The sequence below is a fragment of the Achromobacter sp. FW305-C-28 genome, assembly GCF_058783235.1.
Genome location: NZ_JBYSYL010000016.1, coordinates 1 through 111,897, shown reverse-complemented (window position 1 = coordinate 111,897; position 111,897 = coordinate 1). Strand labels below are relative to the sequence as shown.

The 111,897-nt window shown below is 65.9% G+C and carries 104 protein-coding genes (1 of these 104 only partly in view); 43 read left to right on the top strand and 61 right to left on the bottom strand.

What is annotated here, in order from left to right; translation table 11 throughout:
* On the bottom strand, positions 1 to 1,593 hold the 5' portion of the coding sequence (locus AC3WMR_RS28345; protein WP_492266175.1) for an AMP-dependent synthetase/ligase. 384 nt of this gene lie to the left of the window's left edge; only the first 1,593 of its 1,977 coding nucleotides appear in the window; it begins with the start codon at positions 1,591 to 1,593; its stop codon lies beyond the left edge, outside the window.
* A 169-nt stretch (positions 1,594 to 1,762) separates the two neighbouring features.
* Between AC3WMR_RS28345 and AC3WMR_RS28340 the strand changes: the two genes are divergently transcribed.
* The 3 genes from AC3WMR_RS28340 to AC3WMR_RS28330 all read left to right on the top strand — a co-directional run bounded on the left by AC3WMR_RS28340 (position 1,763) and on the right by AC3WMR_RS28330 (position 3,615).
* The gene (locus AC3WMR_RS28340; protein ID WP_183005371.1) at positions 1,763 to 2,470 is read left to right on the top strand and encodes a Crp/Fnr family transcriptional regulator; all 708 of its coding nucleotides are present in this window, start codon (positions 1,763 to 1,765) and stop codon (positions 2,468 to 2,470) included.
* A 99-nt stretch (positions 2,471 to 2,569) separates the two neighbouring features.
* Entirely contained in the window at positions 2,570 to 3,031 is a 462-nt protein-coding gene (locus tag AC3WMR_RS28335; RefSeq protein ID WP_492266174.1) for a MarR family winged helix-turn-helix transcriptional regulator, read from the top strand.
* Between the two features lie 155 nt (positions 3,032 to 3,186).
* Positions 3,187 to 3,615: an organic hydroperoxide resistance protein gene (locus AC3WMR_RS28330; protein WP_175191521.1), complete on the top strand. Its 429-nt coding sequence runs from the start codon at positions 3,187 to 3,189 to the stop codon at positions 3,613 to 3,615.
* A gap of 629 nt (positions 3,616 to 4,244) precedes the next feature.
* On the opposite strand, the gene AC3WMR_RS28325 is transcribed toward AC3WMR_RS28330, so the two are convergent.
* The 6 genes from AC3WMR_RS28325 to AC3WMR_RS28300 all read right to left on the bottom strand — a co-directional run bounded on the left by AC3WMR_RS28325 (position 4,245) and on the right by AC3WMR_RS28300 (position 11,091).
* Positions 4,245 to 4,967 (bottom strand): ABC transporter ATP-binding protein, encoded by a 723-nt coding sequence (locus AC3WMR_RS28325; protein WP_183005369.1) that lies wholly within the window; start codon positions 4,965 to 4,967, stop codon positions 4,245 to 4,247.
* A 16-nt stretch (positions 4,968 to 4,983) separates the two neighbouring features.
* Entirely contained in the window at positions 4,984 to 6,906 is a 1,923-nt protein-coding gene (locus tag AC3WMR_RS28320; RefSeq protein ID WP_492266173.1) for a branched-chain amino acid ABC transporter ATP-binding protein/permease, read from the bottom strand.
* Between the two features lie 3 nt (positions 6,907 to 6,909).
* Entirely contained in the window at positions 6,910 to 7,782 is an 873-nt protein-coding gene (locus tag AC3WMR_RS28315) for a branched-chain amino acid ABC transporter permease (protein WP_025136577.1), read from the bottom strand.
* Positions 7,783 to 7,923: 141 nt separating this feature from the next.
* On the bottom strand, positions 7,924 to 9,087 hold the full coding sequence (locus tag AC3WMR_RS28310) for an ABC transporter substrate-binding protein (protein WP_492266172.1): 1,164 nt from the start codon (positions 9,085 to 9,087) through the stop codon (positions 7,924 to 7,926).
* 336 nt (positions 9,088 to 9,423) lie between these two features.
* Complete coding sequence (locus tag AC3WMR_RS28305) at positions 9,424 to 10,365, bottom strand: LysR substrate-binding domain-containing protein (RefSeq protein WP_492266171.1); 942 nt, start codon at positions 10,363 to 10,365, stop codon at positions 9,424 to 9,426.
* Between the two features lie 93 nt (positions 10,366 to 10,458).
* Entirely contained in the window at positions 10,459 to 11,091 is a 633-nt protein-coding gene (locus tag AC3WMR_RS28300) for a LysE/ArgO family amino acid transporter (RefSeq protein ID WP_492266170.1), read from the bottom strand.
* A 148-nt stretch (positions 11,092 to 11,239) separates the two neighbouring features.
* Between AC3WMR_RS28300 and AC3WMR_RS28295 the strand changes: the two genes are divergently transcribed.
* On the top strand, positions 11,240 to 12,139 hold the full coding sequence (locus AC3WMR_RS28295) for a LysR family transcriptional regulator ArgP (protein ID WP_025136572.1): 900 nt from the start codon (positions 11,240 to 11,242) through the stop codon (positions 12,137 to 12,139).
* A gap of 19 nt (positions 12,140 to 12,158) precedes the next feature.
* A complete protein-coding gene (locus AC3WMR_RS28290; protein WP_025136571.1) occupies positions 12,159 to 12,650 on the top strand; it encodes a copper chaperone PCu(A)C in 492 nt (163 codons plus the stop codon).
* Between the two features lie 130 nt (positions 12,651 to 12,780).
* Here the strand turns inward: AC3WMR_RS28290 and gdhA are convergent, their stop codons facing one another.
* Positions 12,781 to 14,127 carry an NADP-specific glutamate dehydrogenase gene (gdhA, locus tag AC3WMR_RS28285; protein ID WP_175191527.1) on the bottom strand — a complete coding sequence of 449 codons (1,347 nt, stop codon included), beginning with the start codon at positions 14,125 to 14,127 and terminating at the stop codon, positions 12,781 to 12,783.
* A 446-nt stretch (positions 14,128 to 14,573) separates the two neighbouring features.
* A complete protein-coding gene (locus tag AC3WMR_RS28280; protein ID WP_492266169.1) occupies positions 14,574 to 15,362 on the bottom strand; it encodes an exodeoxyribonuclease III in 789 nt (262 codons plus the stop codon).
* Between the two features lie 134 nt (positions 15,363 to 15,496).
* On the opposite strand from AC3WMR_RS28280, the gene pyrE reads away from it, so the two are divergent.
* Complete coding sequence (pyrE, locus tag AC3WMR_RS28275; protein WP_175191528.1) at positions 15,497 to 16,195, top strand: orotate phosphoribosyltransferase; 699 nt, start codon at positions 15,497 to 15,499, stop codon at positions 16,193 to 16,195.
* A 61-nt stretch (positions 16,196 to 16,256) separates the two neighbouring features.
* Here the strand turns inward: pyrE and AC3WMR_RS28270 are convergent, their stop codons facing one another.
* From AC3WMR_RS28270 to gatC, 5 genes are all read right to left on the bottom strand, one after another.
* On the bottom strand, positions 16,257 to 16,517 hold the full coding sequence (locus AC3WMR_RS28270; RefSeq protein ID WP_492266168.1) for a type II toxin-antitoxin system VapC family toxin: 261 nt from the start codon (positions 16,515 to 16,517) through the stop codon (positions 16,257 to 16,259).
* Positions 16,514 to 16,759, bottom strand: coding sequence for a type II toxin-antitoxin system Phd/YefM family antitoxin (locus AC3WMR_RS28265; protein WP_492266167.1), 246 nt, complete (start codon positions 16,757 to 16,759; stop codon positions 16,514 to 16,516). Before AC3WMR_RS28265 ends, AC3WMR_RS28270 begins: the two co-directional genes overlap by 4 nt.
* 121 nt (positions 16,760 to 16,880) lie before the next feature.
* Positions 16,881 to 18,338, bottom strand: coding sequence for an Asp-tRNA(Asn)/Glu-tRNA(Gln) amidotransferase subunit GatB (gene gatB, locus AC3WMR_RS28260; protein ID WP_492266166.1), 1,458 nt, complete (start codon positions 18,336 to 18,338; stop codon positions 16,881 to 16,883).
* A gap of 3 nt (positions 18,339 to 18,341) precedes the next feature.
* Positions 18,342 to 19,952, bottom strand: a complete 1,611-nt coding sequence (gene gatA / locus AC3WMR_RS28255; protein WP_492266165.1) for an Asp-tRNA(Asn)/Glu-tRNA(Gln) amidotransferase subunit GatA — start codon at positions 19,950 to 19,952, stop codon at positions 18,342 to 18,344.
* 3 nt (positions 19,953 to 19,955) lie between these two features.
* A complete protein-coding gene (gene gatC / locus AC3WMR_RS28250; RefSeq protein ID WP_025136564.1) occupies positions 19,956 to 20,264 on the bottom strand; it encodes an Asp-tRNA(Asn)/Glu-tRNA(Gln) amidotransferase subunit GatC in 309 nt (102 codons plus the stop codon).
* A gap of 228 nt (positions 20,265 to 20,492) precedes the next feature.
* On the opposite strand from gatC, the gene AC3WMR_RS28245 reads away from it, so the two are divergent.
* The 5 genes from AC3WMR_RS28245 to rodA all read left to right on the top strand — a co-directional run bounded on the left by AC3WMR_RS28245 (position 20,493) and on the right by rodA (position 26,135).
* Positions 20,493 to 21,536, top strand: a complete 1,044-nt coding sequence (locus AC3WMR_RS28245; RefSeq protein ID WP_006216320.1) for a rod shape-determining protein — start codon at positions 20,493 to 20,495, stop codon at positions 21,534 to 21,536.
* A gap of 84 nt (positions 21,537 to 21,620) precedes the next feature.
* Positions 21,621 to 22,505 (top strand): rod shape-determining protein MreC, encoded by an 885-nt coding sequence (gene mreC / locus AC3WMR_RS28240; RefSeq protein ID WP_025136563.1) that lies wholly within the window; start codon positions 21,621 to 21,623, stop codon positions 22,503 to 22,505.
* The gene (gene mreD, locus AC3WMR_RS28235) at positions 22,492 to 23,058 is read left to right on the top strand and encodes a rod shape-determining protein MreD (protein ID WP_025136562.1); all 567 of its coding nucleotides are present in this window, start codon (positions 22,492 to 22,494) and stop codon (positions 23,056 to 23,058) included. The genes mreC and mreD overlap by 14 nt, the downstream gene beginning before the upstream one ends.
* Positions 23,059 to 23,073: 15 nt before the next feature.
* Entirely contained in the window at positions 23,074 to 25,002 is a 1,929-nt protein-coding gene (gene mrdA / locus AC3WMR_RS28230; protein ID WP_492266164.1) for a penicillin-binding protein 2, read from the top strand.
* Positions 24,999 to 26,135: a rod shape-determining protein RodA gene (rodA, locus tag AC3WMR_RS28225; protein WP_492266163.1), complete on the top strand. Its 1,137-nt coding sequence runs from the start codon at positions 24,999 to 25,001 to the stop codon at positions 26,133 to 26,135. Before mrdA ends, rodA begins: the two co-directional genes overlap by 4 nt.
* A gap of 764 nt (positions 26,136 to 26,899) precedes the next feature.
* Here the strand turns inward: rodA and AC3WMR_RS28220 are convergent.
* From AC3WMR_RS28220 to argB, 5 genes are all read right to left on the bottom strand, one after another.
* A complete protein-coding gene (locus AC3WMR_RS28220; protein WP_492266162.1) occupies positions 26,900 to 27,949 on the bottom strand; it encodes an Ldh family oxidoreductase in 1,050 nt (349 codons plus the stop codon).
* Between the two features lie 12 nt (positions 27,950 to 27,961).
* Entirely contained in the window at positions 27,962 to 29,455 is a 1,494-nt protein-coding gene (locus AC3WMR_RS28215) for an anion permease (protein WP_263914840.1), read from the bottom strand.
* A 288-nt stretch (positions 29,456 to 29,743) separates the two neighbouring features.
* Positions 29,744 to 30,319 carry a nucleoid occlusion factor SlmA gene (gene slmA / locus AC3WMR_RS28210; protein ID WP_492266161.1) on the bottom strand — a complete coding sequence of 192 codons (576 nt, stop codon included), beginning with the start codon at positions 30,317 to 30,319 and terminating at the stop codon, positions 29,744 to 29,746.
* Positions 30,320 to 30,373: 54 nt separating this feature from the next.
* Entirely contained in the window at positions 30,374 to 31,120 is a 747-nt protein-coding gene (locus AC3WMR_RS28205) for a pyrimidine 5'-nucleotidase (RefSeq protein WP_025141017.1), read from the bottom strand.
* The gene (argB, locus tag AC3WMR_RS28200) at positions 31,120 to 32,022 is read right to left on the bottom strand and encodes an acetylglutamate kinase (protein WP_006391819.1); all 903 of its coding nucleotides are present in this window, start codon (positions 32,020 to 32,022) and stop codon (positions 31,120 to 31,122) included. The genes AC3WMR_RS28205 and argB overlap by 1 nt, the downstream gene beginning before the upstream one ends.
* 335 nt (positions 32,023 to 32,357) lie before the next feature.
* Here argB and AC3WMR_RS28195 point away from each other — a divergent pair, with 335 nt between their 5' ends.
* Positions 32,358 to 33,146, top strand: coding sequence for a MetQ/NlpA family ABC transporter substrate-binding protein (locus AC3WMR_RS28195; protein WP_175191537.1), 789 nt, complete (start codon positions 32,358 to 32,360; stop codon positions 33,144 to 33,146).
* A gap of 118 nt (positions 33,147 to 33,264) precedes the next feature.
* Here the strand turns inward: AC3WMR_RS28195 and AC3WMR_RS28190 are convergent, their stop codons facing one another.
* From AC3WMR_RS28190 to AC3WMR_RS28175, 4 genes are read right to left on the bottom strand one after another with little or no spacing between them, the layout of a single operon-like run.
* The gene (locus tag AC3WMR_RS28190; RefSeq protein WP_492266160.1) at positions 33,265 to 33,759 is read right to left on the bottom strand and encodes a peroxiredoxin family protein; all 495 of its coding nucleotides are present in this window, start codon (positions 33,757 to 33,759) and stop codon (positions 33,265 to 33,267) included.
* Positions 33,756 to 34,502 (bottom strand): BON domain-containing protein, encoded by a 747-nt coding sequence (locus tag AC3WMR_RS28185; RefSeq protein WP_492266159.1) that lies wholly within the window; start codon positions 34,500 to 34,502, stop codon positions 33,756 to 33,758. Before AC3WMR_RS28185 ends, AC3WMR_RS28190 begins: the two co-directional genes overlap by 4 nt.
* A complete protein-coding gene (locus AC3WMR_RS28180) occupies positions 34,499 to 35,092 on the bottom strand; it encodes a phosphoheptose isomerase (RefSeq protein WP_025141021.1) in 594 nt (197 codons plus the stop codon). The genes AC3WMR_RS28185 and AC3WMR_RS28180 overlap by 4 nt, the downstream gene beginning before the upstream one ends.
* Positions 35,093 to 35,122: 30 nt before the next feature.
* Positions 35,123 to 35,599 (bottom strand): YraN family protein, encoded by a 477-nt coding sequence (locus AC3WMR_RS28175; protein WP_492266158.1) that lies wholly within the window; start codon positions 35,597 to 35,599, stop codon positions 35,123 to 35,125.
* Between the two features lie 69 nt (positions 35,600 to 35,668).
* Between AC3WMR_RS28175 and rsmI the strand changes: the two genes are divergently transcribed.
* Entirely contained in the window at positions 35,669 to 36,598 is a 930-nt protein-coding gene (gene rsmI / locus AC3WMR_RS28170; RefSeq protein WP_492266157.1) for a 16S rRNA (cytidine(1402)-2'-O)-methyltransferase, read from the top strand.
* Between the two features lie 3 nt (positions 36,599 to 36,601).
* Entirely contained in the window at positions 36,602 to 37,234 is a 633-nt protein-coding gene (locus AC3WMR_RS28165; protein ID WP_492266156.1) for a methylated-DNA--[protein]-cysteine S-methyltransferase, read from the top strand.
* A gap of 4 nt (positions 37,235 to 37,238) precedes the next feature.
* Here AC3WMR_RS28165 and AC3WMR_RS28160 read toward each other — a convergent pair whose 3' ends face one another.
* Complete coding sequence (locus AC3WMR_RS28160) at positions 37,239 to 38,201, bottom strand: septal ring lytic transglycosylase RlpA family protein (RefSeq protein WP_492266155.1); 963 nt, start codon at positions 38,199 to 38,201, stop codon at positions 37,239 to 37,241.
* Positions 38,198 to 39,070 carry an RNase adapter RapZ gene (rapZ, locus tag AC3WMR_RS28155; RefSeq protein WP_025141026.1) on the bottom strand — a complete coding sequence of 291 codons (873 nt, stop codon included), beginning with the start codon at positions 39,068 to 39,070 and terminating at the stop codon, positions 38,198 to 38,200. The genes AC3WMR_RS28160 and rapZ overlap by 4 nt, the downstream gene beginning before the upstream one ends.
* A gap of 201 nt (positions 39,071 to 39,271) precedes the next feature.
* On the opposite strand from rapZ, the gene AC3WMR_RS28150 reads away from it, so the two are divergent.
* The gene (locus tag AC3WMR_RS28150) at positions 39,272 to 40,027 is read left to right on the top strand and encodes a c-type cytochrome (protein WP_492266154.1); all 756 of its coding nucleotides are present in this window, start codon (positions 39,272 to 39,274) and stop codon (positions 40,025 to 40,027) included.
* A 12-nt stretch (positions 40,028 to 40,039) separates the two neighbouring features.
* Complete coding sequence (locus AC3WMR_RS28145; protein WP_492266153.1) at positions 40,040 to 41,323, top strand: c-type cytochrome; 1,284 nt, start codon at positions 40,040 to 40,042, stop codon at positions 41,321 to 41,323.
* On the opposite strand, the gene AC3WMR_RS28140 is transcribed toward AC3WMR_RS28145, so the two are convergent.
* The 9 genes from AC3WMR_RS28140 to AC3WMR_RS28100 form a co-directional block, all read right to left on the bottom strand.
* On the bottom strand, positions 41,324 to 42,757 hold the full coding sequence (locus AC3WMR_RS28140; RefSeq protein WP_492266152.1) for an aminotransferase-like domain-containing protein: 1,434 nt from the start codon (positions 42,755 to 42,757) through the stop codon (positions 41,324 to 41,326).
* Positions 42,758 to 42,779: 22 nt separating this feature from the next.
* Positions 42,780 to 43,706: an HPr(Ser) kinase/phosphatase gene (hprK, locus tag AC3WMR_RS28135; protein ID WP_006216298.1), complete on the bottom strand. Its 927-nt coding sequence runs from the start codon at positions 43,704 to 43,706 to the stop codon at positions 42,780 to 42,782.
* 20 nt (positions 43,707 to 43,726) lie between these two features.
* Positions 43,727 to 44,182 (bottom strand): PTS sugar transporter subunit IIA, encoded by a 456-nt coding sequence (locus tag AC3WMR_RS28130; RefSeq protein ID WP_006224727.1) that lies wholly within the window; start codon positions 44,180 to 44,182, stop codon positions 43,727 to 43,729.
* A gap of 408 nt (positions 44,183 to 44,590) precedes the next feature.
* Positions 44,591 to 44,929, bottom strand: coding sequence for a ribosome hibernation-promoting factor, HPF/YfiA family (hpf, locus tag AC3WMR_RS28125; protein WP_025141030.1), 339 nt, complete (start codon positions 44,927 to 44,929; stop codon positions 44,591 to 44,593).
* Positions 44,930 to 45,151: 222 nt separating this feature from the next.
* Positions 45,152 to 45,946: an LPS export ABC transporter ATP-binding protein gene (gene lptB, locus AC3WMR_RS28120; protein ID WP_025141031.1), complete on the bottom strand. Its 795-nt coding sequence runs from the start codon at positions 45,944 to 45,946 to the stop codon at positions 45,152 to 45,154.
* Between the two features lie 33 nt (positions 45,947 to 45,979).
* Positions 45,980 to 46,621, bottom strand: a complete 642-nt coding sequence (lptA, locus tag AC3WMR_RS28115; protein ID WP_492266151.1) for a lipopolysaccharide transport periplasmic protein LptA — start codon at positions 46,619 to 46,621, stop codon at positions 45,980 to 45,982.
* Entirely contained in the window at positions 46,618 to 47,250 is a 633-nt protein-coding gene (lptC, locus tag AC3WMR_RS28110) for an LPS export ABC transporter periplasmic protein LptC (protein ID WP_492266150.1), read from the bottom strand. Before lptC ends, lptA begins: the two co-directional genes overlap by 4 nt.
* A 33-nt stretch (positions 47,251 to 47,283) precedes the next feature.
* Complete coding sequence (locus AC3WMR_RS28105) at positions 47,284 to 47,892, bottom strand: KdsC family phosphatase (protein ID WP_492266149.1); 609 nt, start codon at positions 47,890 to 47,892, stop codon at positions 47,284 to 47,286.
* Positions 47,889 to 48,878 (bottom strand): KpsF/GutQ family sugar-phosphate isomerase, encoded by a 990-nt coding sequence (locus AC3WMR_RS28100; protein WP_492266148.1) that lies wholly within the window; start codon positions 48,876 to 48,878, stop codon positions 47,889 to 47,891. Before AC3WMR_RS28100 ends, AC3WMR_RS28105 begins: the two co-directional genes overlap by 4 nt.
* Before the next feature lie 105 nt (positions 48,879 to 48,983).
* Between AC3WMR_RS28100 and purT the strand changes: the two genes are divergently transcribed.
* The 8 genes from purT to AC3WMR_RS28060 all read left to right on the top strand — a co-directional run bounded on the left by purT (position 48,984) and on the right by AC3WMR_RS28060 (position 58,094).
* A complete protein-coding gene (gene purT / locus AC3WMR_RS28095) occupies positions 48,984 to 50,201 on the top strand; it encodes a formate-dependent phosphoribosylglycinamide formyltransferase (protein ID WP_492266147.1) in 1,218 nt (405 codons plus the stop codon).
* Positions 50,202 to 50,494: 293 nt separating this feature from the next.
* A complete protein-coding gene (locus AC3WMR_RS28090; protein ID WP_025141037.1) occupies positions 50,495 to 51,040 on the top strand; it encodes a GbsR/MarR family transcriptional regulator in 546 nt (181 codons plus the stop codon).
* Between the two features lie 127 nt (positions 51,041 to 51,167).
* The gene (locus AC3WMR_RS28085) at positions 51,168 to 52,742 is read left to right on the top strand and encodes a cytochrome ubiquinol oxidase subunit I (RefSeq protein WP_492266146.1); all 1,575 of its coding nucleotides are present in this window, start codon (positions 51,168 to 51,170) and stop codon (positions 52,740 to 52,742) included.
* A gap of 13 nt (positions 52,743 to 52,755) precedes the next feature.
* A complete protein-coding gene (cydB, locus tag AC3WMR_RS28080; RefSeq protein ID WP_492266145.1) occupies positions 52,756 to 53,910 on the top strand; it encodes a cytochrome d ubiquinol oxidase subunit II in 1,155 nt (384 codons plus the stop codon).
* 15 nt (positions 53,911 to 53,925) lie between these two features.
* Positions 53,926 to 54,051 (top strand): cytochrome bd-I oxidase subunit CydX, encoded by a 126-nt coding sequence (cydX, locus tag AC3WMR_RS28075; protein ID WP_025141040.1) that lies wholly within the window; start codon positions 53,926 to 53,928, stop codon positions 54,049 to 54,051.
* Positions 54,048 to 55,793 carry a thiol reductant ABC exporter subunit CydD gene (cydD, locus tag AC3WMR_RS28070; RefSeq protein WP_492266144.1) on the top strand — a complete coding sequence of 582 codons (1,746 nt, stop codon included), beginning with the start codon at positions 54,048 to 54,050 and terminating at the stop codon, positions 55,791 to 55,793. The genes cydX and cydD overlap by 4 nt, the downstream gene beginning before the upstream one ends.
* Positions 55,790 to 57,487 carry a thiol reductant ABC exporter subunit CydC gene (gene cydC / locus AC3WMR_RS28065; RefSeq protein WP_492266143.1) on the top strand — a complete coding sequence of 566 codons (1,698 nt, stop codon included), beginning with the start codon at positions 55,790 to 55,792 and terminating at the stop codon, positions 57,485 to 57,487. The genes cydD and cydC overlap by 4 nt, the downstream gene beginning before the upstream one ends.
* A 55-nt stretch (positions 57,488 to 57,542) precedes the next feature.
* The gene (locus AC3WMR_RS28060) at positions 57,543 to 58,094 is read left to right on the top strand and encodes an adenine phosphoribosyltransferase (protein ID WP_025141043.1); all 552 of its coding nucleotides are present in this window, start codon (positions 57,543 to 57,545) and stop codon (positions 58,092 to 58,094) included.
* Between the two features lie 29 nt (positions 58,095 to 58,123).
* Here the strand turns inward: AC3WMR_RS28060 and AC3WMR_RS28055 are convergent, their stop codons facing one another.
* On the bottom strand, positions 58,124 to 59,014 hold the full coding sequence (locus AC3WMR_RS28055; RefSeq protein WP_492266142.1) for a LysR family transcriptional regulator: 891 nt from the start codon (positions 59,012 to 59,014) through the stop codon (positions 58,124 to 58,126).
* Between the two features lie 383 nt (positions 59,015 to 59,397).
* On the opposite strand from AC3WMR_RS28055, the gene AC3WMR_RS28050 reads away from it, so the two are divergent.
* Together AC3WMR_RS28050 and AC3WMR_RS28045 are read left to right on the top strand one after the other, a co-directional pair.
* Complete coding sequence (locus AC3WMR_RS28050) at positions 59,398 to 59,781, top strand: DUF4148 domain-containing protein (RefSeq protein WP_025141045.1); 384 nt, start codon at positions 59,398 to 59,400, stop codon at positions 59,779 to 59,781.
* A gap of 435 nt (positions 59,782 to 60,216) precedes the next feature.
* On the top strand, positions 60,217 to 61,329 hold the full coding sequence (locus tag AC3WMR_RS28045; protein ID WP_492266141.1) for a porin: 1,113 nt from the start codon (positions 60,217 to 60,219) through the stop codon (positions 61,327 to 61,329).
* A gap of 163 nt (positions 61,330 to 61,492) precedes the next feature.
* On the opposite strand, the gene ilvA is transcribed toward AC3WMR_RS28045, so the two are convergent.
* Positions 61,493 to 63,001 carry a threonine ammonia-lyase, biosynthetic gene (gene ilvA, locus AC3WMR_RS28040; RefSeq protein ID WP_492266140.1) on the bottom strand — a complete coding sequence of 503 codons (1,509 nt, stop codon included), beginning with the start codon at positions 62,999 to 63,001 and terminating at the stop codon, positions 61,493 to 61,495.
* 163 nt (positions 63,002 to 63,164) lie between these two features.
* Between ilvA and AC3WMR_RS28035 the strand changes: the two genes are divergently transcribed.
* Both AC3WMR_RS28035 and AC3WMR_RS28030 read left to right on the top strand, forming a co-directional pair.
* A complete protein-coding gene (locus AC3WMR_RS28035; protein ID WP_492266139.1) occupies positions 63,165 to 63,710 on the top strand; it encodes a YqaA family protein in 546 nt (181 codons plus the stop codon).
* A gap of 132 nt (positions 63,711 to 63,842) precedes the next feature.
* Positions 63,843 to 67,805 (top strand): DUF3683 domain-containing protein, encoded by a 3,963-nt coding sequence (locus AC3WMR_RS28030; protein ID WP_025141049.1) that lies wholly within the window; start codon positions 63,843 to 63,845, stop codon positions 67,803 to 67,805.
* Positions 67,806 to 67,906: 101 nt separating this feature from the next.
* Here the strand turns inward: AC3WMR_RS28030 and AC3WMR_RS28025 are convergent, their stop codons facing one another.
* Positions 67,907 to 68,875: a Bug family tripartite tricarboxylate transporter substrate binding protein gene (locus AC3WMR_RS28025; RefSeq protein ID WP_492266138.1), complete on the bottom strand. Its 969-nt coding sequence runs from the start codon at positions 68,873 to 68,875 to the stop codon at positions 67,907 to 67,909.
* 84 nt (positions 68,876 to 68,959) lie between these two features.
* Positions 68,960 to 69,679, bottom strand: coding sequence for a YggS family pyridoxal phosphate-dependent enzyme (locus AC3WMR_RS28020; protein ID WP_492266137.1), 720 nt, complete (start codon positions 69,677 to 69,679; stop codon positions 68,960 to 68,962).
* A 210-nt stretch (positions 69,680 to 69,889) separates the two neighbouring features.
* On the opposite strand from AC3WMR_RS28020, the gene AC3WMR_RS28015 reads away from it, so the two are divergent.
* Both AC3WMR_RS28015 and AC3WMR_RS28010 read left to right on the top strand, forming a co-directional pair.
* On the top strand, positions 69,890 to 71,131 hold the full coding sequence (locus AC3WMR_RS28015) for an aminotransferase-like domain-containing protein (RefSeq protein ID WP_492266136.1): 1,242 nt from the start codon (positions 69,890 to 69,892) through the stop codon (positions 71,129 to 71,131).
* A 127-nt stretch (positions 71,132 to 71,258) separates the two neighbouring features.
* Complete coding sequence (locus AC3WMR_RS28010) at positions 71,259 to 72,275, top strand: amino acid ABC transporter substrate-binding protein (protein WP_025141053.1); 1,017 nt, start codon at positions 71,259 to 71,261, stop codon at positions 72,273 to 72,275.
* Position 72,276: 1 nt separating this feature from the next.
* Here the strand turns inward: AC3WMR_RS28010 and AC3WMR_RS28005 are convergent, their stop codons facing one another.
* The 8 genes from AC3WMR_RS28005 to dprA form a co-directional block, all read right to left on the bottom strand.
* A complete protein-coding gene (locus AC3WMR_RS28005; protein ID WP_492266135.1) occupies positions 72,277 to 72,900 on the bottom strand; it encodes a hypothetical protein in 624 nt (207 codons plus the stop codon).
* 64 nt (positions 72,901 to 72,964) lie between these two features.
* Positions 72,965 to 73,546: an SMI1/KNR4 family protein gene (locus tag AC3WMR_RS28000; RefSeq protein WP_492266134.1), complete on the bottom strand. Its 582-nt coding sequence runs from the start codon at positions 73,544 to 73,546 to the stop codon at positions 72,965 to 72,967.
* Between the two features lie 19 nt (positions 73,547 to 73,565).
* Positions 73,566 to 75,962 carry a DUF6493 family protein gene (locus AC3WMR_RS27995; RefSeq protein WP_492266133.1) on the bottom strand — a complete coding sequence of 799 codons (2,397 nt, stop codon included), beginning with the start codon at positions 75,960 to 75,962 and terminating at the stop codon, positions 73,566 to 73,568.
* 8 nt (positions 75,963 to 75,970) lie between these two features.
* The gene (locus AC3WMR_RS27990; protein ID WP_492266132.1) at positions 75,971 to 78,547 is read right to left on the bottom strand and encodes a DUF6493 family protein; all 2,577 of its coding nucleotides are present in this window, start codon (positions 78,545 to 78,547) and stop codon (positions 75,971 to 75,973) included.
* Positions 78,544 to 79,935: an SWIM zinc finger family protein gene (locus AC3WMR_RS27985; protein WP_492266131.1), complete on the bottom strand. Its 1,392-nt coding sequence runs from the start codon at positions 79,933 to 79,935 to the stop codon at positions 78,544 to 78,546. The genes AC3WMR_RS27990 and AC3WMR_RS27985 overlap by 4 nt, the downstream gene beginning before the upstream one ends.
* Before the next feature lie 58 nt (positions 79,936 to 79,993).
* Positions 79,994 to 80,467: a hypothetical protein gene (locus AC3WMR_RS27980; protein WP_492266130.1), complete on the bottom strand. Its 474-nt coding sequence runs from the start codon at positions 80,465 to 80,467 to the stop codon at positions 79,994 to 79,996.
* Positions 80,468 to 80,563: 96 nt separating this feature from the next.
* Complete coding sequence (locus AC3WMR_RS27975; protein WP_492266129.1) at positions 80,564 to 81,472, bottom strand: hydroxymethylglutaryl-CoA lyase; 909 nt, start codon at positions 81,470 to 81,472, stop codon at positions 80,564 to 80,566.
* A 74-nt stretch (positions 81,473 to 81,546) separates the two neighbouring features.
* Complete coding sequence (gene dprA / locus AC3WMR_RS27970) at positions 81,547 to 82,662, bottom strand: DNA-processing protein DprA (protein WP_492266128.1); 1,116 nt, start codon at positions 82,660 to 82,662, stop codon at positions 81,547 to 81,549.
* Between the two features lie 249 nt (positions 82,663 to 82,911).
* On the opposite strand from dprA, the gene def reads away from it, so the two are divergent.
* Both def and fmt read left to right on the top strand, forming a co-directional pair.
* The gene (gene def / locus AC3WMR_RS27965; RefSeq protein WP_025141062.1) at positions 82,912 to 83,424 is read left to right on the top strand and encodes a peptide deformylase; all 513 of its coding nucleotides are present in this window, start codon (positions 82,912 to 82,914) and stop codon (positions 83,422 to 83,424) included.
* A 31-nt stretch (positions 83,425 to 83,455) separates the two neighbouring features.
* Positions 83,456 to 84,397, top strand: a complete 942-nt coding sequence (fmt, locus tag AC3WMR_RS27960) for a methionyl-tRNA formyltransferase (protein WP_492266127.1) — start codon at positions 83,456 to 83,458, stop codon at positions 84,395 to 84,397.
* Between the two features lie 58 nt (positions 84,398 to 84,455).
* Here fmt and AC3WMR_RS27955 read toward each other — a convergent pair whose 3' ends face one another.
* The 4 genes from AC3WMR_RS27955 to AC3WMR_RS27940 are packed head-to-tail and all read right to left on the bottom strand — an operon-like array spanning position 84,456 to position 86,821.
* Positions 84,456 to 84,971: a class IV adenylate cyclase gene (locus tag AC3WMR_RS27955; protein ID WP_492266126.1), complete on the bottom strand. Its 516-nt coding sequence runs from the start codon at positions 84,969 to 84,971 to the stop codon at positions 84,456 to 84,458.
* Between the two features lie 21 nt (positions 84,972 to 84,992).
* Positions 84,993 to 85,619: an HAD-IA family hydrolase gene (locus tag AC3WMR_RS27950; protein WP_492266125.1), complete on the bottom strand. Its 627-nt coding sequence runs from the start codon at positions 85,617 to 85,619 to the stop codon at positions 84,993 to 84,995.
* 20 nt (positions 85,620 to 85,639) lie between these two features.
* A complete protein-coding gene (locus AC3WMR_RS27945; RefSeq protein WP_492266124.1) occupies positions 85,640 to 86,200 on the bottom strand; it encodes a hypothetical protein in 561 nt (186 codons plus the stop codon).
* A 33-nt stretch (positions 86,201 to 86,233) separates the two neighbouring features.
* Positions 86,234 to 86,821, bottom strand: coding sequence for an LOG family protein (locus AC3WMR_RS27940; protein ID WP_025141067.1), 588 nt, complete (start codon positions 86,819 to 86,821; stop codon positions 86,234 to 86,236).
* Between the two features lie 228 nt (positions 86,822 to 87,049).
* Between AC3WMR_RS27940 and AC3WMR_RS27935 the strand changes: the two genes are divergently transcribed.
* A complete protein-coding gene (locus AC3WMR_RS27935; RefSeq protein WP_492266123.1) occupies positions 87,050 to 87,610 on the top strand; it encodes a ferritin-like domain-containing protein in 561 nt (186 codons plus the stop codon).
* A 99-nt stretch (positions 87,611 to 87,709) separates the two neighbouring features.
* Here AC3WMR_RS27935 and AC3WMR_RS27930 read toward each other — a convergent pair whose 3' ends face one another.
* Positions 87,710 to 88,096 carry a winged helix-turn-helix transcriptional regulator gene (locus tag AC3WMR_RS27930; RefSeq protein WP_492266122.1) on the bottom strand — a complete coding sequence of 129 codons (387 nt, stop codon included), beginning with the start codon at positions 88,094 to 88,096 and terminating at the stop codon, positions 87,710 to 87,712.
* Between the two features lie 93 nt (positions 88,097 to 88,189).
* Here AC3WMR_RS27930 and AC3WMR_RS27925 point away from each other — a divergent pair, with 93 nt between their 5' ends.
* Positions 88,190 to 88,507, top strand: a complete 318-nt coding sequence (locus tag AC3WMR_RS27925; RefSeq protein ID WP_492266121.1) for a DMT family transporter — start codon at positions 88,190 to 88,192, stop codon at positions 88,505 to 88,507.
* A gap of 39 nt (positions 88,508 to 88,546) precedes the next feature.
* On the opposite strand, the gene rimO is transcribed toward AC3WMR_RS27925, so the two are convergent.
* From rimO to AC3WMR_RS27880, 9 genes are all read right to left on the bottom strand, one after another.
* Positions 88,547 to 89,863 (bottom strand): 30S ribosomal protein S12 methylthiotransferase RimO, encoded by a 1,317-nt coding sequence (gene rimO, locus AC3WMR_RS27920; protein ID WP_492266120.1) that lies wholly within the window; start codon positions 89,861 to 89,863, stop codon positions 88,547 to 88,549.
* 191 nt (positions 89,864 to 90,054) lie between these two features.
* On the bottom strand, positions 90,055 to 91,149 hold the full coding sequence (locus AC3WMR_RS27915; RefSeq protein ID WP_492266119.1) for a PAS domain S-box protein: 1,095 nt from the start codon (positions 91,147 to 91,149) through the stop codon (positions 90,055 to 90,057).
* A gap of 148 nt (positions 91,150 to 91,297) precedes the next feature.
* Positions 91,298 to 92,620, bottom strand: coding sequence for an OprD family outer membrane porin (locus AC3WMR_RS27910; protein WP_492266118.1), 1,323 nt, complete (start codon positions 92,618 to 92,620; stop codon positions 91,298 to 91,300).
* 100 nt (positions 92,621 to 92,720) lie between these two features.
* Positions 92,721 to 93,692, bottom strand: a complete 972-nt coding sequence (locus tag AC3WMR_RS27905) for a PDR/VanB family oxidoreductase (RefSeq protein WP_492266117.1) — start codon at positions 93,690 to 93,692, stop codon at positions 92,721 to 92,723.
* 20 nt (positions 93,693 to 93,712) lie between these two features.
* Complete coding sequence (locus tag AC3WMR_RS27900) at positions 93,713 to 95,161, bottom strand: NAD-dependent succinate-semialdehyde dehydrogenase (protein ID WP_492266116.1); 1,449 nt, start codon at positions 95,159 to 95,161, stop codon at positions 93,713 to 93,715.
* Between the two features lie 65 nt (positions 95,162 to 95,226).
* On the bottom strand, positions 95,227 to 96,363 hold the full coding sequence (locus AC3WMR_RS27895; protein WP_492266115.1) for an aromatic ring-hydroxylating oxygenase subunit alpha: 1,137 nt from the start codon (positions 96,361 to 96,363) through the stop codon (positions 95,227 to 95,229).
* Positions 96,364 to 96,402: 39 nt separating this feature from the next.
* Positions 96,403 to 98,028, bottom strand: a complete 1,626-nt coding sequence (locus AC3WMR_RS27890; RefSeq protein ID WP_492266114.1) for a BCCT family transporter — start codon at positions 98,026 to 98,028, stop codon at positions 96,403 to 96,405.
* Positions 98,029 to 98,274: 246 nt separating this feature from the next.
* Positions 98,275 to 98,904, bottom strand: coding sequence for a fimbrial protein (locus AC3WMR_RS27885; RefSeq protein WP_492266113.1), 630 nt, complete (start codon positions 98,902 to 98,904; stop codon positions 98,275 to 98,277).
* Positions 98,905 to 99,099: 195 nt separating this feature from the next.
* Positions 99,100 to 99,729 carry a LysE family translocator gene (locus AC3WMR_RS27880; protein ID WP_492266112.1) on the bottom strand — a complete coding sequence of 210 codons (630 nt, stop codon included), beginning with the start codon at positions 99,727 to 99,729 and terminating at the stop codon, positions 99,100 to 99,102.
* 163 nt (positions 99,730 to 99,892) lie between these two features.
* Here AC3WMR_RS27880 and rsmB point away from each other — a divergent pair, with 163 nt between their 5' ends.
* The 7 genes from rsmB (at position 99,893) to AC3WMR_RS27845 (ending at position 109,438) form a co-directional block, all read left to right on the top strand.
* The gene (gene rsmB / locus AC3WMR_RS27875; protein WP_492266111.1) at positions 99,893 to 101,230 is read left to right on the top strand and encodes a 16S rRNA (cytosine(967)-C(5))-methyltransferase RsmB; all 1,338 of its coding nucleotides are present in this window, start codon (positions 99,893 to 99,895) and stop codon (positions 101,228 to 101,230) included.
* Positions 101,231 to 101,270: 40 nt separating this feature from the next.
* Positions 101,271 to 101,861, top strand: coding sequence for a DUF4390 domain-containing protein (locus AC3WMR_RS27870; RefSeq protein WP_492266110.1), 591 nt, complete (start codon positions 101,271 to 101,273; stop codon positions 101,859 to 101,861).
* Entirely contained in the window at positions 101,858 to 104,176 is a 2,319-nt protein-coding gene (locus AC3WMR_RS27865; protein ID WP_492266109.1) for a sensor histidine kinase, read from the top strand. Before AC3WMR_RS27870 ends, AC3WMR_RS27865 begins: the two co-directional genes overlap by 4 nt.
* Positions 104,177 to 104,187: 11 nt before the next feature.
* Entirely contained in the window at positions 104,188 to 104,877 is a 690-nt protein-coding gene (locus AC3WMR_RS27860; protein ID WP_492266108.1) for a response regulator, read from the top strand.
* Positions 104,874 to 106,253 (top strand): Trk system potassium transporter TrkA, encoded by a 1,380-nt coding sequence (trkA, locus tag AC3WMR_RS27855; protein ID WP_025141077.1) that lies wholly within the window; start codon positions 104,874 to 104,876, stop codon positions 106,251 to 106,253. Before AC3WMR_RS27860 ends, trkA begins: the two co-directional genes overlap by 4 nt.
* Positions 106,254 to 106,305: 52 nt before the next feature.
* The gene (locus tag AC3WMR_RS27850) at positions 106,306 to 107,775 is read left to right on the top strand and encodes a TrkH family potassium uptake protein (protein ID WP_492266107.1); all 1,470 of its coding nucleotides are present in this window, start codon (positions 106,306 to 106,308) and stop codon (positions 107,773 to 107,775) included.
* Positions 107,776 to 108,193: 418 nt separating this feature from the next.
* A complete protein-coding gene (locus tag AC3WMR_RS27845; RefSeq protein WP_492266106.1) occupies positions 108,194 to 109,438 on the top strand; it encodes a YbdK family carboxylate-amine ligase in 1,245 nt (414 codons plus the stop codon).
* 64 nt (positions 109,439 to 109,502) lie between these two features.
* On the opposite strand, the gene AC3WMR_RS27840 is transcribed toward AC3WMR_RS27845, so the two are convergent.
* A complete protein-coding gene (locus AC3WMR_RS27840; protein ID WP_492266105.1) occupies positions 109,503 to 110,435 on the bottom strand; it encodes a methyltransferase domain-containing protein in 933 nt (310 codons plus the stop codon).
* A 255-nt stretch (positions 110,436 to 110,690) separates the two neighbouring features.
* On the opposite strand from AC3WMR_RS27840, the gene AC3WMR_RS27835 reads away from it, so the two are divergent.
* Together AC3WMR_RS27835 and AC3WMR_RS27830 are read left to right on the top strand one after the other, a co-directional pair.
* Positions 110,691 to 111,242 (top strand): ComF family protein, encoded by a 552-nt coding sequence (locus AC3WMR_RS27835; RefSeq protein ID WP_492266104.1) that lies wholly within the window; start codon positions 110,691 to 110,693, stop codon positions 111,240 to 111,242.
* Between the two features lie 69 nt (positions 111,243 to 111,311).
* Positions 111,312 to 111,782, top strand: a complete 471-nt coding sequence (locus AC3WMR_RS27830) for a tRNA (cytidine(34)-2'-O)-methyltransferase (RefSeq protein ID WP_492266103.1) — start codon at positions 111,312 to 111,314, stop codon at positions 111,780 to 111,782.
* Positions 111,783 to 111,897 lie beyond the last annotated feature (115 nt).

Genomic DNA, 111,897 nt, shown 5'->3' with positions numbered 1-111,897 from the left:
GGCCCAGTTGCCCACGGCTTCCAGGTCGATGTTGATGAAGGCGCACACGTCCTCGCGGTCGGCGCCGAAGGCCACCGCTTCCTTGATGTGCTGGAAGAACTTGAGCTTGTTCTCCAGGTACTTGGGCGCGAACAGGCTGCCGTTGGCCAGCTTGCCCACGTCCTTGGCGCGATCGATGATCTTGAGCTGGCCGTCGGTGTCCAGGTAGCCCGCATCGCCCGTATGGAACCAGCCGTCGGCGCTGCGCGCCTCTTCGGTGGCCGCGGGATTGCGGTAGTACTCCTTGAACAGGCCCGGGCTCTTGACCAGGATTTCGCCGTTGTCGGCCACGCGGATCTCCACGCCCGCCACGGGCGGGCCGACCGTGTCGTCGCGCACCTGGCCGTCGGGCTGCACGCACACGAACACCGACGTTTCGGTCGAGCCGTAGAGCTGCTTGAGGTTGATGCCGATGGACCGGTAGAACACGAACAGGTCCGGGCCGATGGCCTCGCCGGCCGTATAGGCCACGCGCACCCGGCTCATGCCCAGCGCATTGCGCAGCGGACCATAGATCAGCACATTGCCCAGCGCGTAGCGCAGTCGGTCCCAAGCGTTGACGGATTCGCCGTCCAGGATGCGGGTGCCCACGCGGCGGGCCAGCTTCATGCAGGCCTGGAACAGCTTGCGCTTGATGTAGCCCGCGTCTTCCATGCGGATCATCACATGGGTCAGCAAGCCTTCCAGCACGCGCGGCGGCGCGAAATAGTAGGTAGGGCCGATGTCGCGCATGTCGATCGACACGGTGTCGGGCGATTCCGGATGGTTCACGGTAAATCCCGTGACCAGCAGCTGCGTGTACGAGAACATGTTCTGCCCGATCCAGGCCGGGGGCAGATACGCCAGCACGTCTTCCTGGTCCGTCAGCTTTTCCATGTCGGACACGGCGCGGGCACGGTCGATCAGCGCATGGTGCGTCAGCACTACGCCCTTGGGCTTGCCGGTGGTGCCCGACGTATAGAACATCGCCGCCGCGTCGTGCGGCTGCACGGCAGCCACGGCGCGCGCGAAGAAGTCGGGATGCTGCGTGGCGTAGTCGCGGCCCAGCTCCTCCAGCTTTTCGTACGACAGCAGCATCGCGTCCGAGTAATGGCGCAGGCCGCGCGGATCGTCATACACCACATGCTTGAGCGCGGGGCATTGCTCGCGCACTTCCAGCATCTTGTCGACTTGTTCCTGGTCTTCGACCACCGCCACGCTGATCTCGGCGTCCTGCAGCACGTAGACCATTTCCTGGGCTACGGCGTCCTGGTAGAGCGGCACGGGAATCGCGCCCAGCGATTGCGCGGCCATCATGGCCATATACAAGCGGGGGCGGTTTTCACCGATGACGGCCACGTGCATGCCGGGCTGGATACCCAGCGACGCGAAGCCGTGGGCCACCTGGCGCACGTGCTCCGCCACATCGGACCAGGTAAGGGTTTGCCAGATCCCCAGATCTTTCTCTCGTATCGCGGGCCGCGACCCGCGCACGTCGGCATGCGCGAACAGCAGCGCTGGAAAGGTGTCCAGCGCGGCCGGCACCTGTGCAGATGCGGGCGATGAATGTGCCACGTTGTCTCCTCCGGTTTGGGCGCGCCGGGCCGGCAGCCGCTAGATGCGGCGCGGGCGATATCGCGCTTGACCAGTTGGTTTTAGATTTACGGCAGGAGTTAAGGTATAAGGTTGGGTTGCTACCAACTGTCACCATCGCGACATTCAAGGAACTTTTAGGGTATTCCCGATGCAGCTATCCGACTCCCTGCAACTTGCCGCGGCCTGGTTTCGCGTGCTCAACGCCGAGCAGCAATCGCGCGTCGAGCGAGACCTTTCCGTGCAGCAAGTCGCCGCCGGATCGATCATAGAGCGCAAAGGCGAACTCGCCCAGGCATGGATAGGCGTGCTGGCAGGTTTGGTGAAAGTATCGGTGGGCAATGCCGAGGGCAAGGTCGCCTCGCTTACGGGCGTGCCCGCCGGCGGCTGGATCGGCGAAGGCTCGCTGCTCAAGCGCGAAGTCCGCAAGTACGACATCGTCGCGCTGCGCGAATCGGTCGTCGCGCGCCTGCCCGCCGCTACCTTCGATTGGCTGCTGGACAACAGCATCCCTTTCAACCGCTACCTGCTGCACCAACTGAACGAACGCGTCGCGCAATTCATCGGCAAGGCCGAATACGACCGTCTGCTCGACCCCGACGCCCGCGTGGCGCGCTGTCTGGCCGAACTCTTCAACCCGCTGCTGTATCCCGGCATGGGCATGCGCCTGACCATCACCCAGGAAGAAGTCGGCTACCTGGCCCGCGTCTCGCGTCAACGGGCCAACCAGGCGCTGCGCAAGCTGGAAGAGGCGGGCCTGTTGAACGTCGAATACGGCGCCGTGCGGGTGCTGGACCTGGACGGTCTCAAGCAGTACGGCTCCGACCGCAGCGCAGTGGAAGGCGAGCACGTCGCCTGACACGGGCGGCCCTCAGCCAGTCCGACTCCGGACACCCCTTGCGCAGCGCACCATAAAAAAACACTTGACGATAAATAGCGCGCTATTTAATATTGCGCAATGAAATCCAGATCCCAGCCGAAAGGCGCCTTCAACCCGCTGCTGCTAGACAGCCAATTGTGTTTCGCCCTGTACTCGACCTCGCTGGCGATGAACAAGGTGTACCGCAAGCTGCTGCGCGGCCTGGATCTGACCTACCCGCAATACCTGGTCATGCTGGTGCTGTGGGAAGGCGACGAAATCACCGTCACCGACATCGGCGAACGCCTGTTCCTGGACTCGGCTACCCTCACGCCCCTGCTCAAGCGGCTGGAAGCGGCGGGCCTGGTCACCCGCACGCGGGCCCAGGAGGACGAGCGCCAGGTCATCGTGACCCTGACCAAGCAAGGCCGCGACCTGCGCAACCAGGCCGAAGCCGTGCCCCACGCCATCGCGGAAGCCGCCCAGTGCTCGCTGCAGGAAGCCCAGGGCACCATGAAAGCGTTGCACGAATTGCGGGAAAAGCTGGTCAGCAGTCTTTGAACCTTAGTCTTTGAAGTGGATGATGGCAGTTGCCGTCATCCGGCATTAAAGATAGCGCGCGATGAAATTGTGTGCTATTTAATCAGGAAAGGCCGAGCCGGGAAGGGTCCCGCCAGCCTGGCAGTCCCACCATCACCTTCCAAAAGGAACGCATCATGTCCATCGAAAAAGTCCTGTACCGCGCCCACGCCCACGTCACCGGCGGCCGTGAAGGCACCGGCGTATCCAACGACGGCAACCTGAACGTCAAACTGACCACCCCGAAGGAACTGGGCGGCGCCGGCGCGGCCGGCACCAACCCCGAACAACTCTTCGCCGTCGGCTACTCCGCCTGCTTCATGGGCGCCATGAAGTTCGTCGCCGGCCGCGACAAGATCGCCATGCCCGCCAACGCCACCATCGATGGATCCGTGGGTATCGGCCCGATCCCGACCGGCTTTGGCATCGAAGCGGAACTGAAGATCTCGTTGCCTGGGATGGATCGTGCTGAAGCGGAGAAGCTGGTCTCTGCCGCTCACATCGTCTGCCCGTACTCGAATGCTACGCGTGGCAATATCGATGTGACGCTGACGATCGAAGTCTGATCGCTGCGCGCGATCTGGGGCGCGGCCTGATTGGGCAGGGGTTGTTTGCTTAGGCAAGATGGTTCTTGCTTAGGCCGCGCCTGGGGCTGGGCGCCTTGATGGCGAGCGCCCACGATTGCGGTCCGGAGCCTTCGCTCCGGACTGCCCCGTCGTCATCGTCGTCCCAGCCTGCGGCTGCTCCTTCCGATTCCCTCGGGCGCATCGAGGTTGCTCGCCATCAAGGCACCCAGCCCCAGGCGCTACCGTTTTCGAGAAATGGGGCGTTGCCAGGCCGGGGTGTGGGGGAGAGGTTTGCGTCGCTCGCCCCAGGCCGCCCGCGCGGCCGGCTTGGGGCGGGCCCTGCAAGATCATCGGCGGTCAGTCAGCGCAGCAGAAAGACGTTAAGCACGCTGCTCGCCCCAACGAGGCGAAAACCAAAGCAATCCTGAGTCCGGGGCGTCGGCTGCCCCTGGTGGGCGGGGCGTGTAGATGCGCCCGAGGGAATCCGTAGGAGTCGCCGAAGGCGAGGACGAGGATGACGACGGGGCAGTCCGGAGCGAAGGCTCCGGACCGCAATCGTAGCCCCGCCCACCAGGGGCAGCCGACGCCCCGGACGGCAAAAGAACGCCACCCCAGCCAGCAAGTAATCCTCAGTGCCCCCCACCAAGATAAGCCGCCACCACAGCAGGATCATGCTTGAGCTTCTCAGCACTTCCATGCACTGAAATCCGCCCGTTCTCCAACACATATCCGTAGTCGGCCACGTTCAGCGCCGCCGCTGCAAACTGTTCAACCAGCAACATCGTCACGCCTTCGTCCTTCAGGCGGGCAATGATCCGAAAAACCTCTTCCACCAGGATCGGCGCCAACCCCATCGACGGCTCGTCCAGCAGCACCAGCTCCGGATTCAGCATCACCGCCCGCGCCATCGCCAGCATCTGCTGCTCGCCGCCCGACAGCGTCCCCGCCAATTGCTCGCGCCGTTCCTTCAGCCGCGGAAACAGATCCATCGCCCGGCCCAGATCCGCCTGCACGTCCCCCTTCGGCCGGCTGCCCGTCAGCCGCGGAAACGCGCCCAGCAGCAGATTGTCTGTCACCGACAGCGTCGGGAATACCCGCCGGCCTTCCGGTGAATGGGCCAGCCCCAGTCGCGCAATGCGGTGCGACTCCAGCCCGTCGATCCGCTTGCCGCTCAACGTCACCTCGCCCGCCGTCGGTCGGATCATCCCCGACAGCGCCCGCATCGTCGTCGTCTTGCCGGCTCCGTTCGAGCCGATCAACGTCACCACCTTCGCCTTCGGGACCTCCATGCTGATGCCGTGCAGCACCTTCACCTTCCCGTAGCCCGCTTCCAGATTCTTGATCGATAGCATGTTGTTGTCCTTGGCGTCAGGCGGGCGCGCCGCCCAGATACGCCTCGATAACCTTGGCGTTGCTCTGCACTTCGTTCGGCAGGCCTTCGGCGATCTTCTGGCCGAAGTCCAGCACCGACACCGTGTCGCACACTCCCATCACCACATCCATATGGTGTTCGATCAGGATCAGCGTAATGCCGTGATCGCGCACCTTGCGGATGATGGCCAGCAGCTCCACGATGTCTGGCGCCGTCAGGCCGGCAGCCGGCTCATCCAGCAGCAGCAGTTGCGGGTCCAGCGCCAGCGCGCGGGCGATTTCCAGCAGGCGTTGCTTACCGTAGGGCAGGTTGCGCGCCTCTTCGCTGGCCATCGTGTCCAGCCCCACGAATTCCAGCAGCGCCAGTGCGCGGGCACGCGCCCCTTGCTCCTCGCCCTTCCACTTCGACGTGCGCAGCGCAATGCCCGCCAGCCCCGTCGTGAACGTGTGGTGCAGGCCAACCAGCACGTTTTCCAGCGCCGTCATCTCGCCGAACAGCTGCACGTTCTGGAACGTGCGGGCGATGCCCGTGGCCGCGATATCGGCGGGCGCCAGGCCCACCAGCGACTTGCCCGAGAACTCCACCGCGCCCGCTGTCGGCACATAAATGCCCGTCAGCACGTTCATCATCGTGCTCTTGCCCGAACCGTTCGGCCCGATCAGGCCGTGGATCGTGCCGCGCTTGATCGTCAGGTCCACCTCGTTCAGCGCCTTCAGGCCGCCGAACTGCATCAGCACTCCCTTGGCCGCCAGTAAGGTTTCGCCCTTGCCCTTGGCCGCTTCGGGCACGGCTTCCTGTTCCTTCACCAGATCCTTCTTCACCGACAGCGCCGCGCGGCGGGTCGAGAAGAACAGGTTGCGCACAAAGCCCACGATGCCGTCGGGCAGGTAGTACACGACGAACAGGATCATGGCGCCGAAGATCGTCAGGCGCCAGTCCGTCACTGCATCCAGCCAGTACGAGAACACCGCCAGCACGATCGTGCCCACCACCGGCACCGCCACCCGGCGCGCCTCTGCGCGGCCCTTGGAAACGGCCACCGCGCTGCCCACCGTCACCAGGACCGCCACGCCCAGCGCGATCAGGCGGAAAGTGCCGATGTCGTCCAGCATCTTGGGCAGCAGCACGATGATCGACGCGCCCAGCAGCGCGCCCGTGCGGCTCTTGCGTCCGCCCATGATGATCGCCAGCAGGAACAGGATCGTGAGTTCGAAGTTATACGTATTGGGCGAAATGTACTGCTCGGAATACGAATACAGCGCGCCTGCCAGCCCCGCGAAACCGGCGCTGATCACGAACGCGAACACCTTGTGCCGGTACACCGACACGCCCATGCAGTCCGACGCGATCGGGCTGTCGCGCAGCGCCTCGAACGAACGGCCCAGGTGCGACTTAAGGATCCGGTGCACCACGATCAGCGACAGCACCAGCAGCGCCGCGACCAGCCAGAAGTATTCGCTCTTGGTCAGGATATGCCCGCCGATCGACGGCTTGGGAATCTTGATGCCCAGCGGCCCTTCGGTCATGAACGTCATTTCGTTGATCAGGATCTGGATGATCGTGCCGAACGCCAGCGTCACCATCGCCAGGTACGGTCCCGTCACCCGCAGCGCCGGCAATGCCAGCACCGCGCCGAAAGCCGCCGCGATCAGAATGGCGGCGGGCAGCGTCACCCAGATGGGCATCTGCAGATGGAAGAACAGCACGCCGGCCACATATGAGCCGATGCCGAACAGGCCGGCGTGGCCCAGCGACACCTGGCCGGTATAGCCCACCACGATATCGAGCCCGAACAACAGGATCGAATAGATCATGATCGTTTCGATCAGGTGCAGGTAATACGTGTTGGTCACGCCCAGGGGCACGGCAGCCAGGCAGGCCACGGCCACGATGGAAAGCAATAGGTGCAGGGGTTTCATCGCTTACACCTTCTTGATCGCGGTCTTGCCGAACAGGCCGGCGGGCTTGAAGGTCAGTACGAGCAGCAGCAGGACCAGTCCCGGCACGTCTTTGTACCCCGTTGAAAGATAGAAGCCGGTGGTCGTCTCGGCGATCCCCAGGATCAGGCCGCCCACCACCACGCCCATGCCGCTGGACAGGCCGCCGATGATGGCGACCGCGAAGGCCTTCAGGCCCAGCACCGCGCCCATGGTGGCGCCGGTCAGCGTCAGCGGCGCCACCAGCACGCCCGCGAAGGCGGCGGTCAGCGACGACAGGGCATACGAAAACGTGATCACCATGCCGGTGTTGATGCCCATCAGGCCGGCGGCATCGCGGTCGTTCGACGTCGCGACGAAGGCCTTGCCGTAGATGGACTTGCGGTTGAACACTTCCACCAGCAGCATCATGGCCAGCGCGCCGAACACCACCAGCAGTTCCATCGGCAGCACGTTGGCGCCCAGCACCTGGATCGGCGCTTCGGGCAGCGGCGAAGGAAAGCGCAGGTCGTCGCGGCCCCAGATGTTCTCGGCGACGTTCTTGAAAATGATGCCCAGGGCGATCGTGGCCATGATCCAGCCGAATTCCGACCGTGTCTTGATCGCCGGCCGCACGCCGATACGTTCGACCAGCGCGCCCTGCGCGAATCCGAAAATGCAGACGATGGGAATCATCACCCAGTAGTTCACGCCCAACCCGACGAGCGTCAGCCCGACCAGCGCGCCCAGCATCAGGGCTTCGCCCTGGCCGAAGTTCAAGGTGCCTGAAGTGGCGAAAGTAAGCTGGTACCCGAACGCGATGACGGCATAGATCATGCCTAGCGCGATACCGCTATAGATAAGCTGTAGAAGAATCATGGTGTTTTTCGTGAGGCGCTTTGGTCCTGCCCAACCCCCTTGGGCAGAACGCTGTTGTCAGGCGGCTGCAGGCCGGCGCCCCGGGTGGGAGGCGCCGGCGGCGGCGGCCGGGCAGCCGCCGCGTCGTTGCTTCAGACGAACTTAGTTGGCCTTGACCACGCGGCCGCCCTTGACCTCGCCGATGACCACTTCCTTTGCGGTGATCGCGTCGTGGTTGTCGTGGGTGAACGGCTTGTTGTAGGTCATCACCACGCCTTCGACGGGCGTTTGCAGGTTTTCAAGCGCTTCGCGGATCTTCGGGCCGTCGGTCGAATTGGCCTGCTTGATGGCCGCGGCCAACAGGAAGATCGAGTCGTAGCCCTGGGCCGCCGACACCGGCGAGTCGATGCGGTTGTTCTTGGGCTTGAACTTGGCCAGGTAGGCGTCGATGAACGCCTTGCGCTTGGGCGTGTCCGGGTCCTGGATGAAGGTCTGCGGCATGCGCGCGCCTTCGCCGTTGGCGCCGGAGTTGTCGATATAGTTGGCCATCGACAGCGTCCAGCTGCCGATGATCGGCACCTTCCAGCCCAGCTTGGTCATGCCGTTGGCGATCTGGGCCAGCTCGGGGCCGATGCCATAGGTCAGCACGGCTTCAGCGCCCGCGGACTTGGCCTTGAGCAGCTGGGCCGTCATGTCGACGTCCTTGATGTTGAACTTTTCCACGGCCACGGGCTTGATGCCCTTGGCGTCCAGGGCCTTTTCCAGGTCCTCGCGGCCCAGTTGGCCGTAGTTGGTCGAGTCGGCCAGGATCGCGACCTTCTTGAAGCCGCGGCGGGTGATGGCTTCCTCGACGATCATCGGGGCCTGGATGCTGTCGTGCGCCGCGTTGCGGAACACATAGTTGTCCGGGAATTCCGGCGCCTTGAACTGGTGCGTGATCACGCTGCCGGTGGCGACGTTGTTGAACACGGGGATCTTGGCGTCCTGGTAGAAGCGCTGCGACGCCAGGGCCACGCCGGTGTTGATGTAGCCGACCGTGGCGGTGACCTGCTCCTTGTTGATCAGTTCCTGGGCGATCTGCACGCCGCGTTCGTTCTTGGCTTCGTCATCGCGCTCCACGGCGACCAGCTGGCGGCCGAGTACGCCGCCGCTCTTGTTGATTTCCTCGATCGCCAGGCGCACGCCGTCGCGCATGCTCACGCCCATGGACGAAGAGCCGCCCGTGTAGGGGCCGGCCACGCCGATCTTGATGGGGTCGGCGGCGTAGCCCGCGGCCGATACGGCAAATGCAAGGGTTCCTGCTAGCAGCTTCAAACGAAAATCCATGGATGTCTCCGTTGTAATTAGTAGAACTGCGTGGAAAACCGTGTGCCGGCGCCTGGCGGCGTGAAATAGGGGGTGAGGCGGCGCGCTCCTGTGTTGCGTGTTGTGACTGTCTGCTTAATCGCTTACGCGAATCTGACCCGGCGGGGTTTTTCCGTGTAAATACCTAGTACGCGTGCACGGGTTGCGGGCCGGGCGCGGCGATGCAGCATGAAGCACAAAGGAATCGGGGTGGGCGACGCGCACGACGCCGGCTTTGCGCGCGCGGCCATGTTCGGCGCATCCTAGCCAGCGACGCGCCTGGGTGCGCGGAATTTCCTTCCGCCCGGGGCTGGAAATTTATTCCGGCTTGGCCGCCAAGCCGCGTGGCCATTGGGCCGCGCGTTCGCAAACCTCGCCCAGCCATAGGGAAAACGCTTGCACCGCGCCACGCGGCGGACGCGAGATCTCGGTGCACAGGTGGTACTGCGATTCGCCGGGCGTCTCGATGTCCAGCACCCGCAGCAATTTGCCCTCGTCCAGCCATTCGGCGGCCAGGGTGCGGCGGGTCAGGGCGATGCCCTGGCCGGCACGGGCGGCGGCCAGCATCATGCCCAGGTCCACCAGCCAGACCCCGCGCGCCGGCTCGGGCCAGTCCAGCCCTGCCGCGGCCAGCCACGGGCGCCACGGTTCCATGGGGCAACGCAGCAGGGCGGCATTGGCCAGGTCGGCGGGACGCCGGAACGGGCCGTGCGCATCGCGGTACTCGGGTGAGCAGACCGCGAATACGGGGTCGGATGTCAACGGCTGCGCATGCAGGCCGGGATACTTGCCGCTGCCGAAGCGGATCCAGGCGTCGGCGTTGGGCGGCATGATGTCCAGGTAGGGAATGGACAGCATGATCTCCAGTTCCACGTCCGGATAGGCGGCGGTGAAGCTGGGCAGGTAGGGGATCAGGACCTGGCGGGCAAAGGTGGGGGTGGACACCACCCGCAGTGGCTCCAGCTTGGGTTCGCCGCGCTTGTGCAGCGAGGCGTCGGACAGCAGGTCCAGCGCCGTGCGCACTTGTTCCAGGTATTCGCGTCCGGCGGCGCTGAGGGTGGCGCCGCGGCTGCTGCGGATGAACAGGGACACGTTCAGTTGGGCTTCCAGCGCGGCGATGCGCTTGCCGATGGCGCTGGCGGTGACGAACAGCTCTTCGCTGGCGCGCTCGAACGAGCCCAGCCGGGCGGCCGCTTCGAACGCCTGGATGGCGGCCAGCGGCGGCAGGCGCACGTCTTTGGAAGGGGAGGGTCCGCGCATGATCGTCTGGCGGGCCGGCCATGCGCCCGACGAAAGAGTGGCAACCCGGCGATTATAAAAGTGCCGGGCCGAGCAGTCTGTCCCCGTATTCCCTTACACGCCCTTGATCGCCAGGCTGACGGCCAGGCCCGCCATGACGACGGCGATGATGCCGTCCAGCGCGCGCCAGGCCGACGCGCTGGCAAAGAAGCGGGCGAACAGGCGCGAGCCGATACCCAGCACCGCCAGCCACAGCAGGCTGGCCGTGAAGGCGCCGGCGGCGAAGGCCATGCGGGCGTCGTCAAAGCCGTGGGCCAGCGAGCCGACCACCACCATGTCCAGCCAGAAATGCGGGTTCAAGAGCGAAAAGCCCAGCGCGCCCAGCATGGCGGCGCGGCGCGAGGGCACCACGTCGCGCGCGGCGGCCAGGCCGCCGGTGGCGGTCCAGGCGCGGCGGGCCGACTGCAACGCGTACCAGGACAGGAAGGCCACGCCGAACCACAGTACGGCGGTGGTCAGCCAGGGGAACCAGGCGGTCAGCGCCTGCAGGCCCGACACGCTGGCGAAGATGAAGACGGCGTCGATCAGGGCACAGATGGCGACCACCGACAACAGATGGGCGCGCATCAGCCCCTGGCGCAGGATGAACGCGCTTTGCGCGCCCACGACGGCGAACAGGCCCAGCCCGGTGGCGGTGCCGCTGGCCCAGGCGGTGAGAAAAAGGGGGGATGACAACGTGGCAAACATGACGCGAACCTCTCGACTGCAACGCCTTATGGCGGCGCTTGAAAACCTGGCCGGCAGCGTTGCGCATACCGGCAATGCATCATTTTCGCTTGCAGAGGATATGAAATACAGCTAATTTTCCTTCACTATCTTAAGCAAAGCTAATCTCATGAAACTCGATCACGGCAACCTGCGAGCCCTGGCGGCGGTGGTGCGCGAAGGCAGTTTCGACCGTGCCGCGCTGGCCCTCAGCGTGACCCCGTCGGCGGTGTCGCAGCGGATCAAGGCGCTTGAAGACCGCATGGGGCGGTTGCTGGTCCAGCGCACCGTGCCGGCGGCCGCCACCGCCGATGGCCAGGTACTGGTGCAGCTTGCCGAGCAGACGGCCTTGCTCGAGCACGATGCCCTGAACCGCCTGGGCGTGGCGGACGACGACGTGCCCCACGCCAGTATTCCCGTCGCGGTCAACCACGACAGCCTGGAAACCTGGTTCGTCGACGCGGCCCTGCAGTTCGCCAGCCGCACCCGCGCCACGCTGGACATGCTGTCCGAAGACCAGGACCATACCGCCGCGCTGCTGCGCAACGGCTCGGTGCTGGGGGCGGTCACGACGCTGGCCGACCCCGTGCAGGGCTGCCGCATCCACGCGTTGGGCAGCATGCGCTACGTGGCCACATGCAGCCCGGCCTTTCACAAGCGCTACTTCGCGCAGGGCGTGAACGCGCAGACGCTGGCCCAGGCGCCCGTGCTGGTCTTTAACCGCAAGGACGCGTTGCAGGCCCGCTTCGCACACAAGATCTCGGACCCGACGCCGTGGCAGCCGCCGGTCTGGTGGGTGCCGTCCACCCGCGCGTTCGTGCAGGCCACCCTGGGCGGACTGGGCTGGACCATGAATCCGCTGCCGCTGGTGCAAGAACACCTTGACGCAGGTCATCTGGTCTTGCTGCGTGGCCGCGCTTGGGAAGATGTGCCGCTGTATTGGCAACATTGGCGGGTAAACTCCGAGGCGATGGAAGCTTTGACCGACTCGGTTCTGTCAGCCGCCCGCAGCCTGGTCCGGCGGCGTTAACCCAATAGGAGAACACCCCATGAACATCCGCAAGTTCGCCGCCGTTGCCGCTTTGAGCCTGTGTGCAGCCGGTTCGGCCTGGGCCAAGGACTACAAGGTCGGCGAGGTCGAGATCGACGACCTCTGGGTGCGCGCATCCGCCCCGGGCCAGTCCAACGGCGCCGGCTACATGGATATCGACAATGATGCCAAGACACCCGACCGCCTGCTGTCCATCACGTCGGCCGCGGCCGAACGCGTCGAGCTGCACACGGTGGAAACCACGAACGGCGTGGCCAAGATGCGCCAGGTCGAAGACGGCATCGCACTGCCAGCCGACACCGAGGTCAAGCTCAGCCCGGGCGGTTACCACGTCATGTTCATCAAGCTGAAGGCGCCCTTCGCCGATGGCGGCACCGTGCCGGCCACGCTGAAGTTCGAAAAGGCGGGCGAGGTCGCGGTGCAGTTCAAGGTCAAGCCGGCGTCTTACAACCCGGGCATGAGCCACGACCACGGCGCGATGAAGCATTGATACTGGCGAGCGGCCTGGGGGCCGTGCGCATGTAAAAACGGAGCCTTGCGGCTCCGTTTCTGTTTGGGCCTCGGTCCCGCGCCGGTCGGGCGCGGGGGCGTGGCCTGGCGGCGAGGCTGGGCCCTGCGGTTTAGTACAGACCCTGCTGGCGCATCGCGTCGGCCACCTTGACGAAGCCGGCGATGTTGGCGCCGTCCAGATAGTTGACGTATTCACGCTCGCTGTGGCCGTGGCGCACGCAGTTCTCGTGGATGTCGCGCATGATGGCGTGCAGGCGCGTGTCGACTTCTTCGCGGGTCCATGACAGGCGGGCCGAGTTCTGGGCCATTTCCAGGCCCGACACCGCCACGCCGCCAGCGTTGCTGGCCTTGCCCGGCGCGTACAGCACGCGGGCGGCGATGAAGGCCTTGGCGGCGTCCAGGGTGGCCGGCATGTTGGCGCCTTCGGCTACGCACAGCACGCCGTTCTTGATCAGCGTCTGGGCATCGGCCAGTTCCAGTTCGTTCTGGGTGGCGCAGGGCAGGGCCACGTCCACCGGCACGTGCCAGGGGCGCTTGCCGGCTTCGTAGACCAGGCCGAATTGGCGGGCGTAGGTGTCCAGGCGGCCGCGCAGGTCGTTCTTGATGTGCATCAGCGCCACCAGCTTTTCGTGGGTGAAGCCGGCTTCATCGACCACGGTACCGTTCGAGTCGGACACGGTCACGACCTTGGCGCCCAGCGACATGGCTTTCTCGATGGCGTATTGCGCCACGTTGCCCGACCCCGAGACCGACACGCGCAGGCCGTCGAACGACTTGCCGACGCGCTTGAGCATTTCTTCGGCGAAGTAGACGGTGCCGTAGCCGGTGGCTTCCGGGCGGATCAGGCTGCCGCCGAAGGTCAGGCCCTTGCCGGTGAACACGCTGGCGGTGGAGTTGGACAGCTTTTTCATCATGCCGGCCATGAAGCCGACTTCACGCGCGCCCACGCCGATGTCGCCCGCAGGCACGTCGGTGTCCGGGCCCAGGTGGCGGTACAGCTCGATCATCAGGGCTTGGCAGAAGCGCATGACTTCGGCGTCGGACTTGCCCTTGGGGTCGAAGTCGGAGCCGCCCTTGCCGCCGCCCATGGGCAGCGTGGTCAGCGAGTTCTTCAGGGTCTGCTCGAAGGCCAGGAACTTCAGGATCGACAGGTTCACCGACGGGTGGAAACGCATGCCGCCCTTGAACGGGCCGATGGCCGAGCTGTGTTGAATGCGGAAAGCGCGGTTGACCTGCGCCTGGCCCCGGTCATCGGTCCAGCACACCCGGAACTGGATCACGCGTTCCGGTTCCACCAGGCGCTCGAGCAGGGCGTGCTCGGCATAGTGGGGGTGCTTTTCGATGAAAGGCCACAGGCTCAGCATCACCTCCTGGACGGCTTGCATGAATTCCGGCTGCTGCGGATCGCGCGCGGCAACGCCACGCAGGAAGTCGTCCAGACTCTGCACTTTCAACATGATCTCCTTGGGGGTGCTTCGAATAGGTGCGGGCTTGCGCCGTTTTGGGGCGGCTTGTGCCCGTTTTGGTGCGTTTGCACCGGCTTGGTGCGGAATTGTAGGGCTAATTTGTTGCCCTGCGCAAAGCCGAAAGATGCGCCATCACCTTGATATCAAAGCGCTTTTTCTTGAATAAATGGTGACGCATGATGGTTTGGCGGGTGCTGGCCAAGACCAGGCCGCCACTGGAAAACCCGGGGAGCCTTGAAATCATAGGGAAATTTAATGCGTCCCTAATAAATTATAGGAAGATGCTGCGCCGCCGGTGCCGGGCGTCATAGGGAGACCCGGGGGGAAATGGCCCTGTACCGGAAATTCTGACGGGGTGTCAGGTATTAATATGTCCCTATTATTATTTTTCGAAAAATCAGACGGACGACCCGATTCGGGCCGTCCGTCCGTCTTCGTTACAGCGTGGCGTCGTAATCGATGGTCAACGGCGCGTGGTCGGAAAAGCGTTCGTCTTTATAGATGGCAACGTTGCGCGCACGGGCGGCGATGCCCGGCGTCGCGATCTGGTAGTCGATACGCCACCCGACGTTCTTGGCCCAGGCCTGGCCACGGTTGCTCCACCAGGTGTATTGGTCCGGGCGGTCGTCGATGGTGCGGAACACGTCCACGAAGCCGCGCTTGTCGAAGACGTCGGTCAGCCAGGCGCGTTCTTCGGGCAGGAAACCGGAGTTCTTCAGGTTGCCCTTCCAGTTCTTCAGGTCGATTTCCTTGTGCGCGATGTTCCAGTCACCGCAGATGATGAATTCGCGGCCGGTCGTTTTGTGTTCGTGCATCAGCTGGTCGATCCATGGGCCGAAGCGGTCCAGGAAGCGGTACTTGGCTTGCTGGCGCTCATCGCCGCTGGAGCCCGACGGCAAGTAGGCGCTGATGACGGACAGGTTCTTCCAGTCGGCACGGATGATGCGGCCTTCGGGATCGAACTCCTCGCAGTCCAAGCCGCTGACGACGCGTTCGGCCGAATCCCGCAGATAGATGCCCACGCCGCTATAACCCTTTTTCACGGCATGGTGGAAGTGGCCCGTGTAGCCGGGCGGGTGGCGCAGGTCTTCGGTCAGGTCTTCGTCCGACACCTTGATTTCCTGCAGGCACAGCACGTCGGCGGCGTGCTTTTCCATCCAGGGTTGCAGGCCCTTGCGAAAGGCGGACCGAATGCCATTGAGGTTGATCGACGTGATGCGCAGCAAAGCGGGACTCCTGTAGAGCGGCCGAGGGCGGCCGGAACGATGCCAGGAATTTAACCGACTCGGCGGCGCGGCCTGGGAAAGCCCCCGACAACGGATAAAATGCCGGGGTTTGCCATCTCTCGGACCTTCCTCGCATGTCTGCCGCCCAATCCGCCCACCACGCTTCTGCTACCTCGCTCGATTTCGTCCGCTTCGCCTTGAACGAAGGCGTGCTGCGCTTCGGCAGCTTCAAGGTCAAATCGGGGCGCATCAGTCCCTATTTCTTCAATGCGGGCCTGTTCAACAGCGGCGGTTCGGTCGGCAAGCTGGCGGGCTTCTATGCCCAGGCGCTGCTGGATTCGGGCGTATCGTTCGACATGCTGTTCGGCCCCGCCTACAAGGGCATTCCCCTGGCGACGGCCACCGCCGTGGCGCTGGCCGGCCATCCGGCCATGCAAGGCCGCAGCGACGTGCCGTTTGCCTACAACCGCAAGGAAGCCAAGGACCACGGCGAAGGTGGCACGCTGGTCGGCGCGCCGCTCAAGGGCAAGGTCGTGATCATCGACGACGTCATCACGGCGGGTACGTCGGTGCGCGAATCGGTGGAGATCATTCGCAACGCGGGCGCCGAACCGGCGGCAGTGCTGATCGCCATGGACCGCATGGAACGCGCTGGCCCGGACGACGCCCTGTCGGCCCATTCCGCCGTGCAGGACGTGGCCAAGACCTACGGCATTCCTGTCGTGGCCATCGCCTCGTTGGCGGACATCATGGCGCTGTTGCAAGACGACGCCGCGTTTGCCGAGCACCGTGACGCGGTGCTGGCGTACCGGACGAAGTACGGGGTGAAGTAAGGCGCTTGCGAGCATGAAATGCAGGGCGGCCGAGTGCCGCCCTGTTGTTGTACGGCGGCGTTCAGCCGTAGCGCGCGATCGGTTCGGCCACACCATGGGGCTGGCCGTAGACCGCGATACCACTTGCTCGCGCAGCGTCGGCCAGCTTGCGGTCGAAGGTTGCCAGGCAGGCGTTGTTGCGCCACGCCAGTTCGACATAGCTGGCATCGTAGGTGGTTAACCCGTGAGTCCGAGCCAGTTGATAGACGCGCCATATGTCAGTGCGGCCCAGCAGCCAGGCCAGGGCGACGGACGCGTCGGGTACCAATCGGATCGGTGTCATTCGCGGCCTTCTTCGATCCAGGCGCGGATGACTTCGTGCGGGACGGGCGCGCCAGGGGCGAAGTGCTTCATCGCTTCCAGGGCATCATGACCATCGAGCGTGGTCGTGGACGAAACAGGCGTGAGCCGGGCATAGGGCACGCCATCGATCGAGATGATGAAATGCTGGCCCTGGGTGACGGCTTGCAGGTGGTCGGCGAACCGGTGCAGCAGATCGCTGCTGCTGAGTTCGATGTAATTCATGGCCAAATCTCCAGTCGGAATCGACCAGATCATTCTTGGCCAAACAAAAGGCCGCGACAAGATGTCGCGGCCCTAGGATTGGTCTGATCTTGCTTGCCGCCCCGGGGACGGCGCATCCGGATCAGCTGTCCAGCTTCTGCTTGAGCAGGTCGTTGACCTGCTGCGGGTTGGCCTTGCCGCGGGCGGCCTTCATGATCTGGCCTACCAGCGAGTTGAACGCCTTCTGCTTGCCGGCGCGGTACTCCTCGACGATGGCCGGGTTGGCGGCCAGCACCTCGTCGATCATGGCGCCGATTGCGCCGGTGTCGCTGATCTGCTTCAGGCCGCGGGCCTCGATGATGGCGTCGGCCTGGCCGCCGTTTTCGCCGGCCCACATGGCGCCGAACACTTCGCGCGCGATCTTGTTGGAGATCGTGCCGTCGATGATGCGATTGATCAGGGTCGCCAGGGCAGGGGCCTGCACCGGCGAGTCGGCGATGGCCTTTTCTTCCTTGTTCAGCGTGGCGGCGATTTCGCCCATGATCCAGTTGGCGGCCAGCTTGGCCTGGCCAGCCGGCAGCGCATGCGCCACGGCTTCGAAGTAGGCCGCGAGGTCGCGGCTGACGGTCAGTTGCGCCGCGTCGTAGGCGGGCAGGCCGTATTCGGACTCGAAGCGGGCGCGCTGGGCGGCCGGCAGCTCGGGCATGGTGGCGCGCACTTCATCCACCCACTCGCGCGAGATGACCAGCGTGGGCAGGTCGGGATCGGGGAAGTAGCGGTAGTCGTGCGCGTCTTCCTTGCTGCGCATGCTGCGGGTTTCGTCGGCGTCCGCGTCGTACAGGCGGGTTTCCTGGACCACGGTGCCGCCGTCTTCGATCAGCTCGATCTGGCGCCGGGCTTCATAGACGATGGCGCGTTCCAGGAAGCGGAACGAGTTGACGTTCTTGATCTCGGTACGGGTGCCGAATTCTTTCTGGCCGACCGGGCGCACGGAGACGTTGGCGTCGCAGCGGAACGAGCCTTCCTGCATGTTGCCGTCGCAGATACCCAGCCAGACCACCAGGCTGTGCAGGGCGCGGGCGTAGGCCACGGCCTCGGCGGCCGAGCGCATTTCCGGCTCGGTCACGATTTCCAGCAGCGGCGTGCCGGCGCGGTTCAGGTCGATGCCGCTGGCCGGCGAGCCGTTGGCCAGCGTGAAGTTGTCGTGCGAGGACTTGCCCGCGTCTTCTTCGAGGTGAGCACGCGTCAGGTTGACGGTTTTTTCTTCCTCGCCCACGAAGAACGACAGCGAGCCGCCCACCACCACCGGCAGCTCGTACTGGCTGATCTGGTAGCCCTTGGGCAGGTCGGGGTAGAAGTAGTTCTTGCGCGCAAACACCGAGCGCGGCGCGATCTCGGCGCCCACGGCCAGGCCGAAGCGGATGGCGCGTTCGGCGGCGCCGAGGTTCATGACCGGCAGGCTGCCCGGCAGGGCCAGGTCGACTTCGTTGGCGTGGGTGTTGGGCGCGGCGCCGAATTGGGTGCTGCTGCCCGAAAAGATCTTGGAGTCGGTGGAAAGCTGCGTATGCGTTTCCAGGCCGATGACGATTTCCCAGTTCATTGTTTAGGCGTCCTGCTGGGCCGGCGAGGCTTTGTGCCAGTCGGTGACTTGTTGGTAGCGGTCGGCGATGGCCAGGAGACGGCCTTCGTCGAAGTAGTTGCCGATGATCTGCAGGCCGACCGGGCGGCGAGCGCCAGCGCCGCCGGGCCGCCCCAAGGCGCTGGCAGCCCCCTCGGGGGGCAGCGAGCCCGGCGAGCGTGGGGGCTGTCCCCCACCGAAGCCGCACGGGATCGACATGGCGGGCAGGCCGGCAAGGCTGACGCCCAGCGTGTAGACGTCGGCCAGCCAGTCGGCGGTCGGGTCGTCGCGGTTGTCGCCGATGTTCTTGGCCACCGTCGGGGTGACCGGGCCCATGATGACGTCGCACTGGCCGGCATAGGCGCGCTGGAAGTCCTGCGCGATCATGCGGCGCAGGCGCTGGGCCTGCAGGTAGTAGGCGTCGTAGTAGCCGTGGGACAGCACGTAGGTGCCGATCAGGATGCGGCGCTTGACCTCGTCGCCGAAGCCTTCGGCGCGCGAGCGGCTGATCATGTTGTCCAGACCGTCGTACTGCGCGGCGCGGTGGCCGTAGCGCACGCCGTCGTAGCGGGCCAGGTTGCTGGACGCTTCGGCGGGGGCGATGACGTAGTAGGCGGGAATGGCCAGTTCGGTGCGCGGCAGCGACACCGGCACGCGCACGGCGCCCAGCGCTTCGAACTGGGCCAGGGCGGCTTCAACCGCGGCAGCCACGTCCGGGGCCAGACCGGCGCCGAAGTATTCGGCGGGCACGCCGATGCGCAAGCCCCTCAGGGGCTGGCTGCCGGCGGCATCGAATTGGGCCTGCGCGGCGTCGAAGTCGCGCCGCACGCGGCCCGGCTCGTTGACGGCGCCGTCGCATTTTTCCAGGCTGGTGGCGTCACGCGGGTCAAAGCCGCTGATGACGTCCAGCAGTTCGAGCAGGTCGCGGCTGCTGGGGGCCAGCGGGCCGGCCTGGTCCAGGCTGGAGCCGAAGGCGACCATGCCGTAGCGCGACACGGTGCCATAGGTGGGCTTGATGCCGCTCACGCCGCACAGCGCGGCGGGCTGGCGGACCGAGCCGCCGGTGTCGGTGCCGGTGGTGGCCGCCACCAGGCGGGCCGCCACGGCCGCGGCCGAGCCGCCCGACGAGCCGCCGGGCACGGCAGCCGGGTCCCAGGGGTTCTTCACGGGGCCGTAGGCCGAGTTCTCGTTGCCCGATCCCATGGCGAATTCGTCGCAGTTCAGCTTGCCCAGCGAGACGGCGCCGGCCGCTTGCAGGCGCTCGACCACGGTGGCATCGAACGGGCTGACGTAGCCGTCCAGCATCTTGCTGCCGGCGGTGGTGCGCCAGCCGCGGGTGACGAACGCGTCTTTGTGGGCGATGGGCACGCCGGCCAGCGGGCCGGCGGTGCCGGCGGCCAGCGCGGCGTCTGCGGCGCGGGCCTGGGCCAGCGTCAATTCGGCGTCAATGTGTAAGAAGGCGTTCAGGCCGCTGGCCGCGTCAGCGGCCGCCAGCGAGCTTTGCGCCAGCTCGACGGCGCTGACCTGGCGTTGGGCGAGGGCCGCGCGCAGGGCGGCGATCCCCTCGAATTGGGTATGCAAGGCGGGTTTCGTCATGGCTTAATCTAGGACCTTGGGAACCAGGAAGAGGCCATCCTGGGCATCGGGGGCGTTGGCCAGCAGGTCTGCGCGGCGGGCCTCCGAGGCGGTTTCGGTCACGGCGTCCTGGCGCAGGCGCAGCACGATGTCTTCGTGGGCGGACAGCGGGTGGGCCAGGGGTTCGACGCCTTGGGTGTCGACGGCTTGCAGCCGTTCGATCAGGTGGAGGATGCCGTTGAGCTCGGCCTGCGCGTGGGTGCGCTGGTCCGGGGTCAGTTCGATTCTGGCCAGCTTGGCAATGCGGGCCACATCTGTGTCATTGAGCGCCATGGGGATTGCAAATATCGAGAAGCGAAGGCCGAGGGGCGGGACTGGGCAGTATGCACATGCCAATACCGTTACAAAGCTTGAATAGCCTGCATTTATGCGCTATTTCCGGGGAAATTATAAGTTATGATTCACGGTTTAATCGCCGTGATGACAGGCGGACCCGACCTTTCTCGGGTCTTACGCCCCGCGGCATGACCCCAATTCCCCCCAGAATTTAGCTGAGCTCCCATGTTCGGATTCCTGCGCAGTTATTTTTCCAGCGATATGGCGATCGACCTCGGTACCGCCAATACGCTGATTTACGTCCGCGGCAAGGGCATCGTGCTCGATGAGCCCTCCGTGGTCGCAATCCGTCATGAAGGCGGGCCTCACGGCAAAAAGATCATCCAGGCCGTCGGCCACGAAGCCAAGCAGATGCTTGGTCGAGTGCCCGGCAACATCGAGGCCATCCGGCCCATGAAGGACGGCGTCATCGCCGACTTCACGGTCACCGAACAGATGCTCAAGCAGTTCATCCGCATGGTGCACCCCCGCAACATGCTGGCGCCCAGCCCGCGCATCATCGTGTGCGTACCCTGCGGCTCCACCCAGGTTGAACGTCGCGCCATCCGCGAATCGGCGCTTGGCGCCGGTGCGTCCCACGTCTTCCTGATCGAAGAACCCATGGCCGCGGCCATCGGCGCCGGCCTGGCCGTGTCCGATGCCAGCGGCTCCATGGTCGTCGACATCGGCGGGGGCACCACCGAGGTGGCAGTCATCTCGCTGGGCGGCATGGTCTACAAGGGTTCCGTGCGCGTCGGCGGCGACAAGTTCGACGAAGCCATCGTCAACTATATCCGCCGCAACTACGGCATGCTGATCGGCGAACCCACCGCCGAACTCATCAAGAAGGAAATCGGTTCCGCGTTCCCGGGTTCCGAAGTCCGCGAAATCGAAGTCAAGGGCCGTAACCTGGCCGAAGGCGTGCCGCGCAGCTTCACGGTCTCGTCCAACGAGATCCTCGAATCCCTGACCGACCCGCTCAACCAGATCGTCTCTGCCGTCAAGATCGCCCTTGAGCAGACCCCGCCCGAACTCGGCGCCGACATCACCGACAAGGGCATCGCCCTGACCGGCGGTGGCGCCCTGTTGCGTGACCTGGACCGCCTGCTGCAAGAAGAAACCGGCCTGCCGGTGGTGGTCGCCGATGATCCCCTGACCTGCGTCGTGCGCGGTTGCGGCGAGGCGCTGGAACACCTTGAGAAACTGGGCGCGATCTTCATCAACGACTAATCCTGCCCGCCAGCCCGGAGCCCCGCTTTTCTACGGCTCCGGCCGCTGCGGGGGCGGCGGGCGCGGGCGCCCGGGCTGAGATTCATGCAACGACAAGGGACTCCCCCCCTATTCAGGCGCGGTCCACCCGCGGAGGTGCGGCTGGTCGTCCTGGTCGCCTTGGCGTTGGCCCTGATCATCATGGATTCGCAATGGCGCATGCTCGAACCGGCGCGCCGTGCGGTGTCCGTGGCGCTGTACCCCTTCCAGCGCGCCGTCATGGCGCCGCGCGACCTGGTCCAACAGGTCAATGAATGGGTCAATGCGGCCAACCTTATCCGTAGCGAAAACGAAGCGCTGCAACGCCAGCGCATCGAATTGGCCCAGGTGGCCACCCATGCCGCGCAGCTGGCCGCCGAAAACGCGCAATTGCGCCGCCTGCTCGGCGTGACCGATACCGTGGCTCAGTCGGCCGTGGTGGTGGAAGTGCTGTACGAACCCACCAATGCCTTCAACCAGCGGCTGGTCTTCAACAAGGGCAGTAAGGCTGGCCTGGCGCCGGGCATGCCCGTCATCGACGAAGGCGGCGTGGTCGGCCAGATCGTGCGTGTCACCCCCATGACGGCCGAGGCCGCCCTGGTCACCGACGAACAGGTTTCCATTCCCGTGCAACTGCTGCGCAACGGCCTGCGCCTGATTGCGTTCGGCGGGAACTCTCCGGGCAAGATGGAGGTCCGTTACCTGGCTGCCAATGCCGACATCAAGGAAGGCGATACTATCGTCACCAGTGGCGTCGGCGGCCTGTTTCCCGCCGGCCTGCCGGTGGCCAAGGTAACCTCGGTCGAACGCGATACCGCTTCCGGCTTCGCGCGGGCCGTCTGCGAACCGCTGGCCCACCCTGAACGCTATCGCCACTTCCTGGTCCTGCAGGTGGATGTGGAACGTGCCGAGTCCAACCGTCAGGAGGTCGATTCCGGTGGATCGGACTAATCAATCATCAGGGCAACCCCGGCGCCGCCTGGGCACGCCCAGCAATGTGCACCCCGAACGCCTGTCCGGGCCGGCCCACGGCGTGTTCGTCTGGGGCACCATCGTCCTGGTCTGGCTGGTGTCGCTGCTGCCGTGGCGGCTGTGGCAGGGCGCGCCCGACGTCCTGATCCTGATCATCGCCTTCTGGTGCGTGCATGAGCCGCGCCGCGTGGGCTTGTTCACCGCGTTCTGCTTCGGCCTGCTGATGGACGTACACGATGCCGGCCTGCTGGGCGAGCATGCGCTGTCCTACACCCTGGTCGCCTACGGCGCCGTGGTGCTGCACCGGCGCCTGCAACGCTTCGACCTCTGGAGCCAGGCCATGCACATGCTGCCTGTGTTCCTGATTGCGCGCTTCGTCACCCAGATCATCCATGCGTGGCTGGCCGGCAAGTGGCCGGGCTGGGACTGGGGTATCAGCGTCGCCATCACCGCCGCCTTGTGGCCGCTGGCGGGCTGGGTTCTGCACTTGCCGCAGCGCGGTGCCGACGACGCCGAATCTTCCTCCGCCTGACGGCGGCGCCGCTTCATGTTCGAATTCAAGAAAACCGGCCAGCAGCAGAAGCAGCGTTTCCGCCTGCGCGCCTGGGTGGGCGGCGTGTTCGCGCTGGCCTGCTTCGGCGTGCTGGTGGGCCGGTTCTGGTACTTGCAGGTCGACCGCTACGAAGGCCTGTCCGAGCGCGCCGACCGCAACCGCATCGCGGTGGTGCCGATTCCGCCGCGCCGCGGCGAAATCCTCGACCGCAACGGCGAAGTGCTGGCGCGCAACTACCGCACCTATACGCTTGAAGTGGTGCCCGCCCAGGCCGGCAACATGGCCGCGCTGTTCGAGCGGCTGACCCAGGTGGTGTACATCAGCCCGGCCGACCAGCGCCGTTTCAAGCGCCGCGCGGCGGAATCCAGCCGCTACGCCAGCCTGCAACTGCGCAACAACCTGAACGAAACCGAAGCGGCCTGGTTCGCCGCGCACGCCTTCCAGTTCCCGGGCGTGGAACTGCGCGCCCGCTGGGTGCGCGAATATCCGCAAGGCGTATCCGCCGCCCACGTGGTGGGCTACATCGGCCGCATCGCCGAAGGCGACAACGAAGAGCTCGAACGCGCTGGCCTGCTGGGCAATTACCGTGGCACCGATGTCATTGGTAAGAAAGGTATCGAAAAGACCTGGGAAGAAGCCCTGCACGGCCGCACCGGACTCGAAGAAGTCGAAGTCACCGCCGGCGGACGCCCCATGCGCACGCTGCGCCGCATCGATCCCGTGCCCGGCTCGGACATCATGCTGTCCATCGATCTGGGCCTGCAGAAAGTGGCCGAAGAGGCCTTCGAAGGGCAGCGCGGCGCGCTGGTCGCCATCGACCCGGACACCGGCGAGGTGCTGGCCTTCGTGTCGCAGCCGTCGTTCGACCCCAACCTGTTCGTCGACGGCATCGACGTGGACAACTGGCGCATGCTGAACGAATCGCCGGACCACCCGCTGATCAACCGCCCGCTCTACGGCACCTATCCCATCGGTTCCACCTACAAGCCCTTCGTGGGCCTGGCGGCGCTGGAACTGGGCAAGCGCCGCGCCACCGACCGCATTTCGGACCCCGGCTACTACGAGTTCGGCGGCCAGAAATTCCGCAACGCGGGCGGCGCGGCCTACGGCATGACCGACATGCACAAGGCCATCGTCGTGTCGTCCGACACCTATTTCTATTCGCTGGGCCCGGAAATCGGCGTGAACGCGCTGCACGATTTCACCAAGCAGTTCGGCTTCGGCCAGATCACAGGCATCGACCTCGAAGGCGAGAAGCGCGGCGTGCTGCCCTCCACCGACTGGAAGCGCGCCGCCTACAAAGACAAGGACCGCCAGCGCTGGTACGCCGGCGAAACCATTTCAGTAGCCGTGGGCCAGGGCTACAACGCCTTCACGCTGCTGCAACTGGCGCAGGGCACGTCCACGCTGGCCAACAATGGCCTGTACCGCCGCCCGCACCTGGTGCACGCGGTGCGAGACCCGCGCACCGGCGTGGCCAAGCCCACCGAGTCCGCGCCCGACTACCGCATCCCGCTCAAGCAGGCCAACGTCGACGTCATCAAGAACGCCATGGCCGACGTGGTCCGTGCCGGCACGGCCCGCCGTGCTTTTGCCAACGCGTCGTACCAGGCCGCCGGCAAGACCGGCACCGCCCAGGTGTTCAGCCTGCGCGGCGGCCACTACCGCGCCAGCGCCATCGACGAACGCCTGCGCGACCACGCGCTGTTCATGGGCTTCGCGCCGCTCGAACACCCGCGCATCGCCGTCTCGCTGATCGTCGAGAATGCCGGTTGGGGCGCCAGCGTGGCCGCCCCGGTCGCCCGCAAGGTGTTCGATTACTGGCTGGCCAAGGATCGGCAGGACAAGATCGTGCGGCCGGACCGCAACGCGCCGCTGGCTAGCGTTGAAACCATTACTTCCGACGTGGTGCGTCGACCATGAAGCGTCTCGGCCTGATCCTGTTGCGCGTCTTCACGGCTTTCGACTGGCCGCTGCTGGCCATCCTGATGATGTTCGCCGCGCTGGGCCTGACCGTCATGCATTCGGCGGTGGGCGGCACCGACTGGCGCTTTGCCGAACAGTCGCGCAATTTCATCATCGCGTTCTTTGCCATGTGGAGCATGGCGCTGATTCCGCCCAAGTGGCTGATGAAGCTGGCGCTGCCGTTCTATGTGGTGGGCGTGGTGCTGCTGCTGGGCGTGGAATTCTTCGGCGAAACCAGCAAGGGCGCCACCCGCTGGCTGAACCTGGGCGTGACCCGCATCCAGCCCTCCGAGATGATGAAGATCGCCGTGCCCATGATGCTGGCCTGGTACTTCCAGCGCCACGAGGGTGCGGTACGCATCCGCGACTTCCTGGCCGCCGCCGCCATGCTGGCCGCGCCGTTCGGCCTGATCGTGCTGCAGCCCGACCTGGGCACCGCGCTGCTGGTGTTCGGCGCCGGCTTCTTCGTCATCTATTTCGCCGGTCTGTCATTCAAGCTGCTGGTCCCGGTGATGCTGGCCGGCATCATCGGCATCGGCACGCTGGTCTACTACGAAGACCAGCTCTGCGAACCCGACGTCAACTGGGTGGTGCTGCACGACTACCAGAAGCACCGCGTCTGCACGTTGCTCAATCCCAGTTCCGACCCGCTGGGCAAGGGCTTCCACACGATCCAGTCGATGATCGCGGTGGGCTCGGGCGGCGTGTACGGCAAGGGCTACATGAAGGGCACGCAGACGCACCTGGACTTCATTCCCGAACGCACGACCGACTTCATCTTCGCGGTCTACGCCGAGGAATTCGGCCTGTACGGCGGCATCGCGATCCTGGTGCTGTACGGCCTGATGATGGCCCGCGGCCTGACGATCGCGTCCCGCGCCTCATCCCAATTCGGCCGTCTGCTATCCGGCGCGCTGACGATGATGCTATTCATCTACGTGTTCGTGAACGTCGGCATGGTGACAGGCATCCTGCCAGTGGTGGGCGTGCCACTTCCCTTCATGAGCTACGGCGGCACAGCCCTCTTCACCATGGGCATCGCATTCGGGATCATGATGAGTATTAGTCGGCATAGGTCGGTTAAGGCTTAAAGACGTTGGCTTCGTAGGCCGCCGAGGGCGAGGGGCTTCGTGGTGGCGGGCGCCCACGATTGCGGTCCGGCGCGCCGGCGCCGGACTTCCCTAGGCGGGCCCCCCCTTCGTCATCCTCGTCCGCCTGCGGCTCCCTACGGATTCCCTCGGGCGCATCGAGGTTGCCCGCCACCACGAAGCCCCGCACCCTCGGCTACGGTTGTGCAGAATTGGAATGCCGCTAAAGCTGTTGGGGGCGGAGAGGTTTGCGTCGCTCGCCCCAGGCCGGCCGCGCGGGCGGCCTTTTGGGGCTTTCGCATTGCGGTGCGTCGTGACGGTGTTCGCTGCGCGCTGATGGTGGTCCCGTTTGAGGCCATGCGCGCTTCAGGCGCATAGCCCGCAGTGCTACGACGCAAGACGGCGTGTAAGCCCCAAAAGGCCGCCCGCGCGGCCGGCCTGGGGCGAGCCCCGCAAGATCTCTCTCTTCCCCCCGCCGCTGGTAAAAACGCCAAGCACACTGACCTTCCCGGCATCCGGCAAATTGCAACTGCTGTGAGCCTGTTGCGTTGGGGGCTTAGGAGGGCGGGGCGTGTAGATGCGCCCGAGGGAATCCGTAGGAGTCGCCGAAGGCGAGGACGAGGATGAGGAAGGGGGGGGCCGCCGAGGCGAGTCCGGAGCGTAGGCTCCGGACCGCAATCGTAGCCCCGCCCTCCTAAGCCCCCAACGCAACAGGCGGCTCAAGAACCCCTGAGCCGCCTGTACACAACAACCACAAAACCAAAAACCTACGGCAACGCATCCCCCACACCCAGATCCGACGCCAGCGTCTTCAACCCGTCCCAGATGCGGGAGTCGAATTCCAGGGAGTCTGCGTTCAGGGCGCGGTTGCGGGCTTCGTATTCGCCGGGGTATTGGACGCCGTCCACGCCTGGTTGCGGCGGGCAGGCGTGCAGGTAGTCGATGAACGCGCCCACTTCCATTGAGCGCCAGTCCGTATTGAAGTCCACCTGCGGGTCCAGCAGCAGCGCGAACATGTTGTTCGTTGCCACCCCGTTGCGCGGATGTTCCGGCTGGATCGTGCCGCCGCCCGACAGCACGCCGGCCAGCAGTTCCGCCACCAGGCCCATTGCGTAACCCTTGTGGCCGCCGAACGGCAGCAGTGCGCCGGGCGGGTTCGCGAATAGCGCGTTCGGGTCCGTCGTCGGGTTGCCCTGGGCGTCGATCAGCGATCCCGGCGGGGCTTGTTCGCCCTTGGCGGCCAGCACCCGGGCCTTGTTCACGGCGATCGAGCTCGTCGCCATGTCTACGATGAACGGCGGGCGGCCGCCCGGCAGCGGGCCGGCGAAGCACAGCGGGTTCGTCGTCAGGCAGGCGCGGGCGCCACCGAACGGCGCGACTGTGGGGGCGCGGTTGATCACGTTGGTGAAGGCCAGCAGGATCAGGCCCTTGGCCGCCACCATCTCGCCGTAGTGGCCCATGCGGCCCAGGTGATGGCTGCGGCGCAGCGTCAGGATGCACTGGCCGTGTTCCTGCGTGCGTTCGATCGCCTTTTCGATCACGACCTTGCCCACGTGCTGGCCCAGGCCGTTGTGGCCGTCGTATGCCAGCATCGCGCCGCGGTCGTTCAGCAGTTCGGGGCGGCCGTCGGCTTGCGCCAGGCCGTCGCCCAGCACGCGGCGGTAGTTCGTCAGGATCGACAGGCCGTGGCTGGTGTAGCCGACCCGGTCGGACTCCACCAGGTGCTCGGCCACATCGCGGGCGATGTCTTCCGGCACGCCTTGTGCGACCAGCACACGGCGTCCGAATTCATTGGCTTGGGCGATAGAGATTTTCATGATGCGGCCTCCTTACAGCCAGCCCAACCAGCGCCAGTAGGTCATGCCCATCAGGATCATCAGCGCGTAGCCGATGAGGGTGACCAGGATGCCCACCTTGGCGAACTGCTTGGCATTGAAGGTTTCCGTGCCCAGGCACACCATGTTCTGCGGCGCGTTGATCGGCAGGATGAAGCCGTAGCTCACCACGAAGCCCAGCAGCATGGTCATGCCCAGGCGGCTGAAGTCGCCCGGCAGCGTGGCCAGCACCGAGATCAGGATCGGCAGCATCGCCGAGGTCAGCGCCGTGGCGCTGGCGAAACCCAGGTGAATGATGATCAGGAAGGCAGCCAGGATCGCGAAGATCGCCAGCGGTCCCAGGTGGTCCAGGCCCGTGTGTTGCACGACCTGGTTACCCAGCCATTGGCCGGCCTGCGTCGTCAGCAACGCGGTGCCCAGGCTGATGCCCACGCCGAACACGATCACCGTGCCCCATGGGATACGCGATTGCACGTCTTTCCAGGTCATCACGCCAAAGCGCGGCAGCATCAGCAGCACCAGGCCGAAGTAGGTGGTCGAGGTCGTGTCGAAGCTGTGCAGCTTGCCTTCGGTGGACCAGAACAGCAGCAGCATCACCGATACCGCCATCAGGCGCTTTTGCGCGCCGGTCATGGGGCCCAGTTCAAGCAGCGATTTTTCGACGGCTTCCTTGCCCCCCGCGATGCTGTCGCTTTCCGGCGGCAGCAGCTTGAGCACGATGATGATCAGCACGGCCGACATGATCAGCGACCACGGTGCGCCCGCGATCAGCCAGTCCGACCACGCCACGCGCTGGCCCAGCATCTTTTCCATGAAGCCGACCGTCAGCAGGTTCTGCGCGGCGGCGGTCTGGATGCCGACGTTCCAGATGCTGGTGGCCTGCGCCACGATGATCATGATGCCAGCGGCAATGTTCGAGCGCTTGTCCACGCCGAAAGCGGCGATGACACCCATCATGATGGGCACCACGGCGGCGCTGCGGGCGGTGGCGCTGGGCACCACCAGGCTCAGCACGATCGTCACTGCGATACATCCGATCAGGATGCGGCGCGTGCTGGTGCCGACCTTGGACAGGGTCACCAGCGCGATGCGCCGGTCCAGCCCGGTGAACGTCATGGCCGCGGCAATGAACAGCGCGCCGGTGACGAGCGCCAGCGCCGAGTTGGCAAAGCCCGTCAGCGCCATGCTGATGGCGGCGGACGTGCCGTACAGCACGCCGGGGTCTTTGATTGTCGGAGCCGTGCCCAGCAGGAAGGCCATCAGCGTCGTGATCATGATCGCGCTGGCTTCGTAGGACACGGCTTCGGTAATCCAGACCACCACCGCGAACGCCAGGATGGCCAGCATGCGGTGGCCGGCAACCGGCAGGTCTGCCGGCAACGGCAGCATCAGCACGCCGATCATCACGATGAAGCCGGCGATGAGTCCGATTGGGATTTTTGCTTTCTTTGGGGCTTGCGAGGCAGGGACAGCGGCTGGCGCAGTCATATCCATCTCCGGTTGAGGTCAAACTGACGGCACGTCGCAACCAGGCCTGGGGCGTGATCAAAGCGAAGTGCCGACGCTACAGAATGATCGTGACGGCATTAAGGAAAACCCGTATTGATATGGGTCAAACCGGTGGAGATTCGCGCTTGTGGAAAACCCATCCCGCGCATTATGCTCGTCCGCCCGCATTGGTCGCAAGCGTGAGATTGTTGCACAATTAAAAACAAATAGCCCGGTGATGGGCAGCAACAAGCGCTTAATTCGTTCGTGTTATGAAATGAACGCGGGTCAGCCCAGCGCCAGGCGCAACTGTTCGTCCAGGTGCAGCGTGGGCGCAACGCGCCAGCCGCTCTGGGCATAGCGCAGCCAGCGGCCCAGCACCAGGTGCGTCAGCAGGCTGGCGTGCGCGGCCACATTGGCTTCGGGGGGCAGGCCGCCGTCGGTGATGGCGATGCGCAGCGATTGCTTGAGCGACGCCTCGATGCGGTCGTTGATGTGGTTGATGCGTTCCTGCAGGCGGTTGTCTTCGGTGACCAGCGCGTCGCCGGTCAGCACCCGCGTCATGCCCTTGTTGCGTTCCGAGAAGGTCAGCAGCATCGACACGGTCTTGTGGGCTTGCGACAGGCCGTAGGGCTCGGCGGTCGCGATCTGGTTCACCAGCGTGAAAATGCTGGTTTCGATGAATTCGATCAACCCTTCGAACATCTGCGCCTTGCTGGCGAAGTGCCGGTACAGCGCAGCTTCGGAGACCTGCAGTCTGGCAGCCAGCGCGGCAGTGGTGATGCGCGACGCGTGCGGCTGCTCCAGCATCTCGGCCAGGGTCTGCAGAATCTGGGTCTTGCGCTCGCCGGGTTTGCTCGCCATGGACGGGTCTGGTCTTACGCAGGCTGACGGTGGATGAAAAGAGGGCGCCGGCCGCTATCCCCGCAAGGGACGCCGGCGCAACAGCAAATCACTGACGGAGTTTACCCGCAAGTCGACGTAAGCCGGCCGCTGCGAACGGCCGCGCGCGAACGGTGTGCCGGGGTGGAAAACGTGCACCGTGCGCAGCCCCGCCTGGCGTGCGCCGCGCAGGTTGGCCAGGGTGTCTTCCACCAGCACGGCCTGGCGCGCCGGCACGCCTTCGCGGGCCAGCACATAGCGCAGCAGCGCGGGCGAGGGCTTGGGGCGGAACTCGCCGTGCAGGCGCATGTGTTCGATGGCCCACAGGCTGTCGAACTGGCGCAGGATGCCCAGGCGCCGCAGCACCGCGCGCGCATAGTGCAGCGGCGCGTTGGTCAGCAGTACCTTGCGACCGGGCAGCTGGCGCAACTTGTAGGCCAGCCCCTTTTCGGCGCGCACCAGCGGATTGACGTCGAAGTCGTGGCTGCGGTGCAGGAAGGCGTGAGGGTCCACGCCATGGTTGCGCACCATGCCGATCATGGTGGCCCCGTAGCGTTTCCAGTATTGCTTGCGCACCTGGTTGGCCGTGTCGACGTCGACGCCCAGCGCCTCGACCACCGCCAGGGTCATGCCCTGGTCGATGCGCGGAAAGATGGCGTGGGAGGTGTCGTGCAGCGTGTTGTCCAGGTCGAACAGCCACAGGCGCCCGGGGGCGCCCGTGGCCGTGCGACGCGAGCGGCGCTGGCGCACCGCGGGCCGCAGCAGGGTGCGCTGCGCTCGCATCAATGCGAGCTGATCATCGTGCCAACGCCTTGGTCGGTCAGGATTTCCAGCAGCAGGCAGTGCGGCACGCGGCCGTCGACGATATGCACCGAGTTGACGCCGTTCTTGGCGGCGTCCAGCGCGGACGAGATCTTGGGGAGCATGCCGCCCGAGATCGTGCCGTCGGCGAACAGTTCGTCGATGGTCTGGGCCGACAGGCTGCGCAGCAGCTTGCCTGCCTTGTCCAGCACGCCCGGGGTGTTGGTCAGCATCAGCAGCTTTTCGGCGCCCAGCACTTCGGCCATCTTGCCGGCAACCACGTCGGCATTGATGTTGTAGGCCGTGCCGTCTTCGCCGTAACCGATGGGCGAGATGACGGGGATGAACTGGTCGTCTTGCAGAGCCTTGACCACCGCCGGCTCGACCAGCGTGATGTCGCCCACGAAGCCGATGTCGATCGGTTCAGCGGGGTTTTCCTTGTTGGCCATCAGCTTTTTCTGCGCCTGGATCAGACCGCCGTCCTTGCCGGTCAGGCCCACGGCCTTGCCGCCGACCTCGTTGATCATCATGACGATGTCTTGCTGGACCTGGCCGCCCAGCACCCACTCGACCACTTCCATGGTTTCGGCGTCGGTGACGCGCATGCCCTGGATGAAGGTGCCTTGCTTGCCGATACGGCGCAGCGCGTCGTCGATCTGCGGACCGCCGCCGTGCACCACCACCGGATTCAGACCCACCAGCTTGAGCAGCACCACGTCATGCGCAAAACTGCGCTGCAATCGCTCTTCCGTCATGGCGTTGCCGCCGTACTTGACCACGATGGTTTTGCCGTGGAATCGTCGGATGTAAGGCAGCGCTTCGGAAAGCACCGCGGCTTTGACAGCAGGAGACGAGACGGCAGCAGGGTCGGGGGTGTCGGTCATGGCAGCTAAGTCGGCAATAAGTAGAGTATGAAAGTTAGAGGTTGGAAGCCCGCGCGCCGCTGGCGGCGCGATGGCGTTGCCCCCCGAGGGGGCGTAGGGTCCCGCAGTAAAAAATGCCTGCACAGGAACGCGTCGGGACGCGGTAGCGCAAGCATACGACGGATTGTAGACCCCACAGGTTCCTTATGCTTTAAACCCATGTTTATATGCCCGACAAATAACCGGCATTCGGGTAAATTGGGGGCGTTTTCACAACGGGTGCACCCCTCATAAGGGGGTATCCCCCCACCGGCTGGGCATATGCCCCCAATTTCTACCTATAAAAGAGGCAACTCATGCGTTTGAACTTCGTCCGCTCTGCCCTGGTGGCGTCGGCCCTCCTGGTGTCGGCTACCGCCGCCCACGCTGAAAAGATCGTGGTGGGCGCCACCCAGGTCCCGCACGCGGAGATCCTGGAAGTGGTCAAGCCCCAGCTCGCCAAGGAAGGCGTGGACCTGGACATCAAGGTCTTCAGCGACTACGTGCAGCCCAACCTGCAATTGGTGGACAAGCAGCTGGACGCGAACTTCTTCCAGCACAAGCCCTACCTGGACAGCTTCAACAAGGACCGCAAGGCCACGCTGGTGCCGGTCGCCCTGGTGCACGTCGAGCCCTTCGGCGGCTACTCCAAGAAGATCAAGAGCCTGGCCGAGCTGAAGGATGGCGCCACCGTCGCCATCCCGAACGACCCGTCCAACGGCGGCCGCGCGCTGGTGCTGCTGCAAAAGCAGGGCGTCATCAAGCTGAAGGACCCGTCCAACATCCTGGCCACCGCCGCCGATGTGGTCGAGAACCCCAAGAAGCTGAAGTTCCGCGAACTCGAGGCTGCCATGCTGCCGCGCTCGCTCGATGACGTCGACCTGGCCCTGATCAACACCAACTATGCGCTTGAAGCCGGCCTGGTGCCGACCAAGGACGCGCTGTTCATCGAAGGCGCCGATTCGCCCTACGCCAACGTGCTGGTGACCCGCTCGGACAACAAAGACGCGCCCGGCATCAAGAAGCTGGTCAACGCGCTGCACTCGGCCGAGGTGAAGAAGTTCATCCAGGAGAAGTACAAGGGCGCGGTGGTTCCTGCGTTCTGATACGCCGCAAGGACTGACCCTGTTGTTGAAACCGCCCGCTTGCCGGGCGGTTTTGTTTGTCACAGACGAAAAAAAACCGCTCGGCAAGCGGGCGGCTTCTGTTGCGATCGGGGCGGGGTCAACCTGCCGCCAATGCCTTTTCGACGGTGGCGTGGAATTCGGCGACGTCGTATTCGCCCAGATAACGCTTGATGACGTGCCCCTTCTTGTCGATCAGGAACGCCGTGGGCGTCAGGCGGATGTCGCCGAAAGCGCGGGCGATGTCGCCCTTGGTGTCCAGCGCCACCGGGAAGGGCAGCTTGCGGCTTTCGGCGAAGTTCAAGACGAAATTAGGCGGATCGTAGTTCATGGCGACCGCGATGGCCTCGTAGCCCTTGCCGGCGTATTCGTTATAGGCCGAGATGGTCTCCGGCATCTGCTTGACGCAAGTGACGCAGCTGGTGGCCCAGAACTTCACCAGCACCACCTTGCCGCGCAGGTCCTGCATCGAGAAGGTCTTGCCTTCGAGCGTGGTGAACGTGACGTCGGGCGCGGTTTGCGCCGGCCGCATGACGAACCAGGCGCCAATGCCGACCGCCACGAGGACGGTCAGGGCTACGATGGCTTTTTTCATTTGATGGGCATGGCTTCAACGGCGCTGCCACCGCTGGGGGCAGGGGCGCCGCTGCTGCTGCCGGCTGCGCCCGAGCTGTTCTCGATGGGGGCCTTGGTTTCAGTGGAGTTCGACTTGTTGCTGTTCGACAGGCGAATGGCTTCTTCGCGGCTGATGGTTTCGAACAGTTTTACCACCTTTGCGACGCCGCCGACATCGGCTGCGGCGTTGGCAGCGTAATCGCCTTCGGCCTGGGTCAGCTTGCCCATCAGGTACACGACGCTGTGGTCGGTGGTGAGGGCGATGGTGCCGGACGGCACGTATTTGGTGTTGATCAGCGCCGTCTTGACCTTGGACGTCAGCCAAGTGTCGTTCGAGCGGACGCCGAACGAGGCGATCGGGCCGACATTGAGCTGGTTGACCACCTGCTTCACATTTTCGACGCCCTGGGCGATGGCGGTGGCCTGCGACTTGGCTTCTTCAGTGGGCACGTCGCCGGTCAGCAGCAGATGGCCGCCGTAGGCCATGGCATTGACGCGGGCGGTGTCGCCCAGCTTCTGGGAGATCTGGCTCTGGGCCTTGAAGGCCATGTTCTGGTCTTCGAGCTGGATGCCCGAGGTGCGCCGGTCGGTCACGACCACCGCCGTGGTGGCGGCGGCGCCGCCCACGATCAGGGGCGCGCAGGCCGACAGCGACAGCGCGGCGCCGGACAGGGCTGCGGCAAGCAGCAGGGGACGGGCGGCGGTTCGGACGTCAGGAATCATTCGGTGTCTCCAAGCAGAAGAGCGTCAATGCCGTCGCAAAGCGCGTGCAGCAGCAGTATATGGACTTCCTGGATGCGCATCGTGCGATCGCTGGGAACACATAGATGGACGTCCATCGGCGTGATGAGTTCCCCCATGACACCGCCGCCCTTGCCGGTCAGGGCCAGCACATGCATTTCGCGGCTGGCCGCGGCTTCCATGGCGCGGACCACATTGGGCGAATTGCCGCTGGTGGAAATGGCCACCAGCACGTCGCCGGCCTGGCCGAAGGCGTTGACCTGGCGTTCGTAGATCTCGTCGAAGCCGTAGTCGTTGCCCACGGCGGTCAGGATGGAGGTGTCGGTGTTCAGGGCGATGCCGGCCAGGGGCAGGCGCTCGCGTTCGAAGCGGCCCACCAGTTCGGCGATGAAATGCTGGGCGTCGGCCGCGGAACCGCCGTTGCCGCAGGCCAGAATCTTGCCGTTGTTGGCCAAGGCGCCGAATAGCACGTCCACCGCCACTGCCAGCGGTTCGGCCAGGACGTTCATACTTTGTTCGCACGCAGCCATGGCGTCGCGAAAGTGCGACGTCATACGAGAGGTCATATCCATGGGCGCGATTATCTCACGCGCCAGCAGAAATCAGCCCAGCTCGAATGCGGCGCGCAGCCACTGGACCTGGCCGCCCTCGAAGAGCACGGCGTCGAAGCGGACGGCGGGCGTGGCGCCGCCCCAATGACGCCGTGTCAGTTCCGGCAGCCAGTGGGCCGCGGCGCGGGCCAGCCGGGCTTGCTTGGCCCGGTCGATGCTCGCGGCGGCCCCGCCGAAGGCGTCCGCCTGCCGCGAGCGGACTTCGACGAAGACCAGGACGTCGCCCTCGCGCATGGCCAGGTCGATCTCCCCCGCGCGGCAGGCCAGATTGCGGGCCAGCAGCGCCAAGCCGCCCGCCAGCAAGAGACGCAGCGCCGCGTCTTCGTGGCCATCGCCCGTGCGTTGGCGGGGCGAGCGCCGTGCGGGCGGCCGGTCGGGCGGATTGGGGCGTCGGGCGCTGCGGCGGCGGCGCTTGTCGGCGCGCTGGCGGGCGGCCAGGGCCAGTTCGAAGGCAAGGATGTCATCCATCAGGCGGGTTCCGGAAGCGGGCGTCGATGGCGGCTACACTGGCATGGTTTTCCGTGTAAGCAGGCAGCAATGAATCAAAATGTCTCACCCCCGGTGGCCGGCGATGCCTGGACCCGCGTCGCTGAACGCGTGGCCGGCCAGCATTGGCCTGCGCAGGCGCTGTATGTGGTGGCCACACCGATCGGCAATCTGGGCGACCTGGGGCTGCGCGCCTGGCACGCGCTGCAGCGCGCCGATGTGATCGCGGCCGAAGACACCCGCGCCAGCCGCACCTTGCTGGACGCCTGGGGAGTCACGACCCCCTTGATGGCCGCCCATCGCCACAACGAGGCCGCGGCGGCGCAGGCCATCTGCGAACGCCTGGCGCAAGGCCAGCGGGTGGCGCTGGTGTCCGATGCCGGTGCGCCCGCTGTCAGCGACCCTGGCGCCCGCGTGGTGCGCGCCGTGCGAGAGGCCGGTTTCACCGTGGTGCCGGTGCCGGGCCCCAGCGCCGTGATCACGGCGCTGATGGGCAGCGGCGTCACCACGGATGAAAACCCCGCCTATGCCTTTGCCGGCTTTCCGCCGTCCAAGGCCGTCGCCCGCCAGCGTTGGCTGCGCAGCTGGTGTGCGCTGCCCGCGCCGGTCGTGATGTTCGAATCGCCGCACCGCCTGGCGGCCACGTTGGCCGATCTGCTCGAGGTCTGCGGCCCCGAGCGCCACCTGACCGTGGCGCGTGAGCTGACCAAGCGCTTCGAGGAAATCGCCACGTTCACGCTGGGCGAGGCCGCGGCCTGGCTGGCGGCCGATTCGCACCGCGAACAAGGCGAGTTCGTGCTGATCGTGCATGCCCGGCCTGGCCAAGAGGCCGACGACGAGGCCGACCCGCGCACCGACGCGTTGCTGGACGCCTTGCTTGAAACGCTGTCGCTGCGCGATGCTTCCAAAGTCGCGGCCAAGGTCACCGGCCTGCCGCGAGACGTTCTGTACAACCGGGCCCTCTCCCGCAAGAATTCGTAAGACATGGTTTACACAGCTGTCGCTTCCAAGCGTTCCGGCCAACCCGACGAACGCATCGTCTATCGCGATATCCCCACGCCGTTGGGTGAAATGCGCCTGGTCGCCAGTGCCAAGGGCCTGCGCGGCGCCTGGTTCACCGACCAGACGCTGCTGCCTTCGGCCGAGGGGTGGGGTCGCGTGGACGCCGATCCCATCCTCGAGCAGGCGCGCCGCGAGCTGGACGAGTGGTTTGCCGGTCAGCGCCGCGACTTCGACGTGGCGCTCGACCCGGTCGGCACGCCGTTCCAGCATGAAGTGTGGCGTGCGCTGTGCGCGCTGGATTTCGGCCAGCTCGCCAGCTATGGCGAACTGGCGCGCACGGTGGGCCGCCCCAAGGGCGCACAGGCCATCGGCGGCGCCGTGGGGCGCAACCCCATCATCATCATCATTCCGTGCCACCGTGTGATTGGCGCCGACACCTCGCTCACGGGCTTCGGCGGCGGCTTGCCGCGCAAGCAGGCATTGCTGGAACACGAGGGCAGCCGCTATCTCAGCCGCAACCCGCGCGCGCGCCGGGTCTGCGATGGACAGGTCGAACTGCCGTTCGAGCCGCCGGCCTTCGACTGGCCGCGGGCGCAGCAGGCCCGCGACGCCTGACGGTTTATTGCGCCGCGATGCTGGGCGTGATGCCGATGCGGTCTGAGACGAGCTGCACCGCATTCATGGCGCTCTGGCGATCAGGGTAGGGCCCGATCTTGACGCGATACAGGTTGTTGGATTGTTCGACGCTGGCGGGCGGCGCACCCTCGGTGCCCAGCTGCGTATTGATGCGGCTGACCAGCGACTGCGCATTGGCCGGCTGGCTGAAAGCACCCACTTGCAGGTAGACGCTGCCGATGCCGCCCGCGGCCGGCTGACGCACGGGCGCGCTGCCTGGCGCGGGCGCCGGTTGTTGCGCCAGCGGTTGCGGGTCCAGCGAGAGGGGCGCGGCGGCCACGGGCGTGGCCACCGGCGTGGAGCCAATGGCCGACGCGGGCGTTGCCGCCGGGGCGCCCGATGAGGCCAGGCGGCGAATCTCGTCTTGCGGAATGCTCTCGACCACGACCTGGCCGCTGCCCGGTCCGATGATGCCCAGCTTGTAGGCCGCCACGTACGACAGGTCCATGATGCGGTCGCTGTGGAACGGGCCGCGGTCATTGACGCGCACGATGATGGTCTTGCCGTTGACCAGGCTGGTGACCCGCGCGTAGCTGGGAATCGGCAACGTGGTGTGCGCGGCCGTCATGGCGTACATGTCGTAGGCTTCGCCGATCGACGTCGAGTTGCCATGGAATTTCTTGCCATACCACGACGCAATGCCTTGCCGCTTGTACGGCTGGCCGGTGGTGTCGGGCACGTAGCGCTGGCCGAACACCACGTACGGACGGTTGGCGCCGCTGGCGTAGGGCTCGATGCGCGGCACCGCGTCCGGCACCTGGTCCAGGTTGGCTGGCGGGTTGGCGTCCGGGCCGTCGTCCTTGTAATACCCGCCGCCTTTTTTGCGGCCTCCGGTGGAAGAGCAGCCGGCCACGGCAATGGCCAGCAACAGCATCATCAGGAAAGTCAGCGGGCGGGGCAGGGTCATGCGGATTCGTCGGGCAGTTGGGTGCGATGGCGCACCAGCAGCGGGTCGTGGTCGGCAAAGCGCTTGGCGAGCTGTTCGACCACGTAGACCGAACGATGCTGCCCGCCGGTGCAGCCGATGGCGACCGTGAGGTAATTGCGGGTGTCCTGGGTGTACTGCGGCAGCCAGCGGTTCAGGAAGCCGGCGATGTCGTCGATCATCTGCCCTACCTGGTCGTAGCCGGACAGCCACGTCGCGACGGGCTCATCGCGACCCGTCAGCGGACGCAGGTTGCGGTCGTAGTAGGGATTGGGCAGGCAGCGCACGTCGAACACCAGGTCTGCGTCGCGCGGCACGCCGCGCTTGTAGGCGAACGATTCGAAGGTCAGCACCAGCGGGGCGCGATCGGCCTGGATCAGGTCGCGAATCCAGGCGCGCAACTGGCCCGGGGTGAGTTCCGACGTGTCGATGACGTGTTCCTGCTCGCGCAGCGGCGCCAGCAGTTCGCGTTCGAGCGCGATGCAGTCGGTCAGCGACGGGGCGGTGCCGCCGCGTTGCAGGCGGTCGGTCAGGGGATGGCGGCGGCGCGATTCCGAATAACGCTGCACCAGGGTGTCGGTGCTGGCATCCAGGAAGACCACGCGCAGGCTGGTGCCCATGGCGCGCAAGGCGGTGACGACGTCGGGCAGTTCGGCCAGTTCGCCGGGGGAGCGCACGTCAATGGCGACCGCCACGCGTTCCAGGCCGTCGTCGCGGGCGTTGGCGATGAATTCGGTCAGGAACCGGACCGGCAGGTTGTCGACGCAGGTATAGCTGGCGTCCTCGAGCATGCGCAGGGCGACGGATTTGCCTGAGCCTGATATGCCGGTTACGAGGACGACTTTCAACATGGACATGATTGTGGCACGCTTTTCCAGGACGATGCCGGCGGGTTGGCATCTGATATGGCCGTAAACTGCAAATCTGCGCCTGTACCGGTCAGTACGCCCTGACGTAAGCTCGGGCATCCGCACAAGAGAGATTCACCTACGCGCCCCGCCGTCATGCGCCTTGGGGGGGTTGGAATTTGACTTAGTGTTAACTGGTCCTAGATGTTAGCCCTCATTTCCTTTTGTAGTGTTTCACTGCCGCGGCATTGGGCAAAATCCCGCCTGTTGGCTGCCGCGCTTGTCGTGTTTTCGACAGCGCCCGCGATGGCCCAGGACACCGCGCCATCGCTGCAGCCGGGCACGATGCAGGCCCGCGTGGCGGCCTGTACGGCCTGTCACGGCGCACAGGGCCGGGCGGGCGCCGACGGCTACTACCCCCGCCTGGCGGGCAAGCCGCAGGAATACCTCTATCACCAACTGCTGAATTTCCGCGACGACCGCCGCCAGTACCGGCCGATGGCGCACCTGCTGGCGGGCCTGCCGGATGCCTACCTGCATGAAATGGCGGCCTACTTTGCAGACCAGCATGTGCCCTATCCGTCGCCCGCCCGCGTGGACGTCCCCGGCGCCACCTTGGAGGCCGGGCGCAGGCTGGCCCTGTCGGGCGATGCCGCGCGTGGCCTCCCGGCGTGTGCCTCCTGTCATGGCGCGTCCCTGGGCGGGCTGCTGCCCGCCATTCCCGGCTTGCTGGGCTTGCCGCGCGACTACATCAGTTCGCAGATCGGCAGCTGGAAAAGCGGTCAGCGCCGCGCCGCCGCGCCTGATTGCATGGCCGACATCGCCAACAAGCTCACGCCGGAAGACATCGGCGCCCTGACGGCGTGGCTGTCGTCGCAACCGGTTGCCGACAGCTACGGCCCCGAGGCCGCCGGCTCCTTGCGCCTGCCCGCTGAATGCGGCAGCCAGGCCCAGCGGTAACGGGGGCGCAAGATGACACTGATGAAACGAATCCTGGGGTCCCTGTTGGCGCTGACCGTGGTGGTCCTGGGCGCCCTGTATTGGCTGGGCACGCGCGATGACACCAGCACAGGTCCTGCCGCGGCGCCGTCTGACCCGCAGCAGCGGATCGAGCGCGGACGCTATCTGGCGCTGGCCGGCAATTGCGCGGCCTGCCACACCGCTCGCGGCGGCCCGGCCTATGCGGGGGGCACGGCCATTCCCACGCCGTTCGGCACCCTTTACGGGCCCAACATCACCCCCGACGACAAGACCGGCATCGGCGCCTGGAGCGCCGACGATTTCTGGCAAGCCCTGCACAATGGCAAGTCGCGCGACGGCACGTTGCTGTATCCCGCCTTTCCTTACACCGAATACACCCGTGTGAGCCGCGCGGATGCCGATGCGCTGTTCGCCTACCTGCGCACCATCGCGCCAGTCAACCAGGCCAATCGGCCGCCTGAGCTTGATTTCCCGTATGACCAGCGCATCTTGCTGGCGGCGTGGCGCGCGCTGTATTTCAAGCCTGGCGCACTGGAGCCCGATGCCGGCCAATCCGAGCAATGGAATCGCGGCCGCTACCTGGTCGAAGGCGTTGGCCACTGCGCGGCCTGTCATGCACCGCGCAACAGCCTGGGCGCGACCCGTCCGGCCGACGGCCTGACCGGCGGTGTGATTCCGGGGCTGGAATGGTATGCGCCACCCCTGACCAACGACCCGCGCGCCGGGTTGGGGCGTTGGTCCGCCCAAGACATCGCCGACCTCCTGCAAACCGGCATCGCGGCGCATTCCAGCGCCAGTGGTCCGATGGCCGAAGTGGTGCTGGGCAGCACGCAGCACCTGACGGGTGAAGACGCGCTGGCGATGGGGGTGTACCTCAAGTCGTTGCCGGACACGCCGGCGTCTACCGCTGCGTCCGCCGCGCCTGTGTCGGCCGCGGCCATGGAACTGGGGGGCAAGATCTACCGCCAGCAATGCGTGCAGTGCCACCAGGCCGCAGGCGAGGGCAGCGCGGGCGCGTGGCCTGCATTGGCCGGCAACCCTACCGTGACCGCGCCATCGCCCGTCAATGCCATTCGCATCGTGCTCGATGGCGGCTTTGCGCCCGCCACCGCGGCCAGCCCCAGGCCACACGGCATGCCGCCTTTCGGCCAAATGCTGAACGACAACGACATCGCCATGCTGGTGTCCTACATCCGCAACAGTTGGGGCAACGCGGCGGGCGGGGTGACGTCGCTTGAGGTCAAGCGCGCGCGGGCCGCGGCAACCCGCAACTGATCAGCGCGACCGCGTGGCCTGGCTGCAGGCCGCGCGGGCCATTTCGCCCAGGATGCGAATGGCATCGTCCTGGCCCGGGTCCCACGGGTGTCCGTAGTTCAGGCGGAGCGCATTGCCGAACTGGCCGCTGGCGGAGAAGATCGGGCCCGGCGCCACGCTGATGCCGCGCGCCAACGCCTGCCGGTGCAGCGCCAGCGCATCGACGGCGGCGGGCATTTCCAGCCACAGGAAGAAGCCGCCTTGCGGCCGCGTCACTCGGGTGCCCGCCGGAAATTCGCGGGCGATGGCGTTGGCCATCAAGTCCTGCTGGGCCTGCAAGGTTTCGCGCAGCCGCCGCAGGTGACGGTCGTAACCGCCTTGCTCCAGGTATTCGGCGATGGCGCCTTGCGCGGGGCTGGACGCCGACAGCGTGGACGACAGCTTCAGGCGCTGCACGCGTTGTGTGTAGCGCCCCGCGCTGGCCCAGCCAATGCGGTAGCCCGGTGCCAGGCATTTCGAGAACGACGAGCAGTGCAGCACCAGGCCCTGTGTATCAAAGGCCTTGGCGGGCACGGGGCGCGTCGCGCCGAAATACAACTCGCCGTAGACGTCGTCTTCGATCAGCGCAATGTCATGGCGCGTCAGCAGCTCGACCAGCTGGCGCTTCTTTTCGTCGGGCATCAGGCTGCCCAGCGGATTCTGGAACTGCGTCATCAGCCAGCAGGCCTTCGGCGCATGGCGCGCGATGGCAGCCTCCATGGCGCCCAGGTCTACGCCCGTGCGTGGATGCGTGGGCACTTCCAGCGCTTTCAGCCCCAGGCGTTCCAGCGCTTGCAAAGCGCCATAGAAGGTTGGCGCTTCGACGATGACCGTGTCACCGGGCTGCGTGACCGCTTGCAGGCAAAGATTCAGCGCTTCCAGCGCGCCGTTGGTGATCACGATGTCGCTGGCCGGCACGTTGATGCCCGCGATCAGGTAGCGCAGCGCGATCTGCCTGCGCAGGCCCGGGTTGCCGGGCGACAGGTCTTCCATCGTGGCTAGCGGGTCCTGGCGCTTCAGGTGCGCGGCCATGGCCTGCGCCAACCTCGGCAGCGGGAACAGCAGCGGCGAGGGGAACGCGGAGCCCAGCGGCGTGACGTCGCGGTTGCGCACCGAATCCAGGATGTCGAAGATGCGTTCGCTGATCGCCAGCTCGGTGGATTCGCCGTCGGGACAGGACGTGCCGGGCTCGGGCGGCAGGCTGTCACTGCGCGTGTTGACGTAGTAGCCGGAGCGGGGGCGCGCGCGGATCAGGCCGCGCGCTTCAAGCAGGTAATAGGCCTGGAACACCGTCGACGGGCTGACGCCGCGGCTGGCGCAGGCATCGCGCACCGACGGCAGCTTGTCGCCCACGCGCAAGACGCCATCGCGGATCGACTGGGCGATTTCGTTGGCGAGTTTTTCGTAGAGGCTCACGGGGCCGCAGGGCGACGCGCGTTTACTTGCTGCTTTGCAGGATCGCCATGGCCTGGCGTTCCATGAATTCGCCCAGGGTGTCGATGCCGCGCAGCTTCAGGATGGTGTTGCGCACGGCGGCCTCGACCAGCACGGCCAGGTTGCGGCCCGCGGCCACTTGCAGCATGACCTTGCGCACGGGCAAGCCCAGCATGTCCTGGGTGATGTCCTGCAGCGGCAGGCGCTCGAACTTGTCCTGTGCGGTCGCGCGCACCAGGTGCACGATCAGCTTCAGGCGCATCTTGCGGCGTACCGAGGTCTCGCCAAAGATGGTGCGGATGTCGAGCAGGCCCAGACCGCGCACTTCCAGCAGGTTCTGCAGCAGTTGCGGACAGTGGCCTTCGATCATGTTGGGCGCGGTGCGCGAGAATTCCACCGCGTCGTCGGCCACCAGGCCGTGGCCGCGCGAAATCAGTTCCAGCGCCAGTTCGCTCTTGCCCAGGCCCGATTCGCCGGTGATCAGCACGCCCAGGCCCAGCACGTCCAGGAACACGCCGTGCACGGTGGTGGTGGGCGCCAGCTTCTTGCCCAGGTAGATGCGCAAGAGGTCGATCAGTTGCGCGGCGGCAACCGGCGTGGACAGCAGGGGGACCTGATGCTGGTCGCATTGATCGACCAGGTCTTGCGGTGGCGTCAGACCGTCGGCCAGCAAGATGGCCGGGACGCCGCCGATCAGCAGCTCGTCCATGTGGTGCATGCGGCGGCGCAGGTCGAAGCGGGTGTAGTACGCCAGCTCTTCCTGGCCGAACACCTGGATGCGCGAGGGGTGGATCAGGTTCAGGTGACCCACCAGGTCCGCGGCTGCCATGCCGTCATCGGGAATTGCGCGGTCTGCGGCCCCTTGTCCGGAAATCCAGTTGAAGGGGATTTTGTCGGCGTTGTCGTCGACGAGTTCCTGCACCGTAAGCATGGCAGCGTTTCCGCGAGGGGTCAGAGTTGGCCGGTGGTAAGCATCTTGTGGACGATGGCCGGATCGGCCTCCGTGGCCAGCGCTTCACGCAATGCCTTGTTGGACATCAGCTGCGCCAGTTCGGCCAGGATATCCAGGTGCTGTTGCGTGGCGGTTTCCGGCACCAGCAGACAGAGCAGCATCGAGACGGGCTGGCCGTCGGGTGCGTCGAACGTGATGGGTTGCGCCAGGCGGATGAACGCGGCCAGGGCTTGTTCCAGGCCCTTCACGCGGCCATGCGGCACCGCGACGCCTTGGCCCAGGGCGGTCGAACCCAGGCGTTCGCGTGCGAACAGGCTGTCGAACACGAGCGCGCGCGCCAAGCCATGGTTGTTTTCAAAGAGAAGGCCAGCCTGTTCGAACGCGCGCTTCTTGCTCGTGGCGAGCATATCGAGGACGACGTTGCCGGCGGGAAGGATGCGCGACAAATGATTCATCGGACCATTATAGGGTTATATGATGCACTGCAAAAATGCCGGGCCAAGATGCCTTGCGCGGCGGGCTTCGGGTGGCCCGGCTCGGCGCTTGCCAGGGCGGGTGGGCCCCAGGGCGAGAGCGACAGCATAGACCGATAGCGGCGCGTTGTGGGCATTCTCGTGCACCCGCGCGCAGTCCGGGCCGCAATGTGCGGTGATTTCACGGGCGAGGGATGGGCGAAGCGGATTCGTCGACGCACGTCGAGAAGCGGGGGCAAAAATGGGGGCAAATCCGGGGAGGGGCACTGCAGGAGGGGAGTTTGCCGATGCCCCGGCTGGACGAATCGTCTAGCGGGACACCGGGACTTAGGCAGGATTCAAGAATCGCTGTTTAGCTTGGCTCGCACGGCGAGCGGGTCATGAAGCGCGTTACTGCTGGGGTGGCGAGAGGCTCGCCGCTTGCCGCTTCACGGACTCTGCCGTGTGACTTCGTACCTTGTCCTTGTGCTTGATGACCTGACGGTCGACTTTGTCAGCAAGAAGGTCTATCGCTGCGTAGAGATTTTCATCGGTTGCTTCACAATGAATATCCTTGCCGCTAAGACGCATGGTGATTTCGGCTCTGTGCCGCAGGGGCTCTACTGAGAGCATGACCTGGGTATCGATGACGTGATCGAAATGCCGCAGCACTCGCGCCAATTTGTTCATGACATATTCCCGGATGGCCGGGGTGACGTCGAGGTGACGACCGCAGATGCTCAGGTTCATAGTGTGCTCTCCTTCTAAAAGAGGAAAAAATGGTGCGCAAAATGCGCGGTGGGGTCGTTAGGCGTTCTCCTTGTTTGAGAGGGTTCGTTTAGTACTAGTGTATAGACTCGGGCCGATAAAACAAGCTGACCTAGCGCAAGTTCATGGCATTTTTATGGCGGATTCCCAGGGGGCGCTCCCAGGGGGCCAGGAAGGGCCCTAGGGGCTTTCCCCAGGGGTCTGTTACATGCGGAAGTGTTCGCCCAGGTAGACGCGCCGCACGGCCGGATCGCCGACGATTTCGTCGGGGTGGCCGTCGGTCAGGACCTTGCCTTCGCTGATGATGTAGGCGCGGTCGCAGATGCCGAGCGTTTCGCGCACGTTGTGGTCGGTGATCAGCACGCCGATGCCGCGGCCCTTCAGGAAGCGCACGATGCGCTGGATTTCGATCACCGCGATGGGGTCCACGCCGGCGAAGGGTTCATCCAGCAGGATGAAGCGCGGACTGGTGGCCAGCGCACGGGCGATTTCCACGCGGCGGCGTTCGCCGCCCGACAGCGAGATGGCCGCGTTGCTGCGGATATGGCCGATCTGCAGTTCTTCGAGCAGCAGTTCCATCTGCTCGTTGATCTTGGGCGTGGACAGCGGGCGGCCATCAGGCCCCAATTGCAGTTCAAGCACTGCACGGATGTTCTGCTCGACCGTGAGGCGTCGGAACACCGAGGCGTCCTGCGGCAGGTACGACAGCCCCATGCGGGCGCGCTTGTGGATCGGCATGGCGGTGATGACCGAGCCGTCGATTTCAATGCGGCCGGCGTCGGCCGGCACCAGGCCCACGATCATGTAGAAGCTGGTGGTCTTGCCGGCGCCGTTTGGGCCGAGCAGGCCGACGACTTCGCCGCTGACGACGGACAGGGACACGTCCTGCACCACGGTGCGGCCGTTGTAGGTCTTGCGCAAGCCGGTTGCGCGCAGGCTGCCCTGCTTGACGCCCGAAGGGGCGGAGGTCACAGGAGTCTGCACAGAGGGTTGATTCATCGTGGCTGCGTATGGTGGTGCATGGGAGGCGCTTTAACGCCCTTTCTTTGATTCTTGCTGCTTGCGGCATTCGGCCACCGCAGCATCGGACTTGGCGCGCGGTTCGGCCACCGAGCGGACCCGGCCGCCCGCGGCGGCCGAATTCGGGCCGCCCTGGGCTTCGTAGGTGCCGCTCTTTTCGTTGTAGCGTACCCGTTCCCCGCGGATGGTGTCGAAAGGCTTGCCACAGACGTAGCGCACGACCACGGCCTGGCCGATCAGGTCGAACGTGCTCTTGGTGCCGTCGTATTCGGCGCGCAGGCCCTTGCCTTCGATCAGCTCGAAGGTCTCGGGGCGTTCCTGGCGGATGGTCACGACCTTGCCCTTGTTCGCCGTCGCGGTGCCGTACTGATTGCCGGCGGCGTCTTCGCGCATTTCGAGCACGTCGGACGTCAGTGTCATCAGGCCGCGCGTCATGTTGACGTTGCCGGTGAAGACGCTTTGCTTCTTGACGTCGTCGTAGTGCAGGGTGTCCGACAGGATCGTGGTGGTGGGTTCCTCGGCGGGCGCGGCCTTGGTCGAGCCGGCGGCCGGCTTGGGGTCGGCCGCGAGCGCCGGCGCAACCGCCGATGCCATCAGCAGCACCGCGCCCAGCAGGCGCGTGGTGGGGGCAATGCGAATCCGAAGGTCGGTCATGGTGTCTTCTGGTCAGAGGTGTTGGCAGGGGTCTCGGCCGGGCGGCGTGATTTGTTTTCTCCGCCGGCGATTTCCACGTCGGTGGAGGCCGATACCTGCAGTTGGCGTGTCTTGTTGTTGTAGTGCATGCCCTTGCCGTTCATGCGCGAGCGTCCCTTGATGACTTCCGCCGGCAGATCGGTAAAGACCACGTCATCGTCGGGCAGCAGAATCAACTGCTGGCTGCGTACGTCCAGGACATCATTGTTGGCGTCGGGCTGGCGATGCACGTGCGCGTCGCCATTCATGACGATGCGCTTGCCGCCCTGTTCCATGATGGCGGTCTTGGACACGCCCACGGTGATCGGGTTGGCTTCGCGCTGGCCAATGGCTCGCGGCTCGGTGATGTGGTACGAATCGTCGTCCGGGAAATGCTCGGCGTATTCGCCTTCCAGGCGGTTGATCGGACGGCCGGTGGGGTCGGTGCGCAGCATCACGAAATTGCGCGACCAGGCGTCCATTTCGTGCGTGACGCGGCGCGGCGGATCCGACTGGATGGCGCGCTGCGCGTAGTCGGCTGCCCAGTACGTGCTGGCGACAAGCACCAGCAGCAGGAACAGCGCGATCAGGGAAGGAAAACGATCTTTCATCGGGTCTGCCGGTCAGGGCGTAGTTAGAGGCGCTTACTGGATGGCGCCCGGGCCGAGCAGGCCCGGCGCCGTCAGGAAGCCGCCCAGGCGGCCTTGCGAGGCCAGCACCAGGTCGCAGCATTCGCGTACCGCGCCGCCGCCGCCCGGTTGCGTGGCGATCCAGTGGGCCGCCTGGCTGACGTAGCCCGGTGCGTTCGGCACGCTGGCGGCAAAGCCGGCGCGTTGCATGGCCGGCAGGTCGATGATGTCATCGCCCATGTAGCCGGTCTGGTTCAGTTGGACCGCGCTGCGCAGCGCAAGTTCGGCCAGGGCTGCACCTTTGTCGCGCACGCCCTGCATGACTTCGGAAATGCCGAGTTCGGCCGCGCGGCGCGCCACGATGGGGCCGGAACGGCCGGTCATCAGGGCGACCTTCAGGCCGCCTTCCATCAGCAGGCGCAGGCCGTGGCCGTCCAGCGCATGGAAGCGCTTGAGCGCTTCGCCGGTTTCGCCGTAGTACAGGCTGCCGTCGGTCAGGACGCCATCCACATCGAAAACCATCAGGCGCACGGCGGCGGCGCGTTCGCGCACGGCCGGGGTGATACGGGCCAGGACCAGCGCTTCGGCCGGGTGGGTGATCGAAGGAGGAAGGGTCATAGTCATACCACTTTGGCTGCCATCAGGTCGTGCATGTGCAGGGCGCCGAGCAGGGCGCCTTCGGCGTCCAGCACCAGCATGTGATTGAGCCGCTGGTCATCCATCTGGCGGGCGGCCTCGACGGCCAGCGCATCCGGGTTGACGCTGCGGGGGGAGCGGGTCATGCCTTCGTCGACCGTCAGGCTGCGGATGTCGCCGTAGCGCGCGATCAGGCGGCGCAGGTCGCCGTCGGTGAAGATGCCCAGCGGGCGGTGTTGCGCATCGGTGACCACGGTCATGCCCATGCCTTTGGCGGACATGACTTCCAGCGCCTGCGACACCGGCGTGCCCGCCGCCACGATGGGCAGGGCGTCGCCCTGGCGCATGACGTCACGCACATGGGTCAGCAGCCGGCGGCCCAGCGCGCCGCCGGGGTGCGAGCGGGCGAAGTCCTGCGGGCCGAAGCCGCGGGCTTCGAGGCAAGCCACGGCCAGGGCATCGCCCAGGGCCAGGGCCGCGGTGGTGCTGGCGGTGGGTGCCAGGTTCAGCGGGCAGGCTTCTTGTGCCACGCTGGCGTCAAGGTGGACGTCGGCCAGGCGGGCCAGTTCGGATTGCGGGTTGCCGGTGATGGCGACCAGACCCGCGCCCATGCGGCGCGCCACCGGCAGGATGGTCAGCAATTCCTGGCCGGAGCCGGAATACGAAATGGCGATCAGCACGTCGTCGCGGGTGATCATGCCCAGGTCGCCGTGCACGGCCTCGGCGGCATGCACGAAGAAGGCGGGCGTACCCGTGGACGCCAGGGTCGCGGCGATCTTGCGGGCGACGTGTCCGGTCTTGCCGATGCCGCTCACGACCACGCGGCCGCGGCAGGCCAGCAGCATGGCGACAACCTGCGCGAAACTGTCGTCCAGGCGGGCGGACAGGTCGAGGATGCCCTGGCTTTCGATTTGCAGCGTCCTGCGCGCAGATGCCAGCGCGGTGTCGGACGATGTGGTGGGATGGTCGGTCATCAGGGGATTTTAATATCAGGTTGCGGGTTTGCCCCGGGCAGGGGGGTATGGCATCCTGGCGGCTCTTTTATCCGGCTATCAATCTTTCCTTTCCAGGCCCGCTCCATGTCCAGCATTCCCAGCCCCGTCCTTGGCACGCCCCTGTCCCCCTTGGCCACCCGAGTCATGCTGCTCGGATCGGGCGAATTGGGCAAAGAGGTCATCATCGCCCTGCAAAGGCTGGGCGTGGAAGTGATTGCGGTGGACCGGTATGCGGACGCGCCAGGCCACCAGGTGGCGCACCGCGCCCATGTGGTGTCGATGACGGACCCGGAAGCCCTGAAACGGGTCATCCAGCAAGAGCAGCCGCACGTTATTGTCCCCGAAATCGAGGCCATTGCCACCAGTTTGCTGGTGGAACTGGAATCGGCGGGCGTGGCGCGGGTCACCCCGACCGCCCGGGCGGCCCAGTTGACCATGAACCGAGAGGGCATCCGCCGCCTGGCGGCCGAGACCCTGGGCCTGCCGACCTCGCCCTACCGTTTCGTGGATACCGAGGACGAACTGCGCCAGGCCATCGACGGCGGCATCGGCTATCCGTGCGTCATCAAGCCGGTCATGTCCTCCTCGGGCAAGGGCCAGTCGGTCATCAAGAGCGTGGACGACGTCGCGACCGCCTGGCGTTACGCCCAGGAGGGCGGCCGGGTGGGCGGGGGGCGCGCCATCGTCGAAGGCTTCATCCGCTTCGACTACGAAATCACCCTGCTGACCGTGCGCGCCCGTGGCGCGGACGGCCAGGTCGAGACCCGCTACTGCGAGCCCATTGGCCACAAGCAGGTCGACGGCGACTACGTCGAAAGCTGGCAGCCGCACCCGATGTCGCCCGCCGCGCTGGAGCGGTCGCGCGATATCGCGCTGGCGGTCACGTCCGAACTGGGCGGCCTGGGCATCTTTGGCGTCGAGCTGTTCGTGGCCGGCGACCAGGTCTGGTTCTCGGAAGTCAGCCCGCGGCCGCACGACACCGGCATGGTCACCATGATCACCCAGGCCCAGAACGAATTCGAGCTGCACGCCCGCGCCCTGCTGGGCCTGCCGGTGGACACCTCGCTGCGCCAGCCTGGCGCCAGCAGCGTCATCTACGGCGGTGTCGACGCGCAGGCCGTGTCGTTCCACAACGTGGCGCAGGCGCTGGCCGAGCCGGGCACCGACATCCGCCTGTTCGGCAAGCCTGAATCCTTTGTCCGCCGCCGCATGGGCGTGGGGCTGGCCGTGGCCGAAGACGTCGCCGCCGCTCGTGCCAAGGCCAAGCGCGTATCGGCCGCCGTGACCGTCAAGGCCGGCTGACCTTTCCCTCGCCGGGCGCCACGATGGCGTCCCGCAACCGCGGTATCTCGCCACCCGCCTGACTGGCCGGTGGCTTTTTTTCGTCGTGAGATTGCAACAACAGGGCTCTAATTTGCAGGGGGGAGCGGCGTATTCACCTGCGCTTGCGGCAATACCCCTTTCAAGAGTGTGGTTTGCGCTTTCGCACAGTTTGTTCGATAATTTCAGGAATTTCTGAAAACGGCGTAACTAGTTATATCCGACCAATCAGGTCGGGAATGGCCGCCGTGGTTGCTGACTGGTCTGGATTGCTCATGGTGCTTACCCCTCAAAACGAACGTTTCGTCCTGCACTTCGGCGAAATGGGCAGCCGTTGGGGCGTGAACCGCACCGTCGGCCAGATCTACGCCCTGCTGTTCCTGTCGCCCGAGCCCCTGCACGCCGACGACATTGCCGAAACGCTGGGTTTTTCGCGTTCCAACGTCAGCCTGGGGCTCAAAGAGCTGCAGTCCTGGCGCCTGGTCAAGCTGGTGCACCAGGTCGGTGACCGCCGCGACTACTTCGAGACCCCCAAGGACGTCTGGGAGATCTTCCGCATCCTCATGGAAGAGAAGCGCAAGCGCGAAATCGATCCCACCCTGACCTTGCTGCGCGACACGCTGCTCGAGCCCCCGTCGGGGCCCAACGAAGCCTATGCGCAGCAACGCATGACCGAAATGCTGGAGCTCATCGAACTGTCCACCGGATGGTTCGATGAGGTTCAACGCCTGCCGCCCGAGACGCTGCAGAACCTGATGAAGCTGGGTTCGAAAGTGCAGAAAGTGCTTGGATTCGCCGGCAAATTGCGGGGCAAGAGCTGATTTCGATCCGCCCCGATTTTTCAGGAAACCTCTATGAAGTTGTATACATCGCCCGTATCATGGCGCGAGAGACGGCCTGGGAACCATGCCGGTTGCTGTGGCTACTCACCTGCATGGGAGCGCCCCAATGATTGATCTCGACGTCGTGAACCTGTCGCGATTCCAGTTTGCCGCGACCGCGCTTTACCACTTCCTTTTCGTTCCCCTCACGCTCGGCCTGTCGTTCATCCTGGCCATCATGGAAAGCGTGTACGTCATGACCGGCCGCCCCATCTGGAAGCGGATGACCATGTTCTGGGGCACCCTGTTCGGCATCAACTTCGCGCTGGGCGTGGCCACGGGCGTGGTGATGGAATTCCAGTTCGGCATGAACTGGTCCTACTACAGTCACTACGTGGGTGACATCTTCGGCGCACCGCTGGCGCTCGAAGGGCTGATGGCCTTCTTCCTGGAAGCCACCTTCGTCGGCCTGTTCTTCTTCGGTTGGAACCGCATGTCCAAGGTCAGCCACCTGGTGGTGACCTGGCTGGTGGCGTTCGGCACCAACTTCTCGGCGCTGTGGATCCTGATCGCCAACGGCTGGATGCAGAACCCGGTCGGTTCCGTGTTCAACCCGGACACGATGCGCATGGAAATGACCGACTTCGCCGCGGTGATCTTCAACCCGGTGGCCCAGGCCAAGTTCGTGCACACGGTCAGCGCGGGCTACGTGGCCGGCGCCATGTTCGTCATGTCGATCAGCGCCTGGTACCTGCTCAAGGGACGTCACACCGACCTGGCCAAGCGCTCGATGGCGGTGGCGGCCAGCTTCGGCTTGGCGTCCGCGCTGTCGGTGGTCGTGCTGGGCGACGAAAGCGGTTACCTCACGACCGAACACCAGAAGATGAAGATCGCGGCCATGGAGTCCATGTGGCACACCGAGCCCGCGCCCGCTTCCTTCAACCTGATCGCGATTCCCAACCAGGCCGAGCGCAAGAACGACTTCGCCATCGAGATCCCCTACGTCATGGGCATCATCGGCACGCGTTCGCTGACCACGCCGCTGCTGGGTATCGACGACCTGATCCTGCGCGCCGAAAACCGCATCCGCGACGGCATGGTGGCGTATGACGCCCTGCAAAAGATCCGCGCCAATCCCAAGGATACCGATGCGCGCATGGTGTTCGACCGCACCTGGCCGGACTTGGGCTACGCGCTGCTGGTCAAGCGGCACCAGCCCGACATGAGCAAGGTCACCGAAGACGACATCAAGAAGGCGGCCGTGGACACCGTGCCAAATGTGGCGCCGCTGTTCTGGGCATTCCGCATCATGGTGGCCGTAGGCATGTACCTGATCCTGTTCTTCGGCGTGGCGTTCTGGCTGGCCTCGCGGGGGCGCCTGGACAGCCGCCGTGGCCTGCTCAAGGTCGCGCTGTGGAGCCTGCCGTTGCCGTGGGTGGCGATTGAAAGCGGCTGGTTCGTGGCGGAATACGGCCGCCAGCCCTGGGTGATCGAAGGCGTGTTGCCGACCTACTACGCGGCATCCGGCCTGACCATCGCCGACCTGGCCATCAGCCTGGCGATCTTCCTGGTGCTGTACACGGTGCTGCTCGTCATCGGCGTCAAGGTGATGCTGCACGCGATCAAGGCCGGACCGAAATCCGACGCGCCTGCGCCCGCCGGCGCCGCCGCCGATCCTGTCCGCGCCGCCGTGCGCGCTTAAGGGGAGAGAAGCCATGGATACCCTTATTCCTTTCGACTACGCCACCTTGCGGGTGGTCTGGTGGGCGCTCTTGGGCGCGCTGCTGATCGGCTTTGCCGTCATGGACGGCTTTGACCTGGGCGTGGCGGCGTTGCTGCCCGTGGTGGCCAAGACCGACGCCGAGCGCCGGGTCGTGATCAACGTCGTCGGCCCCGTCTGGGAAGGCAACCAGGTGTGGCTGATCACGGCGGGGGGCGCCATCTTCGCCGCGTGGCCCTTGCTGTACGCCGCATCGTTCTCGGGCTTCTACCTGGCGATGATGCTGGCGCTGATCGCGCTGATCCTGCGTCCGGTGGGCTTCAAGTACCGCAGCAAGATGGAAGGCACCCGCTGGCGCAATAGCTGGGACGGCGTGCTGTGTTTCTCGGGTGTGGTGGCCTCGCTGGTGTTTGGCGTGGCGGTGGGCAACATCATCCTGGGCGTGCCCTTCACGTTCGACGGCAATGCGCTGCGCATGGTCTACCAGGGCCATTTCTACCAGCTGTTCACGCCGTTTGCGCTGTTGTGCGGCGTGCTGAGCGTGGTGATGCTGGCCATGCACGGCGCGGTGCTGCTGGCATGGCGCACCGAAGACCCGATCTCGTCGCGGGCCCGCAATTGGGGCCGCCTGGGCGCGCTGCTGACGCTGGCGCTGTTCATTGCGGGCGGCTTCTGGGTGGCTGGCGGCATTGGCGGCCACGCCATCACCAGCACGGTCGACATGCAAGGGCCGTCCGACCCGATGCTCAAGACGGTCGCGGTGCAGACCGGCGCCTGGATGGCCAACTACGCCACCTGGCCGCTGATGTGGATCGCACCCATCCTGGGCGTGGCCGGTGCGGTGCTGGTGCTGCTGTTCCTGACGCTGCGCGCCAACGTGCTGTCGTTCCTGGCGTCGTCGGTGTCGATTGCCGGCGTCATCCTGACGGTGGGCTTCTCGCTGTTCCCGTTCCTGATGCCGTCCTCGACCAACCCCAAGGCCGGCCTGACCGTCTGGGACGCGTCGTCCAGCCACATGACGCTGTGGATCATGGTGATCGCCGTGGTCATTTTCCTGCCGATCGTGACGCTCTACACCGCCTGGGTGTACCGCGTCATGCGCGGCAAGGTGACCCATGAATCCGTGGGCGACACGCCCAACTCATACTGACAAGGAGCCTGCACCATGTGGTATTTCTCGTGGATACTCGGCCTGGGACTGGCGTGTGCGTTCGCTATTCTCAACGCAATGTGGTTCGAGCTGCGCGAAGGTCACTCGCATGACCCACGTGCCAGCCGTGAAGACGAGTGAGCGGCGGCGCTAGCAGCCTCGAGCACGATCCTTCGGCAAGCCTGCGCAAGCCGCCGCGCGAGCAATCGCGCTGGCTGATGTGCCTGGCCCGGGCGGCCCGGTTTCCGCTGATGCTGGCGGGGGCCGCGCCGCTGGTGTCGGGCGTGTTGCTGGTGGTGCAGGCCTGGCTGCTGGCCAACGTGCTCGACGCGGCCATTGCCAGGCAGGTGCCGCGCCAGGAACTGCTGGCCGGCATCCTGGCCATCGCGGCCCTGATGGGCATGCGCGCCTGCATCACCTGGCTGGGCGAGCGCGCGGGGGCCGATGCCTCTGAACGCATCAAGCGCCACGTGCGCCAGGCCTTGTTCACACGCTTGCTGGACAAAGGCCCCGACTGGAGCCGCAGAAAGGCGTCGGGCGAAATCGCCAGTGCGCTGGTCGACCAGGTCGAGGCCCTGGACGGATTTTTCGCCAAGTACCTGCCGGCCATGGCTGCGGCTGCATTGCTGCCCGTGGCTTTTGCCGTGGTGCTCTTGCCCGTGGACGTGGTGGCAGGCCTGGTACTGCTGATCACCGCGCCCCTGATTCCGCTGTTCATGGCGCTGGTGGGGTGGGGCGCGCAAGGCGCCAGCCGCCGGCACCTGCGGGCGTTTGCACGCCTGTCGGGCTTTTTCGCCGACCGGCTGCGCGGCCTGTCCACCCTGAAGCTCTATGGCCGCGCCGAAGCCGAAGCGGCGTCGGTCGCTGCCGCCAGCGACGCGCTGCGCCAGCGCACGATGTCGGTGCTGCGCATCGCCTTCCTGTCGTCCGCGGTATTGGAGTTTTTCGCCGCGCTGGGCGTGGCGGGCGTGGCCGTCTATATCGGCCTGACCTACCTGGGCTTCCTGGACGTGCGCTGGTCGCCGCTGACGCTGCAGGCCGGGCTGTTCTGCCTCTTGATGGCGCCCGAAGTCTACGCGCCGCTGCGCCAGTTCGCGGCCCACTACCATGACCGTGCCGCGGCGCTGGCCGCGGTGACGCAGATCGCCACGCTCTTTGACGGGCTGCCGCAAGGCGCAGCGGCCCAGGCCGAGCAGGCCACGCCTGCAGTAGTCACGCCGGGCGCTGCCGCCTTGGCGGTGGCGAGCCTGAGCATGACCGCACCCGGCCGCCCGCTGCCGGTGCTGGCCGATGCCGCGCTGTCGCTGGCGGCGGGCGAGCACGTCGCGTTGATGGGCGAAAGCGGCATCGGCAAGTCGACCCTGATCGAAGCCATTGCCCGCCTGCGGCCCTGTACCGGCGACGTGCGGATCGACGGCGCGCCGCTCGCCCAGTGGCGTGAAGCCGACCTGCGTGCACGGGTGGCGCTGATTGGCCAGAAGCCGCAATTGCTGGCAGGGTCCATTGCCGACAACATCCGGCTGGGGCGCCCGTCCGCGTCCGACGCCGAAGTGCTGGAGGCCGCGCGTCGCGCCTGCGTGCTGGAATTCGCAGAAAGCCTGCCGCAGGGCCTGGCCACGCCGCTGGGCAGCCGCGGCCATGGCCTGTCGGGCGGCCAGGCGCAACGCGTAGCGTTGGCAAGGCTGTTCCTGCGCGACCCGGGCCTGATCCTGCTGGACGAGCCCACTGCCCACCTGGACGAGGCCACGCAGGCGCGTGTGCTCGATGAAATCCTGGCGTTCGCCACCGGCCGAACGTTGCTGCTGGCCACGCATTCGCCCGCCGTCGCCGCGCGGTTCGCGCGCGTGCTGCGCATTGCCGACGCGAAAGTGAAAGACGCATGAAGAACCTGTTGTTGCTGTTGCCCCTGTATGTCCGCCGCAAGAGCGGGCTGTTGCTGGCGTTGTTCTGTGCCCTGGCGACGGTGGCCGCCGGGGTGGGGCTGCTGGGGGTGTCGGGCTGGTTCCTGACCGGCGCGGCGCTGGCCGGAGCGGGCGGCGCGTTCAACCTGTTCGCGCCGTCGGCGCTGGTGCGCGGGCTGTCGTTCCTGCGCATCGTGTCGCGCTATGCAGACCGGGTGGTGGGCCATTCGGCCACGCTGCGTCTGCTGGCGGACCTGCGCGGGACCGTATTCAACGCCTTGATCCGACTGACGCCGCGCCAGCTGGCCCGCTACCGCAGCGGCGACCTGGTGGCCCGCATGACGGGTGACGTCGATGCGCTCGATACGGTGTTCCTGTTCGTGCTGGCGCCGTTGGCGACCGCCATCCTGGCCGGCGCGATCCTGACGGCGGTGCTGGGCTACTGGGTGCCGGCGGCGGCGCTGGCGTTCGCGCTGGCCCTGCTGACGGCTTGTCTGCTCGTGCCGCTGTGGCTGGTGCGCGCGGCCCGCAAGCCGGGTGCGGCCGCACAGGAAAGCGCGGCCGGGCTGCGCGCAGCGACGCTGGATGCCGTGGATGGCCATGCCGACATGGTCGCGTTGCACGCACAAGCTCAGACCCGTGCGCACTTCGAGCAATTGTGCGCGGCCAGCGCCCGGGCGCGCGCCAGCCAGGCCAGGGTCGCCGCGCGCGGTCAATGGTTTCTGCAGATCGCGGCCGGGTTATCGGTGCTGGCGCTGCTGTGGTTCGGCCTGGACACCTTCGAGGCGGGCGCGCTGGCGGGGCCGCTACTGGTGGGGCTGTTGCTGGCGGTCATCGGCATCTTCGAAGTCGCGGGCCCCATCATGCGTGGCGCCTCGCGCATGGGCTCGGCGCTGTCGGCCGCTGCGCGCATCCGTGACGTGGCGCAGCGCGAGCCCGACATGACGGACCCCGCCATGCCCAGTCCGCTGCCGTTGCGCGGCGAGCTGGAACTGGACGGCGTCGATTTTTCCTATCCGGCGCGCCGGCAAGGCCAGGCTATGCCTGTGCTGCGCGATCTGCACTTGCGTGTGGCGCCGGGCGAACGCGTGGCCATCGTCGGCGAGAGCGGCGCGGGAAAATCGACGCTGCTGCATCTATTGCTGCGCCTGGAAGATCCGCTGCGCGGCCAGGTGCGCTTTGCCGGCGTGGATGCCCGCGCGTGTGCGCAGGCGGACTGGCATCGGCGCATCGCGCTCTTGTCGCAGGACGCGCCGGTATTCCTGGGCACGCTGCGCACCAATCTGCTGATTGGCGACCCGCAGGCAGACGACGCCGCGCTGTGGCGCGCGCTTGATGCCGCGCGCCTGGGCGAGTTCGTGCGCGGCTTGCCCGACGGCCTGGATACCTGGGCCGGAGAAACCGGCTCGCAGCTGTCGGCGGGCCAGGCGCGGCGCCTGTGCCTGGCGCGCGCCCTGCTGTCGCCCGCCGCCGTCATCGTGCTGGACGAACCGACGGCGGGCCTGGATGCGGCGACCGAGGCGCAATTCCTGGCCGACCTGGGCCCGGCGGTGCAGGGGCGTGCCGTCGTGCTTGCGACGCACGCGGCGTTGCCGCCCGGCGCGGTGGACCGTCGCTATGCACTACGCGAAGGTCGGCTTCATGAATTGTCATCACAGGCGGCAATCCTGGCTTAAGCGCGGTGGCGAGGTTATAGTTCGCCTTGCTTCAATTCTTCAGGGCCGTCTTACCATGCAGACCGACAACGCCGAGTACATCCGGCGCACTATCCGCAGCGTTCCAGACTGGCCCCAACCTGGTGTCATTTTTCGCGACATCACGCCCGTGCTGCAGGATCCTCGCGCATTCCGGGTGCTGATCGATCTCTTCGTCTACCGTTACATGCGCCAGCGCCTGGATCTGGTTGCGGGTGTGGATGCACGCGGTTTCATCATCGGCAGCGTGCTGGCCTATGAACTGAACTTGGGTTTCGTGCCGGTACGCAAGAAGGGCAAGCTGCCGTATCGCACCGTGGCCGAGGAATATTCACTGGAATACGGCAATGCGTCCGTCGAGATGCACACCGATTCCGTGCGCACCGGCCAGCGTGTCCTGCTGGTCGACGACCTGATCGCCACCGGCGGCACCATGCTGGCGGCCATCAAGCTGCTGCAGCGCCTGGGCGCCAACGTGGTCGAGGCCGCGGCCATCATCGACCTGCCCGACCTGGGCGGTTCGGCCAAGGTTGCGGCCACGGGCACGCCGCTCTACACCGTCTGCAAATACGACAGCGAAACGGCTTAGTTCGTTCGGCATGCCTGGGCAGCCAATGCTCAGCTATCCGACAGGCGCGGCTGGATGAAGTCCAGGAATGCCTTGGTCTTGGCCGGCAGCATGCGCGACGGCAGCAACGCAAACAAGGGCAGCGGGGTGAGGCTCCAGTCGGGCAACACCCGCACCAGGCCCGCTTGATTAATCGCCCGTTCCATTGCATCGAACACCAGCAGCGGGGTGATGCCCAGGCCTTGCCCGGCCAATCGCCCCAGCATGCCGACGTTGTTGGCCGACAGTCGGCCGGATACCTGCACGCGTTCCACCTTCTCGCCCGAATGCAGCATCCAGAAGGATGATTCCTCGCGCATGGTGGGGCGCAGGCATTCGTGGTGGCTCAGGTCGGCGGGCACGCGCGGTTCGCCATGGCGCGCCAGGTAGTCGGGCGAGGCATACAGCTGGTGAGCCATCAGCACGATCTTGCGCGAGATCAGGCTGGAATCAGGCTGCTGGCCAAAGCGCAGGATCAGGTCGAACGGATTGCTGATCGGGTCGATCGGCCGCATGCTCAGGTCGAAGTCGCATTCGATGTCGGGATGCTGTTCGCGGAACTCGCGGATCACGGCGGGCAGGAACAATTGCGCCAGGCTGGTGGGCAATGAAATGCGCAGGCGGCCCTTGGGTTGCACCGCCATGTCCAGCAATTGGTCGTGTGCGATGCGGGCTTCTTCGACAATGTGGCGGCAGCGCTCGAAATAGATGGCGCCGGCCTCGGTCAGGTCGATCTTGCGGGTGCTGCGATTGAGCAGGCGCATGCCGACGCTGCGTTCCAGTTCGCTGACGCGGCGCGACAACGTGGAAGTCGGAATATTCAGGGCCTCGGCCGCATGGCTGAAGTTCTTGCGCTTGGCGACTTCGACAAACAACGCGATGTCGTTAAGCTGGATATCCATGTAGCCCTCGAAAGTCAAAATTCCATTTCTGGCAGATTTGTATCATAAATGGAATTATTATCCCAGCAGTGGAAATGTCTATTTAGCCACGCCGAATGCATCCCTCACCAGGTGGTGAATTTATTTTCCGTTACCTAACTGGCTGGCGCCTGAACGTTTGTCGGCCTTGCCGCCAAGGCCTGTGCGAGAGGATTGCGCAATTGATGAGCAGACCGAGCCGGATGCCGCTTGCAATTGTCCCATCAGTGCAAATATGTTCACCAAAATAAGGGTTTTTACTAGGGCCTAATAACCAGATACTTCATCCCAGCAATCAAATTGTCATATCGCAGCAGCCGTCCCGGCCGCCGACGTTATGCAAGGTTTAGGATGGAGTCATCACAATGAAAGCCCTAGCTACCGCACTCATGGTTACCGCAACGCTGGTGGGCATGTCCGCCGCTCATGCCGACGGCAAGACCCGCGAACAGGTCCAACAGGAACTGCAAGCCGCCAAGGCCGCAGGCCAGGTCACGTTCGGCGAACAGGACTACCCGCCCGCCACCGTGCAGCGCACCAGCCTGTCGCGTGAACAAGTCCAGCAAGAGTTGCAAAGCGCCAAGGTTGCTGGCCAGGTCACCAGCGCAGAACTGGATTACCCGCCCCGCGCCGCCGCGCCGGAATCGGTGGGCAAGACCCGCGAACAAGTGCGCGACGAACTGGCCCGTGCCAAGGCCAGCGGTGAATACACGTTTGGCGAACTGGACTACCCGCCCAAGGGCCGTTGAGTCGACGCCGCTGTCGCCGATCGAACAGAACCCCTGGCGCGACCAGGGGTTATTTGTCTAGGCAAGGCGGGGCGATACGGCGCGGGATGTCGCGTTTATGCCGCAAAAACTGTGCGGCCGGCGCAACAAGTGATGTCGCGCCAGAGGTCGAAATCGTCGCGCCAAACCCCGCCAATAGCGCAATTGCGAGTAAGAATTCACATTTGATATCAAGGTGTTGACGCGGATTCTTGCCGGCTGGGACCAGCCGGGCGACGGGCATTATTCCACCCATGGAAAGTAGTTCGTCGAAATCTGGGTTACTTCAAATTGTTCCAAGATCGACACTAGATTCAGTGCACAGGCCGCTCGCTTTTTCGTAGCGGCCCGCCACCCGCGGCGGCTGTCGCCGTGCGGTTGCGGATTGCCTTTTATCTTGCCATTTTGGGGACTTTTATGAAGAAGACGCTATTGGCTGCCGCGTTGCTGGCGGCCTCCGCCGGCGCTGCGCAAGCCGCCGACTCCGTGACCTTGTACGGCTTGATCGACGCCGGTGTCGGTTACGAGCAAGTGAAGTTCGACGGCGCCAAGCAAAGCCGCTTTGGCGGCACGCAAGGCGTGAGCAGCGGTTCGCGTTTCGGCCTGCGCGGCTCGGAAGATCTGGGCGACGGCTTGCGCGCCGTGTTCAACCTGGAAGCCGGTTTTGGCCCGATGAACGGCCAGTCGTTGCAGAACGGCCGCCTGTGGGGCCGCCAAGCCACCGTGGGCCTGGACAGCGATAGCTGGGGCCGCCTGGAATTCGGCCGTCAGACCAACCTGGCCTCGAAGTACTTCGGTTCGATCGATCCGTTCTCGATCAGCTACAACACCGCCAACCTGGGTACCACGTTCGGCAGCGCCAACACGATGCGCCTGGACAACATGGTCCTGTACCAGACCCCCAGCATGGGTGGTTTCAAGGCCGGCGTGGGTTACTCGTTCAGCGCCGACGACAGCGTCAATGATTCGAAGCAGACCGGCTTTGCCACGGGCAACAACAACCGTGTCATCACCGCTGGCGTGCAATACTTGAACGGCCCGCTGAACCTGGCGGCTGCCTATGACCGCTTCGATCCGTCCAACGATCGCGCTGGCGGCCAGTCGGATGCCCGCATCCAGGAGTACATCATCGGCGGTTCGTACGACTTTGAAGTGGTGAAGCTGGCTGCCGCCTTTGGCCAGACCCGCGATGGCTGGTTCATCGGCCAGAACATGGGCACCACGCCGGACGGCATGCAGAAGCTGGGTTCGTTCAAGCTGGCTGATGGTTTCCGCGCCAACTCGTACATGATCGGCGCGACCGTGCCGCTGGGTCGCCACGCGGTGTTCGGTTCGTGGCAGCGCGCCACGGCCAGCAACGACAAGCTGACCGGCGACGATGCAACGTTCAACGTCTACAGCCTGGGCTACACCTACGACTTCACCAAGCGCACCAACCTGTATGCGTACGCCTCGTATGGCGACAACTACGCGTTCCAGAAGGATGCGCGCGACACCGCGTTCGCCGTGGGTGTGCGTCACCGGTTCTAAGCCAAAGCCGGTCCGGCTGCACCTTGCTGAATGCGCGGCACATTCTCCGTGAGCCGCCGAGTGACAGCGAACCCCCCCTTCAGGTTGCAGCCGGGCGGGTCTTGAGCAAAGAAGGGAAGGGCCTCCAACGGGAGGCCCTCTCGCTTTCCACGCGCGGCAAACGCTACAGGAACAGCTTGTAGGCCGGGTTCTCGGTCTCGTTCCAGTGCGGATAGCCCAGTTCGGCCACGAAGTTGCGGAACTGCTTCTTGTCGGCCGCCGGCACCTGGATGCCGATCAGGATGCGGCCGTAGTCGGCGCCCTGGTTGCGGTAGTGGAACAGGCTGATGTTCCAGTCCGGATTCATCGCGTTCAGGAAACGCATCAGCGCGCCCGGGCGTTCCGGGAATTCGAAGCGGTACAGAAGCTCGTCGCGCGCCTGCGCCGAACGGCCGCCAACCATGTGGCGCAAGTGGGTCTTGGCCATTTCGTCATGCGTCAGGTCCAGCGTGTCGAAACCGTTGCGGCGAAAGTGGCTGGCGATCTTGTCGGGTTCGGCCGGCGACGAGACTTGCAGGCCGACGAACACATGAGCGCGGTCGGAATCGGAAATGCGATAGTTGAACTCCGTGACGCTGCGCTCGCCCACCAGTTCGCAGAAGCGGCGGAAGCTGCCGCGCTGTTCGGGCATGGTGACGGCGAACACGGCTTCGCGCATTTCGCCGACTTCGGCGCGTTCGGCTACAAAGCGCAGACGGTCGAAGTTCATGTTGGCGCCGCAGGCAATCGCCACCAGGGTCTTGCCCTTCAGGTTGTGCTCGGCGGCGTACTGCTTGGCGCCGGCCACGGCCATGGCGCCGGCCGGTTCCAGCACGCTGCGCGTGTCCTGGAATACATCCTTGATGGCGGCGCAGATGGAATCGGTGTCCACCACCACGAAATCGTCGACGTACTTGCGCGTGAGCTTGAAGGTTTCGGCGCCGACCATCTTGACGGCCGTGCCGTCGGAAAACAGCCCCACGTCGTTCAATTGAACCCGGCGACCGGCACGCACGCTGCGCAGCATGGCGTCGGAATCTTCGGTCTGCACGCCGATGATCTTGATCTCGGGGCGCAGCTGCTTGATGTAGGTTGCCACGCCGGCGATCAGGCCGCCGCCGCCGATGGCCACGAAGATGGCGTCGATGGGGCCGGGGTGCTGGCGCAGGATTTCCATGCCCACCGTGCCCTGGCCGGCGATCACGTCGGGATCGTCGAAGGGATGCACGAAGGTCAGCTTTTCTTTCTTTTCCAGTACTTGCGCATGGGCGTAGGCGTCGGAAAAGCTTTCGCCCGCCAGCACCACTTCGCCGCCCAGGCGACGCACGGCGTCGACCTTGACCTGCGGGCTGGTGGTGGGCATGACGATGACGGCGCGGCAACCCAGGCGGGTGGCGGCCAGCGCCACCCCTTGCGCGTGGTTGCCGGCCGAGGCCGCGATGACGCCGCGGTTGCGCGCCGTCGGGGTCAGGTTGGCCATCTTGTTGTAGGCCCCGCGCAGCTTGAAGCTGAAGACGGCCTGGGTATCTTCGCGCTTGAGCAGAATCGTGTTCGACAGGCGCTGCGACAGCAGCGGCGCGGCTTCGAGCGGCGATTCGACCGCGACGTCGTAGACCTTCGAGGTCAGGATGCGTTTCAGGTAATCAGTGGACATGGACTGCGCTTGGGGGTTGGGGCCAGAAAGGAGGGCCGCGAGGGCGTGGGGCTGATTATTGCAGGGAAAGCCGGGCCGGCCCGCGATTTCGCGGCGGATCGCCACGCATCGGACACGCTTGGCGGGTCGGCCAGGGCCGCGCCGCGGCTACACTCATAGCCCTATGGAAGAAAGCCTTCTCTTTGCCGTTCACTGGCTGCTGGATCTGTTGGCCCTGCCTTCGGTGGGCCTGTCCGCCATTTTTGCCGTCTCGTTGATCTCGGCCACCTTGCTGCCGCTGGGGTCCGAACCGGCGGTGTTCGGCTACATCAAGCTGTCGCCGGACATGTTCTGGGCGGCGATTCTGGTGGCGACGTTGGGCAACACCATCGGCGGGGCGATCAGCTACGCGATGGGGTTAGGGGCTGAAAAGGCGGTCCACCGCTGGAAGGACAAACATCCGTCTGGAAAGGACCCCCACCCGAACGCCACCGCAGATGGCCGCATGCGTGGCCGCTGGAACGAACGGGCCCACGCCTGGATCCACCGCATGGGGCCGCCGGCCTTGCTGCTGTCGTGGCTGCCGGTGGTGGGCGATCCGCTGTGCGCCGTCGCCGGCTGGCTGCGGCTGCCGTTCTGGCCGTGCGTGGTCTATATGGCCATCGGCAAATTCCTGCGCTACCTGGCCATGACGGCCAGCCTGTTGTGGCTGTTCCCGGGGCAGCTCTAGCGCTGACGGCGGGCTTAATCGGGGACGCATAGTGTTGGAATATTCCGATTTTCGAGCGCTTCCCAGGGGGTATTCGGGGGCAGTTCCGGCCAATGGCATAAAATAATTTTTTAAGGGCCCCCTCTTGCCGCCATGAACGCCCCACTCGCTAGCCACATCTTGAACGGGGCGATGCCGCCCGCCGCTCCCGCGCGACTGCGCGAAATCCCCTACAACTACACGTCGTTCTCCGACCGCGAGATTGTCGGCCGGCTGCTGGGCGATGACGCCTGGAGCCTCCTGGGCGACCTGCGCGGCGAACGCCGCACGGGGCGTTCCGCGCGGATGCTGTACGAGGTGCTGGGCGATATCTGGGTGGTGCGCCGCAACCCCTACCTGCAAGACGACCTGCTCGACAACCCCAAGCGCCGCAAGCAGCTGATCGATGCACTGCATCATCGGCTGGGCGAAATCGACCGCCGCCGCGAACCCGGCGCGCCGGCCGAAGCCGGCCACGACCCGCACCGCGACGAGAAGGTCGTGGGCCTGTTGGGCCGGGCGCGGTCGGCCATTGCCGCGTTCGAAGGCGAGTTCGACCAGACCGCGATGCTGCGCAAGCAGGCGCAAAAGGTGCTGGGCCGCATCACGGCGCGCGACAACATCAAGTTCGACGGCCTGTCGCGGGTGTCGCACGTCACCGACGCCACCGATTGGCGCGTCGAATACCCGTTCGTGGTGCTCACGCCTGACACCGAAGACGAGATCGCCGCGCTGGTCACGGCCTGTATCGAACTGGGCTTGACCATCGTGCCGCGTGGCGGCGGCACCGGCTATACCGGCGGCGCGATTCCGCTGACCTGGAAGTCGGCGGTCATCAATACCGAAAAATTCGACAAGCTGGGCAAGGTCGAGTCCTGTATCTTGCCCGGGCTGACCGAGCCCGTGGCCGTCATCCATGCCGGCGCAGGTGTGGTCACCAAGCGCGTTTCCGAAGCCGCCGAGGCCGCGGGCTTCGTGTTCGCCGTGGACCCGACCTCGGCCGAGGCCTCGTGCGTGGGCGGCAACATCGCCATGAACGCCGGCGGCAAGAAAGCCGTGCTGTGGGGCACCGCGCTGGACAACCTGGCCTGGTGGCGCATGGTCGACCCGGACGGCAACTGGCTGGAAGTCACGCGCCTGGCGCACAACATGGGCAAGATCCACGACGTGGACATGGCCCGTTTCGAGCTCAAGTGGTTCGATGGCCGCGGCAAGCCCGGCGAGCGCCTGCTCAAGACCGAAACCCTGGAAATCGCGGGCCGCGTGTTCCGCAAGGAAGGCCTGGGCAAGGACGTCACCGACAAGTTCCTGGCCGGCCTGCCGGGCATCCAGAAAGAAGGCTGCGACGGGTTGATCACGTCGGCGCGCTGGGTGTTGCATCGCATGCCCAAGCACACCCGCACGGTCTGCATGGAATTCTTCGGCCAGGCGCGCGACGCCATCCCGTCGATCGTCGAGGTCAAGGGCTACCTGGACGGCGAAGGCCGCGCCCGCGGCGCCATCCTGGCCGGCCTTGAGCACCTGGATGAACGCTATCTGCGCGCGGTGGGCTACGCCACCAAGAGCAAGCGCGGTTCGCTGCCCAAGATGGTCCTGATCGGTGACATCGTGGGTGATGACGACGACGCCGTGGCGGCCGCCGCCAGCGAAGTGGTGCGCCTGGCCAATACGCGCCACGGCGAAGGCTTCGTGGCCGTCAGCGCCGAGGCCCGCAAGAAGTTCTGGCTGGACCGTTCGCGCACCGCCGCCATCGCTCGCCATACCAACGCCTTCAAGATCAACGAAGACGTCGTGATTCCGCTGCCCCGCATGGGCGAATATACGGATCACATCGAACGCATCAACATCGAACTGTCGACCCGCAACAAGCTGCGGCTGCTCGATGCGCTGGACGACTACCTCTGTACGCCGTTGCCGGTGGGCAAGGCGGAAGACGCGTCCGACGACGACGAAACCCGCGCCCAGGTCCTGGCCGAGCGCACTCGCCAGGCGATTGACCTGCTGGCTGCCGCGCGCCAGCGCTGGCAATGGCTGCTGGACAACCTGGACCTGCCGCTGGCGCAAGCCATGCCGCAGCTGGACGGCCTGGGCCTGTCGCCCGTGGCGGCCGCACTGGCCGAGCGCCTGGCGGCCCAGCCGCAGGCGCGCGTGTTCGACGTGGTGCAAGACCGCACGATCCGCGTGTCCTGGAAAACCGAGGTCCTGGCCGGCCTGCAAGCCGCGTTCTCGGGCGCGGCGCGCAAGCCCATCCTCGACGAACTCATCGCCATTCACGGCCGGGTGCTCAAGAGCCGCGTATTCGTGGCGCTGCACATGCACGCCGGCGACGGCAATGTGCACACCAACATCCCGGTCAACTCCGACGACTACGGCATGCTGCAAGAGGCCCACCAGGCCGTCGAGCGCATCATGCAGATCGCACGCGACCTGGACGGCGTGATCTCGGGCGAACACGGCATCGGCCTGACCAAGTACGAATTCCTGACCGAAGCCGAACTGAAGCCGTTCCAGGACTACAAACGCCGCGTCGACCCCAACGGCCACTTCAACGCCGGCAAACTGATGCCGGGCGCCGACCTGCGCCACGCCTGGACGCCCAGCTTCAACCTGATGGGCCACGAGTCGCTGATCATGCAGCAAAGCGACATCGGCGCCATCTCGGATTCCATCAAGGACTGCCTGCGCTGCGGCAAGTGCAAGCCGGTGTGCGCGACCCACGTGCCGCGCGCCAACCTGCTGTATTCGCCCCGCAACAAGATCCTGGCGACCTCGCTGCTGGTCGAAGCCTTCCTGTACGAAGAGCAGACCCGCCGCGGCGTCAGCCTGAAGCACTGGGAAGAATTCGAAGACGTGGCCGACCACTGCACGGTCTGCCACAAGTGCTACAACCCCTGTCCGGTCGACATCGACTTCGGCGACGTGTCGATGAACATGCGCGCCGTGCTGCGCCGCATGGGCCGCAAGTCGTTCAACCCGGGCACGGCCAGCGCCATGTTCTTCCTGAACGCCAAGGACCCGGCCACCATCAACGCCACCCGCAAGGCCATGGTGGGCGTGGGCTATAAGGTGCAGCGCGCCGCGCACGACCTGCTGTCGGGCCTGGTCAAGAAGCAGACGGCCGCGCCGCCCGCCACCGTGGGCAAGCCGCCGCTGCGCGAGCAGGTGGTGCACTTCGTCAACAAGAAGATGCCGGGCGGGCTGCCCAAGCAGGCCGCACGCAAGCTGCTGGACATCGAAGACGCCAACTACGTGCCGATCATCCGCGACCCCAAGGCCACCACGGCCGACACGGAAGCGGTGTTCTATTTCCCGGGTTGCGGTTCCGAGCGCCTGTTCTCCCAGGTGGGCCTGGCCACCCAGGCCATGCTGTGGCACGCTGGCGTGCAGACCGTGCTGCCGCCGGGCTACCTGTGCTGCGGCTATCCCCAGCGCGGCAACGGCATGACCGACAAGGCCGAGCAGATCATCACCGACAACCGGGTGCTGTTCCACCGGGTCGCCAATACGCTGAACTACCTGGACATCAAGACGGTGGTGGTCAGCTGCGGCACCTGCTACGACCAGCTCTCGGGGTATGAGTTCGACAAGATCTTCCCGGGTTGCCGCCTGATCGACATCCATGAGTACCTGCTCGAAAAGGGCATCAAGCTCGAGGGTGCCAAGGGCGTGCGCTACATGTATCACGACCCCTGCCACACGCCCATGAAGCTGCAGGACCCGATGAAGACCGTGCGTTCGCTGGTGGGCGACGGCGCCGTCAAGAGCGACCGCTGCTGCGGCGAATCGGGCACGCTGGCGGTCAGCCGGCCCGACATCTCCACGCAGGTGCGCTTTCGCAAGCAGGAAGAGCTCTTGAAGGGCGACGCCGCGCTGCGCAGTGACGGTTTCACTGGCGACATCAAGGTGCTGACCTCGTGTCCGTCGTGCCTGCAGGGCCTGTCGCGCTACGAAGGCGATACCGGCATGGACGCCGACTACATCGTGGTCGAAATGGCGCGCCACATCCTGGGCGAAGGCTGGATGGAAGACTACGTGCGCCGCGCCAACGCGGGCGGTATCGAGCGCGTGCTGGTGTAATCCGCGCAATGCCTGCGCGCCGCGGGGCGCGCACGGCACCTGGCAAAAGAAACGCGGCCCTCGGGCCGCGTTTTTTCATTGCCACGCAGCGCCGGGGCTGCTTATTCCAGCTTGATGTTCGCCTTCTTGATCACGTCCGCCCAGGTGGTGCGTTCCTGTTCTGCGTAGGCCTTGAAGTCCTTGGCCGACAGCGGCATGGGGATCACGCCCATGTCCAGCATCTTCTGCGACACGGCCGGCGACTTCAGCGCGGCATCCAGTTCAGCCGACAGTTTCTTGACGACGGGCTCGGGCAGGCCGCCAGGGGCGACCAGGCCCTGCCAGGCGTAGGCGGTGAAGTCGGGCACGCCCTGTTCGGCCATGGTGGGGGCGTCGGGCAGCACGGCCACGCGCTCGGGCGTGGCCGAGGCCAGCACGCGCAGCTTGCCGGCCTTGACGTTGGGCAGGCCTGCGGCCAGATCGATGAACATCACGTCCACCTGTCCGCCCAGCAGGTCCTGGATGGCCGGGGCGGCGCCCTTGTAGGGCACGTGGAGCAGGTTGGCGCCCGTGCGCTGCTTGAACAGTTCCAGCGCCAGGTGGTGCGGCGAGCCGGCGCCGGCCGAGGCGGCGGTCAGCTTGCCCGGTTCCTTCTTGGCGGCCTGGATCACGTCGTCCACCGTCTTGTACGGCGAATTGACGTTCACGGCCAAGAGCAGCGGGAACTTGGCGATGCCGCCGATGTAGGTGAACTTGGACGGATCGTAGGACAGCTTGGCGTACAGCGACGGGTTGAAGGCCAGGGTGCCCGAGTCGGCCGTGCCGATCACATAGCCGGTGGGTTCGGCCTGCGAAATGGCGGTGGCGCCGATGATGGTGGCCGCGCCGGGGCGGTTTTCGACCACGATGGTCTGGCCCAGCGGCTTTTCAATGCCGCTGGCCACCGTGCGCGCGACCACGTCGGCGCCGCCGCCGGCCGGGTAGGGCACGATCCAGCGGACGGGCTGGGAAGGCCAGGATTGGGCGGTGGCCGCGGTAGCGGCCAGCGACAGGGCGGCAAGCGCCAACAGGCGCCGTGCTTGTTTTTGCATGGGGTGTCTCCTCGTTTTTAGCGACGTCATTATGCCCCGCACCCGGGGCAATATGCGTCTGTTTCGAGGCCCGGAATCAGCGGCTTATTGCGGATCGGGGTAGCTGCGGACGCCAAAAATGGCGGTGCCGATGCGGACCTCGGTGGAACCTTCTTCGATCGCCAGCTCGAAATCGCCGCTCATGCCCATCGATAGCCGGTCCAGCGACACGCCCGCGATGGCGTCCTGGCGCAATTGGTCGCGCAGTTCGCGCAGGGCCCGGAAGCAGGCGCGCACCTCGGCCGGATCGGGCGAATTGACCGCCATGGTCATCAGGCCCTGCACGCGCAGGGTGGGGAATTCGGTGGCGATTCGGCGCAGGAAGGCGGGCACGTCGGTGGCGTCCATGCCGAACTTGCTGGGTTCGGACGAAGTCTTGACCTGCACCAGCACATCCAGGGTCCGGCCCTCATTGACCAGGCGGCGGTGCAGGGCCTCGGCCAGGTCCGCGCGGTCCAGCGACTGCAGTTCGGTGGCGTCGCGCGCCGCGTCCTTGGCCTTGTTGGTCTGCAAGTGGCCGATCAGCACCCACTGCACGCCCTGGCCCGCCAGCGCGGCGGCCTTCTGGCGCAGTTCCTGTGTCTTGTTTTCGCCGAAACGGGTCAGGCCCAGCGCCATGGCTTCGCGCACGGCATCTACTTCGAACGTCTTGCTGACCGGCAGCAGCGTCACGCTGTCCGGCGCGCGGCCGGCGCGTTCGCAAGCCTGGGCAATGCGTTGCTGGATGCGGGCGAGGCGCCCGGCCAGGGTGTCGACAGCGGTCATGCAGTTCTCGTGGGGTCGGAATGTCCCATAGTGTAGGACCTGGGCAGCCGGTTTCACCACAGTCGGCCTTATCGGACCGTATCTTCGTTGACCCTGTTTGATCGGCAGGCTTAGAATTTGTAGATATTTGTTTAGATTTCAATGTTTTAAAACCCCCGGCGCGGTCCCCAAGGGCAGCGCGGTCCATCCCTTTTCCTTGTCCCCTCCGCCATGTCCAGTGTCGCGCCCGACTACGCCTTCGCCACGCCTTTCCTGAATCCCCCCGCCTCCCCGATCCGCTCGCTCATGCCGTACGCGATGCGTCCCGGCACCATTTCGCTGGCGGGCGGCTATCCCGCCCAGGAACTGTTCGACGTGGACGGCCTGTCGATTGCCTCCACCCAGGTCATGGCACGCCTGGGCGCCTGCCTGCAGTATTCCAACATCGACGGCCAGGCCAGCCTGCGCAACGAGCTGGCGCGCCTGTCGGCGGTGCGTGGCCTGCATTGCAACCCGGATACCGAACTGGCCGTCACCGGCGGCTCGCAGCAAGCCATGGCGCTGTTGACCCGCGTGATGCTGCAACCCGGCGACCACGCCATCATCGAATCGCCCGCCTTCCCCAATTCCGTGCAGGCGCTGCGCTACACCGGCGCCACGGTGCACACGGTGCCGTCGGGCCCCGACGGCATCGACATCGACGCGCTCGACGAACTGGCCGCGCGCATCAAGCCCAAGATGGTCTGCGTGGTGGCGTCGTTCTCGAACCCCTGCGGCGCTACCATCTCGCGCCAGCGCCGCCTGCGCTTGCTGGAACTGGCGGTCAAGCACCGCTTCCTGATCGTCGAAGACGACCCCTACAGCGAACTGCGCTTTGCCGGGCAAGCCGTGCCGCCCATCATGGCGCTGGCCGAAGGTGAGGCCCGTCACTGGGCCGTGTACCTGGCCAGCATGTCCAAGACCATGGCGCCCGCCCTGCGCATCGGCTGGCTGGTGGCGCCGCCCGAAATCCGCCGCCGCTGCGTCGGCGCCAAGGCTGCCGACGACATGGCCTCGTCTGCCTGGATCCAGGAAGTCGTGGCCCAGTACCTGGCCAACGGCCGCTACGAAGAGCACGTGCCGCGCATCCGCGCGGCCTACGGCCAGCGCTGCGACGCCATGGCCGATGCGCTCACGCGTGAATTGAACGGCCGCATCGTCTTTCGCAAGCCCGAGGGCGGCATGTTCTTCTGGGCCCGCCTGACCGGCGAGGTCGACGCCACCCGCCTGTTGCCCTATGCGATCGAACACGAAGTGGTCTATGTGCCCGGCAAGGCGTTCTACGCCGATGCGGCGCAGGCCGACGTGCATGCCATGCGCATGTCGTTCGCCACCATGAACGAAAGCCAGATCGCGCTGGGCATGCAACGCCTGAGCCGTGCGCTGGACGCCTGCGAGGCCAATCAACCCGTATCCATCTCGCTGGCGGCCTGATATACCTAAATAAGCGCTTGTTATTTGGCGCGGGCGCTTCATGTCTATAAGCTTCTCGCCTCGGCGCGCGTGCGCGCCCCGCTACAACAGGGCGCTGGCGCGTCCCGGTACAACAGGAATCCAGGTCATGAATATTGCTAAAGGGTTGGTGGGCGCGGCGCTGCTGTTGGCAGCGGTACAGGGTGCACAGGCGGCGACGCTGGACGTCGTGCGCCAGCGCGGGGCGGTAGCCTGCGGCACCACCACGGGTTTTGCGGGCTTTTCCGCACCCGACGCGCAAGGCAAGTGGCAAGGGCTGGATGTAGACCTGTGCCGGGCCATCGCCGCGGCCGTGTTCGGCGATGCCGACAAGATCAAGGTGGTGCCGCTCAATTCGCAGCAGCGCTTCACCGCGTTGCAGTCCGGCGAAGTCGATGTCCTGACGCGCAACACCACCGTGACGCAGCAGCGTGACACCGCGCTGGGCATCATCCATGCCGGCATCAATTTCTATGATGGCCAGGGTTTCCTGGTGCCCAAGTCGCTGGGCGTCAAGAGCGCCAAGGAAATCAACGGCGCCACGATCTGCCTGCAAACCGGCACGTCCAACGAAAACACGCTGGCCGACTGGGCGCGCGCCAACAACGTGACGTACAAGCCGGTCGTGATCGAGACCTTCAACGAAGTGGTCAACGCGTTCGCGGCCGGTCGTTGCGACGTGTTCTCCACCGACGCCTCGGGCCTGGCTTCCATCCGCATTTCCAAGCTGCAGAACCCCGACGATTACGTCGTGCTGCCCGAGATCATCTCGAAAGAGCCGCTGGGCCCGTTCGTGCGTCAGGGCGACGACGCCTGGCTGAACATCGTGCGCTGGTCGCTGTCGGCCATGATCGAAGCCGAAGAATACGGCGTCACGTCCAAGAACGTCGACGAACAGGCCAAGAGCGCCAACCCCAACATCAAACGCATCCTGGGCGTCACGCCCGGCGGTGGCGCCAACCTGGGGCTGGACGAAAAGTGGGCCTACAACATCGTCAAGCAGGTGGGCAACTACGGCGAAAGCTTCGAGCGCAACGTCGGCCAGGGCAGCCCGCTCAAGATCAAGCGCGGCCTGAATGCGCAATGGACGCAGGGTGGCCTGATGTACGCGCTGCCGATTCGCTGATCTAGTAAATCCCGTAGGGAACCTCGACCGCCAAGGGCTTGCCGCCCTGGGCGGGCCGCAGGGCATAGGTGTGCACCACGCCGTCATCGCTGGCAAGCGGCTCTTCCTTGCGCTCTACGGTGTAACGCTTGCCGTCCAGCTGCAGCGTATTCGGCGCGACGGCCTGGGCCTGGGCGGGCAGCAGCAGGCCGCCCAATTCGTCAGCCATGTCCGAGAATTCGTGATCGACCAGTGCGCCTTCCGCCCGCAGCAACTGCACGTGTGGCCGATACGGCGCGGCGTCCAGGTTCCAGCCGTTCACCAGATCGGTGATCCACGGGCCCGGAATGTTGTAGGTGGTGTCCAGCTCGGCCTCGCTGATCTCAGGCCCGACCACGACCAGGCAGCACACGGTCTTGCCGGCCTTGGGGTCGTAGGCTGCCCAACGGCTGCCCGCGGCCGCCACGCCGGGCAGCATCGAGTAGCGGTATTGCTGATTGAGCTGGGCATCGGACACCTTGCGCCACGCCCCGACGACGGGCGGCTGCGATGGGGGGGATGCCGACGCGGGCGGTTGCGCCTGGCAGGCCAACGTCATTGCAATGCCCGTGATCAGGGCGGCGGTCTTGAACGTTAAGGGGATCATGTCCTGTCTTGGGTGTCTGGATGTGATGGATGACGTCTGGGATCGGTCAGCGTGCGGTGGCGTTTTACCCCGGCAGATTGCCTGGCTTGCGCGTTGCGCGTTCGGTCAGTCGCTGCGCCATGTCCTGCTGGCGCTGCATCAGGTCGGCGATCTGCTCGGCATAGAGATCGGTAAAGTCACCGTCCAGCGGCTGCGGATCGGTCAAGTCATCGATCACCACCACGGTCCCTGCCTGATCCACGCCCCAGATCCGGCCGCCATCGCCCACGATTTTCAGCAGGGGCAGGATGCCGGGCAGACCGGCCTCGGCCAGCCGGCGCTGCTGCGCCGAGATGCTGGCCCATTCGGGCAAGTCTGGGGTGTCGATGCCCAACAGCAACAGGCCGCGCCAGAACGTCCAGGCGGGGCCGACCTCGAACTCTTTCGCATGCGGCCAGACGGCTTCGCGCGCCATCACGCACAAGCCATTGGTGCGCTGGCAGAAGGCGGCAAACGCTGCCGGCAGCGGAAAGCCGACCGCCGCTTCAAGCGCCCCGATCGCTCCCGCGTCGGGGGCGGGCGCGGCGACGACCTCGAAAAACTCGGTGTCCACGGGCTCCAGGATTTCCCACATGCGTTGGTGAAACTGTTCGGCGGTCAGGGTCATGCAAGTTTCCTCAATCGATTTACAACGCTAATAGCGCCTTCGCGGCTTTGGCGGCGGCGGACGTGCCAGTAAAGCCCGCCAGCCAGCCGCGCAGGTCCGCGGCCTGGACAGGGTGCGCGTGGCGCAGCGACTCATCCAGCAGCACGGTAAGCAAGGATCCGACACCGCGCGTCTTGGGGTCCAGGTGCGGCAACAGACCGCCCAGCACGGCGATGACGGCCGCAGGTGCCAATGTCGCCGCGTCGGTGAAGGACGCTGCCCAGCGGGTCAGGACGATCGCGGGCACGCAGGCGGCGTAGGCCTGCGCGGCAGCGGTTGCGTCCAAGCGGTGCGGAATCGCAGCGGCAAACGCTTCCACGGCCTGCGCGCGCACCTCGGCCTGCTTGGCCGCCATGCCCAGGGCAAGCAGTTGGACGGTTTCCGCGTGCCACGCGCCCGGATGCCCGGCAAGAACGCGCAGCACGGCGGGGGCGCGATGCTCGGCTTCGTCGCCCGCCGCCGTGTTCATGATCGCCATGCTGGCCGCGGCCAGCGGCAAGGTCGACGCGGGGTTGGCCAGGCCGAGTTCGGCGCAGACCAGCGCATGGGCGTCGCCCCAGTCGTTGTATTGCAGCGGACCTGACGGAATCAGCGCCGGCTGCGTGGCCGAAGGCGTTTCGTCGGGCGCGGCATGGATCACGGGGCTCCACCATACCCACTGCGGCGAGCCGTCGGCCTTCAAGGTGCTCGATCCGCGGCTGCGCCATTCGATCCGCACGGTGTCGGTGATCTGCGGCCATGCGCCACCGGTAGCCTCGACCGCCCGGGCCCGATGCTCGGGATGCACGCGCAGCAAGGCCTGGGTGAGATCCACCGGCAATGGGGTGCCGCCTTCCCGGCCCGCCTCGAAGCGGGCCAGCAGGGCGTCGGCATCGACCCAACCCTGCGTGTCGGTGGGCGTGGCGAGCAGCGGGCGGCGCGGCGCCTGGCCCTGCAAGATCGCGGCCACCTCGCGCAGGCGGGTGATGAAGCTGGGTAGCAGGGTGGATTGTTCGGCGCTCGGCAGCGCCTGGCGTTTGCCCTCGCGTTCTTGTACCCACTCACCGTTGACCAGGCTGGTGGAGGTGTTCTGCCAATACTGCCGTGGCAGGAATGGGACCTTAGGGTCATGCGCCGCCAGCAGCAGCGCGGCCGCGTAGTGCTGTCTGTCGCGCTCGGCCAGGCGGCGTGCGCGCTTGGCCAAGGGCGCGATCGCGTTGACCACCTGCCGGGACGTCGCCAGCCACGCCAGCGCCAGCTCGAATTCCAGGGCGTCGGCGGGCGCTTCCAGCAGCGCGGCATAGCGTTCCTGGGCGTCGTCGTCCGTCCAGGGATTCAGGGGCGCGGGTGATGGCAAATCGGATGGCGTGCCCGACAGGCCTGGGGCACTGGCGCTTGCTGCAAGACCTTTGTCCACCGTTGCTTCGGCCTTGGCAGCCTCGGCTTGCGGCAGCAGGATGGCCACCGCCGGCGCCAGGGCGTCGCGCTGCTGTTGCGCCAGATCTACCCGGCCCATCTTCACCAGCGCCTTCACCGCCGCCCGTTGCACGTCGGCATGTGGATGCCCCAGACCCAGGGCCAGCGCCTGCGTCAGGGCCTGCGAATCGACCCGTGCCTGTGCGCCCAGTGCTTCCAGAATGCGCAGCACCGACAGCGCCGCGCTCTTCGGCCCCGAGAATGCGCCGCCGCAAGCGTCCACGAAAGGCGTGGCGTCGAGCAGGCCGTGCTTGTGCAGCGTCTCGAACTGCTTCACTGCCAGCGATACGGTGGCAGTGATCGACGAGCCCAGGCACAGCCGCAGCAGGTGTTGGTCGGCTGCCACCTCGTCGGGCGTGGGGGCAAGCGTTGCATAGACCCGCGAGTACCAGCCGGCGCGATAGGAGGAGAAATCCCGGTTCAGCGCTTCAAGGCAACTGCGCAGCACCCGGCGCCGGTCCAGCGTGCCTTCGTTGGTCAGCAGCACGACCGTGTTGTGCCAGTTCAATTCCTCGCGCGAGAACTTGTCGATGTTCGCCAACGAGATCTCGCCGCCGCCTTCTACCTCGAAGACGCGCCAGAACACGTTGTCGCGCAGCGCGTGGTCGTGGCGCAGCATGAACAGGCGCACTTCCTGTTCGTGGCGTCCGCCCAGCCCGCCGACCAGGGCCAGCACGTAGTCATCCGTCGGGTCGACCTGCAGGCCGTTGAACAGTTCGTTCAGGCGGATCGGCAGAAAATTCGGGCGCTGGGACCAGCTTTGCGTCATTTCACGCAGCCGCTTGGGCGACGCGTCCACTGTGCGCATATCGTCCGACTGCACGGCAAGCAGGGCGTCGTACAGGGTGCGCAGGGTCGCGCCATCCTCAATCAGCCGCGCCGTGTCGCGGTAGTAGTCCCAGAGATTCTTGTAGGGCGTCATGTGCGTGGTCATCCCTCATGAGTCTGCCGCGCGGCGGCTGCGGCGGTTTCGGTCAACGGCGTTGCCCGCGATGCGACGGCATCCAGGCTGCGCAAGGTCACTGCCAGCACGGATGCGCCCTTGCTCCGTGCCGCCAGCACGGCGGGCAGCGCCACCGGCATGCCGTAGTCATTGGCCAGGCGGGCGGCAAGTTCGATGAGCTTGACCGCCTGGGCCAGCGGCTTGCCTTGGGCATCGAGCAGATGCGGCAGCAGCGCCGCCAGCGTTTGCAATACGCGGCAACCGGCAAGCGCGCTGATGGACGCGGCGTCGGCCAGCGTCTGCGCCAGTCGTCCGGCCAGGACGAAGCCCTGTGCCAGGTGCGCCGCGATCTGCGCGGCGAACGGCGCGGGGTCGAGCAGGCCCGCGTCAGCCAGGCGTGCGATTGCCTCGGCGGCCTGGGCGCGCTGCTCGGCCATTTTCGCCGATGCGGCCAGCGCCAAGGCCGAGTACACGGGCGCACCGGGCACCTGCCGGGACGCGCCCAGCGCCGTCAGCAACGGCGCGAGGCCGCGCACGTTGATGACCTGCACCGCCGCGCACAACATCGGATGAAAATGCGCGGCCAGCGTGTCGGGGTTGGACCGCAGCAGCCAGGCCGTCCATTGCACGACCTGGTCGTAGCCGTCCTGCTGCCGGGCTTCCTGGACGCGGAAGGTGAATTCGGCCGGTACGTCGGCGACATCCAGGGCCGGCGAGGCGGACGCGTGGGTCACCGCGGCGGTGTCCGTCGGCATCCAGAACGGCTTGGGACCCTCTCCCAACACCTCCAGGTCGCGCGAGAATGTGCCTTCGCCCGGCGTGGCAACCACCCGTTGCCAGGTGAAGCTTTGGGTCGGAACAGGCGCCGGGGCCACGAAGGGTTCACCCCGCGCCCTACTCGACCGCAGGTCGTGGAAAGCCCCCGCCAGCAAGGCCAGCGGCGAATGCGTCGCCAGGTACTGGTAGCCCGAGCGCGAGGTCCAGGTTTCGTTGACCGTCCAATCGCCGGTCTCGACGTCGTAGGCGCTGCTGGTGAACGTGTGTTCCTGCAACGCCACGCCCGCGGGGCCCGGCGTGCCCGTGCTGGCCACCACATAACGGGCATAGCCCTGGAAACTGACGTCGCCCCGGCCCAGCAGCGCGGCGGCCAGAAGGCGCCGTGGCGAGCCATTGTGTTCATCCCATACCGACGCGATGATCTCGGCGGCGCGCTGTTGCAGCGCCTCAGGCAGCGCAATCTGCGGACGGCGGGCCAGGTAGTCGAAAATGCGCGGCAGCTCGGCGCCGTGTCCGACGCCCTCGAACTGCGCCCCGATCAAGGCGTGCAGTGCCTCGTCGTCGCTGATGTCGGGCGCAGGCTCGGGAAGATCCGGCAGCGACGTACTGCGCGGTGCCGGTATCGTGATTGTGCGGCTGACGTCGTCCTCTTTCGTGCGAGCCTCGCCCTCTGCATCGGCGGGTTGCATCTCGTCTGTCGCAACCATGAGCTTGCGCGCCAGCGGCGCCAGGTCCAACGGCATGCCTTCCAGCGCTTCGCCGACGATCTGCGAGATGCGATCGCTTTGCCCGGCATCCGTCTTGAGCGCGGCAAGCAGCGCGAGCTGGGCCTTGACCAGCTTCTTCTCCGTACGGGTCAGGACGGCGGGCGCGGCCTCGATCATCGCGTCCACATCCAGTTGTGCGGCGGCGCGCTTGAGCATGTCCTGGGCCAGGCCCACCGCCGTGCTTGGCGCCGTGGCGAGCACCGAGAAATACGTGTGTTGCCTGGCCGCGACTTCGTGTGCGGTCGGATCGACCAATCGATGCACGCGCAAGTACCAGGCAATGACTTTCGCCGAGAAGTCTCGCAGCAGTGCTTCCAATGACTCGGCGAGCAGGCGTTCCCGGAATGCCGGGCTGGCCCGGCATAGCGCCAGGATGGCGGCGTCCCAGGCAAGGCCGGTACGCTCGATGAGCTGGTAATCGGCGCCCATTCCGTCGACGCGGAACAGGGCCCAGAACTCGCGTTCGACCCAATCGGGGTGCGCCTGCAGATGCGCGGCCATGAGCTTGCCATGGTCTTCGTCCCGTTGCCCGTCCGCGCCGATGGCGCTGACCTGTTGCACGAAGCACCGGAGATAGGCCTGGGACAGCGGCGCCTGGTCATCCAGTCGAACCAGCGCGCGGCATACGGGCCAGACCAGAGGTTCGGCCCACCAGGATTGTTCCGCAAACAGCTCGACGAATGCGGCCCGCCAGGATGCTTCCCGTTCGCTTGCCGCGGCGATGACGGCTGGCGCCATCGCGTCATGGCGTGCGGCATAGTCGCGCTTGCGCGTCATATCTGCCGGCGCCAGGATCTCGGCCACCAGCTTGGGCTTGCCCAGCGCGGTCAACACGAAACATGCCCTTGGGGTTGGACCCTCCGCGCTGAACAGGCGCGATGGCGGCAAGGTCTTGGCCAGCGCGGCGCGGTCTTCCTCGTTCGCGCCGGCCAGAGCGCGGACTAAGGCGGTGACGTCCGTCGCGTCGCCGCCAGCGGCCTCGCGCAGCGCTGCGCGGCGTTCGGTCAGGCTCAGGGTCATGCGTCGGCTCCAGGCGCGTTCAGCGGATCGAGAAACATGCGAGCGGCCAGCGTGTGCTTGCAAGGGCCGCGCGTGCCCTGGTATTTGGCGTTCCAGGGGCATGTACAGCGATCGTGCGACGGTTCGACGCCCAGCGCCACGCGGTACCGCTGCGGCCCCGACTGCACCGTGTATCGCCCCTCGCCCTCGGGCAGCACCGCGCCGTCTGCCAGCAGCTTGCGCGCATCGGCCAGCCGCGGATGCAGCGTTTCGAGCAGCCCCGCCTGCACCGGTAGCGGGCGATGGAAATACGTGCCCGCCGCCAGATCGAAACCCACCTGGCCGGACGACGCCAGCACGCCCAGCGCGGACGCGATCTGCGCTTGCGGCAGCAGCGCCCGCACGGCCAATTGGGCAATATCGATGCGGGGTTCGAAGGCCAGCAGCGTGGATACGAATGCCGCGTCCTCGTTTGCATCGCCGCCCGCGATCAGATGCAGCACCGAACCCTCGCCCGAGAAGCCGCGTGACTTCTCTGGGCTCAGCCCCAGCGTGACCCGCGCGCCCGGCAGTTCCAGCACCCAGGCGCTGGCCTGGGGTTGGCCACCCGCCGCTACATCCGCCCCGTAGGCGCGTAGCGCCGTGGCGTAGCGCAGCAGTGGCTCCAGCACGCGCAGCCGCTCTGGTCCCGCCACGCACACCGCGCCCGGCGTCGCCTGCGTGGCCAGCCGCAGCGAGCGGGCGGCCTGGGTTGCCCACATCACCGTCTTGGTCGCCGATGAGCGCGGCAGCGCCTGCACGAACTGGCGCAGTGCGGCGCCGGTGAGCTCGTGACGCGCCGTCATGCCCGCCGACAGCATCTGCGTTTCGGCAAACCCCTTGAGCCAGCGCGTGGGCAACGGGACTTTCTCTTCGACGATCTCGCCCGCTGGCGTCGCCACCCGCAGCGCATCGTTGCCCACGTTCAGGTGCAGCGGTTCGGACGCGCGCAGCCCGGCCAGCGCCTGGCGCAACGGGGGGTTCACGTCCACGTTGGTGACGCCGGGCGCCGAATGCGTGGCGTCCAGCGCCGCTGCGTCCACATCCAGGCGCGCATACACGCCGCAGCACACGCTGAAGGACTCGAAGCGCAAGCCCTCGGGCGTGGAAGTCACGACCGGATCCGCCGCCCGCAGCACCGCCGCCAGCGTGTTCGGCGGCACATAAAAGCGGGTGCGGGCCACTCGTGCCAGCATCAGCAGCGCTTGCGCCACCACGGCGGGCTGGGCCACGAATCCGGAAAAGAAAAAGGGATGCGCCACCGCGCCCGACGGCGCAAGACCGCCGCTGGTGGCCAGGCTCAGGTCGGCCTGGCCCTGCCGTTGGGCGAATTCGGAGGGGGCAAGATAGGCATAGGCCAGCTCCGTCATGCTTCAGGGCTCCTGGGTAGGGGCGCGACGAGCCTCTGTCGTCGCGGGGGCTGGCGGGTCAACTTCGCCGGTACAGTTCGGCAATCTTCGTGAAGGCGTTGCGCAGTTCGCGTGTGCCACCCTGGAAGATCACGGGCCGCCCGCTATGCGTGAACACCACCAGTCGCTTGGAAAACAGCATCGGCACGAACCGCGCGCCGCGCACGTCTTCCCAAGCGACCTCGCGGCGCGCGAACCAGCTTTGGCGCAGGCCGCGTTCGTCGATGGTGGTGATGGATGTCTGCATGTGCCAGGAGATGAACAACAGGCCGATGAAGCACAGTCCCACGCCCACGGCCAGCGCAGCGTCGAAAGGCTGCGCGGGGGCGCGGATGGCGGTCGTAACGACCTGCACGCCCAGCACGGCCAGGATGACCCAGGTCAGGATGCGGACCCAGTCCGGCCATGCCTGTCCCGACAGGGGCAGGGGGCCGATGGCGCGCAGCAGGGCGGCAAGTTCCTCGGGCGGAGGGGGGGAGACGGGGGACGTCATGCGGCTGCGGAATTCCGATAGCGTTGCGAGAAGATGCGCGCCAGGCGGTCCTGGCGCTCACGCGAAACGCGCGCAGCCATTCTACGAGGTTTCGCGTCAGGCGGCCCGCTTGGCGGCAATGGCGTTGCCGGCCCGGCTGGAGCCCTTGCGATTCAGGTTGGCCGACATCCATTGGCCGATGTCGACCACGGCGTCGAAGTCCACGCCCGTGTCGATATCCAGGCCGCGCAGCATGTACAGCACGTCTTCGGTGGCCACGTTGCCGGTGGCGCCCTTGGCATAGGGGCAGCCGCCCAGGCCTGCCACCGAGGCGTGGAAGATCGAGATGCCGGTTTCCAGCGATGCCAGGATGTTGGCCAGCGCCTGGCCGTAGGTGTCGTGGAAGTGGCCCGACACGCGCGCCGGGTCCACCACGCGGGTGACCGCCGCCATCACATCGCGCACGCGTTGCGGCGTGCCCACGCCGATGGTGTCGGCGACGTCGATTTCATCGACCTGCATGGCCAGGTAGCGCTGGGCCACGTCGACCACCGCGTCAATCGGCACTTCGCCCTGGTAGGGACAGCCCAGCGCGCAGCTGATGCTGCCGCGCACGCGGATGCCGGCTTCGCGGGCGGCCTGCACCACGGGTTCGAAGCGTGCGATGGATTCGGCGATGGAGCAATTGATGTTCTTTTGCGAGAAGGCCTCGCTGGCCGCGCCGAAAATGACGATCTCGTCCGCGCCGGCGGCCAGCGCGCCTTCGAAGCCCTTCGTGTTGGGCGTCAGCACCGAATAGATCGTGCCGGGGCGGCGCTCGATGCGCGCCATGACGTCGGCGCCGTCGGCCATTTGCGGCACCCATTTGGGCGACACGAACGAAGCCGCCTCGACGTTGGGAAAGCCGGCCGCGGCCAGGCGGTTGACCAGTTCCACCTTGATGTCGGTGGACACGAATTCTTTTTCATTCTGCAGGCCGTCGCGGGGGGAAACCTCGACGATCTTGACGCGGGAGGGCAAAGCCATGTCTCTTCCTGTATCGGTATCGGGTGGCGACCGCGGCAACTCGACGGCACCATCGTCAATAGTAGCGCCAACGCCTATTTCAGGCGCTGGAAGCGGCCATCGTCCAGGCGCGCCACGCGGGCGGCCAGTTCCAGTTCCAGCAATTGCGCTTGCAGCGTGGGCGTGTCCAGGCCGCAGCGCGCCTGGATGGCATCCAGGTGCAGGGGGTCGAACCCCAGGGCATCGAGGACGGGGTGGTCAGGCAAGGCGGCGGGCGCCTGCGCCTTGGCGCGCGGCGTGCCGGGCGTGGCGCCGCCGCCCAGTTCGTCGGTGATGTCGGCGGCAGTCTCCACCAGCTTGGCGCCCTGGCGGATCAGGGCATGGCAGCCCCGCGACAGCGGCGAATGAATGGAACCCGGAATGGCGAAGACCTCGCGCCCGCTTTCGCCGGCCAATCGCGCCGTGATGAGGGACCCGCTTTGCTTGGCGGCCTCGACCACCAGTACGCCGCGCGCCAGCCCCGCCACGATGCGGTTGCGCTTGGGGAAGTGCTGCGGCAGGGCGCCCGTGCCCAGGGGCAGTTCGGACACCAGTGCGCCGTGGGCGGCAATGCGGTGCGCCAGGTCACGATGCTTGGCGGGATAGATGCGGTCGATGCCGGTGCCCATCACTGCGACCGTGCCTGCGCCGCCAGGGCCGGCATCCAGCGCGCCTTCGTGGGCCGCCGCGTCGATGCCCAATGCCAGCCCGCTGATGACCCGCCAGCCACTGCCCGCCAGGTGGCGGGCGAAGGCGCGGGCATTTTCCTGGCCTCCCGGCGTGGCGTTGCGCGCGCCCACCACGGCCAGCGCCTGGCCTTGCAGATAGGCCGGATCGCCGGTCACGTAGAGCAGGATGGGCGGGTCGGCGATGGTGAGCAGGCTCTGCGGATAGGCGGGGTCGGCCAGGGTCAGGATGTGGTGATCGGGGGCGTCGACCCATTGCAGGGCGCTGTCGACCTGCGCGGCCATGTCGGCGGGCATGGGGGCGGCCAGCTGGCGCGCCAGCGCGTCGGGCACCTGGCGCATCAGGGCGCTGGCCCGCTGCGCATAGATCTGTTCCGGCAGGCCCAGCGCACCCAGCAAGGTACAGGCCGTGGCGGAGCCGACCCCGGGTTCCAGGGACAGGCGCAGCCAGGCGGACAATTCGGCAACAGTGTGGGTCAGCGGCATGAAAACGAGCGCCGGCGGGCCGGCAGGTACGGAGGGCAGAGGGCGGGGCGCGCAGCGCCGGTCGTCCGAGAGTGTCGCACGGCCACGGCACAGGCCAGGACAGGGGCGGATCGATTCGTCCCGGATCGGTGCCCGAAAACGGGGGCAGGTTGATCCGTGCAATCTTCCGTTTAGCCGAAAACTATTAGAAATCAAGACTCTAATGAATTAAACTCTTATCCAGGCACTTATTACTGACGACCCCTTTCAATGGCTTTACTCCCTATTCTTCGCTACCCGGATCCGCGCTTGCACAAAGTGGCCAAGCCGGTCGCCGAGGTCGATGACCGCATCCGCCAACTGGTGCGCGACATGGCCGACACCATGTACGACGCGCCGGGCGTGGGCCTGGCCGCAACCCAGGTCGACGTGCACGAGCGCGTGGTCGTCATCGACGTGTCTGAAGAAGGCAATCAGCTGCTGGTGCTGATCAACCCCGAGATCACCTGGCACAGCGACGACCACAAGATCTACGAAGAAGGCTGCCTGTCCGTGCCCGGCGTGTACGACGAAGTCGAGCGCGCCTCGCGCATTCGCTGCAAGGCGCTGGATATCGACGGCAAGCCGTTCGAGTTCGACGCCGACGGCCTCCTGGCGGTGTGCGTGCAGCACGAACTGGATCACCTCGAAGGCAAGGTGTTCGTCGAGTACCTGTCTTCGCTGAAGCAGAACCGCATCAAGACCAAGCTGAAAAAGGCCGAGCGCGAAGCGCTGCGCGCCTGATGCCCGTTTCCTTTCTTCTGGTCCGACCCTCATGCGCCTAGTTTTCGCCGGCACGCCGGAATTCGCCCGTATCGCCTTCGACGCCTTGCGGGCGGCGGGCCACGATATTCCCCTGGTCATGACGCAGCCCGACCGTCCCGCGGGGCGGGGGCTCAAGCTCACGCCCAGCCCGGTCAAGCAGGCCGCGCTGGATGCCGGCATTGAAGTCGCCCAGCCGCGCAGCTTGCGCCTGGACGGCCGCTATCCCGACGAGGCCGCGCAGGCTCGCGAACTGCTCGAACGCGTGGCGCCTGACGTCATGGTGGTGGCGGCGTACGGCCTGATCCTGCCGCAATGGGTGCTGGACCTGCCGCGCCTGGGCTGCCTGAACATCCACGCCAGCCTGTTGCCGCGCTGGCGCGGCGCCGCGCCCATCCAGCGCGCTATCGAGGCAGGCGATGCCCGTACCGGCGTCACCATCATGCAGATGGATGCGGGCCTGGATACCGGCGACATGCTGCTGGAACGCGTGGTGCCCATTCATGACGACACCACGGCAGCGCAATTGCACGATGCGTTGGCCGTGGCCGGCGGCGAGGCCATCGTCGCCACGCTGGCCGCGCTGGAACAAGGCGGCCTGACGCCGGTGCGCCAGCCCGAGGAAGGCGTGACTTACGCCGCCAAGCTGGACAAGGCCGAGGCGGCACTCGATTGCAGCCAGCCTGCCGCCTTGTTGGCGCGTCGCGTGCGTGCGTTCAATCCCGTGCCTGGCGCCAGCATCCGCTTGCCCGGCCTGGACGACCCGGTGAAGGTGTGGCGCGCCCAGGCGCTGGACCAGGCTGCTACGGCCGCGCCTGGCAGCGTGCTGAGCGCGGATGCCCAGGGTATCGATATCGCGACCGGCGACGGCATACTGCGTTTGCTGGAATTGCAGAAGGCGGGTGGCAAGCGCCAGCCCGTGGACGTGTTCGTGCGGGGCTGGCAGCCGGCCTGAGCAGGATTGCGGGACCCGCAGCGCCGCGCGCCGCCGGTCCCCAGCATGTGTCCGGCTTTCAGTCCTTCGCGGCCAAGAGATCCAGATAGGCGCCCGACAGCAACTGTTCGGGCTTGACCTGCAGGCTGGCCAGCAGTTCATGGGCTTCGGCCATGCCGGCTTCGACGCTTTCGCCGTCGCGCAGCACGACTTCGAGTTCCAGGAAATCCCCCAGCCCTTCGACCCGATCCAGGTGGATGCGGGTACGGCCGGCCAGGTGCAGCAGGCGAGTCTTGCGCACGCGGCCCGCGAGGCCACAGGCCAGCGTCAGGGTTTCGCGCAGGGTGTCCGGCGATGAGGTCGGCGATATGACGTAGAAGCTTTCTTTCGGCCCGGTGGCGTCTGCGCGGCGATAGAAGATCAGCTCGCCGGCGCCGTCGGCAAAGACGCGCAGCTTGAGTCGGCCGTTGGGGCAGGCAAAGAATGTGTCATCTTGCACGATGGTGACTGGCGTCGTGCCGGACAGGGCGGCCGCCAGCGGTTCGACGGCGTCCACGCTGGCTATGCGGGCCTTGATTTCGACATTGCGTGCCATGCGGTTTTCCTCGGGAACGGGTCAGCTCGCCAGGGCGGGCAGGTCGGCAACGCGCAGGAACAATTCATCGGGGCCGCGTTCCCGCAGCGCATCGACGTGGTTGTAGCCCCAGGCCACCGACGCCACCCGCACGCCGGCCTTGCGCGCGGCATCGATGTCGCGCATTTCGTCGCCTACCAGCAGGAAGCGTTCGGGGGCGGTGTCGTGGCGTTTGAGCAGCCGGTCGATCTTGGCCGGCTTGCCGAACAGGTCCGTGCCGCATTCGTAGTCGTCGAACAGCGCGACGATATCGGGCCCCAGCACGCGCTGCACGTTTTCGAGCGAATTCGAGCTGACCACCGCCAGCCGCATGCCGCCGGCCTTCAGGCGTGCCAAGGCATCGGGAATGCCATCGAACAGATGGACACTGGGGTCGATTTCCTGCATCAGCGTGCGCACGTGCGCCATGATCGCGGGCAGTTTCCACAGCGGAATGCCCAGGAACTTCAGGATTTCCGAGGCTTCGCGGTGACGCAGCTGGTCGCGTTCAGCCGCGTCGATCTTGCGAAAGCCGTACTTGTCCGCGACCGTGTTCAGGATGGAATTGAACCAGGGCATGGTGTCTGCCAAGGTCCCGTCAAAATCAAAAGCTGCGATGTCGTATTTCAAGTAAGCAATCCGTTGCCGGTCTACATGGGGTGAAGCAGATACTGCACCACGGGGGCCAGGTCTTCAAGCGGCGGGGCGCCGGCCACCACGCGCTGCGCGTTGGTCCAGGGATACTCCAGCGCCAGCAGCCAGCCGAATACCGCCTCGGCATCGCCGGGCGGCAGCGTCACCATGGTCTCGATGGTGATGGTCAGGCGGTTGGCACGATAAGGGTCCGGCTGGAAGCCCCAGTCGTACCGGCCACAGCCCACGCGCACATTGCCGGTGGCTTTTTCCGTCATGCCGACAATCCAGTCGCAACGGTATTCCGGCAGGCACGCGCCGGCCTCGGGCCGGGCCAGGTAGAAGGTGTAGACGTTGTCGTAGGTCTGGCCGAACTTGCGCACCAGCGTATCGGTGATGGCCGGCAGGCCGTGCGATTCAGGGGGAAAGGCGATGGCCTGCGTGCGCAGGGCCATCTTCAGCACCGCCTGCGGGGCGAAGGCGCGCGCCATGTAGTGCGGGCGGTTTTCGTCCTTGGCGTGGAAGTAGTCACGCAATACAGACTCGGTGCAGGCGGGAGACAACGGGCCGGTGGACATTGCGAGGCTTTCCTTGGGACGGGTTGAGATGGGTCAGGCCTTCACCGGCTCGAACCATTTCGAGACGTTGGGCGGTTCGTAGATCGCGTAGCGGTCCAGCAGCGTGGCGGGGTCGCTTTCGACCACCAGCATGTCGCGGTGCTGGGGGCGCATGAAGGCTTCGTCGACCGCGTGGTCGACGAACTGCATCAGGGCGTCGTAGTAGCCGGCAATGTTCAGCAGCCCGCAGGGCTTCTGGTGCATGTTCAGCTGGGCCCACGTCCAGACCTCGAAGAATTCTTCCAGCGTGCCGGCGCCGCCTGGCAGCGCGATGAAGCCGTCGGCCTTGTCCATCATCATGGCCTTGCGCTCGTGCATGTTCTGCACCAGGTGCAGTTCGGTCAGGCCGCGGTGGGCCTGCTCTTTTTTCTGCAGCAATTCGGGGATCACGCCGATCACGCGGCCGCCGCCGGCCAGCACTTCGTTGGCAATCACGCCCATGATGCCGACCACCGAACCGCCGTACACCAGGCCGAGGTCGCGCTTGACCAGTTCGCGGGCCAGCACGCGGGCCTGTTCCAGGTATTCGGGGCGGGCGCCGGGGTTGGAGCCGCAATACACGCAGATGTTCTTCAGTGTCATATGACGCTATTTATAGCCTAGCCCGTTACAGATTGCGTCACGGGTCTTACGGGAAGCCGATAGTTTACGAGAAGCGTCGCCAGCGGTTTTTGTCGGGGAAGCGAGGCCCGCAAACGGGGTCGTGGGCAATGTTTGGACACAGCATCTTTTCGAGCGGTAGGTAGACTGGATCGTTCGGAACGACTGGAAGTCCAGCGTCGTATGACCCACTCAAAAGGAGCTAACGATATGGAAAACACGACCCGCAACCGCGAAACTGCACACCGCCCCTTCGAGATGGATGTGAAGGCGATCCGCGCCAAGGCGCGCCAGGACATCGAGTCCGGCGCCGTCACCGATACCTACCGCGCCGACCGCGAGCAAGTGCTGAAGCTGCTGAACGAAGCGCTGGCCACCGAAATCGTCTGTGTGCTGCGCTACAAGCGCCACTTCTTCATGGCCCGCGGCCTGAACGCCGAACCGGTGGCCGCCGAATTCGCCGAACACGCCACCCAGGAACAAGACCACGCCGACAAGCTGGCCGAACGCATCGTGCAGCTGGGCGGCGAGCCCAATCTGTCGCCCAAGGGCCTGCTTGAGCGCAGCCACTCCGAGTACGTCGAAGGCAAGACGCTCGAAGAGATGATCAAGGAAAACCTGATCGCCGAGCGCATCGCCATCGACAGCTATCGCAAGATGATCGAGTACATCGGCGAACAGGATTCGACCACGCGCCGCCTGCTCGAAGAAATCCTGGCGGTCGAGGAAGAGCACGCCGACGATATGTCGGACTTCCTGGCCAAGCACTAGTCGCGGGGCAGGATGCGTCGGGCGGTACCGCCTGGCGTTCGCGCGGCGGGCATCCCGACGGGGTTGTCCGCCGTTGACGTTTCAGGGCGTCGCTGCCCTTCAGTGTGGCGGGTATGCCGCATCGTGGCGGCGCGCCGCCGCGTCCAGCTGCGCATGATGCTGCTCGGCCCAGCGGTCCAGCGCCACCAGCGCCACGTTCAACGATCGGCCCAGTTCCGTCAGGTGGTAGCGCACGTGCGGCGGCACCGTGCGCAGGTCTTCGCGCAGCACCAGCCCGTGGCGTTCCAGCTCGCGCAGCGTCTGCGTCATGATCTTCTGCGAAATGCCGTCCAGCCTGCGCAGCAGTTCGCCATTGCGCAGCGGGCCATGCGCCAGCGCCGGCAGAATCAGCGGCACCCACTTTCCCGAGATCAATTCAAGCGCGCGGCGCGAGGGGCAGGCGGCGTCAAAGACGTCTGCCGGTGGGCGATGCGAGGGGGGTGCCATGGAAGCCTTCCTGTAGTTACCAAAAGGTGCGTACTTGTGCCTGGGTAACTATAGGTCCTAATCTGGCCGCTGGTTGATTCTTGGGAGGCCGCGATGGCCTGGTGGATCTTGCTGGCCGCGAGCGCGGTGGAAATCGTGATGGCGCTGGCGTTGAAGTATGCGGACGGGTGGACGCGGTTCTGGCCCAGCGCCATCGGCATTGCCGCGGCCCTGGGCAGCATCTTCCTGTTGACGCTGGCGATGCGGCACCTGCCCGCGGGCACGGCCTATGCGGTCTGGACCGGCATCGGCTCGGTCGGCATCACGGTATTCGGGATCTTGTTGTTCGGCGATTCGCCGTCTGCCGCGCGCCTGGCATGCATTGCGCTGATCGTGGGCGGCGTGGCGGGCCTGAAGCTGCTGGAAGCGTAAGGCGCAGCCGGCGGCCGTGGCCGCCGGCGGATCTTCACGTCAGATCGCATCGGCCCAGAGGTCGTACTCGTCCGAGTCGGTGACGCGGGCGCGCACCAGGTCACCGGGCTTGAGCACGCGGTCCGAGCTGACGTACACGCAGCCGTCGATTTCCGGCGCGTCGGCGCTGCTGCGGCCCACGGCGCCGTCTTCGTCCACTTCGTCGATCAGCACGTCGATCTCGCGGCCGACCTTACGGGCCAGGCGCGCGGTCGAGATGGACTGCTGCAGTTCCATGAAGCGTTCCCAGCGGTCTTGCTTGACGTCGTCGGGCACCGGGTTGTCGAGCAGGTTCGCGGGCGCGCCTTCCACCGGCGAATACTGGAAACAGCCGACGCGGTCGAGCTGGGCTTCTTGCATCCAGTCCAGCAGGTATTGGAAGTCTTCTTCGGTTTCGCCGGGAAAGCCGACGATGAAGGTCGAACGGATGGTCAGGTCCGGACAGATCTCGCGCCACTTCTTGATGCGGGCAAGCGTCTTGTCTTCAAAGGCCGGCCGCTTCATGGCTTTCAGGATGCGCGGGCTGGCGTGCTGGAACGGAATGTCCAGGTAGGGCAGGATCTTGCCCTCGGCCATCAGCGGAATCACTTCGTCCACGTGCGGGTACGGATACACGTAGTGCAAGCGTGTCCAGACGCCCATGTCGGACAAGGCCATACAGAGCTCGGTCATGCGGGTACGCACGGGCCGGCCATTCCAGAAGCCACTGCGGAACTTCACGTCCACGCCGTAGGCGCTGGTGTCCTGCGAGATCACCAGCAGTTCCTTCACGCCGGCCTTGACCAGGCGCTCGGCTTCGCTGAGCACGTCGCCCACGGGCCGGCTGACCAGGTCGCCGCGCATCGACGGGATGATGCAGAAGCTGCAACGGTGATTGCAGCCTTCGGAGATCTTCAGGTAGGCGTAATGGCGCGGCGTGAGCTTGACGCCCTGCGGCGGCACCAGGTCGAGGTAGGGGTTGTGGTCTTTCTTGGGCGGGGCGGCATCGTGCACGGCCCGCACCACTTCTTCGTACTGCTGCGGCCCGGTCACGGACAGCACGCTGGGGTGCACCTTGCGGATCACCGATTCCTCGACGCCCATGCAGCCGGTGACGATGACCTTGCCGTTCTCGGCCAGCGCTTCGCCAATGGCTTCGAGCGATTCGGCCTTGGCGCTGTCGATGAAGCCACAGGTGTTGACCACGACGACGTCGGCGTCGTTGTACTCGGGCGTGACTTCGTACCCTTCGGTGCGCAGTTGGGTCAGGATGCGTTCGGAGTCGACCAGGGCTTTGGGACAGCCCAGGCTGACAAAGCCGACTTTGGGGGAAGACATGGAATACCTCGGTGGGCGCTAGCCGGCGCCAGTGATCAAATACTGCGCAATTTTAGCGCGGCAGGGCGGGGGGCCGTTATTTTAGCGGGTCGTCGGACGGGACGCCGGATTTAATGCGTCCCTGAATAAATGATGAGGGGATGACCCTGGGGCCGACGCGGGCGCCGGTCCGAAGGCACTTTGGCGCAGTGTCAGCGGCGCTTCCTGTCGTTGCCGGCCTGCTGTTCCAGTTCGTGGATGCGCTGCTGCAACGCGTCCACTCGCTGGCGGTAGTCGCTGACATCGTTGTAGACGCACAGGATACGTCCTTGTGCGTCATCGGCCTGGTCGCGTTGCAGCGCCGCGTGCACGCGCACCCAGGTATAGCTGCCGTCCTTGCGGCGCAGCCGCTTTTCCATGACGCTTTCGGAAATCTCGCCCTGGAGCAGCCGCGACAGGGTCTGCAGGTTGGCGGGCAGATCGTCGGGGTGCGTCAGGGCCTGGAAGGTCTGCCCGGCGAGTTCCGCCGAGTCATAGCCCAGCAGGGCGCACAAGGGCGGGTTGACCCGCCGCCAGCCGCCGTCCAGGTCCAGCCAGGCCATCGGTACGCCGGCCTGCTCGAAGAAGGCGCGAAAGCGCTCTTCGCTGCGACGCAGTTTTTCTTCCGCCAGCTTGCGGTCGGTGCTTTCCATGCTGATGCCGATCATCTTGACCAGCCGGCCGGCACTGTCGCGCAGCGAGGCGCCGCGCGAGGTGATCCAGCGCACCGAGCCATCGCTTTGAATGATCCGGAAATCGTATTCGTAGCTGCTGCCGTCTTCCATGCATTGGCGATAGATGCGTTGCAGCGCTTCGACGTCTTCCGGCACCACGTGGATCCAGAAGTCTTCATTGCGGCGCACCGGCCAGCCGTACACGTCTTTCACGTTCGCGGAATACGACACCGCGTCCGTCAGCCAATTCCATTCCCACGTGACGATACGGGCGTTTTCCTGCGCCAGTTTCATGCGGGCTTCGTTTTCCATGATTTCGGCCGTGTAGCGACGGCGCACTTCTGTCATGGGCAGTTCGACGACTTCGGTCTGTTGCACGTCGCGCAGCGCGTCTTCGCCGTAGCGCAGCCAGATCCAGTTGACGTCCAGCAGTTGCGCCAGCTTGCGCAGGTTGCCGTAATCGATTTCACCGCCGCGGGTCCATTTATGCACGGCCGTGCGGGAGACGTCCAAAGCGTTGGCCACGGACTGCAATGAGAGTTTGCGGTGTTCCAGTAATTCTTTGAGGTGTAGTGAAAAGCTGTTTTCCGTCATGACTCTGCTGTCCCCGACCAGCGGTCAGTATAGCCGAGCGTCCCATAATGCAGCCTCTTCTATTGACAGTGAAAATGCATTGCAGTAGCGCCTTTTCAGGCGCTTCAAACGGGGTATTTGGCGTGCCATCGGCCGCGATGCCGCACATTCAGAATATCGGCAGCGGGTATTCGAAAATCAGGCGAAATTGATTCGATGACGCGCCTGATGTGCCTTGCGTCATGCGATGCACGGCGTAGCGCAGCCGTATGGCCAAATTGCGTGCGCTGCCCGATTGCACCACGTAGCGCAGGTCCACGTCGCTTTCCCAGTGCTTTTCGCCGCTGGCGTAGTAGGCGTAGGGGCTGGTGCGGTCGAGATGGCTGCCGTCGGCGCCCGAGCCGCGCACGTATCGTAGCTGCAAGCTGGCGCCGGGCACTTGCATGGCGTCGAGCTTGCCCAGGTCCAGCGCGTAGAAAAACCCCCATGATTTCTCGTGCGGCCCGTTGAAGTCGGCGAGCTGCGATGAATTGGGCAGGAATATCGAGTCGTGATAGGTGCCTGGCCCCATGCCCAGGTAATCCAGCGGCTGGTCGCCATGCACCTGCTGGCGCGCGACCTTGAAGGTTTGGGCGCCGGCGGTATAGGACAGCGCCAGCCCCCAGGCGGTCACGTCGATGTCGCCCGCGCGCTTGGCGCCGGCATCGACGGAGTGGTAGGCGGACAGGTCCAGGTTCAAGGCGTTGTCGCGGGGCAGCTTCCAGGTGTGGCCCGCCGAAAGATAGAACTGCTTCCAGATGTCCCGGAATTCGCTGCCATAGGCACTGAGGCGGGTGGCAGGGTCCAGCTCGTGGCGGCCGCCCAGGAACACCACCTGGTCGGTACTCACGCCGGCGTAGGACGCATAGAAGCGGCCGTCGTGGCTGACCTGGTTGAAGTCGCGTGCTTTGGTCATGCGACCTGCTTCCAGGAAGGTGTCCGGGCGAGGCTGGCTGGTCAGCCACAGCCCGGTGGCAGATGAGGGCAACAGCCGCGTGTCGGCCGGTGCGAAGACCGGGTTGTAGGGTCGCAGGTTGTTGCCGTAGCGCAGTTCGCTGGCAAAGCCCTTCAGCTTGAGCGCCCCTTCGGCTGTGCTGGATTCATCGTGTACACCGCCCTTGCCGTCCGGCACCAGCACTCCCGCCCGCCCAAGATATTGGCTATCGCCACCCAGGCGCACGACGCCGTAGGCGTTCAGGTCCACCCCCAGCCCCACCCTGCCGGGCGTATAGCCGGACTGGAACGCCAGGCGCAGTGCCTGCCCCCACTCGCGGTTGTCCGGCAGACCCTGTTTGCGGTCGTGGTTCCAGTAGAGATTGCGCAGCAGCAGGTCCAGGTGCGAATCGCGCACGAAACCTGGCGCATTGGCGGGTTCCGCCGGCGAGGTCTGTGGATACGCCGGCGCGGTCAGCACGGCGGCGCCCGCGAACGAACTGCAGATCAGCTTTCTCATCGTTATTCTCTTGGGCTGGGCAAAACGGGGTCCGCGCCGCTTGCCGGCAGGCAAGCGGACGGGGTGGGTTGACGGGGGAACGGGCCTGGCGGCGCCAGGCTTATAGATCGAGCACGAGGCGATCTCCGCGCGCGCGGGACACGCAGATCATCATGGTCTGTTGGGCGGCTTTTTCTTCGTCGCTGAGGTATTGGTCGAAGTGTTCGGCCTGGCCTTCCAGGATGCGGGTTTCGCAGGTGCCGCATACGCCTTCGCGGCACAGGCATTCGACGTCGGCGGCGTTGGATGCCTCGATCGCCTGCAAGATGCTCGAGCCGGCCTCCACGCGCAGCTCGGTGCCGGAGCGGGCCAGCACGACCGTGAACGCCCCGCCGGGGGCGGGCGCGGCGGCAAACTGTTCCCAGTGCACACGGCCAGACGGGATGCCGGCCGCCGTGGCCGCGGCAATGACCGCATCGATCAGCGGCCGGGGGCCACACACGTACAGGTGGTCGAGTTCTTGCAGGCCTTGCGCCAGGGCGGCCAGATCCAGCTTTTCGCCTTGGCTGTCGACGTGAAAGCGCACGCGGGCCGCATACGGACTGCCGAGCAGGTCGTCGCGAAACGCGGCGTGTTCGGGCGCGCGGTAGGCGTAGTGCAGTTCGTAGTTGGCCGCGCGGCGATGCAGTTCGGGAAGCTGGGCCAGGAACGGCGTGATGCCGATGCCGCCGGCCACCATCACGTGGCGTCCGTGGCTGTCGGCCAGCGCGAACAGGTTGTTGGGGGCGGTAATGACCAGCTCGCTGCCGGTGCTGACCTGCTCGTGCATGAACGCCGAACCGCCGCGCGATTGCTCTTCCAGCCGCACGCCGATCTGGTACTGCCGCGTATCGGCCGGGTCGCTCATCAGCGAATAGGCGTTGCTGAACCGCTTGCCCTGGGCATCATGCATCTGCACGATGACGTGGCTGCCGCCCGTGAATGGGGGCAAGGGTTCGCCGTCCAGGCGCTCAAGGGTAAAGCGCTTGACCCGTGCGCTGACCTGTTCGACGTCGGTGACGCGCACGTCGATGTTTTCGTGGGATTTAGTCATGGGGCATCTCTACGCAGGCCTTAGACGGCCTGGCATACATATTTCATTTCCAGGTAGTCTTCGATGCCATGGCGCGAGCCTTCGCGCCCCAGCCCGGATTGCTTGACGCCGCCAAATGGCGCGACCTCGTTCGAGATCATGCCGGTATTGATGCCGACCATGCCGTATTCGAGCTGTTCGGCCACGCGCCATACGCGGCTGGCGTCGCGGGTGTAGAAGTAGGCGGCCAGGCCGAACTCGGTGTCGTTGGCTTGCCGGATGACATCCTGCTCGTCGCGAAAGCGCACCAGCGGCGCCACGGGGCCGAAGATTTCCTCGCGCAGCACCCGCATGCCCGGCCGCACGTCGGCCAGCACGGTGGGAGCCATGAAGGTGCCGCCCAGTGCATGCGCTTCGCCGCCGGTCAGCAGGCGCGCGCCTTGGGCGCGGGCGTCGTCGACCAGCCCCTGCACCTGGGTCAGCGCCTTGGGGGTGATCAGTGGGCCGATCTGGCTGTCGGCCTGCAGGCCGGGGCCCACGCGCAACGTGGCGGCCTGGTCGGCAAAGCGGCGGGCGAAGGCGTCGTACACCGCATCCTGCACGTAGATGCGGTTGACGCAGACGCAGGTCTGGCCCGCATTGCGGTACTTGGCCGCGATGGCGCCTTCCACGGCTGCGTCCAGATCGGCATCGTCGAACACGATGAACGGCGCATTGCCGCCCAGTTCCAGCGACAGCTTTTTGATGGTGGGCGCGCATTGCGCCATCAATAGCCGGCCGACGGCGGTGGAGCCGGTGAAGCTGAGCTTGCGCACGTCGGGGTGGCGAGTCAGCTCGCCGCCGATGGCGACCGCGTCGCCGGTGACGATGTTGAACACGCCGTCGGGGACGCCGGCCTGGGCCGCCAGCTCGGCCAGCGCCAGTGCGGAAAAGGGCGTTTCGTTGGCGGGCTTGAGCACCATGGTGCAGCCCGCGGCCAGCGCAGGGGCGACCTTGCGGGTGATCATCGCGGCCGGAAAATTCCAGGGCGTGATGGCGGCGCAGACGCCGATGCCCTGACGCAGCACCATCAGGCGGCGGTCGGCGCGCGGGGCCGGGATCAATTCTCCGTAGACGCGCTTGCCTTCTTCGGCGAACCATTCCAGGAACGACGCGGCATAGCGGATTTCGCCCAGCGCTTCGGCCAGCGGCTTGCCTTGTTCGCGCGTCATCAAGTGCGCGAGTTCGGCCTCGTGCTGGATCATCAGGTTGAACCAGCGGCGCAGAATGTGCGAGCGTTCCTGGGCGGGACGCGCGCGCCACGCGGGCAGGGCGCCGTGGGCGGCGGTGATGGCGCGGCGGGTTTCGGCTTCGCCCATGTCGGGCACCTGGCCCAGCGGCTGGCCGGTGGCGGGGTCGGTCACCGCGACCGTGGCGTGGTGGTCGGCGTCGCACCAGTGGCCGGCAATGAAGGCCTGCTGGCGAAACAGGGAAGAGTCGGTCGTGCGCATGGGAATCCTGGGCGGAATGGAAAAATGGCGTGCCCGGGCGGCAAGGCCTCGGGCACGCGGGCAGGTCAGGTGCGGTCCTGGTGCGCTTGGGCCACCAGATAATGGAAGTGCGCAATGCCGTGTTCGCTTTGTCCGCTGCGCTGGCGGTCGACCATGATGCGGCCGCGGCCACGGTAGCCGCGAGACTTCAGTCCCTTTTGCACGCTTTCCACCAGACGCAGGTCTTCGGGGCGGAAGACGTCGCGGTACCACTCGATCAGGGATTTCTGCTCGGCGGTCAGTTCCTTGTTCAGGAAGTAGATGTCGTAGTGCTGCAGGGTGACGCCGGCGCTGGACGGAAATTCATAGATGACCGTCATGAAGTTGCCTCCGGGCGGCGCATTGAACATGGTGCACGGCCAGGCCCAGAAGCCCGCGAATGACGGGTCCTTGACGCTGTCGTCGAACTGGAACGACTTGGGGGACGACTTGGCGACGCCGAATTGCAGGCTCCAGTTGCCGTGCATGGTGTGCGTGTACTGGCCGACGTCGACGGAATCGGCAAAGCCGGGATGGGCCGGCGCGCAGTGGTAGCACTCCATGTAGTTGTCGACGATGCTCTTCCAGTTGGCCGGCGTTTCGGTGACGAAGCGCGCGGCCAGATGCAGGTCGTCGACGACCGGGCAGGCCTGGCGCAGGCGTGCCTGCAGACCGGGCAGCTGGGATTCGACCGAGCCGGCGTCGGCGTTCATGTTGATGAAGATGAAGCCGGCATATTCCTCGACGCGCAGCCCGACCAGGCTGGAATTGGCCTTGTCGAAATCGAGGACGTTGTCGCAGTTGCGCGCGTGGGCCAGGTCGCCATCGAGCTTGAAGGTCCAGGCGTGGTACGGGCAGGTAATGACGTTCTTTGCCTTGCCGTCGCCTTGCAGCAACTGGTGGCCGCGATGGGGGCAGACGTTGTAGAAGGCGCGCAGCACGCCGTCGCGGCCGCGCACGACGATGATGCTTTCGCCAATGACGTCGCGGGTGATGTAGGCGTTGTTGTCGGCGACTTCGCTGCGATGGCCCACGCAGATCCAGCTGTTGGCGAAGATCTTTTCCTTCTCGTAGTCGTAGATGGCGTCGCTGGTGTAGTAGCTGGCGGGAATGGTGTGCGCCACGTCGACATTGGTGCAGAAGTCGGCGGGCAGGCGTTCGATGGTGTTCGTATTGGGATTCATGATGGGCTCCATGAGGTCAGGGGTACGGGAAAGCGGGGGTCAGGCGCGGGGGACGGGGATGGCGGCCGGCGCGGCTTGCGTGGCCGTGGCCTCGGCGGGTGGGTCGCCGACGGGGTCGGTGGCTGCCAGGTTGCGAGATTGCTCTTCAATCTGCTGGGCAGACAGGGCGCCGTAGTCTTGCGACAGCCAGCGGAACAGGCCGAACAGCATGATTCCCAGCACCAACAGGAACGGGATGGTGGTGAGCACCACGGCGGTCTTCATGGTGTTCAGCGACACGTGGGCGAACAGCATCGCCAGCGGCAGCAGCGCCAGCATCACGCACCAGAACAGGCGCAGCGTGGGACTGGGGTCCTGCCCTTCTTTCAGGTTGCGGGTGCTGGTGGCGGCAATGGCGTAGCCGACCGCGTCCATGTGGGAGGCGCAGAACACGGCCATGATGAAAAGGAAGGCCGCCAGGAACACGCCGCCCCAGGGCAGGCTGGTCAGCAGGGTGACCACCGCGGTTTCGCCGCTGTGCTCGGCCAGCAGGCGGGGCACGTCGACCGCCTGGGTCAGGTACTGATGCATGCTGAAGCTTTCCAGGGCGCCGAAGAAGAACCAGCAACCGGCGCTGCCGCCCAGCACCAGCGCGGCGATCACTTCCTTCATCGTGCGGCCGCGCGACACGCGGGTGACGAACATGGCGACGCCCGGCGCGTAGGAAATCCACCACAGCCAATAGAACACCGTCCAGCTGCGCGTGAACGCACCATCGCCCGACGGATCGGTGAACAGGCTCATGCGCACCCAGTTCTGGATCATCAGGCCCAGGCCGTTGGTGATGTTGTTGATGGTGAACTGCGTGGGGCCGACGACCAGCACGATGGCGGAATAGGCTAGCGCGCCGATACAGACGATCTTGCTCAGGCGTTGCATGCCGCCGTCGATGCCGACGTAGGAACTGAGCGAGAACACCACCGAGATGATCGCGATGACGATGAACTGGGTGGTGAAGGTGTCCGGCATGCCCGTCAGCGCGGACAGTCCGCGGGTGAGCGTCGAGGCGGTCAATGCCAGCGACACCGTCAGGGCGCCGAACATGGTGAAGACGAAGATCAGGTCGACCAGGCGGCCGACCCAGCCGTTGGCGCGCAGGCCGGTGACGGCTTCGACGATGGACGCCATGCCCAGGCCGCTCTTTTTGCGGACGTGGAAGTGGTACGCCAGGGCCAGCGACGCGATGGCGTAGAGCGCCCAGGCGCTGATGCCCCAGTGAAAGAATGAGTAGCTGATGCTGTATTCAAGCGCGTCGCGCGAACCGGCCGCCAGGTGCAGTCCGGGCGTCTGGTAGTAGTAGGCCCATTCCATGACGCCCCAGTAGAGGGTGGACGAGCCCATGCCGGCACAGATGAACATGAACACCCACGTGGCGGTGGCGTATTCGGGCTTGCCGCTGCCCAGCCGGATGTTGCCGTACTTGCTGAAGGCGAGATACCCGGCGGCCAGCGCGGCCGCGAATACGAACACCAGTACCAGGGTGCCGAAGGCGCGGGTGGAGAACTCGAATAGCGTGCTGGCGAACGCCTCGGCGGCGGCGGGAAAGGCCGCCAGGCCGATGACGGGAAGGGCGACGGCCACCAGGCTGGCGACTATCAGGAAAAGGTCTGGCTTGGGGCGGTGCATGGGTTGTCTCCTGCTCCTCGGGGCTGTCCAAGGGGGAGCCCCCTTTGCAGCGGTTTTGTTAACCTATGGTTTACTTATAACTATAGATTAACGTATGAGGCGCAAGCCGGCGACCTAGGGAAATTCCCAGGGCCGATACCCGGCGACACCGGGGCGATTTCGTGTTGATGCGGAGGGTCTCGACCACGAGCCGAGGTGAGCGGCCGTGGGGAAGGGGCCTGTCAGGGCACAGGCGCGGGTGCTGCGCTAGTAGTATTCGAGCGTATAGGTGACGTAGGAACTGACGGGCCCTGGCGTGATTCGCCCGCCCGAAGCCGCGTACTCCACGGAATAGTTCAGGCGGATGCTGCTGGGTTCCGTATTTGCGGGGTCGAAATCAGAGGTGGCGATGACGCCAATATCGCTTTCGCCCACCGGTATCGGATAGATGGACGGCCGGTGGCGTTCTCCGATAGTGACGATCTGCCCGTTGCCGTAGCGTAACTGGAGTTCCACGTTGGCAGGGCCGTCCGGTGCCTGGTTGCGCAATCGGCCGGATTGCGGATTGACCTGGCCCCCGGCTTCGAAATAAGTCACTACCACAACGGGGATGGCGACGCCTGGTCCTCCTCCCGGGCGAGGGGGATTGAAACAGCCACTGGCTTCTATGCTGAAAGGGATTCTGGGGCTGTGCTGCTGCAGTTCGGCGGCGGCGACAAGGGGTAGCGTAATGGCTTGATCGGGCGTGGTGACTTTGCAAGACTGCCGGGTCACCATGCCCTCTATGGAGACGGTACCCGCTTGGGCCATCGCGTCCGCGAGCGGCAGGCTGCTCAGCAATGCGGCGGCGATGGCTTGTGAAAAGTGATTCATACCAGGTGCGGGAGATTCAAGCATGCGATGGCATTCGGAGCGCCCGGGCACGAGGGGGCAACGAATGTCAATCGAGTGTGATGGGTGGAAGCGGACCGCCGGGAGGGAGATAGTTTGCGAGGGGAAGCCCGCGCTCACTATTGGAACATTCTGAAAATGTCGGGTGAATTGGACTACCGCTATTTTGGGAAGGGGGCGGTCCCGGCGTCCGGCGATTCGCTAGCCATTGCGGCGATACAGCGCCAACGTGGCGGCCAGGCCGATCATCAGCGTGCCGCAGACGCGGTTCAGCCAGCGCAGGCCCGAACCCTGGAAGACCCGCACCAATTGCGCGCCCAGGGTGGCGTAGGCCAGCATGGTCAGCAGGTTCATCAGCGCCAGCACGCAGGCCACCGTCAGGTACTGCGGCAGCAAGGGGGCCTGGGTGTCGATGAACTGGGGCAGGAAGGCAGACATGAACAGCAGCAGCTTCGGGTTGGTGACCGCCACCGCGAAGCTGCGCAGGCCCAGTTTCAGGCCCGCGGGCCGGACAGCATCCGGCGAGGCGGCGGGCATGACCAGCGCCGAGTTGGACCGCAGCATTTTCCAGCCCAGGTAGGCCAGGTAGGCCGCGCCCGCCCATTTGAGGGTATGGAAGGCGACTTCGGAGGCGGCCAGCACCACGCCCAGTCCGGACGCCACCGCGCCCACCAGGATCAGATCCGCCATGATGGCGCCGCCCATGCCCCAGCAGGCGGCGCGCACGCCGTGGCGCGAGCCGTTGCTCATGGCGAGCAGGACCGTCGGGCCCGGCGTCACGATGGCGACGGCCGAGGCCAGGATGAACAGCAGCAGCGTGGTGGTGGACATGGCGGGCTCCGTGGCGAGCGGCCAGTGTGACGCGGGCGGCGGGGGTCTGTCCAGCGCCCGGAACCGCCCGTTTGCCCGTCGACGGGCGGGCCAATCGCGGTGCGCGCCGGGGCGGCGGGCCGCGCCGGGCTACCATAGCGGTCTTATCGACTGATTTCCTGCCATGTCCACCCGTTCCGACACTCCCCATCTTGCCCCGCCGCTTTCTTCCGTCCTGCTTTCCTGCGCGGGGGTAGTCGAGGAGGTCCTGGACGGCCGGTCGCTGACCGAAGCGCTTGCCGATGTCGATTCGGGCTTGCGGCCCGCCACCCAGGCGGTGTCGTTCCATGCGATGCGCTATCTGGGCTGGGCCGACGCCGTCGGCCGCGAGCTGGTGCAGCGCTATCCCAATGTGCTGTTCGAGTCCCTGTTGCTGGTGTCGCTGACGCTGCTCAAGGCCGAGGGCGACGCCGCGGCCGCCATGCCGGGCATGCCGGTGTACGCGCCGCACACGGTGGTGGATCAGGCCGTGACGGCGGCTTCCAACACCCGCAGCCTGGCGTCATTCAAGGGCCTGCTCAACGCCTGCCTGCGCCGTTTCCTGCGTGAGCGGGCGGCGCTGGACGCCGCGGTGGCCGGCAGCCTGGAAGCCCAGTGGAACCATCCTGGCTGGTGGGTCAAGCAATTGCGCGTGGCCTATCCGCAGCAATGGCAGGATATCCTGCAGTCGGCCAATGTGCCGGCACCGTTGACCCTGCGCGTGAACCGCCGCCGCGCCAGCCGCGAGCAGGTGCTGGCGGCTTTCGAGGCGGCAGGTCTGGCGGCCGGTCCCGTGGGCGTGGCCGGCGTTGTGCTGGCCTCGCCCAAGCCCGTGACCCAGCTGCCCGGCTTTGCCGAAGGCTGGTGGTCGGTGCAGGATGCCGGCGCGCAGTTGGCCGCCGAGCTGCTGGCGCCTGCCGACGGCATGCGCGTGCTGGACGCCTGCTCGGCGCCGGGCGGCAAGACCGCTCATCTGCTGGAACTGGCCGACATCGACCTGCTGGCCCTGGACGCCGACGCCGATCGCCTGGTGCGGGTTGGCCAGAACCTGGACCGCCTGGGCCTGTCGGGCGACCGCGTGCGGCTGCAGGCCGCGGACGCCGCCGACCTGGACGCCTGGTGGGACGGCAAGCCCTTTGATGCGGTGCTGGCGGACGTGCCCTGCACGGCTTCGGGCATCGTGCGGCGCCATCCGGACATCCGCTGGCTGCGCCGCGAAAACGATGTGCGCCGCACCGCCACCCTGCAGGCCCGGATCCTGGACGCGCTCTGGTCCACCGTGGCGCCCGGCGGCCGCCTGCTCTATGTGACCTGCTCGGTCTTTCCGATCGAAGGCGCGCGCCAGGCGCTGGAATTCCTGCAGCGCCACCCCGAAGCCCAGCGTCTGGAAGCCCCGGGCCAATTGCTGCCAGTTGCTGTCGATGCAACACCTGCGGACCAACACGACGGGTTTTTCTACGCCTTGTTTGCCAAGGCGTCGTGAATCGCCAAGAATAGGGGCATGACAGGGGTTTCGGTGTCGTATGTCCATCATTTCACGCGTATTTCTGGGGTTGTTGTTCGTATCTGCCTTGCTTTCGTTTGCGCCGGTCGGCCAGGCGCACGCGGCCGAGCCGAAAGTCGTGCACGTCGAGCCCGTGGTGCGTGGCGACAAGCTTGAAATCGACGCCGATATCCAATTCGAACTGAATCAGCAACTGCGCGACGCCGCCCAGCGCGGCGTGCCGCTGTATTTCACCGCCGACGTCACCATTACCCGCGAGCGCTGGTGGTGGTTCGACAAGTCTCTGGTCGACACCTCGCGTACCTGGCGCGTGATCTATAACGCGTTGACCCGCCAATGGCGGGCCGGGGTGGGCGAGCTGTCCTTCCCGGTGGCCTCGCTGGACGACGCCATGAGCGTCATCCGCCATGTCCGCAACTGGCCGGTCGCCGACGCCGACGATTTCGACGAAGGCGTGGTCTATGGCGGCCAACTGCGGCTGCGGCTGGATACCTCGCTGCTGCCGAGGCCGTTCCAGGTCAATGCCCTGAACAGCAGTTCGTGGGCCCAAGGCACGCCCTGGACGGACTTCTCGTTCTCGCTGGGCGACAAGGAGAAAGACCCCTCATGAGGCTGTTGCTTCGGCTGGCCCTGATGGTCGGCGCCGTAAGCGGCCTGGCATTGCTGGGGCTGCTGGCGTGGTCCACCGGCAATGCCTCGCGCTTTGCCCGCTATTACGACATTCTGCTGGTGCTGAACGGCATCTTCGCCCTGGCGTTGTTCGTCTGGGTGGTGGCGCTGACGGTCCGGCTGGCCCGGCAGATCCGGCGGCGGCAGTTCGGCGCCCGGCTCACGGCCCGGTTTTCCCTGGCGTTCGCCCTGATCGGCGTGGTGCCCGGCGCCCTGATCTATACGGTCTCGGTGCAGTTCATGTCGCGCTCGATCGAGTCCTGGTTCAACGTGCGGGTCGACACCGCGCTGGAGGCCGGCCTGAACCTGGGCCGGGCGGCGCTCGATTCCCTGCTGGCCGACCTGGACGCGCGGGCGCGCTCCATGGCGGCCGAGCTGAACCGCAATTCCGACACCGGCGTGACCCTGGCGCTGACGCGCCTGCGTGAAGCCAATGGCGTGCAGGAAGCCATGGTGTTCACCGGCAGCGGCCGCATGGTGGCGTTTTCGACCAGCCAATATGGCCAGTTGCTGCCGGCCATGCCGCCCTCGACCGTGATGAACCAGCTGCGGCTGTCGCGCGGCTATTCGGCGGCCGAGGCCGACGATCCGGTCAAGCCGGGCACGGACGGCGGGCTGCATCTGCGGGTCGTGATTCCCCTGACCGGCCCGGACCGCTACGACAATCTGCTGGGCGCCGCGTCCGAACCCCGTTGGCTGCAGCTGCTGCAGCCCGTGCCGGAGCAGATCGCGCACAACGCCAACCTGGTGCAGCAAGGCTTTCGCGACTACCAGGAACTGGCCCTGTCGCGGCTGGGCCTGCGCAAGCTCTACGGCATCACGCTGACCTTGGCGCTGTTGCTGGCGGCGTTTGGCGCCATTGCCGTGGCGCTGTCGCTGTCCAAGCGGCTGGTGCGCCCGCTGCTCAGCCTGGCGGGCGGCACCCAGGCCGTGGGCGTGGGCGACTACCGCCCGCTGCCCGAGCCGCCCGAGCGCGACGAAGTCGGCCAGCTCACCCGGTCGTTCAACGCCATGACGCGCCAGCTCGACGAAGCCCGCCGCATGGTCGAAAGCAACCGCCAGCAGCTCGAACGCTCCAACGTCTACCTGGAAAGCGTGCTGTCGAACCTGTCTTCCGGGGTGCTGGTGTTCGACGAATCGTTCCGCGTCACCACCGTCAACCAGGGGGCGCAGACCATTTTGCAGGCCGATCTGCGGTCCGTGATCGGGCGGCCGCTGGAAACGGTGGACGGCATGCTCGAATTTGCGAACATCGTTCGACAGGCGTTTTCGACCCACGCGGCGGTCGGGTCCGAGCGCCAGCATTGGCAGCAGCAGTTCGAGATCGCGCCCAAGCAGGGCGATACCCCCAATGGCCCGCAACCCCTGACGCTGCTGGCGCGCGGGACCCACCTGCGGGTGGACGGCCGCGGCAATGGCTATCTGGTCGTGTTCGACGACATCACCGAGGTCATTTCGGCCAACCGCACCGTCGCCTGGGGCGAGGTCGCGCGCCGCCTGGCCCACGAGATCAAGAACCCGCTGACCCCCATCCAGCTGTCGGCCGAGCGCCTGGCCATGAAGCTGGAAGGCAAGCTGCAGCCCGCCGAGGCCCAGATCGTCGAGCGTTCCACCAACACCATCGTCAACCAGGTGGCCTCGCTCAAGCAGATGGTGGATGATTTCCGCGAATACGCCCGCACACCGCCCGCGGTGATGCAACGCATCGATTTCAATGCCCTGGTGGCCGACGTGCTGTCGCTATACGGCTGGGACCCTGACGGGGGCGCGGCTGCCCGCGTGGCCGGCAAGGCCTTGAACCTGGACGTCACCCTGGGCTCGGACCTGCCGGCCATCGAAGGCGACCCGACCCAGTTGCGCCAGGTGATCCACAACCTGTTGTCCAATGCGCGCGATGCCATCGCCGAGAAGGGCGGCGAGGGCCGCGTCAGCGTCACGACCCAGCTGATGCGCAGCGAACAGCCCGACCGCGCCGACCAGCAGGCCCTGCGCTTCACGGTGGCCGATACCGGCCCGGGCTTCCCGCCGCAGGTCATGCAGCGCGCCTTCGAGCCCTACGTAACCACCAAGTCCCACGGGACTGGGTTAGGATTGGCAATCGTACGCAAGATTGTGGAAGAGCACGGTGGGCGAATCGACCTTGCGAACCGCAAGGAAGGGGGCGCGCGGATTTCCATCTTGTTGACCCGGCTTGCTGCCGGCGCCGATACTATGGACGCGACCGCGCAAGAAAAGGATAATGCGGCTACGCAATAGGTGGATGCTTTATGGCCAGAATTCTGGTGGTTGACGACGAAGTCGGTATTCGCGAGCTTTTGTCGGAAATCCTTTACGACGAAGGACACACGGTCGAATTGGCCGAAAACGCGGCGCAAGCGCGTGCCGCGCGCCTTCGCATGCGTCCCGATCTGGTGTTGCTGGATATCTGGATGCCCGACACCGATGGCGTGAGCCTGCTCAAGGAATGGGGCTCGCAGGGCCTGCTGGACATGCCCGTCATCATGATGAGCGGCCATGCCACCATCGATACGGCGGTCGAGGCCACCCGCATCGGTGCGATGGACTTCCTGGAAAAGCCCATTACGCTGCAGCGTCTGCTCAAGACCGTGGCTGCGGGCCTGGCCCGGGGCCGGGCGCCGCATCCGACGCCGGCCGTAGCGCCGGCCATGGCCAGCGCCACCGTGGCGCTCGAAGACGAACTCGATCCGCCGGTGCTGTCGACCGCCCCGGCCAACGAAGTCCCGGTCACTGCCAACGGCCAACTGGGCAGCATTTCGCTGGACCAGCCGCTGCGCGAGGCCCGCGACGAATTCGAACGCATCTACTTCGAATACCACCTGGTCCGTGAAAGCCACAGCATGACGCGGGTGTCTGAGCGCACCGGCCTCGAACGTACCCATCTTTACCGCAAGCTCAAGCAATTGGGCATCGAATCCGCCCGCAAGCGGGGCGCATGAAGATCCTCATCATGGGCGCTGGTCGCGTAGGCACCAGCGTGGCCGAGAACCTGGTGTCGGAACAGAACGACATCACGGTCATCGATTCGGACCCGGCCCAGCTGCAATACCTGCAAGAACACTTTGACCTGCGGGTCGTCCATGGCGACGGCTCGCAGGTGTCGGTGCTGGAAGCGGCCGGCGCCGCCGACACCGACCTCTTGATTGCCTGTGCCGCGTCCGACGCGGCCAACATGGTGGCCTGCAAGATCGCGCGGCAGCTGTTCAACATCCCGCGTCGCATCGCCCGCATTCGCTCGGCCGAATTCCCCGAGCATCCCGAACTGATGAGCGAAGAGGGCTTCTGCATCGATGCCATCATCAGCCCCGAGCGCAGTGTCACCACCTACCTGCACAGCCTGATCGAATTTCCCGAAGCGCTGCAGGTCGTGGAATTCGCCGAGGGCCGCGTCAGCGTCGTGACCGTTCGGGTCGGCCATGGCAGCCCCATGGCGCACCATCCCGTGGACAAGCTGCGCGAGGTCTGGCCGGACGTCACCGCGCGCGTGATCGACGTGCTGCGCGGCGGCCGGCCGCTGCGGGCCGGGTCCGGCACGGTCATCGCGCCGGGTGACGAAGTCGTGCTGGTGGTCGATACACGCCATGCCCGCCGCGCAGTACGCCAGTTGCGCGAGGCCGAAAAGGCCGTGCGCCGCGTGATGATCGCCGGCGGCGGCAACATCGGCCTGCGGCTGGCGCGCGCGCTGGCCGAAGAAAACTACAGCGTGCGCATCATCGAGCGCGACCTCAAACGCTGCGAATACCTGGCCACGCAATTGCCCGACAGCGTGCTGGTGCTGCACGGCAGCGGCACCGACGAGGCCTTGCTCGAGCGCGAAAACATCGAAGACATGGACACCTGGCTGGCGCTGACCAGCGACGACGAAGACAACATCATGTCGTCGCTGCTGGCCAAGCGGCTGGGGGCGCGCAAGGTGATCGCGCTGATCAACCGCCAGGCCTACGGCGAACTGATGCAGGGCAGCCATATCGACATCGCCGTGTCGCCGTCGCAGGCGACCATGAGCGAGCTGCTGCGCCACGTGCGCCGCGGCGATGTGGCGGCGGTGCACCGGCTGCGCCAGGGCGTGGCCGAGGCGCTCGAGGCCATCGCCCACGGCGACCGCTCCACGTCGAAAGTGGTGGGCCGGCGGGTCGGCGACATCAGCCTGCCCAAGGGCGCCAGCATTGGCGCCTTGGTCCGCGAAGACGAAATCATCCTGCCCGATGCCGACACCGTGATCGAAACCGACGACCACGTCATCGTCTTCGTGCCCTCGCGCAAGCAGATGCCGCGCGTGGAAAAGCTGTTCCAAGTGTCGGCGTCGTTCTTCTGATGAACCCGCACGCCACCCTCTGCCGCAGGCCCGGGGCGGCCGGATAACTCCTATGAAGCGCGTCCTGGCCACTCTGCATATCCTGGGCCTGACCATGGTGATGTTCGCCCTCACCATGCTCATTCCGCTGGTGGTGGCCTATGTGGGCGGCGATGCGGCGCGTGACGCCTTCCTCCATGGCTTCCTGATTTCCATCGGCATCGGCGTGGTGCTGGCCGCGGTGACACGGCGCGCGCGCAGCGAACTGCGGGCCCGCGACGGCTTCGTGCTGGTGTCGGCCGTGTGGGCCGGCCTGCCGCTGCTGGCGGCGATACCGCTGCTGCTCTACTTCCACCGCGCCGGCCTGCCGCTGTCGTTCACCGGAGCGTATTTCGAGGCCATGTCGGGGCTGACCACCACCGGCGCCACCGTGCTGACCAACCTGGACGCGCTGCCGGCGTCGATCAACCTGTGGCGGGCGACGCTGGTCTGGATCGGTGGCATGGGCATCCTGGTGCTGGCGGTGGCGATCCTGCCGCTGCTGGGCGTGGGCGGCCACCAGGTGGTGCGGGCCGAAACGCCCGGTCCCATGAAGGACGAACGGCTGACGCCGCGCATCGCCAGCACGGCCAAGGCCCTGTACGCGGTGTACTTTGCGTTTTCGATCCTGTGCCTGCTGGCGTACCGCGCGGTCGGCCTGTCATGGTTCGAGGCCTGGTGCCACATGGCCACCACCATGGGCCTGGGCGGGTTTTCCACCTGGGACGACGGTTTTGCGCACTTTGACTCGGTGGCCGTCGAAATGGTGGCGATGGTGTTCATGTTGATCGCCGGCATCAACTTCGCCACCCACTTCAATGCCTTTCGCCAGCGCAGCCCGCGGGCCTACCTGCGTTGCCCCGAGGCGATTCCGTACCTGGTCGTGGTGTTGGGCGTGGGGCTGGTGATTTCGGTGTTCCTGTACATCAAGGGCGTGTACCAGGAACCCCTGGAAGCGCTGCGCTACGGCATGTTCAACACCATTTCCATGGCCACCACCACGGGCTACGCCAACACCGATTTCGCCCAGTGGCCGCTGTTCGCGCCGTTGACCATGCTGCTGCTGTCGGGCTTTGCCACGTCGGCGGGGTCGACCGGGGGCGGCATCAAGATGATCCGGGCCATCCTGCTGGTCAAGCAGGCGCGCAACGAGCTGGTAACAATGTTGCATCCGCACGCGGTCAGTCCGGTGCGGATCAATGGCCGGGCCGTCGAAGCCCGGACGATGTCGTCGGTGCTGGCTTTCATGCTGTTCTACGGCCTGTCCATCGCCGTCTTCACCAGCCTGCTGCTCCTGTCCGGGCTGGACCCCATCACGGCCTTCTCGGCCGTTTTCGCCAGCGTCAACAACACCGGCCCGGGATTGGGTCCGGTCGGCCCCATGGGCAATTTCGCGGTGCTGTCGGACTTCCAGATCTGGGTCTGCACGTTTGCGATGCTGATCGGGCGGTTGGAACTGCTGACTGTCCTGGTTTTGTTCACCCCTATCTTCTGGCGAAAGTAGAGGGGCCGCCGTAGAGAGGCCCCCACGCGGCAGCCGCTGCGCGGCTTTGCTGCCCCCGAGGGGGGCCACCCGGCCTTCGGGCGGCCCGGTGACTATTTTTGCGGGCAAATTTTGTGCGGGTAAACCCTCATAAGGGTTATCCCACCCGCGGCCAAAAACCCCATCCAGACTGCGATTTCGAGCATCATCGGCCGGAAAGCCCCATCGTTTCTAGCTTGTGAGCGCTCGCTCACTTTGCTCTAGAGGGCAAAACCGAATGCTTCGCGATGTTGCACACAAATGTCACTATTTTCAATCGTTTTGCCACAAACATGCGGCTATTATGCGTTCACAAGCCGCCGTCTAGTGCCCCCCGGGAAGTTGCCGGGCTTCAAGGTCGAACGGCGCACCCCCTCATCACACATTGAAGGAGTCCGAGATGGAACAGATCCCGTTCATTTCGTCGGCCCCCAACACCCTGGGCATCGAACTCGAGCTGCAACTGATCGACCCCCGCAGTTTTGACCTCACCGCAGCTTCGGACGAGCTGCTGGCCCAAATGGCCAACCACCCCATCGCCGACCGCGTCAAACCGGAAATCACGCGGTCCATGATTGAACTGAATTCCTCGGTGCACGAGCACCCGATGGGTCTGTTGGCCGAAATGCGCGAAATGCGTGACGCCCTGGTCGAAGCGGCCGATGCCGTCGGCGTTTCGGTGGCGGGCGGCGGCGCTCATCCCTTCATGCGCTGGCAAGAGCGCTCTATCTCGGACACCCCGCGCTTCCAGTACCTGGCAGAAATGTATGGTTACCTGGCGCGTCAATTTACGGTGTTCGGCCAACATATCCACTTGGGCGTGAAAAGCGGCGACGACGCCATCAAGCTGCTGCGTCGGATGTCGCCCTATGTGCCCCACTTCATTGCGTTGTCGGCCTCGTCGCCGTACTGCGAAGGCGTGGATACCCTGTTCTCGTGCTCGCGCCTGAATGCCGTCAACAGCTTCCCGCTGGCCGGTCACATGCCGCCCGAGGTCAAGGACTGGTACCAGTTCGAGGCCCACCTGTCGCAACTGCGCGCCTATGGCCTGGCCGAGAGCATCAAGGACCTGTACTGGGACATCCGCCCCAAGCCCGAATTCGGCACGGTGGAAATCCGCGTCTGCGACACGCCGCTGACCGTCGAACGCGCTTGCCAGATCGCCGCCTTCGCCCAGGCGCTGGCGGTGCTGTTGATGCGTGAAGACGATCCCGGCGACAAGGCCTGGCTGTCCTACCGCAGCAACCACTTCCAGGCCTGCCGCTTTGGCCTGCAGGGCAGCTACGTGACGCCGGACGGCCAGCGTACCCGCCTGATGGACCACCTGCGCGCGCTGTTCCAGCGGCTGATGCCGGTGGCCGAAGAACTGGGCACGGGCGACATGATTGCCGCGCTGCGCGATGAAGCCATGCGCAGCGGTAACGATGCGCGCTGGTTGCGCAGTCAGTTCCATCGCCTGCGCGATCTGCCGCTGGTGGTGGAATCGATGTCGCACGCCTGGCGCGGCGAGGCGCCCCAGGCGGCCGCGCCGGCCGAGCCGACCGCGGTGTTGCGGCGGCGCATCCGGGCCAATTCCGAACCCATGCAACCCCTCTCGGCGGCGGAGCCGGGCGTGACGGTACCTTTGCCGGAACGCCTGCACTAAGAACGGGCTGATAGAAGGGCTGAATCACTGGGCCGCCGGGTAGGCGGCCCTTTTACTTGTCAGCTCAGGGCGTGCCGCGCTGGCGGCCGCCGATGGCGCTGACAGACAGCCGGGTTTCTCCCGCGATGCCGCGATGGGTCGCGGCGCGCCAGGCGTGGCCGTAGGCCACTTCGATGCTCAAGGCGATGACGCCATCCGGCCGGCGCTGCGCTTCCAGTGCCGCGCACAGGCGCTGCTGCCAATCGCGTCCGACCAGGCCGCCGCGGCGGCCTTCTGCCGGGTTGCCGCCCAGGGCGCGCACGTCCTGCAGCAGTTTTTCGGGGGTCCGGTAGGTCAGGGTCAGGATTTCCTGGTCCATCACTGGGTCGGCGAAACCGTTCTCGACCAGCAGGTCGCCAAAGTCATGCATGTCCACGAAGGCCGGGGTGGCGGTGCGCAGGCCTGCGTCGGTCAGCGCCTGCCGCAGCTCGCGCAGCGTGGCAGGCCCCAGACAGGAAAACATGGCCAGTCCGCCCACTTTCAGGATGCGGCGCCATTCGGCCAGCACGGCGTGCGGTTCGCGATGCCAATGCAGCGCCAGGTTGGACCACACCAGTTCCAGCGATTCCGGCGCCAGGCCGGTCGCGGCCAGGTCGGCATTGACGAAGCTGGCGGCCGGGCCGCGCCGGGCCAGCTTGCCGATCCAGGCGGTCAGGCCGGCGGGGGCGTGGCGCTTGCGGGCGATGTCCAGCAGCGCTTCGCAGTTGTCCAGCCCGGTGTAGGCGGCGTCGGCGTAGCGTTCGCGCAGCAGGGCCAGGTTGTCGCCCGCGCCGCAGCCGGCGTCCAGCAGGGCCTGCGGCTGCACGCGGATGTATTGCAGTCGGCCGAGCATGCGGCGGGCGACCTCGCCATAGAGGAATTGCGCGTCGGACAGGTCGCCGCGGCGGGCGAACTGGCGCGGCACGTCGGCGGCAACAAGGGGAAGCGAAGGCGGGGTGGCGGGTGCTGGCAGGGACATTTCGGTCGCGCCCGGGCCTGCGGCGCGGGGCGGATCATGATTTCATGGGGGATGACAGACATTATTGCGCATCCCGGTGGCCACCGCCGATTGTCCCTACTGGCCATGGGGCGGGGGCTGCTCGCCCGGGTGCCTGGCGATTGCCCGCTGTGCGGGGCGCGGGTGCGCGGTGCCAGGCTGTGTGAAGGGTGCGAGGCGGATCTGGCGATCGATCCACGAACGCCTCGTTGTCGGCGCTGCGCATTGCGGCTGGGATTGACTGCGCCGCATTGCACGGCCTGCCTGGCGATGCCGCGGGCCTTCGTGCGGACGATTGCGGCGTTCGACTACGAACCGCCGGCCGATGCGCTGGTCAGCCAGTTGAAGAGCCAGTTGCGGCTCAGCGTGGCGCCGGTACTGGCGCACTTGTTGGCGCAGGCGGTGCGGCGCCACGAGGCGTTGCCGCCAGGCCTGTTGCTGGTGCCGGTGCCTGCCGGCCGGGCGTCGCTGCGTCGCCGCGGCATGAACCCGGCGGCAGAGATCGCGCGCGGCCTGGCCGCGCAGTTGATGCTGCCGCTGGCGTGCACCGCGCTCAGGCGGCGCCGCGAGACGCCCCGGCAGACGGCGTTGGGGCGGCATGCCCGGGTGCGAGGGGCGACGGGGGCGTTTCATTGCGTGCGAAATCTGGCCGGGCGCCATGTCGGGCTGGTGGACGACGTGATGACCACCGGCAGCACGGTGCACGCGGCGGCCAAGGCGTTGCGGGCGGCGGGAGCGGTCAGCGTGACGGTGCTGGTGGCCGCGCGGACGCCGCGGGCGCCTGGGTAAATCGGCGACAATCCTTCATGCGCGGCCCGTGTGGGCCGCAAGTCTTTCAACGTTTTCGGCCCTATCGCGATGTTCCACGTCATCCTCGTCTGCCCCGAGATTCCGCCCAATACGGGCAACGCTATCCGCCTGTGCGCCAATACGGGCGCGCAATTGCACCTGGTGCGCCCGCTGGGATTCGAGCTGGACGACGCCCGCATGCGACGGGCCGGGCTGGATTACCACGAGTGGCAGCCGGTGCGGGTGCACGATACGTTGCAAGAGGCGCTGCAGGATACGGGGGCGGAGGTGTCGCACATTTATGCGTTGACGACGCAGGCGCAGCGCAGCGTGGGGGATGTGCGATTCGAGCCGGGGGATGTGTTTGTGTTCGGGCGGGAGACCGCTGGGTTGTCGGATGAACACCAGGCGATGTTTGCGCCGCAGCAGCGGTTGCGGTTGCCGATGCGGGCGGGGCAGCGAAGCTTGAATCTTTCGAATGCGGTGGCGGTTACTGTGTTTGAGGCTTGGAGGCAGCAGGGGTACGAAGGGGGGGTTTAGTTTTTTTTCTTCTTGTTGGGCGATGCGGTTCTTGAGCCGCGGGCCTATCCGGGATTTTGTGGGCGGGGCATATCATGAGGACTAAAGATCATGGATATGCCGATGAAGAAGAAAC

Bases quoted from the DNA above. Each gene is read 5' to 3' on its own strand.
- AC3WMR_RS28340 (WP_183005371.1), top strand. From the start codon at position 1,763: ATGCAGCTATCCGACTCCCTGCAACTTGCCGCGGCCTGGTTTCGCGTG.
- AC3WMR_RS28335 (WP_492266174.1), top strand. From the start codon at position 2,570: ATGAAATCCAGATCCCAGCCGAAAGGCGCCTTCAACCCGCTGCTGCTA.
- AC3WMR_RS28330 (WP_175191521.1), top strand. From the start codon at position 3,187: ATGTCCATCGAAAAAGTCCTGTACCGCGCCCACGCCCACGTCACCGGC.
- AC3WMR_RS28325 (WP_183005369.1), bottom strand. From the start codon at position 4,967: ATGCTATCGATCAAGAATCTGGAAGCGGGCTACGGGAAGGTGAAGGTG.
- AC3WMR_RS28320 (WP_492266173.1), bottom strand. From the start codon at position 6,906: ATGAAACCCCTGCACCTATTGCTTTCCATCGTGGCCGTGGCCTGCCTG.
- AC3WMR_RS28315 (WP_025136577.1), bottom strand. From the start codon at position 7,782: ATGATTCTTCTACAGCTTATCTATAGCGGTATCGCGCTAGGCATGATC.
- AC3WMR_RS28310 (WP_492266172.1), bottom strand. From the start codon at position 9,087: ATGGATTTTCGTTTGAAGCTGCTAGCAGGAACCCTTGCATTTGCCGTA.
- AC3WMR_RS28305 (WP_492266171.1), bottom strand. From the start codon at position 10,365: ATGCGCGGACCCTCCCCTTCCAAAGACGTGCGCCTGCCGCCGCTGGCC.
- AC3WMR_RS28300 (WP_492266170.1), bottom strand. From the start codon at position 11,091: ATGTTTGCCACGTTGTCATCCCCCCTTTTTCTCACCGCCTGGGCCAGC.
- AC3WMR_RS28295 (WP_025136572.1), top strand. From the start codon at position 11,240: ATGAAACTCGATCACGGCAACCTGCGAGCCCTGGCGGCGGTGGTGCGC.
- AC3WMR_RS28290 (WP_025136571.1), top strand. From the start codon at position 12,159: ATGAACATCCGCAAGTTCGCCGCCGTTGCCGCTTTGAGCCTGTGTGCA.
- gdhA (WP_175191527.1), bottom strand. From the start codon at position 14,127: ATGTTGAAAGTGCAGAGTCTGGACGACTTCCTGCGTGGCGTTGCCGCG.
- pyrE (WP_175191528.1), top strand. From the start codon at position 15,497: ATGTCTGCCGCCCAATCCGCCCACCACGCTTCTGCTACCTCGCTCGAT.
- AC3WMR_RS28270 (WP_492266168.1), bottom strand. From the start codon at position 16,517: ATGACACCGATCCGATTGGTACCCGACGCGTCCGTCGCCCTGGCCTGG.
- AC3WMR_RS28265 (WP_492266167.1), bottom strand. From the start codon at position 16,759: ATGAATTACATCGAACTCAGCAGCAGCGATCTGCTGCACCGGTTCGCC.
- gatB (WP_492266166.1), bottom strand. From the start codon at position 18,338: ATGAACTGGGAAATCGTCATCGGCCTGGAAACGCATACGCAGCTTTCC.
- gatA (WP_492266165.1), bottom strand. From the start codon at position 19,952: ATGACGAAACCCGCCTTGCATACCCAATTCGAGGGGATCGCCGCCCTG.
- gatC (WP_025136564.1), bottom strand. From the start codon at position 20,264: ATGGCGCTCAATGACACAGATGTGGCCCGCATTGCCAAGCTGGCCAGA.
- AC3WMR_RS28245 (WP_006216320.1), top strand. From the start codon at position 20,493: ATGTTCGGATTCCTGCGCAGTTATTTTTCCAGCGATATGGCGATCGAC.
- mreC (WP_025136563.1), top strand. From the start codon at position 21,621: ATGCAACGACAAGGGACTCCCCCCCTATTCAGGCGCGGTCCACCCGCG.
- mrdA (WP_492266164.1), top strand. From the start codon at position 23,074: ATGTTCGAATTCAAGAAAACCGGCCAGCAGCAGAAGCAGCGTTTCCGC.
- rodA (WP_492266163.1), top strand. From the start codon at position 24,999: ATGAAGCGTCTCGGCCTGATCCTGTTGCGCGTCTTCACGGCTTTCGAC.
- AC3WMR_RS28220 (WP_492266162.1), bottom strand. From the start codon at position 27,949: ATGAAAATCTCTATCGCCCAAGCCAATGAATTCGGACGCCGTGTGCTG.
- AC3WMR_RS28215 (WP_263914840.1), bottom strand. From the start codon at position 29,455: ATGACTGCGCCAGCCGCTGTCCCTGCCTCGCAAGCCCCAAAGAAAGCA.
- slmA (WP_492266161.1), bottom strand. From the start codon at position 30,319: ATGGCGAGCAAACCCGGCGAGCGCAAGACCCAGATTCTGCAGACCCTG.
- AC3WMR_RS28205 (WP_025141017.1), bottom strand. From the start codon at position 31,120: ATGCGAGCGCAGCGCACCCTGCTGCGGCCCGCGGTGCGCCAGCGCCGC.
- argB (WP_006391819.1), bottom strand. From the start codon at position 32,022: ATGACCGACACCCCCGACCCTGCTGCCGTCTCGTCTCCTGCTGTCAAA.
- AC3WMR_RS28195 (WP_175191537.1), top strand. From the start codon at position 32,358: ATGCGTTTGAACTTCGTCCGCTCTGCCCTGGTGGCGTCGGCCCTCCTG.
- AC3WMR_RS28190 (WP_492266160.1), bottom strand. From the start codon at position 33,759: ATGAAAAAAGCCATCGTAGCCCTGACCGTCCTCGTGGCGGTCGGCATT.
- AC3WMR_RS28185 (WP_492266159.1), bottom strand. From the start codon at position 34,502: ATGATTCCTGACGTCCGAACCGCCGCCCGTCCCCTGCTGCTTGCCGCA.
- AC3WMR_RS28180 (WP_025141021.1), bottom strand. From the start codon at position 35,092: ATGGATATGACCTCTCGTATGACGTCGCACTTTCGCGACGCCATGGCT.
- AC3WMR_RS28175 (WP_492266158.1), bottom strand. From the start codon at position 35,599: ATGGATGACATCCTTGCCTTCGAACTGGCCCTGGCCGCCCGCCAGCGC.
- rsmI (WP_492266157.1), top strand. From the start codon at position 35,669: ATGAATCAAAATGTCTCACCCCCGGTGGCCGGCGATGCCTGGACCCGC.
- AC3WMR_RS28165 (WP_492266156.1), top strand. From the start codon at position 36,602: ATGGTTTACACAGCTGTCGCTTCCAAGCGTTCCGGCCAACCCGACGAA.
- AC3WMR_RS28160 (WP_492266155.1), bottom strand. From the start codon at position 38,201: ATGACCCTGCCCCGCCCGCTGACTTTCCTGATGATGCTGTTGCTGGCC.
- rapZ (WP_025141026.1), bottom strand. From the start codon at position 39,070: ATGTTGAAAGTCGTCCTCGTAACCGGCATATCAGGCTCAGGCAAATCC.
- AC3WMR_RS28150 (WP_492266154.1), top strand. From the start codon at position 39,272: ATGTTAGCCCTCATTTCCTTTTGTAGTGTTTCACTGCCGCGGCATTGG.
- AC3WMR_RS28145 (WP_492266153.1), top strand. From the start codon at position 40,040: ATGACACTGATGAAACGAATCCTGGGGTCCCTGTTGGCGCTGACCGTG.
- hprK (WP_006216298.1), bottom strand. From the start codon at position 43,706: ATGCTTACGGTGCAGGAACTCGTCGACGACAACGCCGACAAAATCCCC.
- AC3WMR_RS28130 (WP_006224727.1), bottom strand. From the start codon at position 44,182: ATGAATCATTTGTCGCGCATCCTTCCCGCCGGCAACGTCGTCCTCGAT.
- hpf (WP_025141030.1), bottom strand. From the start codon at position 44,929: ATGAACCTGAGCATCTGCGGTCGTCACCTCGACGTCACCCCGGCCATC.
- lptB (WP_025141031.1), bottom strand. From the start codon at position 45,946: ATGAATCAACCCTCTGTGCAGACTCCTGTGACCTCCGCCCCTTCGGGC.
- lptA (WP_492266151.1), bottom strand. From the start codon at position 46,621: ATGACCGACCTTCGGATTCGCATTGCCCCCACCACGCGCCTGCTGGGC.
- lptC (WP_492266150.1), bottom strand. From the start codon at position 47,250: ATGAAAGATCGTTTTCCTTCCCTGATCGCGCTGTTCCTGCTGCTGGTG.
- AC3WMR_RS28105 (WP_492266149.1), bottom strand. From the start codon at position 47,892: ATGACTATGACCCTTCCTCCTTCGATCACCCACCCGGCCGAAGCGCTG.
- AC3WMR_RS28100 (WP_492266148.1), bottom strand. From the start codon at position 48,878: ATGACCGACCATCCCACCACATCGTCCGACACCGCGCTGGCATCTGCG.
- purT (WP_492266147.1), top strand. From the start codon at position 48,984: ATGTCCAGCATTCCCAGCCCCGTCCTTGGCACGCCCCTGTCCCCCTTG.
- AC3WMR_RS28090 (WP_025141037.1), top strand. From the start codon at position 50,495: ATGGTGCTTACCCCTCAAAACGAACGTTTCGTCCTGCACTTCGGCGAA.
- AC3WMR_RS28085 (WP_492266146.1), top strand. From the start codon at position 51,168: ATGATTGATCTCGACGTCGTGAACCTGTCGCGATTCCAGTTTGCCGCG.
- cydB (WP_492266145.1), top strand. From the start codon at position 52,756: ATGGATACCCTTATTCCTTTCGACTACGCCACCTTGCGGGTGGTCTGG.
- cydX (WP_025141040.1), top strand. From the start codon at position 53,926: ATGTGGTATTTCTCGTGGATACTCGGCCTGGGACTGGCGTGTGCGTTC.
- cydC (WP_492266143.1), top strand. From the start codon at position 55,790: ATGAAGAACCTGTTGTTGCTGTTGCCCCTGTATGTCCGCCGCAAGAGC.
- AC3WMR_RS28060 (WP_025141043.1), top strand. From the start codon at position 57,543: ATGCAGACCGACAACGCCGAGTACATCCGGCGCACTATCCGCAGCGTT.
- AC3WMR_RS28055 (WP_492266142.1), bottom strand. From the start codon at position 59,014: ATGGATATCCAGCTTAACGACATCGCGTTGTTTGTCGAAGTCGCCAAG.
- AC3WMR_RS28050 (WP_025141045.1), top strand. From the start codon at position 59,398: ATGAAAGCCCTAGCTACCGCACTCATGGTTACCGCAACGCTGGTGGGC.
- AC3WMR_RS28045 (WP_492266141.1), top strand. From the start codon at position 60,217: ATGAAGAAGACGCTATTGGCTGCCGCGTTGCTGGCGGCCTCCGCCGGC.
- ilvA (WP_492266140.1), bottom strand. From the start codon at position 63,001: ATGTCCACTGATTACCTGAAACGCATCCTGACCTCGAAGGTCTACGAC.
- AC3WMR_RS28035 (WP_492266139.1), top strand. From the start codon at position 63,165: ATGGAAGAAAGCCTTCTCTTTGCCGTTCACTGGCTGCTGGATCTGTTG.
- AC3WMR_RS28030 (WP_025141049.1), top strand. From the start codon at position 63,843: ATGAACGCCCCACTCGCTAGCCACATCTTGAACGGGGCGATGCCGCCC.
- AC3WMR_RS28025 (WP_492266138.1), bottom strand. From the start codon at position 68,875: ATGCAAAAACAAGCACGGCGCCTGTTGGCGCTTGCCGCCCTGTCGCTG.
- AC3WMR_RS28020 (WP_492266137.1), bottom strand. From the start codon at position 69,679: ATGACCGCTGTCGACACCCTGGCCGGGCGCCTCGCCCGCATCCAGCAA.
- AC3WMR_RS28015 (WP_492266136.1), top strand. From the start codon at position 69,890: ATGTCCAGTGTCGCGCCCGACTACGCCTTCGCCACGCCTTTCCTGAAT.
- AC3WMR_RS28010 (WP_025141053.1), top strand. From the start codon at position 71,259: ATGAATATTGCTAAAGGGTTGGTGGGCGCGGCGCTGCTGTTGGCAGCG.
- AC3WMR_RS28005 (WP_492266135.1), bottom strand. From the start codon at position 72,900: ATGATCCCCTTAACGTTCAAGACCGCCGCCCTGATCACGGGCATTGCA.
- AC3WMR_RS28000 (WP_492266134.1), bottom strand. From the start codon at position 73,546: ATGACCCTGACCGCCGAACAGTTTCACCAACGCATGTGGGAAATCCTG.
- AC3WMR_RS27995 (WP_492266133.1), bottom strand. From the start codon at position 75,962: ATGACGCCCTACAAGAATCTCTGGGACTACTACCGCGACACGGCGCGG.
- AC3WMR_RS27990 (WP_492266132.1), bottom strand. From the start codon at position 78,547: ATGACCCTGAGCCTGACCGAACGCCGCGCAGCGCTGCGCGAGGCCGCT.
- AC3WMR_RS27985 (WP_492266131.1), bottom strand. From the start codon at position 79,935: ATGACGGAGCTGGCCTATGCCTATCTTGCCCCCTCCGAATTCGCCCAA.
- AC3WMR_RS27980 (WP_492266130.1), bottom strand. From the start codon at position 80,467: ATGACGTCCCCCGTCTCCCCCCCTCCGCCCGAGGAACTTGCCGCCCTG.
- AC3WMR_RS27975 (WP_492266129.1), bottom strand. From the start codon at position 81,472: ATGGCTTTGCCCTCCCGCGTCAAGATCGTCGAGGTTTCCCCCCGCGAC.
- dprA (WP_492266128.1), bottom strand. From the start codon at position 82,662: ATGCCGCTGACCCACACTGTTGCCGAATTGTCCGCCTGGCTGCGCCTG.
- def (WP_025141062.1), top strand. From the start codon at position 82,912: ATGGCTTTACTCCCTATTCTTCGCTACCCGGATCCGCGCTTGCACAAA.
- fmt (WP_492266127.1), top strand. From the start codon at position 83,456: ATGCGCCTAGTTTTCGCCGGCACGCCGGAATTCGCCCGTATCGCCTTC.
- AC3WMR_RS27955 (WP_492266126.1), bottom strand. From the start codon at position 84,971: ATGGCACGCAATGTCGAAATCAAGGCCCGCATAGCCAGCGTGGACGCC.
- AC3WMR_RS27945 (WP_492266124.1), bottom strand. From the start codon at position 86,200: ATGTCCACCGGCCCGTTGTCTCCCGCCTGCACCGAGTCTGTATTGCGT.
- AC3WMR_RS27940 (WP_025141067.1), bottom strand. From the start codon at position 86,821: ATGACACTGAAGAACATCTGCGTGTATTGCGGCTCCAACCCCGGCGCC.
- AC3WMR_RS27935 (WP_492266123.1), top strand. From the start codon at position 87,050: ATGGAAAACACGACCCGCAACCGCGAAACTGCACACCGCCCCTTCGAG.
- AC3WMR_RS27930 (WP_492266122.1), bottom strand. From the start codon at position 88,096: ATGGCACCCCCCTCGCATCGCCCACCGGCAGACGTCTTTGACGCCGCC.
- AC3WMR_RS27925 (WP_492266121.1), top strand. From the start codon at position 88,190: ATGGCCTGGTGGATCTTGCTGGCCGCGAGCGCGGTGGAAATCGTGATG.
- rimO (WP_492266120.1), bottom strand. From the start codon at position 89,863: ATGTCTTCCCCCAAAGTCGGCTTTGTCAGCCTGGGCTGTCCCAAAGCC.
- AC3WMR_RS27915 (WP_492266119.1), bottom strand. From the start codon at position 91,149: ATGACGGAAAACAGCTTTTCACTACACCTCAAAGAATTACTGGAACAC.
- AC3WMR_RS27910 (WP_492266118.1), bottom strand. From the start codon at position 92,620: ATGAGAAAGCTGATCTGCAGTTCGTTCGCGGGCGCCGCCGTGCTGACC.
- AC3WMR_RS27905 (WP_492266117.1), bottom strand. From the start codon at position 93,692: ATGACTAAATCCCACGAAAACATCGACGTGCGCGTCACCGACGTCGAA.
- AC3WMR_RS27900 (WP_492266116.1), bottom strand. From the start codon at position 95,161: ATGCGCACGACCGACTCTTCCCTGTTTCGCCAGCAGGCCTTCATTGCC.
- AC3WMR_RS27895 (WP_492266115.1), bottom strand. From the start codon at position 96,363: ATGAATCCCAATACGAACACCATCGAACGCCTGCCCGCCGACTTCTGC.
- AC3WMR_RS27890 (WP_492266114.1), bottom strand. From the start codon at position 98,028: ATGCACCGCCCCAAGCCAGACCTTTTCCTGATAGTCGCCAGCCTGGTG.
- AC3WMR_RS27885 (WP_492266113.1), bottom strand. From the start codon at position 98,904: ATGCTTGAATCTCCCGCACCTGGTATGAATCACTTTTCACAAGCCATC.
- AC3WMR_RS27880 (WP_492266112.1), bottom strand. From the start codon at position 99,729: ATGTCCACCACCACGCTGCTGCTGTTCATCCTGGCCTCGGCCGTCGCC.
- rsmB (WP_492266111.1), top strand. From the start codon at position 99,893: ATGTCCACCCGTTCCGACACTCCCCATCTTGCCCCGCCGCTTTCTTCC.
- AC3WMR_RS27870 (WP_492266110.1), top strand. From the start codon at position 101,271: ATGTCCATCATTTCACGCGTATTTCTGGGGTTGTTGTTCGTATCTGCC.
- AC3WMR_RS27865 (WP_492266109.1), top strand. From the start codon at position 101,858: ATGAGGCTGTTGCTTCGGCTGGCCCTGATGGTCGGCGCCGTAAGCGGC.
- AC3WMR_RS27860 (WP_492266108.1), top strand. From the start codon at position 104,188: ATGGCCAGAATTCTGGTGGTTGACGACGAAGTCGGTATTCGCGAGCTT.
- trkA (WP_025141077.1), top strand. From the start codon at position 104,874: ATGAAGATCCTCATCATGGGCGCTGGTCGCGTAGGCACCAGCGTGGCC.
- AC3WMR_RS27850 (WP_492266107.1), top strand. From the start codon at position 106,306: ATGAAGCGCGTCCTGGCCACTCTGCATATCCTGGGCCTGACCATGGTG.
- AC3WMR_RS27845 (WP_492266106.1), top strand. From the start codon at position 108,194: ATGGAACAGATCCCGTTCATTTCGTCGGCCCCCAACACCCTGGGCATC.
- AC3WMR_RS27840 (WP_492266105.1), bottom strand. From the start codon at position 110,435: ATGTCCCTGCCAGCACCCGCCACCCCGCCTTCGCTTCCCCTTGTTGCC.
- AC3WMR_RS27830 (WP_492266103.1), top strand. From the start codon at position 111,312: ATGTTCCACGTCATCCTCGTCTGCCCCGAGATTCCGCCCAATACGGGC.